Annotated in this window: 86 protein-coding genes and 1 pseudogene (1 of these 87 running past the window's edge); 30 read left to right on the plus strand and 57 right to left on the minus strand. The window is 72.1% G+C overall.

Annotation, left to right across the window (positions count from 1 at the left end; genetic code table 11):
* On the plus strand, positions 1-1,398 hold the 3' portion of the coding sequence (locus ACFVQG_RS14575) for a S8 family serine peptidase (protein WP_383381443.1). It extends 2,229 nt beyond the left edge of the window; the window shows 1,398 of its 3,627 coding nt (coding positions 2,230-3,627); its start codon lies off the left edge, out of view; the stop codon is at positions 1,396-1,398.
* Positions 1,399-1,437: 39 nt separating this feature from the next.
* On the opposite strand, the gene ACFVQG_RS14580 is transcribed toward ACFVQG_RS14575, so the two are convergent.
* Both ACFVQG_RS14580 and ACFVQG_RS14585 read right to left on the minus strand, forming a co-directional pair.
* Positions 1,438-2,817 (minus strand): carboxyl transferase domain-containing protein, encoded by a 1,380-nt coding sequence (locus ACFVQG_RS14580; protein ID WP_383381446.1) that lies wholly within the window; start codon positions 2,815-2,817, stop codon positions 1,438-1,440.
* Complete coding sequence (locus ACFVQG_RS14585; RefSeq protein WP_383381448.1) at positions 2,810-4,267, minus strand: acyl-CoA synthetase; 1,458 nt, start codon at positions 4,265-4,267, stop codon at positions 2,810-2,812. The genes ACFVQG_RS14580 and ACFVQG_RS14585 overlap by 8 nt, the downstream gene beginning before the upstream one ends.
* 160 nt (positions 4,268-4,427) lie before the next feature.
* On the opposite strand from ACFVQG_RS14585, the gene ACFVQG_RS14590 reads away from it, so the two are divergent.
* Entirely contained in the window at positions 4,428-5,324 is an 897-nt protein-coding gene (locus ACFVQG_RS14590; RefSeq protein WP_383381450.1) for a RimK family alpha-L-glutamate ligase, read from the plus strand.
* Positions 5,325-5,538: 214 nt separating this feature from the next.
* Here ACFVQG_RS14590 and ACFVQG_RS14595 read toward each other — a convergent pair whose 3' ends face one another.
* The 5 genes from ACFVQG_RS14595 to ACFVQG_RS14615 form a co-directional block, all read right to left on the minus strand.
* Positions 5,539-5,766, minus strand: coding sequence for a hypothetical protein (locus ACFVQG_RS14595; RefSeq protein WP_383381453.1), 228 nt, complete (start codon positions 5,764-5,766; stop codon positions 5,539-5,541).
* 252 nt (positions 5,767-6,018) lie between these two features.
* Entirely contained in the window at positions 6,019-7,206 is a 1,188-nt protein-coding gene (locus ACFVQG_RS14600) for a helix-turn-helix domain-containing protein (protein ID WP_383381456.1), read from the minus strand.
* A 105-nt stretch (positions 7,207-7,311) separates the two neighbouring features.
* Positions 7,312-7,953, minus strand: a complete 642-nt coding sequence (locus ACFVQG_RS14605) for an HAD family hydrolase (RefSeq protein WP_383381459.1) — start codon at positions 7,951-7,953, stop codon at positions 7,312-7,314.
* 150 nt (positions 7,954-8,103) lie between these two features.
* Positions 8,104-8,643 carry a GNAT family N-acetyltransferase gene (locus ACFVQG_RS14610; protein WP_383381462.1) on the minus strand — a complete coding sequence of 180 codons (540 nt, stop codon included), beginning with the start codon at positions 8,641-8,643 and terminating at the stop codon, positions 8,104-8,106.
* A 20-nt stretch (positions 8,644-8,663) separates the two neighbouring features.
* The gene (locus tag ACFVQG_RS14615) at positions 8,664-9,017 is read right to left on the minus strand and encodes a DoxX family protein (protein WP_383381465.1); all 354 of its coding nucleotides are present in this window, start codon (positions 9,015-9,017) and stop codon (positions 8,664-8,666) included.
* A 111-nt stretch (positions 9,018-9,128) separates the two neighbouring features.
* Here ACFVQG_RS14615 and ACFVQG_RS14620 point away from each other — a divergent pair, with 111 nt between their 5' ends.
* Entirely contained in the window at positions 9,129-10,127 is a 999-nt protein-coding gene (locus tag ACFVQG_RS14620; RefSeq protein WP_383381468.1) for a LysR family transcriptional regulator, read from the plus strand.
* Here ACFVQG_RS14620 and ACFVQG_RS14625 read toward each other — a convergent pair.
* Entirely contained in the window at positions 10,096-11,451 is a 1,356-nt protein-coding gene (locus ACFVQG_RS14625; protein ID WP_383381471.1) for an ATP-binding protein, read from the minus strand. The genes ACFVQG_RS14620 and ACFVQG_RS14625 overlap by 32 nt on opposite strands.
* Positions 11,448-12,134, minus strand: coding sequence for a response regulator transcription factor (locus ACFVQG_RS14630; RefSeq protein WP_383381474.1), 687 nt, complete (start codon positions 12,132-12,134; stop codon positions 11,448-11,450). Before ACFVQG_RS14630 ends, ACFVQG_RS14625 begins: the two co-directional genes overlap by 4 nt.
* A 157-nt stretch (positions 12,135-12,291) precedes the next feature.
* On the opposite strand from ACFVQG_RS14630, the gene ACFVQG_RS14635 reads away from it, so the two are divergent.
* Positions 12,292-14,460, plus strand: a complete 2,169-nt coding sequence (locus ACFVQG_RS14635; RefSeq protein WP_383381477.1) for an MMPL family transporter — start codon at positions 12,292-12,294, stop codon at positions 14,458-14,460.
* Positions 14,457-15,167 carry a DUF2993 domain-containing protein gene (locus ACFVQG_RS14640; RefSeq protein ID WP_383381480.1) on the plus strand — a complete coding sequence of 237 codons (711 nt, stop codon included), beginning with the start codon at positions 14,457-14,459 and terminating at the stop codon, positions 15,165-15,167. The genes ACFVQG_RS14635 and ACFVQG_RS14640 overlap by 4 nt, the downstream gene beginning before the upstream one ends.
* Here ACFVQG_RS14640 and ACFVQG_RS14645 read toward each other — a convergent pair.
* From ACFVQG_RS14645 to ACFVQG_RS14685, 9 genes are read right to left on the minus strand one after another with little or no spacing between them, the layout of a single operon-like run.
* Positions 15,133-15,759 (minus strand): hypothetical protein, encoded by a 627-nt coding sequence (locus ACFVQG_RS14645; RefSeq protein ID WP_383381483.1) that lies wholly within the window; start codon positions 15,757-15,759, stop codon positions 15,133-15,135. The genes ACFVQG_RS14640 and ACFVQG_RS14645 overlap by 35 nt on opposite strands.
* Complete coding sequence (locus ACFVQG_RS14650; RefSeq protein WP_383381486.1) at positions 15,722-16,558, minus strand: FkbM family methyltransferase; 837 nt, start codon at positions 16,556-16,558, stop codon at positions 15,722-15,724. The genes ACFVQG_RS14645 and ACFVQG_RS14650 overlap by 38 nt, the downstream gene beginning before the upstream one ends.
* Positions 16,555-16,773 (minus strand): Trm112 family protein, encoded by a 219-nt coding sequence (locus ACFVQG_RS14655; protein ID WP_383381738.1) that lies wholly within the window; start codon positions 16,771-16,773, stop codon positions 16,555-16,557. Before ACFVQG_RS14655 ends, ACFVQG_RS14650 begins: the two co-directional genes overlap by 4 nt.
* 29 nt (positions 16,774-16,802) lie before the next feature.
* Positions 16,803-17,711 (minus strand): hypothetical protein, encoded by a 909-nt coding sequence (locus tag ACFVQG_RS14660; protein ID WP_383381741.1) that lies wholly within the window; start codon positions 17,709-17,711, stop codon positions 16,803-16,805.
* A 15-nt stretch (positions 17,712-17,726) separates the two neighbouring features.
* On the minus strand, positions 17,727-18,467 hold the full coding sequence (locus ACFVQG_RS14665) for a methyltransferase domain-containing protein (RefSeq protein WP_383381489.1): 741 nt from the start codon (positions 18,465-18,467) through the stop codon (positions 17,727-17,729).
* Positions 18,464-19,879 (minus strand): condensation protein, encoded by a 1,416-nt coding sequence (locus ACFVQG_RS14670; protein WP_383381492.1) that lies wholly within the window; start codon positions 19,877-19,879, stop codon positions 18,464-18,466. Before ACFVQG_RS14670 ends, ACFVQG_RS14665 begins: the two co-directional genes overlap by 4 nt.
* Positions 19,876-24,078: an alpha-(1->3)-arabinofuranosyltransferase family protein gene (locus tag ACFVQG_RS14675; RefSeq protein ID WP_383381495.1), complete on the minus strand. Its 4,203-nt coding sequence runs from the start codon at positions 24,076-24,078 to the stop codon at positions 19,876-19,878. Before ACFVQG_RS14675 ends, ACFVQG_RS14670 begins: the two co-directional genes overlap by 4 nt.
* Entirely contained in the window at positions 24,075-24,821 is a 747-nt protein-coding gene (locus ACFVQG_RS14680) for a class I SAM-dependent methyltransferase (protein ID WP_383381497.1), read from the minus strand. The genes ACFVQG_RS14675 and ACFVQG_RS14680 overlap by 4 nt, the downstream gene beginning before the upstream one ends.
* Before the next feature lie 23 nt (positions 24,822-24,844).
* Positions 24,845-25,993 (minus strand): glycosyltransferase family 4 protein, encoded by a 1,149-nt coding sequence (locus tag ACFVQG_RS14685; protein ID WP_383381500.1) that lies wholly within the window; start codon positions 25,991-25,993, stop codon positions 24,845-24,847.
* A gap of 318 nt (positions 25,994-26,311) precedes the next feature.
* On the opposite strand from ACFVQG_RS14685, the gene ACFVQG_RS14690 reads away from it, so the two are divergent.
* Together ACFVQG_RS14690 and ACFVQG_RS14695 are read left to right on the plus strand one after the other, a co-directional pair.
* Entirely contained in the window at positions 26,312-26,461 is a 150-nt protein-coding gene (locus ACFVQG_RS14690) for a hypothetical protein (RefSeq protein ID WP_383381503.1), read from the plus strand.
* A gap of 3 nt (positions 26,462-26,464) precedes the next feature.
* Complete coding sequence (locus ACFVQG_RS14695) at positions 26,465-27,754, plus strand: helix-turn-helix domain-containing protein (protein WP_383381506.1); 1,290 nt, start codon at positions 26,465-26,467, stop codon at positions 27,752-27,754.
* Between the two features lie 14 nt (positions 27,755-27,768).
* On the opposite strand, the gene ACFVQG_RS14700 is transcribed toward ACFVQG_RS14695, so the two are convergent.
* The 12 genes from ACFVQG_RS14700 to ACFVQG_RS14755 all read right to left on the minus strand — a co-directional run bounded on the left by ACFVQG_RS14700 (position 27,769) and on the right by ACFVQG_RS14755 (position 42,066).
* Positions 27,769-28,911 (minus strand): MBL fold metallo-hydrolase, encoded by a 1,143-nt coding sequence (locus tag ACFVQG_RS14700; RefSeq protein ID WP_383381508.1) that lies wholly within the window; start codon positions 28,909-28,911, stop codon positions 27,769-27,771.
* 288 nt (positions 28,912-29,199) lie between these two features.
* Positions 29,200-30,492 (minus strand): PucR family transcriptional regulator, encoded by a 1,293-nt coding sequence (locus ACFVQG_RS14705; protein WP_383381511.1) that lies wholly within the window; start codon positions 30,490-30,492, stop codon positions 29,200-29,202.
* Positions 30,493-30,583: 91 nt separating this feature from the next.
* Positions 30,584-31,486 carry an ABC transporter permease gene (locus tag ACFVQG_RS14710; RefSeq protein ID WP_383381514.1) on the minus strand — a complete coding sequence of 301 codons (903 nt, stop codon included), beginning with the start codon at positions 31,484-31,486 and terminating at the stop codon, positions 30,584-30,586.
* Positions 31,473-32,261, minus strand: a complete 789-nt coding sequence (locus ACFVQG_RS14715) for an ABC transporter ATP-binding protein (RefSeq protein WP_383381517.1) — start codon at positions 32,259-32,261, stop codon at positions 31,473-31,475. The genes ACFVQG_RS14710 and ACFVQG_RS14715 overlap by 14 nt, the downstream gene beginning before the upstream one ends.
* A gap of 38 nt (positions 32,262-32,299) precedes the next feature.
* The gene (locus ACFVQG_RS14720) at positions 32,300-33,505 is read right to left on the minus strand and encodes an ABC transporter substrate-binding protein (RefSeq protein WP_383381519.1); all 1,206 of its coding nucleotides are present in this window, start codon (positions 33,503-33,505) and stop codon (positions 32,300-32,302) included.
* A complete protein-coding gene (locus ACFVQG_RS14725; protein ID WP_383381744.1) occupies positions 33,492-34,754 on the minus strand; it encodes a sulfate adenylyltransferase subunit 1 in 1,263 nt (420 codons plus the stop codon). Before ACFVQG_RS14725 ends, ACFVQG_RS14720 begins: the two co-directional genes overlap by 14 nt.
* A gap of 139 nt (positions 34,755-34,893) precedes the next feature.
* A complete protein-coding gene (gene cysD / locus ACFVQG_RS14730; RefSeq protein WP_383381522.1) occupies positions 34,894-35,817 on the minus strand; it encodes a sulfate adenylyltransferase subunit CysD in 924 nt (307 codons plus the stop codon).
* Entirely contained in the window at positions 35,814-36,368 is a 555-nt protein-coding gene (cysC, locus tag ACFVQG_RS14735; protein WP_383381525.1) for an adenylyl-sulfate kinase, read from the minus strand. The genes cysD and cysC overlap by 4 nt, the downstream gene beginning before the upstream one ends.
* Positions 36,365-37,492: a sulfotransferase family protein gene (locus tag ACFVQG_RS14740; RefSeq protein WP_383381528.1), complete on the minus strand. Its 1,128-nt coding sequence runs from the start codon at positions 37,490-37,492 to the stop codon at positions 36,365-36,367. Before ACFVQG_RS14740 ends, cysC begins: the two co-directional genes overlap by 4 nt.
* A 95-nt stretch (positions 37,493-37,587) precedes the next feature.
* Positions 37,588-38,676, minus strand: a complete 1,089-nt coding sequence (locus tag ACFVQG_RS14745) for a type III polyketide synthase (protein ID WP_383381532.1) — start codon at positions 38,674-38,676, stop codon at positions 37,588-37,590.
* A gap of 313 nt (positions 38,677-38,989) precedes the next feature.
* Positions 38,990-41,257, minus strand: a complete 2,268-nt coding sequence (locus ACFVQG_RS14750; RefSeq protein WP_383381534.1) for an MMPL family transporter — start codon at positions 41,255-41,257, stop codon at positions 38,990-38,992.
* Positions 41,258-41,343: 86 nt separating this feature from the next.
* Positions 41,344-42,066 (minus strand): DUF2993 domain-containing protein, encoded by a 723-nt coding sequence (locus ACFVQG_RS14755; protein WP_383381537.1) that lies wholly within the window; start codon positions 42,064-42,066, stop codon positions 41,344-41,346.
* Positions 42,067-42,140: 74 nt separating this feature from the next.
* Between ACFVQG_RS14755 and ACFVQG_RS14760 the strand changes: the two genes are divergently transcribed.
* The 3 genes from ACFVQG_RS14760 (at position 42,141) to ACFVQG_RS14770 (ending at position 44,523) form a co-directional block, all read left to right on the plus strand.
* Positions 42,141-42,767, plus strand: coding sequence for a TetR family transcriptional regulator (locus tag ACFVQG_RS14760; RefSeq protein ID WP_383381540.1), 627 nt, complete (start codon positions 42,141-42,143; stop codon positions 42,765-42,767).
* Between the two features lie 143 nt (positions 42,768-42,910).
* Positions 42,911-43,684, plus strand: a complete 774-nt coding sequence (locus ACFVQG_RS14765) for an IclR family transcriptional regulator (RefSeq protein ID WP_383381543.1) — start codon at positions 42,911-42,913, stop codon at positions 43,682-43,684.
* Positions 43,681-44,523 (plus strand): SMP-30/gluconolactonase/LRE family protein, encoded by an 843-nt coding sequence (locus ACFVQG_RS14770; RefSeq protein WP_383381546.1) that lies wholly within the window; start codon positions 43,681-43,683, stop codon positions 44,521-44,523. Before ACFVQG_RS14765 ends, ACFVQG_RS14770 begins: the two co-directional genes overlap by 4 nt.
* A 130-nt stretch (positions 44,524-44,653) precedes the next feature.
* On the opposite strand, the gene ACFVQG_RS14775 is transcribed toward ACFVQG_RS14770, so the two are convergent.
* From ACFVQG_RS14775 to ACFVQG_RS14795, 5 genes are all read right to left on the minus strand, one after another.
* Positions 44,654-46,036 (minus strand): NAD(P)/FAD-dependent oxidoreductase, encoded by a 1,383-nt coding sequence (locus ACFVQG_RS14775; protein ID WP_383381549.1) that lies wholly within the window; start codon positions 46,034-46,036, stop codon positions 44,654-44,656.
* Positions 46,026-47,201 carry an MAB_1171c family putative transporter gene (locus tag ACFVQG_RS14780; protein WP_383381747.1) on the minus strand — a complete coding sequence of 392 codons (1,176 nt, stop codon included), beginning with the start codon at positions 47,199-47,201 and terminating at the stop codon, positions 46,026-46,028. The genes ACFVQG_RS14775 and ACFVQG_RS14780 overlap by 11 nt, the downstream gene beginning before the upstream one ends.
* 8 nt (positions 47,202-47,209) lie before the next feature.
* On the minus strand, positions 47,210-48,382 hold the full coding sequence (locus ACFVQG_RS14785; protein WP_383381552.1) for an MAB_1171c family putative transporter: 1,173 nt from the start codon (positions 48,380-48,382) through the stop codon (positions 47,210-47,212).
* Positions 48,379-48,885, minus strand: coding sequence for a toxin (locus tag ACFVQG_RS14790; protein WP_383381555.1), 507 nt, complete (start codon positions 48,883-48,885; stop codon positions 48,379-48,381). Before ACFVQG_RS14790 ends, ACFVQG_RS14785 begins: the two co-directional genes overlap by 4 nt.
* An 82-nt stretch (positions 48,886-48,967) precedes the next feature.
* Positions 48,968-50,206 (minus strand): MAB_1171c family putative transporter, encoded by a 1,239-nt coding sequence (locus tag ACFVQG_RS14795; protein ID WP_383381558.1) that lies wholly within the window; start codon positions 50,204-50,206, stop codon positions 48,968-48,970.
* A gap of 234 nt (positions 50,207-50,440) precedes the next feature.
* On the opposite strand from ACFVQG_RS14795, the gene ACFVQG_RS14800 reads away from it, so the two are divergent.
* From ACFVQG_RS14800 to ACFVQG_RS14830, 7 genes and pseudogenes are all read left to right on the plus strand, one after another.
* A complete protein-coding gene (locus tag ACFVQG_RS14800) occupies positions 50,441-51,799 on the plus strand; it encodes an extracellular solute-binding protein (protein ID WP_383381561.1) in 1,359 nt (452 codons plus the stop codon).
* Positions 51,796-52,737, plus strand: a complete 942-nt coding sequence (locus tag ACFVQG_RS14805) for a carbohydrate ABC transporter permease (protein ID WP_383381564.1) — start codon at positions 51,796-51,798, stop codon at positions 52,735-52,737. The genes ACFVQG_RS14800 and ACFVQG_RS14805 overlap by 4 nt, the downstream gene beginning before the upstream one ends.
* Positions 52,734-53,597, plus strand: coding sequence for a carbohydrate ABC transporter permease (locus ACFVQG_RS14810; RefSeq protein ID WP_383381566.1), 864 nt, complete (start codon positions 52,734-52,736; stop codon positions 53,595-53,597). Before ACFVQG_RS14805 ends, ACFVQG_RS14810 begins: the two co-directional genes overlap by 4 nt.
* Positions 53,598-53,645: 48 nt before the next feature.
* Positions 53,646-53,861, plus strand: a pseudogene (locus ACFVQG_RS14815) (family 43 glycosylhydrolase); the annotation flags it as partial.
* 91 nt (positions 53,862-53,952) lie between these two features.
* Positions 53,953-55,461, plus strand: a complete 1,509-nt coding sequence (locus tag ACFVQG_RS14820) for an alpha-N-arabinofuranosidase (RefSeq protein ID WP_383381569.1) — start codon at positions 53,953-53,955, stop codon at positions 55,459-55,461.
* Positions 55,462-55,514: 53 nt separating this feature from the next.
* Positions 55,515-55,982 (plus strand): RrF2 family transcriptional regulator, encoded by a 468-nt coding sequence (locus ACFVQG_RS14825; RefSeq protein WP_383381572.1) that lies wholly within the window; start codon positions 55,515-55,517, stop codon positions 55,980-55,982.
* 160 nt (positions 55,983-56,142) lie between these two features.
* Positions 56,143-57,060, plus strand: a complete 918-nt coding sequence (locus tag ACFVQG_RS14830) for a sulfite exporter TauE/SafE family protein (protein ID WP_383381574.1) — start codon at positions 56,143-56,145, stop codon at positions 57,058-57,060.
* Between the two features lie 51 nt (positions 57,061-57,111).
* Here the strand turns inward: ACFVQG_RS14830 and ACFVQG_RS14835 are convergent, their stop codons facing one another.
* Positions 57,112-57,585 (minus strand): carboxymuconolactone decarboxylase family protein, encoded by a 474-nt coding sequence (locus tag ACFVQG_RS14835; RefSeq protein ID WP_383381577.1) that lies wholly within the window; start codon positions 57,583-57,585, stop codon positions 57,112-57,114.
* Positions 57,586-57,707: 122 nt separating this feature from the next.
* Between ACFVQG_RS14835 and ACFVQG_RS14840 the strand changes: the two genes are divergently transcribed.
* From ACFVQG_RS14840 to ACFVQG_RS14850, 3 genes are read left to right on the plus strand one after another with little or no spacing between them, the layout of a single operon-like run.
* The gene (locus ACFVQG_RS14840; RefSeq protein WP_383381580.1) at positions 57,708-58,055 is read left to right on the plus strand and encodes a trypco2 family protein; all 348 of its coding nucleotides are present in this window, start codon (positions 57,708-57,710) and stop codon (positions 58,053-58,055) included.
* A complete protein-coding gene (locus ACFVQG_RS14845; protein ID WP_383381583.1) occupies positions 58,052-61,114 on the plus strand; it encodes an NACHT domain-containing protein in 3,063 nt (1,020 codons plus the stop codon). Before ACFVQG_RS14840 ends, ACFVQG_RS14845 begins: the two co-directional genes overlap by 4 nt.
* A gap of 16 nt (positions 61,115-61,130) precedes the next feature.
* Positions 61,131-61,763: a hypothetical protein gene (locus ACFVQG_RS14850; RefSeq protein WP_383381586.1), complete on the plus strand. Its 633-nt coding sequence runs from the start codon at positions 61,131-61,133 to the stop codon at positions 61,761-61,763.
* Here ACFVQG_RS14850 and ACFVQG_RS14855 read toward each other — a convergent pair.
* Both ACFVQG_RS14855 and ACFVQG_RS14860 read right to left on the minus strand, forming a co-directional pair.
* Positions 61,760-61,945, minus strand: coding sequence for a DUF397 domain-containing protein (locus ACFVQG_RS14855; RefSeq protein WP_383381589.1), 186 nt, complete (start codon positions 61,943-61,945; stop codon positions 61,760-61,762). The genes ACFVQG_RS14850 and ACFVQG_RS14855 overlap by 4 nt on opposite strands.
* The gene (locus ACFVQG_RS14860) at positions 61,942-62,727 is read right to left on the minus strand and encodes a Scr1 family TA system antitoxin-like transcriptional regulator (RefSeq protein WP_383381750.1); all 786 of its coding nucleotides are present in this window, start codon (positions 62,725-62,727) and stop codon (positions 61,942-61,944) included. The genes ACFVQG_RS14855 and ACFVQG_RS14860 overlap by 4 nt, the downstream gene beginning before the upstream one ends.
* A gap of 159 nt (positions 62,728-62,886) precedes the next feature.
* On the opposite strand from ACFVQG_RS14860, the gene ACFVQG_RS14865 reads away from it, so the two are divergent.
* The 3 genes from ACFVQG_RS14865 to ACFVQG_RS14875 all read left to right on the plus strand — a co-directional run bounded on the left by ACFVQG_RS14865 (position 62,887) and on the right by ACFVQG_RS14875 (position 65,774).
* Positions 62,887-63,288 (plus strand): ATP-binding protein, encoded by a 402-nt coding sequence (locus tag ACFVQG_RS14865; RefSeq protein ID WP_383381592.1) that lies wholly within the window; start codon positions 62,887-62,889, stop codon positions 63,286-63,288.
* A gap of 78 nt (positions 63,289-63,366) precedes the next feature.
* Positions 63,367-64,359 carry an arabinan endo-1,5-alpha-L-arabinosidase gene (locus tag ACFVQG_RS14870; RefSeq protein WP_383381596.1) on the plus strand — a complete coding sequence of 331 codons (993 nt, stop codon included), beginning with the start codon at positions 63,367-63,369 and terminating at the stop codon, positions 64,357-64,359.
* Positions 64,341-65,774, plus strand: a complete 1,434-nt coding sequence (locus tag ACFVQG_RS14875; protein ID WP_383381599.1) for a family 43 glycosylhydrolase — start codon at positions 64,341-64,343, stop codon at positions 65,772-65,774. Before ACFVQG_RS14870 ends, ACFVQG_RS14875 begins: the two co-directional genes overlap by 19 nt.
* Positions 65,775-65,820: 46 nt before the next feature.
* Here the strand turns inward: ACFVQG_RS14875 and ACFVQG_RS14880 are convergent, their stop codons facing one another.
* The 9 genes from ACFVQG_RS14880 to ACFVQG_RS14920 all read right to left on the minus strand — a co-directional run bounded on the left by ACFVQG_RS14880 (position 65,821) and on the right by ACFVQG_RS14920 (position 77,122).
* The gene (locus ACFVQG_RS14880) at positions 65,821-66,762 is read right to left on the minus strand and encodes a hypothetical protein (protein ID WP_383381602.1); all 942 of its coding nucleotides are present in this window, start codon (positions 66,760-66,762) and stop codon (positions 65,821-65,823) included.
* 94 nt (positions 66,763-66,856) lie between these two features.
* Positions 66,857-68,488 carry an aminotransferase class I/II-fold pyridoxal phosphate-dependent enzyme gene (locus ACFVQG_RS14885; RefSeq protein WP_383381604.1) on the minus strand — a complete coding sequence of 544 codons (1,632 nt, stop codon included), beginning with the start codon at positions 68,486-68,488 and terminating at the stop codon, positions 66,857-66,859.
* 116 nt (positions 68,489-68,604) lie between these two features.
* Positions 68,605-69,753 carry an aldose epimerase family protein gene (locus ACFVQG_RS14890; protein WP_383381607.1) on the minus strand — a complete coding sequence of 383 codons (1,149 nt, stop codon included), beginning with the start codon at positions 69,751-69,753 and terminating at the stop codon, positions 68,605-68,607.
* Between the two features lie 62 nt (positions 69,754-69,815).
* Positions 69,816-71,060, minus strand: coding sequence for a multiple monosaccharide ABC transporter permease (gene mmsB / locus ACFVQG_RS14895; protein ID WP_383381610.1), 1,245 nt, complete (start codon positions 71,058-71,060; stop codon positions 69,816-69,818).
* Complete coding sequence (mmsA, locus tag ACFVQG_RS14900) at positions 71,057-72,607, minus strand: multiple monosaccharide ABC transporter ATP-binding protein (RefSeq protein WP_383381613.1); 1,551 nt, start codon at positions 72,605-72,607, stop codon at positions 71,057-71,059. Before mmsA ends, mmsB begins: the two co-directional genes overlap by 4 nt.
* 46 nt (positions 72,608-72,653) lie before the next feature.
* Positions 72,654-73,766, minus strand: coding sequence for a multiple monosaccharide ABC transporter substrate-binding protein (chvE, locus tag ACFVQG_RS14905; RefSeq protein WP_383381615.1), 1,113 nt, complete (start codon positions 73,764-73,766; stop codon positions 72,654-72,656).
* 92 nt (positions 73,767-73,858) lie between these two features.
* Positions 73,859-74,827 (minus strand): hypothetical protein, encoded by a 969-nt coding sequence (locus ACFVQG_RS14910; protein ID WP_383381618.1) that lies wholly within the window; start codon positions 74,825-74,827, stop codon positions 73,859-73,861.
* 121 nt (positions 74,828-74,948) lie between these two features.
* On the minus strand, positions 74,949-75,959 hold the full coding sequence (locus ACFVQG_RS14915; RefSeq protein WP_383381620.1) for a zinc-binding dehydrogenase: 1,011 nt from the start codon (positions 75,957-75,959) through the stop codon (positions 74,949-74,951).
* Positions 75,956-77,122, minus strand: coding sequence for a mandelate racemase/muconate lactonizing enzyme family protein (locus ACFVQG_RS14920; protein WP_383381623.1), 1,167 nt, complete (start codon positions 77,120-77,122; stop codon positions 75,956-75,958). The genes ACFVQG_RS14915 and ACFVQG_RS14920 overlap by 4 nt, the downstream gene beginning before the upstream one ends.
* A gap of 289 nt (positions 77,123-77,411) precedes the next feature.
* Here ACFVQG_RS14920 and ACFVQG_RS14925 point away from each other — a divergent pair, with 289 nt between their 5' ends.
* Both ACFVQG_RS14925 and ACFVQG_RS14930 read left to right on the plus strand, forming a co-directional pair.
* Positions 77,412-78,119, plus strand: coding sequence for a hypothetical protein (locus ACFVQG_RS14925; protein WP_383381626.1), 708 nt, complete (start codon positions 77,412-77,414; stop codon positions 78,117-78,119).
* A gap of 120 nt (positions 78,120-78,239) precedes the next feature.
* Positions 78,240-80,771 carry a M14 family zinc carboxypeptidase gene (locus ACFVQG_RS14930; protein WP_383381629.1) on the plus strand — a complete coding sequence of 844 codons (2,532 nt, stop codon included), beginning with the start codon at positions 78,240-78,242 and terminating at the stop codon, positions 80,769-80,771.
* 83 nt (positions 80,772-80,854) lie between these two features.
* Here ACFVQG_RS14930 and ACFVQG_RS14935 read toward each other — a convergent pair whose 3' ends face one another.
* Both ACFVQG_RS14935 and ACFVQG_RS14940 read right to left on the minus strand, forming a co-directional pair.
* Positions 80,855-81,274 carry an organic hydroperoxide resistance protein gene (locus tag ACFVQG_RS14935; protein ID WP_383381632.1) on the minus strand — a complete coding sequence of 140 codons (420 nt, stop codon included), beginning with the start codon at positions 81,272-81,274 and terminating at the stop codon, positions 80,855-80,857.
* Between the two features lie 97 nt (positions 81,275-81,371).
* The gene (locus ACFVQG_RS14940; RefSeq protein WP_383381635.1) at positions 81,372-82,394 is read right to left on the minus strand and encodes an NADP-dependent oxidoreductase; all 1,023 of its coding nucleotides are present in this window, start codon (positions 82,392-82,394) and stop codon (positions 81,372-81,374) included.
* A 104-nt stretch (positions 82,395-82,498) separates the two neighbouring features.
* Here ACFVQG_RS14940 and ACFVQG_RS14945 point away from each other — a divergent pair, with 104 nt between their 5' ends.
* Positions 82,499-82,936: a MarR family winged helix-turn-helix transcriptional regulator gene (locus tag ACFVQG_RS14945; protein WP_383381638.1), complete on the plus strand. Its 438-nt coding sequence runs from the start codon at positions 82,499-82,501 to the stop codon at positions 82,934-82,936.
* 43 nt (positions 82,937-82,979) lie between these two features.
* Entirely contained in the window at positions 82,980-83,774 is a 795-nt protein-coding gene (locus tag ACFVQG_RS14950; RefSeq protein ID WP_383381641.1) for an EI24 domain-containing protein, read from the plus strand.
* Here ACFVQG_RS14950 and ACFVQG_RS14955 read toward each other — a convergent pair.
* The 3 genes from ACFVQG_RS14955 to ACFVQG_RS14965 all read right to left on the minus strand — a co-directional run bounded on the left by ACFVQG_RS14955 (position 83,764) and on the right by ACFVQG_RS14965 (position 87,176).
* Complete coding sequence (locus ACFVQG_RS14955; RefSeq protein WP_383381644.1) at positions 83,764-85,008, minus strand: pyroglutamyl peptidase; 1,245 nt, start codon at positions 85,006-85,008, stop codon at positions 83,764-83,766. The two genes, ACFVQG_RS14950 and ACFVQG_RS14955, sit on opposite strands and share 11 nt — an antisense overlap.
* 242 nt (positions 85,009-85,250) lie before the next feature.
* Entirely contained in the window at positions 85,251-86,249 is a 999-nt protein-coding gene (locus ACFVQG_RS14960) for an aldose epimerase family protein (RefSeq protein WP_383381647.1), read from the minus strand.
* Positions 86,250-86,273: 24 nt separating this feature from the next.
* Positions 86,274-87,176 (minus strand): SGNH/GDSL hydrolase family protein, encoded by a 903-nt coding sequence (locus ACFVQG_RS14965; RefSeq protein ID WP_383381650.1) that lies wholly within the window; start codon positions 87,174-87,176, stop codon positions 86,274-86,276.
* Positions 87,177-87,442: 266 nt separating this feature from the next.
* Between ACFVQG_RS14965 and ACFVQG_RS14970 the strand changes: the two genes are divergently transcribed.
* A complete protein-coding gene (locus tag ACFVQG_RS14970) occupies positions 87,443-87,937 on the plus strand; it encodes a DUF3145 domain-containing protein (RefSeq protein WP_383381653.1) in 495 nt (164 codons plus the stop codon).
* 178 nt (positions 87,938-88,115) lie between these two features.
* Here the strand turns inward: ACFVQG_RS14970 and fabF are convergent, their stop codons facing one another.
* The 5 genes from fabF to ACFVQG_RS14995 all read right to left on the minus strand — a co-directional run bounded on the left by fabF (position 88,116) and on the right by ACFVQG_RS14995 (position 93,076).
* Positions 88,116-89,387 carry a beta-ketoacyl-ACP synthase II gene (gene fabF / locus ACFVQG_RS14975; protein WP_383381656.1) on the minus strand — a complete coding sequence of 424 codons (1,272 nt, stop codon included), beginning with the start codon at positions 89,385-89,387 and terminating at the stop codon, positions 88,116-88,118.
* 108 nt (positions 89,388-89,495) lie between these two features.
* Positions 89,496-89,744: an acyl carrier protein gene (locus tag ACFVQG_RS14980; protein WP_190188172.1), complete on the minus strand. Its 249-nt coding sequence runs from the start codon at positions 89,742-89,744 to the stop codon at positions 89,496-89,498.
* A 100-nt stretch (positions 89,745-89,844) separates the two neighbouring features.
* On the minus strand, positions 89,845-90,846 hold the full coding sequence (locus ACFVQG_RS14985) for a ketoacyl-ACP synthase III (RefSeq protein ID WP_383381660.1): 1,002 nt from the start codon (positions 90,844-90,846) through the stop codon (positions 89,845-89,847).
* A 23-nt stretch (positions 90,847-90,869) separates the two neighbouring features.
* Positions 90,870-91,781, minus strand: a complete 912-nt coding sequence (locus ACFVQG_RS14990) for an ACP S-malonyltransferase (RefSeq protein WP_383381662.1) — start codon at positions 91,779-91,781, stop codon at positions 90,870-90,872.
* Positions 91,782-91,870: 89 nt separating this feature from the next.
* A complete protein-coding gene (locus tag ACFVQG_RS14995) occupies positions 91,871-93,076 on the minus strand; it encodes a PucR family transcriptional regulator (protein WP_383381665.1) in 1,206 nt (401 codons plus the stop codon).
* 95 nt (positions 93,077-93,171) lie between these two features.
* Here ACFVQG_RS14995 and ACFVQG_RS15000 point away from each other — a divergent pair, with 95 nt between their 5' ends.
* Both ACFVQG_RS15000 and ACFVQG_RS15005 read left to right on the plus strand, forming a co-directional pair.
* A complete protein-coding gene (locus ACFVQG_RS15000; RefSeq protein WP_383381753.1) occupies positions 93,172-93,837 on the plus strand; it encodes a pirin family protein in 666 nt (221 codons plus the stop codon).
* A gap of 107 nt (positions 93,838-93,944) precedes the next feature.
* A partial coding sequence (locus tag ACFVQG_RS15005) for a transposase domain-containing protein (RefSeq protein ID WP_383381756.1) occupies positions 93,945-94,075 on the plus strand: 131 nt, incomplete at its 3' end.

Below are 94,075 nucleotides of genomic sequence, written 5' to 3' on the forward strand. Positions count from 1 at the left end.
AAGCCACTCCTCGAGGTGACGGGCGTGGGCGAGGCGGTCGTACAGCCGGGCGGCACCCTCATCGAGGGCCGCGCCCGGCTGCCGCTGGTGGACGTCGGCGAGGGCCCGTTCGACGGGGCGGCGGGCAAGGCGGCCCTGGCCCGCCTGCCGGAGGGGACGGCACCGTCCGCCTTCGCGCGGGCCGCGCAGGAGGCGGGCGTACGGGCCCTGTTCGTGACCGACGACCGCCCCGGACGCCTCAACGCCTGGTGGGGCACGGACGACAACGCCGACCGCCCCCTGCAGATCGCCACGGTGAACGCGGCGGACGCGAAGCGACTGCGGGAGACGCGCGTGGTGAGTATGGAAGGGACGCGCAACACGCCGTACGTCTACGACCTCTCCCACGGGTACGAGGGCGGCGTACCGGACCGTGACCTGACCTACGCACCGGACGAGCGCCGCGACCTGGCAGCCCTGGACGTGCGGTTCCACGCGGTGCGCCCGATGCCGGGGAACGGCGGCGAGTTCCGCTACTCGATCACGGACACCTTCCCCATCGGCGTCGGATTCGCCGAGCGGATCGACTACCCGGCCGAGCGGACGGACTACGTGTCCACGGGCGCCGGGCAGCTGTGGCACGAGTCGGTGACCATGGCGGACGGGGCGCTGGAGCAGCGGAGCGGACTGGTCGACCACCAGGGCGGATCGAGCCCGCGGCTGAACTGGTTCCGGCCGGTGTGGCACCCGTGGCTCGGCACGGGCCTGGGCTGGGGCCAGCAGCGCACGGGCGACGACCTCCGGTTCAACGTCCCCGGCTGGGGCGACTCCGGCCCCGACCACACGGGCTTCGGGGACGTGTGGAGCGACGACAGCGGGATGACCCAGTCGACGGAGGTGTACCTGGACGGTGAGCTGGCCGACCGGCGCCGGGGCTCGGGGGCGTACGTGTGGGACGCGCCCGCGGACGAGCACACGTACCGGGTCGTCACGGACACCACCCTCGACCCGGACCGCTGGAAGCTGTCGACGAGGGGCCACGCGGAGTGGACGTTCCGCTCGTCGCGGACCCCGGACGAGACGTATCTGCCGCTGATCAACCTGGCGTTCGACGTGCGGACGGACATGACGGGGGCGGTACGGGCCGGTGCGAGGCTGCCGGTCGGGCTGGCGGCGGAGCACGTCCGGGGCGCGCCGCACACCGGGACGATCGGCGGCGGCACGCTGGAGGTGTCGTACGACGACGGGACGTCATGGCGGAAGGTCGAGCTGGTGTCGGCCGGACCCGGGGCGTCGTGGCGGGGCGTGCTGAGGGTGCCGGAGGACGGCGCCTCGTACGTGGCGCTGCGGGCGTCGGCGCGGGACGACCGGGGTGGCTCGGTGGTGCAGGAGGTGATGCGGGCGGTGGCGGTGAGGTGAGCGCGTGGACCGGCTCACGAGTGTGCGTCGGTGACCGGCTCACGGGGGTGCGTCGGTGATCTGCCCACGGGGTGCGTCGGGCCGCGTGATGCCGAGCCGGGCGAGGTCCTGAGGCCGGACGCCGAGCTGATTGGCGGTCAGCTCGGTATCGCCCTCGGACCGCTTCAGGATCGCCGCCGCCAGCTCGGGAGCGATGACGGAGAAGTAGCTGTCGGGCGTGGCGAAGGTGTTACCGGGCGCGGCGAGCGCGAGCGCGCCCCCTGAGCCGCCCTCCCCGATCACCAGGGTGGTGATCGGGGTCCGCGCGGTCGCCACCGCCCCGAACACCTCCGCGATCGCGGCCCCCGCCCCCTGCCGCTCCGCCTCCGCGTCGTTCGCCGCGCCCGGCGTGTCCACGAGGGTCAGCACCGGGATCCCCAGCCGGTCCGCGAGCCGGATCAGCCGGGCGGCGGTGCGGTAACCGGCGGGGCGGGTGGCGGTGCCGGTCTGGGCGGCGTAGGCGATGGTCCGCCCGTCGTGCGCGCCGCGCCCGAACCCGCACAGCATCCCGGTGGGGTCGGTGCCGCCGCAGCGGTCGCCGGAGACGGTGACGCGGTGCGTGAAGTAGGCGTCGAGGTAGCGGGGAGCGCGGGGGCGGTCCGGGTGCCGGGCCCGGAGTACGGCGTCCCAGCCGGTCGCCGGGGGATCGGTGCGGCCGAGCGGGGCGGGAGGTGGCGCGGGCGCCGCGGAGGGCGCGCTGAGCAGCCGCAGCCACTGCCCGAGGGTGTCGCGCAACTGGTCCGCCGGTACGACGGCATCGGCGGCGCCCGCCGCGACCTGCGCCTCGGCGGTGTACGCCGCCGGGTCCGCGTCCGCCGGGCGCACCCGGGAGCCCGCGAAACCGACCTGCGCGCCGGGCAGGGCGAGCACGACATCGGCGCCCGCGCCGAGGGTGGCCCAGCCGCCGCCCGTGGTCGGATCGCGCAGTACGGCGATCTGCGGCAGCCCGGCGGCACGGGTGAGCGCGGACTGCCGGGCGACGCGTTGCAACTGGCTGAGGGCGACCATGCCCTCCTGCATGCGGCTGCCGCCGGTGGCGATGAGCGCGACGACGGGGAGCCGGTGTTCGCGTGCGTGGGCGTAGGCCGACTCCAGCCGGTCGCCGGTGCGTTGGCCGAGGGAGCCGCCGAGGAAGCCGAACTCGAAGGCGATGAGGACGGCGGGGGTGCCGTCGATGGGGGCGGTACCGCAGACGACGGACTCGTCCTCGCCGGTGCGGTGGGCGGCACGGGCGCGGGAGGCGTCGTAGCCGGGCCAGGAGAGGGGCCCGTCGGGAACGGACCGCTCTGGTGTGTCGGGCAGTTGTACGAAGTCCCCGGGCTCGGTGAGAAGGGCGAGGACCGCGCGGGCGGACGGACGACGACGCAGGGGCTCATCCATTCGTACCCGCCAGCGCCCGCTTGAGGATCTTCCCCATGTCGTTGCGGGGCAGGGCGTCGAGGTGGTGCAGGACGCGGGGCCGCTTGTGCGGGGCGAGACGCCGGGCGACGTGCTCGGCCAGCTCGTCGAGCATGGGCGGCGCGTGGGGATCGCTGGGCACCACCCAGGCGACGATCCGCTCCCCGAGATCGGGATCGGGCTCCCCGGTGACGGCGGCCTCGCGCACGGCAGGATGCTCGAGGAGGGCATTCTCGATCTCCCCAGCCCCGATCTTGTACCCCCCGCTCTTGATCAGATCGGTGGCCTTCCGCCCGACGATCCGCACATACCCGTCCGGGTCCCGCACGGCCATGTCACCGGTCCGGAACCAGCCGTCGGGAGTGAAGGCGGCGGCGGTGGCGTCGGGCCGGTTGAGGTACTCGGTGAAGAGGTTGTCCCCCCGCACCTGGACCTCCCCGACGGTCTGCCCGTCGTACGAGGTGACGGGCGTCGCCCCGTCCTCCTCCACGAGCCGCAACCCGACCCCCGGCAGCGGCACCCCGACCGTCCCCGGCCGCGCCTCTCCATCCGCCCGCACGCTGGTGTTCATCAGCGTCTCCGTCATCCCGTACCGCTCGATGACCCGGCGCCCGGTCGCGGCGGCGATCCGCTCATGGTCGTGCACGGGCAGCGCGGCGGACCCGGAGACGAGGAGACGGGCGCGGGTGAGGGCCTTGGTGAGGGCGGGGTCGTCCGGAAGCGCTTCGGCGATCCGGTGGTACATCGTCGGCACCCCGAACAGCATGGTCGCCCCGTCGTTCAGCTCCCGCGCCACGCCCTCGGTACTGAACCGTCCGAGATGCCGCACGGCCCCGCCCCGCCGCAGCGGACCGAGGATGCCGAGAACGAGCCCGTGCACATGGAACAGGGGCAGCCCGTGTACGAGGACATCCTCACCGCTCCACTGCCAGGCGTCGGCGAGGGCGTCGAGGGTGGCGGCGAGGGCACGACGGGGGAGGACGGCGCCCTTGGGCGGGCCGGTGGTGCCGGAGGTGTAGACGACGAGGGCGGGGGCGAGGGCGTCGTAGTGCTCCCCGAAGCTGCTGCTGGGGTCGCCGCTGAGGGTGACGTCGACGCGGTCGATGCCCGCGAGGACGGCGGGCAGTTCCTCCCCCGGCGCCGCGAGCACCAGCTCCGGCGCGCTGTCCCCGACGATGTGCCCCAGCTCCTTCTCCCCCGACCTGGGGTTCAGCGGCACGGCAGCAGCCCCGGCGAGCAGCACGCCCACGACCCCGACGGCCGTCTCCCACGTGGGCGTCGCCCATACGGCGACCCGCCGAGCGGCCCGCACCCGGTCGGCGACGGCTCCGCTGGCGGCGGCGAGTTCCGCGTAGGTGAGGGAACGGTCGCCGAAGCGGAGGGCGGGGCGGTCGGGTGGTGCGTCGGTGAGGGCCGGGAAGAGGGGGGACACGGGGGTGCTCCTTGGGATCGCTGGGAGGGGCGGCTGCTCCGTTCCTACACCAGGGGGGCCGGGTCGTGCCTGAGCCGGACGGCTCGGCCTGGCCGGGGTCGCGGGCAGCCCCCTTGTTACGCTCCCCGGCGATCATCCGTTCTACCAGGAGGAGCCCGTCGTGCCGCTGCCCTTCCCCCGCATAGCGCTCGTCACCTGTCGGCCAGGCCCGCGCGTCAGTGTGGACCGGGATCTGCCGGTGCTGGTGGAGGCGTTGGAGGCGGCCGGGGCGGAGGCGCGGGCCGTGGTGTGGGATCAGCCGGGGGTGGAGTGGGAGGGCTTCGACCTCGCGCTGATCCGGTCGACCTGGGACTACAGCTGGCGGGCGGAGGAGTTCCTGACCTGGGCCGAGGCCTGCGGGAAGGCGACGCGGCTGGTCAATCCGGTGGGTGTGGTGCGGTGGAACGCCGACAAGCGGTACCTGGGGGAGCTGGCGGGGGCGGGGGTGCCCACGGTGCCGACGCGGTATGTGGCGCCTGGGGAAGACGTGCTCGAACTGCCCTCTGACGGGGAGTTCGTGGTCAAGCCGACCTCCGGGGCGGGGGCGCGGTTCGCCGCCCGCTACACGCCCGGCGAGCGGGACATCGCCGTACGGCACATCCGTCGCATGCACGCCGAAGGGTTCACGGCGATGGTGCAGCCGTACATGTGGGGCATCGACGCACGCGGGGAGCGGGCGTTGCAGTTCTTCGGGGGGCGGCTGCTGCATGCCAGCCGGAAGAGGGCGGTGTTGGCGCCGGGGGTGGCGTACGACGAGCGGAAGGTCGCGCATCCGGGGCTGGAGGCCTGGGAGCCGACGGAAACGGAACTGTCGGTCGCGGGGCGGGCGTTGGGCGCCGTACCCGGTGGCGCGGAACAGTTGACGTACGCGCGCGTGGACCTCGTGGACGGGGAGGACGGGGAGCCGCGGCTGATGGAGCTGGAGCTGGTGGAGCCGAATCTGTTCCTGTCGCTGCATCCGGGGTCGACGGCGAGGGTGGTGGAGGCGGTGCTCGGGGCGGCGGCGAGTTGGGCATGAGCACCGGGCCTCTTTGCGTACCGGTACTCATGATCGGTGCGGCGGCGCGCGGAAAGCTCCTCTAGCCACCACACCAAGGGAGTCAAGGCCATGCGAGAGTCCAGCCACACCAGCCAGCCCGACGCGACCGACGCGCTGACGCAGCCGTCGACGAGAACGGCCCCGCACTCCGCGGACCGGTCCGTGGCCGTCTCGGCGGTCGTGCGGCGGCTGGTCATGCCAGCTCACCCCGGGATCGGGCGTTGGCCGCCGACACTCCCTCGCTGAGGGCTTGAGCCACGGGGACCGGCGTGAGGTCTTCCGGCCGGGCGTCCCACTCGACGCCTCCGCCGATGGGGCGCAGTTGGACGTAGGGGCGGAGGAAGCCCATGACCTTGCCGGTCTTGCCGACGGCCCTGTCCTGGACGGTGTCGCCGATGCGTGGCTCGTAGTCGGTTGGCATTTGCTTCCGCTCCGTGAGTTCAGGCGGTCGGGTTGTAGCGTTCCTCATGTCGACCTGCTCTCTCAGGTTGACCACGCCCCTGCCTCACCGTGCATGCGGGCAACGCTTGTGCGCCCGTCGATCACCCTGGCCACGGGTGGGAGTGCGTTGGGCATCCCCGATTCCCATCTGCTGGTTCCTACGCGTGCAACAGATGGTGAGGGCGGGAAGGAGCGACAAGTACCCCAGTGAGGGGTAGCCCGAGGACATTGCTCAGATGGCAGCGCACCACTCGGCGAAGTTGGTGAGCGTCTCCGAATCGGCACGCTTCAAGCGACGCAGTGTCGCAGCGTCCTCACGCACCCATGGGTGTTCTCGGGTGTGCTGAGGGGCGATGTGCCGGGCGACCTTCAGTGACTCGAAGGCATCGTCCACTAGGCCGGACCACAACTGGGCGCGGGCGACCTCGATGTAGAAGCCGGAGCGCCGTTCGGCAGGCAGGCCTTTGGGCGGTTTCCACTCGTCGGCGACATCGAGGGCCAGGCCAACGTGCTCGTCCCCGAGGCTGACGGCGACGGACACTTCGTGGGTCTTCACGGAGTCGGGGCCGAACGCCGTACCGCAGTAGACCCCTTCCGGGACCTGGTCGGCCAGGGTGCTCGCCGCACGCAGGTGGGCGACGGCTGCGGAGGCGTCCCGCGCCCGCCCGGCGATGACGGCGGCCCTCATGTGCAGAGCGCCCGTCGCCGCGATCTCCGGTGCGGCGGTGGGAGCGGGTGCGGCGTCCAAGGCCTGTTCGAGGACACGAAGTCCGGCCGTATGGGAGTGAGCTACGAAGAACACCTCGGTGCGCACATAGGCGACGGACGCAGACAGCAGAGGATCGCCAACCTCGGAATCAGCCCACCGCATGAGTTCGATGAGGCGCGCGGACAGGTCGTGGGCACCGAACTTGTAAGCGACGGCGTCAGCTGAGCGGTAGGCCCGCACCAACAGGCTTGCCAGTTCTGACCGCTCCGCGCCAGTCGTCGTGTGGTAGGCGCGGGAGAGTTCGGTGAGCAGGTCGGGCAGATTGCGGGCGATGCGGGTGTACTGGGCCGCCAGGCGCCAGCGGATGGCCTCAGCGACGGCATGGCGCAATACATGGAGGGGGCGGACCGGGCCGTCGACCGGGACGTCGTACGTGGCGAGCGCGGCCGAGAGCGCAGGCAACGCCTCACGCACTCGGGTGTGGGCGCTTCCTCGGTCGGCCACGAGGCAGGCGGGATCGACTCCGAGAGCCTGCGCGATGGCTTCGAGCGTGGAGTCGCTGAGGCCACGCTCGCCTCGCTCGATCTTGCGGATGGTTCCCAGGGAAACGGTGGCCGCGTCGGCAAGCTGTTGCTGCGTCAGCTTCGGGCGCATGACGCTGCGGTAGTACGCGATCCGCGAGCCTACTCCGGCCCTCCTGAGTGCGGGCATCCTGACTCCAGTTCGGTGAGTCCACTCCGAACCGTACTTGTGTCAGTACGCCACGCGCAGAGGAAGGGTCAGAGAACCTGGCTGGTGAGGCGTGATCGTTCCGAGTCACCCCGTCGCGATCCCCGCGAGCTGAGTGAGGCTGTCGATCCGCCAGTCCGCCGTCGCGACCACGTCCGGGTCGTCTGCCCACAGGTGCCCCCAGGGCCCACGCCGGATGTGCGCCGTGCGCAGCCCGGCCGCCGCCGCTGGGAAGACGTCGTTGGCCGGGTGATCGCCGACGTACAGCGTCTCGCTCGGCGCGGCCTGCGCCACGTCCAGCACTCGCCGGAAGAACTCCGGCTGCGGCTTTGCGACACCCCACTCCCCAGAGGTCGCGATCAGATCCGCCGGGAGGTCAAGACGGCGTAGCGACTCACCAGCGCGAGGTGTCTGATTGCCCGCGATGATGACGCGTACGGCAGCGTTCCGTAGCGCGGACAGGGCTAGGCGGACATCGTCGTACAGGTCGTCTTCGTCGAGGTGCTCGCCGTGGCCTGCGGCCTCGCGGGCACGGTACTCGGCTCCTACGTCAATGCCCGGACGTAGCAGCCGAAGGGCCTCGGCATTGTCCTTCCCCTGAGCGACGACAGCACCGACCAGCGCGGAGAGAGTGTGCCGGGGGATATGCAGCCAGTCGGCCCACGAGGCCCAGTAACGGTCGTCGCGGGTGATCGTCTCGCCGATGTCGAACACGATGGTCTCAATCACGCTGGGAGCTTACGAGCATGCGACGCATCCCCTCGCCGCCAGGAGGCGGCCGGGCTCAGGCTCGAACCACAGGCTCGTCAGCGTGCCGTTCGCGCATCATCGCGGTCCGCGCGCCGAGCGGTGGATGTTCCCGTCGATTCCGCCACGACCTCAACCGGACCCCCGCACCGGGTCCCGCATCCCCAGCCACTGCTCAGCCCCCCACGCCTCGAACCGCTCCACCTCCCTGAACCCCAGCTTCGTCGCGAGCCGCATCGAGCTGGTGTTGGCGGTCTGGGTGGTGAGGACCACCGGCTCGCCGGGGAGGGTGTCGTCGAGCCAGTCGAGGGCTGCCGTGCAGGACTCGGTGGCGTAGCCGGAGCCCCAGGCGCGGGGCAGGAAGAGGTAGCCGAGGTCGGCCTTGCCCGTGGCGGCTGGGCGGCGGTGGTCGGTTGCTCTCCTGAGGAGGATGAGGCCGATCATCGACCCGTCGAGAGAGACGACGAAGCTTCCGGGTCTTTGCTCGGGTACCTCAGGTGTCTTGCGCTCGAGTTCGTCGCGGGGGTGGGGGCCGCCGAGGTAGGTGTGCACCTCGGGGGAGGTGAGCAGGTCGATGTAGGTCGCCCGGTCCCGTGCCTCGGGTTCGCGGAGCACGAGCCGTTCGGTTCTGATCGGCTCGGGTGGCCAGGGTACGAGTCCCAGATCTTCCATCCGCGCACGCTAACAGGCGGTCAACTCGCGTATGCGGCCAGGACGAGGGACCCGGCCGCCAGCGCGAGGTAGCCGCCCGGGAACGCGATGTTGTGGTAGACGCCGGTCCGGACGTGCGCGGCGACGGCGCCGACGTAGAAGAGGACGAGCCCCGTCGCCGCGGCCATGCCGATGGCCCCGGCGCCCAGCAGCCCCAGCAGGAGTCCGGCGGCTCCCGCGGTCTTGAGGGCACCGAGCCAGGGGAGCCAGGAGCGGGGTACGCCGACCTCGGCCGAGTTGGCGAGGACGAACCTGGCCCTGGTGAAGTCAGCGACGGCCATCCCGGCGTTGGCCGTGATGGTGAGGACGGTGGTGATCACGTAGGCGGTGAACATTCGGCCCCGTTCGATGAGGAGTCGGCTGCGGCTACGGCTGTGACCGCGTCCGGGTCAGCCTTGCCGAGCCCGCTCGCCCGCCGCCAATACCTGTGCCCATAACCTGACGGCATGGATGTGGACACCCGCCTGCTGCGCTACTTCGTCGCCGTGGCCGAGGAGGGCACCCTCACCCGGGCCGCGGAACGGCTGTACGTGTCCCAGCCCGCGCTCACCAAGCAGATCAGGCAGTTGGAGACCCGTCTCGGGGTGCGCCTGTTCAGCCGGTCCCGCAGCGGTATGGCCCTCACCGAGGCGGGCCGGGCGCTGGCGGAGCGGGTGCCCGGACTGCTGGGCGACTGGGACCGGGCGCTGCGGGAGACCAGGGGCGCGGCCAGCCGGGCGGCCCGTGCGCTGCGGGTCGGCTTCCTGGCCAGTGCCGCCAACGAGGCCACCCCGCGCATCATCGCCGAGTTCACCCGGCGCCGACCGGGCTGGCGGGCGGACATGCGGCAGGCCACCTGGGCCGATCCGAGCGCCGGACTCGCGGACGGGGACGTCGACGTCGCCCTGCTGCGGCTGCCCTTCCCCGGGCAGGACGCGCTGCGCGTCGCGGTGCTGTTCACCGAGCCCCGGTGGGTCACCCTTCCCGCGACCCACCCACTGGCGACCCGCGAGCTGATCGCCTTCCGTGAGCTGTGGGACGAGCCGTTCGTGGCCGCCCCGCCGGAAACGGGCTCGTGGCGCGACCACTGGCTGGCCGTCGACGAACGCGACGGCCACCCCGTCCGCATCGGCGCCGTCACCGACCAGCCGGACGACTGGCTCAGCGCCATCACCAACGGCTACGGCATCGCCCTCGCCCCCGCGTCCGCCGCCCGCTTCTACGCCCGCCCCGGCCTCGTCCACCGTCCCGTCAGCGGCGTCAGCCCCAGTCGGGTCGCCGTCGCCTGGGCGCCCGCCGACGACGCCCATCCCGTCGTACAGGACTTCGTCCGCTGCTGCCTGGACCAAGCGGACCAAGCGGACCAAGCGAACCATGCGGGCCATGCGGACCATGCGGGCCAGGCCTCCGTCGCGTCTGCCGGGCAGACCGCCCTCACGGCGGAGCCCCAGGCAACCGGACCGTGAAGCACGCGCCCCCCTCCGGCGCCCGCCCCCGCGCCGTGATCGTCCCGCCCAGGCGGGTCGTCAGGCGGTGCGCGATGGTCAGGCCCAGGCCGCTGCCGACGGGGCGGATGCCGCGGTAGCGGGCGGTCAGGGCGCCGCGTTCGAAGGCGACCGCCGCGTCCGCGTCGGTGAGGCCGGGGCCGCCGTCGCGGACCTGGAGGACGGCGCCGCCGTCGTCCGCCGGGGCCACCGCCACCACCAAGGGGCGGCCCGCCGGGGTGACCCGCAGGGCGTTCTCCACCAGGCCGTCGATGAGCTGGCGCAGGCGGAAGGCGTCGGTCATCAGGGGGAGTGCCCGGGCCGGGCCCTCCACTCGGAAGTCGACCTCGTGGCGGGCGCACAAGGGGGTCCACACGTCCGCCAGTTGCGCCGTCAGCGCGTCCAGGTCCACCCGCGCCAGCTCCAGGCGGAAGTCGTCCGCCTCCAGGCGGGCCAGCGCCAGCAGGTCGCCCACGAAGGTCTCCAGGCGCTCGACCTCCGAGGTCAGGATCCTGCCCACCGCCGGGGTCTCCTCGCCCGTGACCACCTCGTCCGCCAACGCCTCCGCGTAGCCCCGCACCGTCGTCAGCGGGGTGCGGATCTCGTGGGACACGGACAGCAGGAACTCGCGCTGTCTGTTCTCGCTGTGGGCCAGGGCCGCGTCCAGGGTGTTCAGCGCGGTCGCCAGCTCCACGACCTCCGCCGGGCCGTCCGCGCCCACACGCAGGCCGCGTGCGCCGTCGGCCAGGCGGTGGGCGACGGCGGCGGCCGAGGTGAGCGGACGGGCCAGGCGGCGGGCCAGCAGCGCCCCGGCCAGGGCCGAACCCACCAGCCCCAGCGACAGGGGGAGCAGCAGCCTGGTGCGCATCCGCGCGCTCGCCTCGTCCACCGTGCTCATCGGCTGGGCCAGCACCAGGCCGCCGCCTCCCGACGTCGGTACGCCCTCCACCAGCATGTGACGGCCGTGCAAGGTCGCCGTCGCCGATACGTCGTCACCCGCCAGCAGTGCCGTCCGCCGTCGCGCGTCCACCACCCCCGCCGCCGGGCCCTCCACCTCGCCGGACGCCCGGACCCGGGCCAGTACCGTGCCGGTCGGTCCGGCGATGCGCTCCTGGCGGCCCAGCATCGCCGCCGCCAGCGGTGGCGTCCGGGACAGCACCTCGGCCTGTGCCGCCAACTGGTCGCGTTCCTGCGCCTCCGACGTCGAGCGGATGACCTTCCACGCGAAGCCGCCGGTCAGCAGGACGGCCACGGCCGCGACCGTGGTGGTGAGGAGGATGACGTGCGTCGTGAGGGAGCCCCTCATCGGGGGCCGTCGTTCACGCCGTACCCGACACCCCGCACCGTGCGGATCGGGCTCGCGTCACCCAGCTTGGCGCGCAGCTGGGAGACGTAGACGTCGATGACGCGGGTGTCGCGGTAGTCCGCGTAGCCCCACACCTGCGCCAGGAGCTGGTCGCGGGAGAAGACCTGGCCCGGGTTGCGCATCAGGAACGCCAGGAGGTTGAACTCCGTCGTCGTCAGCTCCACCGGCGCCCCGTCGACGTGCAGGGTGCGGCGGCCGGTGTCCAGCGTCAGGTGTCCCAGACGGCGTACGGGGTGCTGGCCCGCGCCCGCCGTGCGGCGCAGCACGCTTTTCAGCCGGGCGACCAGCTCGTGCGGGGAGAAGGGCTTCGTCAGGTAGTCGTCGGCGCCCAGCTCCAGACCCAGGATGCGGTCCGCCACCTCGTCGCGGGCCGTGACGAACACCACCGGCGTCCAGTCGCCGTCCTCCCGCAGCCTGCGGCACACCTGTACGCCGTCCATGCCCGGCAGGGCGATGTCCAGCACGATCGCCACGGGACGCAGCCGTCGGGCCGCGGACAGCGCCGCGGTGCCGTCCGCCTCGACGTGGACGCCGAAGCCCTCCCGGCTCAGATAGCGCCGCTGGAGGTCGGCGATGTGCCGTTCGTCCTCCGCGATCAGGACGAGTCCCTTGTTCTCCGGCATGCGTCCGATGCTAGCCACGGTTCGGAGCCGCGGTCGCCGTCCGCCCTCGGCGGACCGGCATCCTTACACTCCCCGAACATTCGCCGAACGTTCCGCTCGCACCCCTTCGCCACCCTGGCCGCCGGACACCCACCCACCGACCAGGAACGACGTGCGCATGACCGACACCTCACGCCTCACCATCGACCCCGCCACCCCCGGCCCCCCGCGCCGCCCCGGCCGCCTCCACCGCACCGGACGCTGGTGCGCCCGCCGCCCCTGGCGGGTGCTCGGCACATGGCTGCTGATCGCGCTCGCGGCCGTCGCCGCCGACCGTGCCTGGGGCGGCACCTACGAGGACGACTTCGCCCTCCCCGGCACCTCCGCGCAGACCGGCGCCGACCTGCTCGACGAGCACGGGTCCGACGGCGTACGCGGGACGGCCTCGCAGATCGTGCTGCACACCGGCGACGGGCGGCTCGTCAGCCACCGGGAGGCCGTCGACGAGGCCGTGGGCGAGCTGGGCGCGCTGCCCGAGGTGATCTCCGTCGCCGATCCGTTCGGCACACCCGGCGCGGTCTCCGCCGACGGCTCCACCGCGATCGTCACCGTCCGGTTCAGCGAGAACCCGAACGGGTTCGAGAAGTCGTACGTCGACCAGGTCGACGACGCCGTCGACGGGCTGCGCGCCGACGGCGTCCAGGTCGAGTACGACGGGCCGCTCGGGCAGCTCGCCCGGCCCGAGTCCGGTGCCCATCTGTCGGAGGTCATCGGAATCTCCACCGCCGTACTCGTCCTGCTCCTGGGGTTCGGGAGCGTCGCCGCCGCCGGGTTCCCGCTGCTCACCGCGCTCGTCGGGCTGCTGGCCGGGATCTCCCTGCTCGGGCTGCTCGCGGCGGTGTTCGACTTCGGTACCGCCGCGCCGACGCTCGCCGTCATGATGGGTCTCGGCGTCGGGATCGACTACGCGTTGTTCCTGATCACCCGGTACCGGCGGCTGCTGCGGGAGCTTGACGACCCCACCGAGGCGGCCGGGCGGGCCGTCGCCACCAGCGGGCGGGCGGTGATCGTCGCCGCGGTGACCGTGGCGATCGCGCTCGGTGGTCTGTACGCCTCCGGCGTCACCTTCATCGGCACCCTCGGCGCCGCCGCCGCGGTGACCGTCCTGGTCGCCGCCGTCGCGGCGCTGACCCTGGCCCCCGCCCTGCTGGGCCTCACCGGCCGCCGTATCGACCGGTGGCGGGTCCGGCCGCCGGTCGACGAACCCGACGACGGGACCGGGGACACCTGGCACCGGTGGGCCGCCGTCGTGGGCCGTCGGCCCTGGCTGTTCCTCGCCGTGGGCGTGCTCGTGCTGGGCGTGCTCGCCGTTCCGGCGGCCAGCATGCGCCTCGGACATGTCGACGCGGGCGCGGGTCCCACCAGCCACACCGACCGCCGCGCCTACGACCTCGTCTCCGACGCCTACGGGCCGGGTACGAACGGGCAGTTCACCGTCGTCGTGGAGGTCGACCCGGAGCGGCCCGTCGACGCGGGGGACCTCGCCGAGTCCCTCGCCGCCACCCCCGGCGTCGCCCATGTCTCCACGCCCGTCGCCACCGCCGACGGGGCCCTGCTCACCGCCACCGTCACCCCCGAGACCGGCCCCGAGGACCAGGCCACCTCCGACCTCCTCGACCGGCTGCGCGACGAGGCCCTCCCCGGCAGCTACGTCACCGGCACCACCGCCGCCCAACTCACCTTCCGCGACGTCGTGCGGGACCGGCTGCCCGTGATCATCGCGGTGGTCGTCGCGGCGGCCTTCCTGCTCCTGCTCGTCGTCTTCCGCAGCCTGCTCGTCGCCCTCAAGGCCGCCGTACTGAACCTGCTGTCCATCGCCGCCGCGTACGGCGTGGTCGTCGCCGTCTTCCAATGGGGCTGGGGCGGCGCCCTGTTCGGGGTGCCCGAACCCGTGCCGGTCGAGTCGTACGTGCCGATGATGATGTTCGCCATCGTCTTCGGGCTGTCCATGGACTACGAGGTGTTCCTGCTGTCCCGGGTGCGGGAGGCCTGGCTGCACACCAAGGACAACCGGCTGAGCGTCGCCGTCGGTCTGGCGGGCACCGCGCGGGTCATCACCTGTGCCGCGCTCATCATGACCAGCGTCTTCTTCGCCTTCCTGCTCTCCACCAACGTGGTGATCAAGATGCTGGCGCTCGGGCTGGGCGTGAGCGTCGTCATCGACGCCACCGTGGTGCGGCTGCTGCTCGTGCCCGCGACCATGTACCTGCTGGGGCGCGCCAACTGGTGGCTGCCGCGGCGGCTGGACCGGGTACTGCCCCGCTTCGACGCCGAGGGGCCTGCATGAGGCGCCTGCTGCCACGTCGCCGCCGGTTCGCCGCCGCCCTGCTCGTCGCCGGGCTCCTGCTCACCGGCACCGTCGCCGAACTCGCCGCCCGCGCCCTGGTCGGCGGACGGATCGAGGACGCCGTCGGCCGGAGGCTCGGCGAGGACGCGGACGTCGACATCGACGGCGGCCCGATGCTGCTGGCCCTGTACGACCGGCGCCTGGACGCGGTGACCGTCAGCAGCGACGACGCCACCCTCGGCCGCATCGAAGGCGTCCAAGTGGAGGCCCGCCTGTACGACGTCCGACTGCGTGGCGGCTCCGGCACCGTCGCCCGGACCGAGGCGGACGTCGGGGTACCGCCCGCCGCGCTCCAGAGCCTGGCCGGTGCGTCCGGTGGTCAGGGCGGGGCCCGCGCCCGGCTGGAGGTCTCGGGCGTCCGGACCGACGCGGAGGCCGACACCGTGGGGCTCGTCCTCAACGGCGGCCTCGGCGAGGTCACCCTGCGCCCGCGCGTCGAGGACGGGCGCGTCGTCCTGCACGTCGACGAGGTGAGCGTGTTCGGCAGGCCCGCGCCCGCCGCCCTCGTCGAACGGTTCCAGGACACCCTCGGCCAGCGGGAGGACCGCGCCTACCCGTTGGGCATGAAGGCCACCGCCCTCGACGTCGACGACAGCGGCCTGCACGTCACCCTCACCGGTGGCCGGGCGCGTCTTCCGGGCCGGTGATCGCGGTCCGCTGGAGCAGGCCCCAGGTGAACTCCGCGACCACCCGCCGCCGTACCCCCTGCCCGTCCGGTGCCGTGAACGCCAGCCCCCAGCGGGTGGGCGCGGTGCCCTCCAGCGGGCGGGCGGGGGCGAAGGCGCGGGCGGCCTCGTCGACCGTGCAGGACCACGGGGTGAGGTCGTCCACCGTCCGGAGGGCGGGGGGCCGGGCGTCGGGTGCGCGGACCAGCCACTCGTTCCACAGCGCCCCGTGCGGGGCCAGCAGCACCTCGAAGCGCAGGTCCGGCCAGAGCGGGACCGGCCACCGCAGGGCCTCGCAGTCCAGGTCGCCGATGCGGCGCGGGGTGGTGGACTCCGGGGCGCCGAGGACCGAGCGGTAGCGGGTCGCGGCGGCGCGGGCGTGCGGGGAGCGGAGCATCGCCTGCCAACGCTTGTTGGCCTCGCGCATGTCCGTGATCGACGCGCCCAGCTCCCGGCGGGCCGCCGCCACCAGGTCCGGGTTGTGGTCGGCCATACGGCGGAGCAGGACCAGCTGGAAGTCCAGCGGGGTGAACGGGCTACGGGGGCGGTTCGCGCTCGGACCGGGCGGTGGCATGGAGACCATCGTCGTGCATCGGGGCGCCGTACGGGCGGTGGCCGTCCGGGAGGAAGAGGACCGAGTTGACGTAACGGGGACCGCCCGTGCGGAAGGGCAGGACGCGGCGGACCAGGCCGTGCCCGGCCACATGGGCCGTCGCCGCCTGGTGGACCTCCAGCGGGAAGGCGGACAGCGGCACCCAGGTGTCCGTCGGGAGCACCCACCCCGCATAGCCCAGCAGACCCAGATACGTCACCACCGGCGCGATCGGCTGGATGCGGGACTCCAGCTCCACGAACAGCGACGGCCGGTCCCGGGCCAGCAGCGCCGTCGCCCCGCGCAGCACCGCCAGCTCGCTGCCGTCCACGTCGATCTTGATGAAGCCGACCTCCCGCAGACCCAGGTCGTCCAGCGCGATCAGGCGCACGTCCACCGCGTGGGCGTGGATGTCACGGCGGACCAGGGAGGACACACCGCGCATGCCGGTGTCGCGGGGCGGCAGCCACAGGCGGGCGGTGCCGGGGCGGTCGGCCGCCGCGGCCTGGACGACACGGACGTTCGGCGGGGTGGTGGCGGTCAGGAGGCGGGCCAGGTGGGGGACGGGTTCGATCGTCACCACGCGCCGGGAACGGAACGCCAGACGGCGCGTCCACGGCCCGTACCAGCCGCCCACGTCCACCGCCGTGCCGCAGCCCGGCGGGCACAGGTCGGCGATCCGGGCCAGCTCCGGCTCGAAGCGGGGGTAGACGGCACGGGCCGCCGCGGCCACCAGGCGGGGCGGGAGCAGCGGCGCCATACGGGCCGCGAGCGTCGTCATGGGGCCGTCCGCTTGAGGAGGGCGAGGAGTTCCTCGTGTTCGTCGGCCGAGACCGGCTCCCCGGAGGACGGAAGCAGTTGCGGGATGCCGTCGACGATCGGGTAACGGCGACGCAGCCGCGGGTTGTAGAGGGCCTCCGCCGAGGGCAGCAGGTGCAGCGGGCCCTTGTCCAGCGGGCACGCCAGGATCCTCAGGAGGGGGTCGTCGGGCTTCAGGGGCGGGCCGGACGACGGGGGAGTGGGTGTCATGGGGTCAACTCCTTGGGTTGCGCGGCCCGTGCACGCGCGGGCGCGGCGTCGTGCTTCGGCATGCCGAGGAGCACGCCGACCGCCAGCGCCGTGCCCGCCACCCGCAGCGCCAGCCGCAACGGGTCGCCGGGCAGCGCCTCGCCGAACGAGAGCGTGCCGAGTACGGCGGTGTAGAGGCAGGTCACCGTCGTGCACACCGGCACGATCAGCGAGGCCCGGCAGCGTTGCAGCGCCGCCTGCGACATGACCAGGCCGAACGCGCCGGTGAAGAGGAGCAGGTACGGGTACGGGGAGCGGGCCACGCCGAGCAGGGCACCGCCCGGGTCGTCCGCCGTCCAGTAGCCGGAGACGCCCTTGATGGCGAGCGAGCTGACCCCGTAGAGCAGGCCGACCGCCACCCCGTACTCGATGCCGGTCGTCGGCAGCCGGTGGCGGCGCAGGGCCCGGCGTTCGGCGGCGCGGTACATCCACACGCCGCCCGCCAGGGACGGCACGCACAGCAGCAGGATCAGCGGGTAGGGGGCCGCCTGGCTGACGGTGTCGCCGGACGCGTCCAGCGAGAGCACCACCATCAGCAGCGCGGCGAGGATCGCGGCGAGCGCGTACCGTTCGCGCCCGCTGGTCTCCTCGCCCAGGAGCCGGGCGGACAGCAGTACCAGCAGCACCAGACCGGAGACGAAGATGCCCTGCGCGGCGGCGATCGGCAGGGTGCGGTAGACGACGAGCTGGGCGGCGAAGCCGGAGACCAGGGCGAGCGAACCGGCCAGCCACAGCGGGCTGCCCACGACCAGGCGCAGCAGCCGCAGCGGCTCGCGCACCGTCACCTCGGGCAGCGCCCCGAGCGCCCGCTTCTCCAGGACGAACCCGCTGCTGTAGAGGACGTTCGCCAGCAGGGCCGCGGCCACTCCCCACCACATGGCTCACGTCCTGCGGGCGTGCAGCAGCAGGATCGAGGCGAGCGGGGCCCTGGCGCAGGCCAGCCGGTCGAGCGGGCGCAGCGGGCGCGGTACGCCGTGGAAGGGGGCCCCTGTCAGCCGTACCACCCGAAAGCCCGCCGCCGACACGAACTCCCTGAGCGCGCGGGCGGTGTAGAGGCGCAGGTGGCCGACCACCTCCCGGCCCGGGCGGCCGTGGATCGCGCGCAGGCTGACCTCCGAGAAGACGGGCTGCACTCCCGCCAGCAGCAGGGCGCGGTTGTACCAGGCCGCCAGGTTCGGGGTGGACAGCATCAGGTGGCCGTGTGGGCGCAGGACGCGGCGGATCTCGTCGAGGGCGGCGTCCGGGTCGGTCAGGTGCTCGATCACCTCGCTGAACAGCACCGCGTCCACCGACTCCGAGGCGAACGGCAGCCCACCGCCGGTCAGTTCCCCGCGCACCGCGTACGGCAGCCTGGTGCGCGCGCGGGTCAGCGCGTCCTGCGACCAGTCCACGCCGACGAGCCGGTGCCCGGCGAGCAGCGGGGCGGCGGTGGCCGCCGCGGTGCCGTCGCCGCAGCCGACGTCGAGGACCGTGCACGGGCCGTCGGCCGACGCCGGGCCGAGCGCGGCGGCCAGCAGCCGGGCCTGGCGCAGGCTGCGGGGGGCGCCGGAGGCGACGGGCACGGCGGGGTTCTCGTAGAAGTCACGCAGGTCGCCCCCGGGTGGTGCGGTGGTGGTCGTCATCGCGGCGCCTCCGTCGTGTCATCCGGAGTCGCCTCATCCGGAGTCGCCTCATCCGGAGTCGGCTCATCTGGAGTCGGCTCATCCGGCGTCGTGTTAACCGGAGTCGGCTCATCCGGCGTCGTGTCCGCCTCCGTCTGGTGGAGGTGGTGCTCGAACAGGTCCCTGAGGTGGGCGCCGTCGCCGGGGCCGAGCAGGCCGCGCGACCAGCGCAGCGCCAGGTGCAGACGGCCCGCCGTGGAGGCCGTGGTGACCGTGAGCCCGCGCGGCATCCGCGCGGGCGCCGAGAACCACACCGCCTGCGCCCGGCCCGCCTCCCCGCCGAAGTCCAGCGGGTACGGGACGCGGCCGATGTTGCTGAGCAGCGTGGTCGACGTCCACGGCGCCGCCGCCCGGCGCAGGCCCCGCGTCACCGCCGCCCGCCAGGCGACCGGCACCACGGGCGCGGTCAGCAGGGCGGCGCCATGGCCGAGTTGGGGGCGGGGCAGGGCCTTCAGGGCGCGGGTGCGGGCGGCGGTGGTGCGCAGCAACTCCGTGGTGGGCAGCGCCAACTCGGCCACCGTGAAGGTGACTTCCACCAGCCGCGTCCCGTTGCCGATCGGCATTCCCGCGTCCCGGGGGCGGTCGTCCACCGGCATGGTGATGCGCAGGGGGCGGGCGCGGGCGCCGTGCTCCCGGTTCCAGTGGGCGACGGTCCGGGCGGTGGCGACCATCAGCTGGTCGTTCACCGTGTACGGGGAGCCCTTGGACCGGTGCGGGAGGGCGAGTTCGGCCACCAGCATGCCGTTGCCGGGGGAGCGGTCGGGGCGGCCGGGGGCGATGCGGGCGGGCGGCGACCAGTGGGAGGGGGCGTCGAGGGGCGGGCGTTGCCCCGCGGCCTCCGGAGGACGGGCGGGAGGTGAGGCGGGGGAGTTGTCCCGGCCCCCGTACAACTCGGCGGCCGTGGCCATCACCCGCAGGCACGCCGGGCCGTCCAGCGCGGTGTGGTTGATGGTGAGGACCAGCACGGTCCCCGTCCCGGGCACCACCTCAAGGCGTACCGGCGGTGACTTGGTCAGGGGCGGTGCCTCGGTGAGCGCCCGGGTGCGCGCGTCCCGCAGCGCGGTGTGGGAGGGCGGCCGGACACTGACCACCGGCACGTCCGGGCCGTCCGTCAGCTCCCACTCGTAGCGGCGCCCGTACCAGGGGCGGGGTGCCTCCCGCATCAGGACCCGGGGGTGACGGCGCAGGGCCTCGGTGAACGCCGTGCGCAGCCGGTCGGGGTCCAGGCGGCCCGGCAGATGGATCTCGATGTGCACGGTCTCCGGCTCCGCCGCCCGCAGACAGTGCCGGGACACCTCGTCCACCACCGGGAACGGCACCCGCGCGGGCCGCCCACCGGCGCCGTCCCGCGCCGGACGCGCCACCGCGGTCACGTGTCCTCGCCCCGTCGTGCGGCTGGCGGCGGCTGGGTCGGCGCCTCCGGCGCCACGGGCGGCAGCACAGCCGTGGGCCCCTCCCCCCGTCCCACCTCCCGCACACTCACCAGCCCCGCGAACAGCCCCGCCAACGCCAACAGGTGAGCCACCCGCCCGAACGCCCCCGCCCCCGCCGCCACCGGCTCCCCGGCGCCCGTGGCCGCCGCGACCCCCGCCACCGCCAGTGCCAGGAAGGCCAGCGGCACCAGCACCGCGTGCCGCCAAAACGCCAGTACCGCCAGCGCCGGGACCAGGAGCGCGAACCACCCGGCGATCACGACCCCGACCAGCGTCAGCGCCACCGTGCCCAGCCACAGGCCGGGCGGGGGCGGCACCGGCTGCGGCGCGTCCGGGTTGGCGGCGTCGCGGCGCCACAGGACCAGGGCCAGCAGGACCGCGATCCCGGCACCGCTGCCGATCAGCCCGGCCTCGTAAGTGGCCGCGGGTTCATACGTCAGCCGCACCGTGCCGCCCTCCCCGGCCGGGACCAGCCAGCCCTGCTGCCAGCCGTCCAGGCGGACCGGGGTCAGTTCGGTGCCGCCCAGGGTGGCCCGCCAGCCGTCGTTGTGGTTCTGGTACGTCGTCAGGTACGTCGCCGCCCCCGGGCCGACCGTCACCTCGCGGCGGTCGCCGAGCCAGTCCCGCACCTCCAACTCGCGGTCGGCGGCGAGGGGTTCGGCGACCGTGCCCCGGGTGAGGGTCACGTGTGTGACGGTCAGCGGCCCCGCGTCGCCCGCCTCGACCCGGTGCGTGCCGGAGCCGAGGGACAGCTCCCGGTCCACGCGGCCCTCCTGGCACAGCCGTACCTCCACCGGCCGCCGTTCCACCAGGTCCGCCACCGTGCCCCGTACCCCCGTCTCGTACAGCTCGCCGTCGATCGCCAGCACCGGTCCCGCACCGCACGGCAGCGTGAACGCGCGGGAGCCGCGCGGCTGTGGGGTGCGGTACTCGTCGAGGGCCGGGATGTACGCCTCCGTCAGGCCCACGGGCAGCTGGAGTTCCTCGTCGACGACCGGGTTGTGCAGGGTCAGCGGGGCCGTCTCGGTGACGGTGATGTCGAGGCGGTCGGTGGTGATCGCCTCGAAGCGGGCCCAGCCGTTCTCGTCGACGGCGGCGGTCGCCGCGCCGTCCGGGGAGCTGACGCGCACCTGCGCGGGCCGTGCCGACAGGCCGCCCGCCGCCGCCAGCACCACCTGGTCCACCGGCCGCTTGTCCGGCCAGCGCAGATGGAGCGTGGGCCGGTCGCCCGCGATCCACGCGGTGGTCAGATCGCCGTCGGTGAGGTTGCGCGCGGACAGCCCGGTGCCGAGCGGGGCCGTGGAGTCCGCGGTGGCGGTGATCCGGGCGCGCTGCTCGGGGGCCACCTCGTACAGCAGCCGGTCGAGCGCCTCGCCCGGCACCGGCACCGCGCTCACCCGCACCTCGTGGTCGCCGGAGGCGTTCGTGGCGAACCGGCGGTGCAGCCCCGCCTCGGTGCCGGTCGGGGACATGCCGGTGGGGTCGGCGGCGCGGTGCAGCGAGACGATCTGCGAAGAGGCGCCACTTCGCCCCGCGTCCGTCGGCAGCCGCAGCATCCGCGTCACCCGCACGTCCGGCAGCTCGATCTCGGCGAACCCCGCGCCCAGCAGACCGGGGCGGCGCTCGACGGAGTCGACGATCGTCAGCCGCATCCAGTCCGTGTCGCCGGGCGGGGCCTTGATGCGCTGGGTCATGCCGTCCGGCTGGAGGAAGCTGGTGGTACGCCCGTTCTCCGTCTCCACCCGCACCCGCGTGGGCGCCGCCCGCACACTGTCCTGCGGCAGCGGCGTCACCTCGAACGACGACGGCATGTCGTACGCGTCGGAGAACCCGATCCGCAGCCACTGCCCGTCCGGCCCGCCCGGCGAGCCCTCCGTCCACACGGTCGCCGGGTCGCCGTCGAAGGCGTTCACCGGGTCGTACTGCGGCAGGTGGAACAGCCAGTGCCCGTAGGAGGAGGCGGTCACCGCGCGGGCGCCGCGCAGCTCGGCCACCGTCTGGTGGTCGAGGCCGGTCACCGGGAGGATCTGGTGCGGCTTCTCGCCCGCGTCCTGGTAGCCGTCGGGCGCGTTGCGTTCGTCGCGGGTGTACGGGTACGAGGTGCCCGCGTTGATCAGGCCGAAGCGGGTGTCCGCGCGGCGCAGGCCGTCGCCGGTCACCTGGAGCGGCGGTGAGCCGATGCCGGGGTGGTGGTCGCCGGTCAGCACGGTCGGACGGCCGCGCAGTTCGGTGGCGAGCGGCAGCAGCGCCTCGGGGCCGCCGGAGACCACCGCCGTGTCGGCGACCGGGGCGAGGCCCGCCTGGCCGGGGCGGGGCACGTCCGCGTCGGCCGGTCGGTAGATCTCCACCGCCCGCTGCCGCGGGTACAGGCCCTCGACCTGGAGCGGGGTGTCGTCGGCGATCCGCCCGCCGGTCATCAGCGGACCGAGCCCGGTCACCCGCTCGTACCCGGACTCCTCCAGCGTCCGCTTCACGGTCGCGGTCGGGGTGTAGCCGATCTGGTCGGGGTCGAGGTCGTTGCGGACGACGACGTAGTGGATGCCCGCCCGGCCCAGGTAGTCCGGCAGGCCCGGCACCCGGCCCCCGCTCAGCAGCGCCTGCTCCACCGCGTCCATGGCCCGGCGGTTGCCGGGGGTGCCGAAGGGCACGTAGTCGCGCTGCGCCCAGCGGGAGTCCGCGGTCACGTCCAGGGGCTGGTCGATGGGGGAGCCCCAGGTGTAGATGCCGTGCGCGGTCGCGGGCACCACCAGCGCGCGGGAATCGGGGGAGTACCGCTCCAGCCAGTCGGCCGTGGCGTGCCAGTACTTGGGGATCTCCCGGAAGGAACCCGGGTTCAGGAGCGACCCGTTGAGATACGGCCACACCAGCCCCGGCAGGATCAGCACCGCCGCCACCAGCGGCACGAACCGCCGCCCGCGCACCCGGCGCGCCCCCCGCTCCCGCACCGCCACGCCCACCAGATGGGCGAGGCCGAGGACCAGCGCCAGCGCGAGGCCCGTCTGGAACTTGTAGATGTTCCGGAACGGCGCCAGCCAGCCGTCCAGCCACTCCCGCACGGTCCCGTGGAAGGGCGCTCCGAACCCGCCGCCGTACCCGGCGAGCAGCACCAGCACCGCCACCAGCACCGTCAGCACCAGCCAGCGCCGCTCCGGCAGGTCACGCCGGGCCAGCCCGGCCAGCCCCAGCCCGGCCGCGAGCGCCGAGCAGACGATCACCAGCACCGACGAGGCCACCGTCCACCCGGCGGGCAGCCACGCCTCGCCGAAGTGCAGATACGCCACCCAGTTCCCGGCGCCGCGCAGCGCCTCCGTGGCCGACATGGTCGCGGTCGTGGTCTCGGAACTCTCGATGTACGGCAGGAAGTTCTCCCCGTACGCGCCGAGCAGCAGCAGCGGGATCCACCACCACGCCGTCGCCACCAGCACACCGGGCACCCACCAGGCGATCAGCTTGCGCTGCCGGGGACCGGGCGGCCGGGTCAGCAGATACAGCCCCACGGGGAGCAGGGACGCCAGTGTGGACGCCGCGTTGACGCCGCCCATGAACGGCACGAGCAGCGCCGAGCGCAGCGCGGCGACCCGGGCGCTGTAGCGCTCGTCGGTCAGCGGCAGCAGCACCCAGGGCAGCACGGCGCCGGGCAGCGCGGCGGCCGACGTCGAGCCGACGACGGTGGTGAACACCGGCCACAGGGCGTAGGCGACGGCGGCGAGCAGGCGGGAGGCGCCGTTGCCGACGCGCAGCCGCTCGGCGAGCCGCAGCGCGCCCCAGAAGGCGGTGGTGACGACCAGCGACATCCACAGCCGCTCCGCCAGCCACACCGGCACGTCGACCGTCCGGCACACCCAGTGGAACGGCAGCATCGGCCACAGGTAGCCGACGTACTGGTCCTGGATGCCGCCGAACCCGCTCTGGTCGTGCCACAGCTGCCCCAGGTCGGCGTAGAACCGGTCCGGGTCGACGGTGACACCCAGCTTGGTGTCGAAGGTCTGCCGTCCCGGGCGCACCGCCAGGAACAGCGTGAACACCACGGCCCAGAACCCCAGCAGCCAGCCCCGCGACCGCGGTTCCCCCTGCGGGCCGGGAGCGGGCGCGGGGGTGGGGACGGCCGCGGGAGGAGGGGCCTGGACCGTGGTGGTCATCGGTGACACCGCCGGAGGACGAGGAGGAGGTTCCAGGTGGCCAGCTCACGCAGGACGGGGACGCGCACGATCGTCTCCGCGAGGAACGGCCAGTAGCGGGAGCGCGCCACCACGACCGTCACGTCGTCGCGGGCGCGCACCTGCCGCAGGGTGGGGCCGATGTGCACGGCGAACAGGTTCTCGCCGAGGGTGTGCTTGGCGGGCCGCCCGGTACGGCGCCGGTAGCGGGCGCGGGCCCGTTCGGCGCCGAGGTAGTGCCACGGCGACCATTCGTGACCGCCCCACGGGGACAGCCAGTTGGTGAACGACACGTAGATCAGCCCGCCGGGCCGGGTGACCCGCGCCAGCTCGCTCAGGAACGTCTGCGGGTCGGCCACGTGCTCCAGCACGTTGGAGGAGAAGGTGACGTCGGCGGCCCCGTCGCGCAGCGGCAGCAGATAGCCGTCCGCGATGACCGTGCCGTAGGGGGGCTTCGTCCCGAGTTCCCGGCCGTCCGGCTCGAACAGGTAGGCGCACGCGCCCCGCCGCCGGAACTCCTCGGTGAAGTACCCGCTCCCCCCGCCGACGTCGACGACGGTACGTCCGGCGACGGACCCGCCGTACTCCTCCACCTGGTCGACCGAGTACCGGGCGAGTAAGGAATAGCAGGCGTGGGGATCGTCCTGCTCTCGCAGGAACGCCCGGAACAGCTCCAGGGACTTGTGGATGGACGCACCTAGGGGGCGCGGGGAACTGCGCGACAAGCCACGACGCACCCGCACCCTGTTCACGGCGCCCAACCCCGCACCGCCTCCGCCGCCACGGCCCGGAACTTCCGTACCGTCCGCTCCCAGCGATACCGGGCCGCCCGCTCGCACGCGGCCTTCCCCATCAGCTCCCTGCGCCGCCCGGACAACGCGAGCGTGCACCACGCCGCGGCGAACGACGACTCACCGGACGCCAGCACCCCCGTCTCACCGTCCACGACGGAATCCCGCAGTCCGGGCACGTCGAACGCCACCGTCGGCGTCTCGCGGGCCGCCGCCTCGGTGACGACCAGCCCCCAGCCCTCCACCGCGGACGGATGCACCAGCAGCCAGGCCGCGCACAGCAGCCGGTGCTTCTCCGCCTCGGAGACATGGCCGGTGAACTCCACACCGGGCCCGGCGAGCCGTTCGAGCCGCTCCCGCTCGGGCCCGTCGCCGACGATCAGCAGCCGTCCGCCGGTGACGGGCCGTACCCGTTCCCACAGCCGCAGCAGCAGGTCGACGCGCTTGTACTCGACGAGTCTGCCGACCGCGACGAACAGCGGCTCGGGCGAGCGGTCCGCGCGGGGGCCGGGCTCGGCCACGCCGTTGTGCACCACCCGGATCCGGTCCCGCTCGACGCCGATCGCGCGCAGGGCGTGCGCGGTGGAGGGGGAGACCGCGACCAGCAGACCGCTGGGCCGTGCCCCGGTCAGCGCCCAGTGCTCGAGTCTTCGGCCGATCCGGGCGGCCGGGGCGAGCGGGCCGCTGAACCGCATCCTCCACAGGTCGGTGTGCACATGGTTGACCAGGCACAGGGTGGGACCGCGGTGCCACAGGGGAGACAGGTAGGGCATGCCGTTGCAGACCTCCACCAGCAGGTCGCAGTCGCCGACCTGGCGGGCGAAGGCGGACCGGGCGCGCAGATAGTGGCCGTAGGCGCCGCCCGCGGAGACGACCCGGTAGTCACGGAAGGCCGCGGGGCCGCCGCAGAGCAGGGTGACCTGGTGCCCGAGGCGGGTCAGGCCCTCGGCGAGCTGGTCGACGAGCAGTTCGGAACCGCCGGCGGCGGGGTTGCCGAGGTCCCGGTGGGCGAGGAAGACGATCCGGCGCGGAGGTGGGGGGAGCGCCGGTGGGAGCTGCGGCCGGGGGAGTGCGGCGCGCAGCGGGTGGGGTACGTGCTGGGGCATGTGCGCTCCAACTCGTGTCAGGGTGCGGAACTCAGCGTGGGGGGAGGGACAGGGGCGTGGGGATGATCGCTGTGGGGGTGCTGTGGACGGTCTGTGACCGGGGTGGGTTGGACAGTTTTCGCCCAGCCGTTCGCCACGGCTACTCACCGGGGTGACAATTTCGGGCCCTGTTGGACCTGACGTCACGTCACATCGTGGGCGTGGGTCATCCGGGCGACGCCCTTGACTGCTTGACGGCCCGCCTTGACACTGGGCCGACAGGCAGGGGTGGGGCACCCGGGGTGGGACGAACTCCGGAGCAGAGAGGCTGACCCCGCGATGTCCAGACTGATCGCCGCCACCACCGTCGTGGTCGCGGTCGCCCTCGCCGTGGGCGCCGCACTCGGCATCGTCGCGCTGCTCGATGCCACGCCCGAGCAGCCCAACACGCCACTGATCACCTATGAGCAAGCGGGTCGGGGGGACTGACCCGTGACGGCCCGTACCGTCGTATCCCGTACCGCCTGGCAAGAGGTCCCCCGGCTGAAGGTGCACCGGTTCGCGGCGACCGCGATGTCCGAGGCGCCCGCGCTCGCCGAGGAGATCCTGGGCGAGATCCGCCGCGAGTACCCCCAACTGCCCGTCGTCCTCGACGAGAACGGCGAGCCGATGGCCCTGGTCGGCATCCGCCGTGCCATAGAGGTCTTCGTGCAGCATCTGGCGCACAGCGACCACACCACCGGCGGGCCCACCGTGCCGCCGGGCGTCTTCCAGGACTTCGGCCGCGGCGAGGGCTACAACGGCCGCAGCCTGGACTCCCTGCAGGCCATCTACCGGCTGGGCGTACGGCTGGCCTGGCGCCGGTTCGCCGACATCGGGCAGCGCGTGGACATCCCGCCGCCCGCGATGTACGAACTCGTCGACGCGGGCTACGAGTACCTGGACGGCCTCGTCGACCAGTCGGTGCGCGGCTATGCCGAGGCCGCCGCCCGCCAGGCCGGGGAACGGCTGCGGCTCCAGCGCCGCCTGCTGGAGCTGCTGCTCGCCGACCGGCACCACGGCGACCCGGCCGACGCGCTGGTCGAGCGGGCCGCGCGGATCGGCTGGGCGCTGCCCGACAAGGTCGCGGTCGGGGTGCTGCTGCGCCCGGCGCGGGAGGCGGTCGCGCCCGCGGTCGGGCAGGGCGTGCTGCTCGACCTGGAGTACGAGCAGCCCCGGATGGTGGTGCCGGAGCCGGACGCCGCCGGGCGACCCGAGCTGCTCCAGCGCGCGCTGAGCGGCTGGGCGGGCGCGATCGGGCCGCCGGTGCCGCTGGCCGACGCGGCGAAGTCGCTGCGCTGGGCCGAGGCCGCCGTACGGCTGATGGAGCGGGGGCTGCTGCCCGCCGGTGAGGTGCTGTTCTGTACGGAGCACACCGAGGCGCTGGTACTGCTCCAGCCCGAGGAACTCCTCGACGATCTCGCCGCGCGCTGTCTGGCCCCGCTCGCCCACTGCGGGCCCACGCACGGGCGGCGGCTCGCGGAGACCCTGCTGGCCTGGCTGGAGACCCGGGGCGGGGCCCCGGAGGTGGCGGCCCGCCTCGGCGTCCACCCGCAGACGGTCCGCTACCGCCTGCGCCAGATCCGCGAACTGTGGGGCGACGGCATCGACGACCCCGACCGCCGCTTCGAACTGGAACTGGTCCTCCGCGCCCGCCGACTGCGCGGCGAGATCGCGAAGGCGGGCGACCACCCGTGGCACACCCGCACCGGCACCCGCCGCCCGGCCGGGCGGCCGGACTAGCGCGGCCGGTACGGTCACGCCCGGCGGGCCCGGGCGCCGACCGGCAGGCGCGTCAGGTCGGTGCCGACGACCACCTGGCCCGAGTAGCCGCGGGACGCCTTCGTGTGCCAGGTGTCGTCGGAGATGACGTTGGTGGCGCCGGGGACCAGGTGGTTCAGGACCAGGGTGCGGCAGCGGGCGCGCTCGGCGACCCGGCCGACGCGGACGGCGTCGGTGTGGCTGATCTCCATGTGCCGCAGCTGGGCGGGCCGCAGCCCCGCCATGGTGAGCGTGGGCAGGTCCATCACCTCGTGCACCAGCACGTCCGCGCCGCGCGCCAGCCGCTCCAGGTTCCGGCACGGCGCGGTGTCCCCGCTGAACACCACCGAGCCGTCGGCGGTGTCGAAGCGGAAGGCGTACGACGGGAAGACGGGAGGGTGTTCCACCAGCGTGGCCGTGACCCGTACCCGGTCGTCCCGCATCACCTCGAACGGCCGCATCGGCGGTGCCACCGGCCCGTCCGCGCCCGCCCGGGTGCGCTCCGGGAGCCTGATGTCGTGCGCCCGGACCAGGTCCCGGATGTCCGGCCAGCCCTCGCTGCGCATCCGCACGTTGATGTCGTAGGCGGTCGCGGCGATCTGCCCGGCGACCAGGTCGGACAGGCCGGGCGCGGGCACCTCGGGGCTGACCGTCGGCACGGTGCGCCCCGCGGGCCAGATGTCCGGCAGGGCGCCCGCCGAGCCGGGGCCGTACAGGTGCACGGGAGCCGTGAGTGACTGAAAGCCGCCGAAGCGCAGCCACAGCAGCGGATACAGGTCGGCGAGGTGGTCGGAGTGCAGGTGCGTGACGAACACCGCCTGGAGCTGGTCGGGCGTCAGCCACGCCTGCGGGAACCGCCCGAAGGTGCCGGGACCGCAGTCGACGAGATAGGCGCGCCCGTCCACGACCAGTGCGGACGAGATGCCCGCCCGGCCGTGCATGGGCACCGGCCCGCCGCAGGTGCCGAGGAGGACCAGTTCCGTGCCGGAGGCCTGGGGGGCGGTGGGCGGGCTGGTCGCCGCCGCGGTGGCCGGGCACAGGGCCGTGCCCGTCGCGGCGGCGACGGCGGTGCCGCGCAGCAGGGTGCGGCGGGTGACGGCGGTGGCGGGTGTGGTGTGGGGGGACACGGATGCGGGCATGGCGATTCCAGGGAGGGGTGAGGTGTGTACGGGGCTGCGGGTGCGGGGCGTTGGGGGCGCCCTACTCAGCAGTCAACTTCGAGCGGCCGGTCCGGGCTTTGGGCCGGTCGCCCAAACTCACGCCGCTTCTTGGGACGGGGAGCCCGTTTCCGCGCGGTGGGGTTTCGGCCACCCGGTCACCGGGCCCGGCACCGGGGCCCTCCGCACCCGGTCACCCGGGCCCCCCGCACCCGGTCACCCCGGCCCGGCACCCGGCCCCCCGCACCCGGTCACTTGGCCCCGCACCGTTCAGCGCGGCCCCAGCAACCGCGCGATCTCCAGGGCCACGCGGAGTTCCAGGCAGTCCGTGTGCAGGGGGGTGCCCAGGAGGTCGACGGCGCGGCGGACGCGGTAGGTGACCGTGTTGCGGGCGACGAAGAGGCGTTCGGCGGCGCTCTGCGGGCTGCGGCCCTCGGCCAGGTAGACGCGGAGGGTCTCGCGCAGCTCACGGGTGCGCGCGTCGTCGGCGGCGAGCGGGCCGAGGACCCGGGCGGCGAACCAGCGGGCGTGTTCGGGGTCGGCGGTGAGCAGGGCGGCCGTGCTCACCTCGGCGTAGTCGCACAGCCAGCCCGTGCGGCCGAGGCGGGCCACCCGTTCCGCCTCGCGGGCGCCGCGGTGGCTGCGCCGGAAGCCCTCGGTGCCGTAGTCGACCGGGCCCAGCGCGGCCCGCAGGGGGCTGCGTTCGCGCACCCGGCGGGGCAGGCGCGCGAGGGTGTGCCGGGCCGGGGCGGCGGGCCAGCAGGCCCAGGCCCACAGCTCGCCGCCGCCCGCGGTGACGGTGAGGAGGTTCTCCGCGCCCGCCGCGCGGGACAGCTCGGCGGCCAGCAGCCGCAGTTCGTCGGCGGCGTCGGACGGGTCCGGCGCGGGGGAGGTGATGATGAACGCCGCGTGGTGGCGGGCCAGGTCATAGCCCAGGGTGCGCGCGGCGACCGCCCCGCCGACCGCCCGCCCGGCCAGCACGTCGGTCACGATGCGGCGCCGGGCCGCCTCGGTGCCGCGCCGCCACCGGTCGCGCTCGGCGACGTACTCCTCGGCGAGCCTGCTGGCCTGGACGTCGGCGTAGACGAACAGCAACTCGCTGATCCGGTGGGTCTCCAGGGCCCGTACGTCCTCCGGCTCCTCGCCGAGCGCGGCCAGCAGACGGCCGTGCAGATGGGCGTGGCCGAGCCGCACGCCCCGCAGCACCCGGTCCAGGGGGACGTTCTGCCGGGCCAGTTGGGAGTTGGAGGCGACGGCCTCCGGCGCGACCAGCGCGGCGGCGGGCTCCGGCTCGGTGAGCAGGCCGCGCAGCGCGATCAGCACGGTCGCCTCCACCGCCCGCTGGAACGGCGGGTACGCGCCAGGACCGCCGTGCTCGGGCACCTGCCGCACGATGTCCGCGGCCATCTCCCGCGCCACCTCCACCGCCCAGCCGACCGGCCCCGGACCCAGCCGCTCCCGCGCGGCGGCCACCGTCTCGGGCGAGCACGCCGGTTCGGGCGGCGGCCCGGACGGGTGCAGCCGCAGCAGCCACGACGGTGCGGAGGAGGCCGTCATGCTCATCTCGTCAGTACAGCAGAAGCGGTGGGGGAGCGCCCCGGGTGCGGACGGGGGAGGCCGCTCCCGGGGCGCTCGTTCGAGGGGCGCGGGCGGTTCAGGAACGCGCCCCCGCCAGGCCCCGGGAGCGCAGCACCCGGCGCTCCAGCGGCGCGAAGACCAGCAGGTCGACCGCGATGCCGACGGTGAGGATCTCCGCGATGGTGGCGAGGACCAGTGCCATGTCCTGGTAGGAGCGGGCGTTCTCCAGCAACTGCCCCAGGCCCAGGCCCAGTTCGGGCGAGCTGGCGATCAGCTCGGCGGCCATCAGGGACCGCCAGGCGAACGCCCAGCCCTGTTTGAGCCCGGCGAGATAGCCGGGCAGCGCGGCGGGCAGCAGGACGTGCCGCACCCGGGCGGGCCCGGTAGCGCCCAGCACCTGCCCGGCGCGCAGGTACAGCGGCGGCACCTGGTCGACGCCGGACAGCAGCCCGTTGGCGATCGACGGCACCGCGCCCAGCAGGATCACCGCGTAGATGGTGGCGTCGGTCAGCCCGAACCACACCACCGCCGCGGGCACCCACGCCACCGACGGCAGCGACTGCAGCCCCGACAGCACCGGTCCGACCGCGAACCTCAGCGGCCGTACCGCGCCGAGCAGCAGCCCCAGCGCGGTGCCGAGGACCACGGCGACGGCGAACCCGAGGGCGCCGCGCTCCATGCTGGTCCACACGGTGGAGAACAGGGTCCCCTCGTACCACTGGTCGCTCAGCGCCCGCCACACGTCGGCGGGCGACGGCAGCAGATAGTCCGGCTTCAGCTCGGCCTCGTACGCCGCCTGCCAGAGCAGCAGTACGACGACGGCGGCGGCCAGCGGCGGCAGCACCCGCTCCCACAGCAGCCGCCCCAGCGGCATCCGGCCGCTCCCGGCCGGGGCGCTGTCGAGAGCGTCGAGGCCCGCCTCGACCGCGGCCGTCTCCCGCTCCGGGGCCCGCGGCGCCACCGTCTCACCGGCGCCCATGGCGTCGTATCTCCTCCCTCAGCGCGTCGGTGACCGCGCCGGTCAGGGCGGTCTCCGGGGCGTCGGACACGCTCCACTCGCGGGCGACGCGCCCCGGCCGCGACGACATCAGCACCACCCGCTCGCCGAGCCGGACGGCCTCGCGGACGTTGTGGGTGACGAAGACGACGGTCAGGTCCTTCTCGGACCAGATGCGGGTCAGCTCCTCGTGCAGCACGTCCCGCGTGATCGCGTCCAGCGCGGCGAACGGCTCGTCCATCAGCAGCACGTCACCGTCCTGGGCGAGCGCCCGGGCCAGCGCCACCCGCTGGCGCATACCGCCGGACAGCTCGTGCACGCGCTTGCCGTAGGCGTCCTTCAGCCGCACCAGCTCCAGCAGGTGCCGGGCCCGCCCGGACCGCTCCCGGCGCGGGACGCCGCGCAGGCGCAGGGCGAGTTCGACGTTCCGTCCGGCGGTCAGCCAGGGGAACAGGGCGTGCTCCTGGAACATCAGCGCGGGCCGCCGCCCGCCGGGCACCTCGATGTTGCCCGCGGACGGCGCGTCCAGGCCCGCCACCAGGTTGAGCAGGGTGGACTTGCCGCAGCCGGAGGCGCCGAGCACACAGAGGAACTCGCCACGGCGCACGGTCAGTTCGATGTCGTCCAGGACGGTCTGGCGGCGTCCGCCGCGCTCGAACCACTTGGAGACATGGGCGAGGCGTACGGCGGGCTGGCCCGCGTCGGCCGGGGCGAGGAGGCGGACCGGCGCACCGGAACGCACCACCGTTTCTGACATGACATCCATTCCCTTGCTGAGTAAGAAGTACGTGGTCGTCAGTCGCCCTCGGCCGGGACGCCGAGCCCGGCGTCGGACACGGGTGGCTCGCCGAGGCCCGCGCGCACCCGGTTCAGCGCGCGCAGGTCGAAGGCGCCGCGCAGGTCCTCGGCCGAGGGGCCGGTCGAGCGGCCCTCGGGGCCCAGCAGGTCCAGGTCCTCCGCGCGGTCCGCCTGCTCGGCCAGCGTGGCGGCCAGCGGGTCGTCGCCGAGCCGGACCCGCTCCCAGGCCGCGTCCAGGACGTCCTCGTCGATCGGCCTGCCGGTCAGCGCGTCGATGGCGCGGTTCACGCTCGCCTTGCCCGCCCGGGGGTCCTCGGCCAGCCAGGCGTTGGTGCGCGCCGAGCCGCGCAGCACGGCCTCCACGACGTCGGGGTGGTCGGCGAGGAAGGACGGCGAGACGACCACGAGCGCGGTGACGTACGCGCCGCGCTCCCACAGGTCCGCCTCGTCGACGACCACCCGCCCGCCCTGCGCGACCAGCAGCGCGGCCACCGGCTCGGGCACCCACGCCCCGTCGATCGCGCCGCGCCGGAAGCTGGTCGGGATCTCCTTCACGGACTGCCGTACGACCGTCACGTCACCGCGCCCGGTGCGCGGGTCCACCTCCCAGCCCTGCTCCCTGATCCAGTGCAGCAGTGCCACGTCCTGCGTGTTGCCCGCCTCCGGTGTGGCGATCCTGAGCCCTCGGATGTCGGTGCCGCGCCCGGCCCCCGCGTCCGGGTCGACGACCAGGGCCACTCCGCCGGAGGCGGCGCCCGAGACGATCCGCAGGGCCCGGCCGTGGGAGCGCAGATAGCCGTTGACGGCCGGGGACGGGCCCATCCACGCGATGTCCACGGCCCCGGCGTTGAGCGCCTCCAGCGCCGCGGGCCCCCCGTTGAACACCTGCGTGCGCAGCCGGGTCCCGCCCAGTTCCTCGGTGAAGAACCCCTCCTGCACCCCGGCCAGCGCGGTCGCGTGCGTGATGTTGGCGAAGTACCCGACGCTCACCGACTCCGTCGACAACGGTGGCCCGCTCCCGACGAACTCCGGCACCGCGGCGACGTCCGGCGCCCGGGACCCGTAGCCGCACCCGCCCGCCGCGAGACAGACGAGCACCATGAGCAGCCCGAGCAACCCGAGCGACGAGCGCCGCCCCGCACGCCCCGGGTGCGGCCGGGGCGGCTCCGTCGGTGTCCCGCCGGTGTGGTCAGGTCGCCGCATCGGGTAGCTCCGGGGCCGTCTCGCCCGTCATGCCCGCGGCGAGGGTGGCGCCGTCGCCCGGGTCGATGAGGACGAACGAGCCGGTGCGGCGGCTGGTGGCGTAGGGGTCGTAGGCGAGGGGTTCGGCGGTGCGCAGGTGGACCTGGCCGATCTCGTTGAGGGCGAGGCGGCCGGTGCCCGCGATCCGGCGGACCACCGCGCGGACCGTGCGCGTGGTGTGCTTCAGGAGCACGTGGTCGCCGGGGCGCAGGGGGCGTTCGTGCAGATGGCAGACCGCCGCCTCGATGTCCCGGGAGACCGTCGGCAGCGCCCGGGCGGGCACCAGCAGGTCGCCCCGGGAGATGTCGAGGTCGTCGGCGAGCCGCAGCGCCGCGGACTGCGGGGCGCGGGCCGACTGCGACGGCGTGCCGAGGACGTCGATGCCGGTGACGGTGGTGGAGCGGCCGGACGGGAGCACGGTGACCCGGTCGCCGACGCGCAGTTCGCCGGAGGCCAGCTGACCGGCGTACCGGCGTACGTCGTCCGCGCGGATGACGTACTGGACGGGGAAGCGGGCGGGGGTCGCCGCGTCCTCCTCGGCCACCGGCACCGTCTCCAGGTGCTCCAGCACCGTCGGGCCGCTGTACCAGTCCATGCGCGTCGACGGCTCGACCACGTTGTCACCGGCGAGCGCGGAGATCGGGATCGCGGTGACGTCCGGGATGCCGAGACCCGTGGCGAAACGGGTGAACTCCTCGGCCGTCGCGGCGAACACCCGCTCCTCGTGGCCGACCAGGTCCATCTTGTTGACGGCCAGCACCACGTGCGGCACCCGCAGCAGCGCCGCGACCGCCGCGTGCCGCCGGGTCTGTTCCACCACGCCCTTGCGGGCGTCCACGAGGATCACCGTGAGCGTGGCGGTGGAGGCGCCGGTGACCATGTTGCGGGTGTACTGCACATGGCCGGGGGTGTCGGCGAGGATGAACCGGCGCCGCGGGGTGGCGAAGTAGCGGTACGCCACGTCGATGGTGATGCCCTGTTCGCGTTCCGCGCGCAGTCCGTCCGTGAGCAGCGCCAGATCGGGCCCCTCGCCGGACGACGCCCGCGCCACCGCCTCCAACTGGTCGGCGAGGACCGACTTGGAGTCGTGCAGCAGCCGTCCTACGAGGGTGGACTTGCCGTCGTCCACGGAGCCCGCGGTGGCCCAGCGGAGCAGGTCGGGTTCGGTCGCCGCGACGGGCGCCTCGGGTTCCTCGGTGAGCTGGGGCATGGCGTTCGGATGTCCCTCCGGTACGGCGGCCGGGGACCCGGCGGTCAGCCGGGACCTGGCCTCCTGGAAGATGCCGCGCATCATCAGGGCGGCGGTGACATGCGGGGGATGGCCGTAGGCGAATGCGTCGGCTGTCATCTCAGAAGTAGCCCTCCCGCTTGCGGTCCTCCATCGCCGCCTCCGACAGCCGGTCGTCGGCGCGGGTGGCGCCGCGCTCGGTGAGCCGGGAGGCGGTGATCTCGGTGATGACCTCGGCGACGTCGGACGCCTCGGACAGGACCGCGCCGGTGCACGACATGTCGCCGACGGTGCGGTAGCGCACCCGGCGCTTCTCCACCGGTTCGCCGTCGCGGGGGCCGCCCCAGCCGCCGGGCGCCAGCCACATGCCGGAGCGCAGGAACACCTCCCGCTCATGGGCGAAGTAGATCTCCGGCAGTTCGATGCGCTCGCGGGCGATGTACTGCCACACGTCCAGCTCGGTCCAGTTGGAGAGCGGGAACACGCGCACGTGCTCGCCGGGCAGGTGCCGCCCGTTGTACAGCTGCCACAGCTCGGGGCGCTGTCTGCGCGGGTCCCAGGTGCCGAACTCGTCCCGCAGCGAGAACACCCGCTCCTTGGCGCGCGCCTTCTCCTCGTCGCGCCGCCCGCCCCCGAAGACGGCGTCGAAGCCGCCCCCGGTGATGGCCTCGAGCAGCGGCAGCGTCTGGAGGGGGTTGCGGGTGCCGTCGGGGCGTTCGCGCAGCACACCGCGGTCGATGTAGTCCTGTACGGAGGCCACGTGCAGGGTGAGCTGGTGCTCGGCCACCACCCGGTCCCGGTACGCCAGCACCTCGGGGAAGTTGTGCCCGGTGTCCACGTGCAGCAGCGCGAACGGCAGCGGCGCGGGCGCGAACGCCTTCAGCGCCAGGTGCAGCATCACCACCGAGTCCTTGCCACCGGAGAACAGCAGCACCGGCTTCTCGAACTCGCCCGCCACCTCGCGGAAGATGTATGCCGACTCGGACTCCAGCACCTCGGTGTGCCCGAGGCGCCCGGTCACCGGCCGGGTGTCGACGACGGTCACAGCAGCCCCCTCTCCGCCATCAGCGCGTGCAGCAGTCCCACCGAGTCGGGCACGGAGTGCAGTTGCGTCTCGATCCGCGCGTCCGGGGAGCGCGGCGGCTCGTACGGGTCGTCGACGCCGGTCAGCCCGGACAGCCGCCCGGCGCGGGCCTGCGCGTACAGGCCCTTCACGTCGCGGACCGCGCACACCTGGAGCGGCGTGGCGACATGGACCTCCAGATACGGGGTGCCGCTGGCCTCGTGCCGCTTGCGGACCGCCTCCCGGCTGTCCTCGTACGGTGCGATGACCGGCACCAGCACCAGGATCCCGTTGCGCGCCAGCACCTCGGCGACCAGGCCGATGCGCTGCACGTTGGTGTCCCGGTCCTCGCGGGTGAAGCCGAGCCCGGCGCTGAGGAAGGTGCGGATCTCGTCGCCGTCCAGGACCTCCACGCGGTGGCCCTCGCGGGTGAGCTGGCTGGCCAGGGCCTGCGCCAGGGTGGTCTTGCCGGAGCTGGGCAGTCCGGTCAGCCAGACGGTGCCGCCCCGGGTCGTCGGTGTCCGGGCACTCATGCGCCGCTCCTCGCCGCGGTACCGGCCATGGGGACGACGCCGTGCGCGGCGAGCGTGGAGAACCCGGGCGCGCACGCCTGGTCCAGCTCCTCCCGCTCGGCCTCCGGCAGGTCCCGCCAGGACGACGAGGGCTGCCCGACCCGGGCCGCGGACCGCTCCTCCCACTCGGCGTCCACGAAGTCCGGCCCGAGGAACGCGCCGATCCGGTGCAGGGTCTCCTCGGGCGCGGCGAGCAGGTCCTCGTACCACACGTGCAGCACGTTCTCCGGCGGCAGCAGCGACATCGCCTCCATGCCGCGCTTCATCTCGTCCGCCCAGTAGGTACCGAACAGCGACACCGGGACGCGGTAGTCGCGCACCGCCGCCGCGTCGAAGCGGTCCGGCAGGAACGGCAGCAACTCCTCGGGTACGAAGCCCAGTTCGCCGTCCTTCAGCAGGTCGTCGGCGGACGGCTCGGCGTACGGGTCGCGGCCCAGGGTGAGGTGCAGCGCCATGACGACGGCGGCCATCCGGAAGCCGGTGTGGCGGCTCATGGACAGCGCGCAGTCCCGTCCGTCGCGGACGATGTGGAGGTAGCGGGCGTCGGGGAAGTGGTCCCGGAACTGCCCGGCGAGGATCAGCGAGCCGCCGCTGCGTTCGGCCCACAGCGTCTTGCCGAAGCGGGCGCACAGCCAGGAGAACAGCAGCGCGTAGTGGTCGGCGACGGGGGCGTCCGGGAACGACAGGACGGCGGCCCCTATCTCGTCGTAGAGCGCGTCGGGGGTGTCGGTGAGGTGCGGGAGCGTGGTCAGCAGCAGGGCGGGGATGCCGTCCTCGGCGCTGAACCGGGCACCGTCCGCGGTGGCCGGGTAGAGGATCTCCTTGGGCGCTATGCCGTGCGCGGTGAGCAGCCGGTTGACGGCGTTGCGGGAGGACAGGATCCGCCAGAACTCCGGCCCGGAGAGGGTGCCCTCGGGGAAGACCCGCGCCGATATCCGGTACATGTCGGTGAGGTGGTTGAAGAGTTCCGAGAGGCTGAGCACCTGCGGGTGTTCCCGCAGCAGTTCGGAGACGAGGGTGGAGCCGCAGCGGCCGGTGCCGGTGACGAAGACCTGGCCCGGGGGCGCCTCGATGGGGCTTGGCATGGTGAAGCCGTTCCTTCCGTGCGTCCGTGAATCGGGCTGCGCTGATCCGTGGGGGTCGTGCCTGGAAGGTCCCGCGGGGGTGCGGGCCGGGGTGTTCAGGAGGAACGCCGCAGGAGGGCCGCGTAGAGGGTGAGGCCGGGGCCGAAGGCCATCGCGACCACGGGGCCGTCGTTCTTCGGCAGCCGTTCCAGGACCATCAGCACGGTCGGCGAGGAGCAGTTGCCGCACTCGTCGAGGACGCCGTAGGAGGCGTCGAGGGCGTCGTCGGGCAGGGCGAGCCGCTCGCCGACGACTTCGAGGATGCGCTTGCCGCCGGGGTGCACCGCCCAGCCGGTGACCTCCTCGGGGGTGAGCCCGTGCGGGGCGAGGAGCTGGTCGCGGATGACGTCGCCGACGTGGTTGGCGAGCATGTCCGGGACCTTGGGCGACAGGCCCATCTTGAAGCCGAGGTCGGTGATCTGCCAGCTCATCAGGTCGGCGGTGCTGTGGTCGGTGACGGCGACGACGTCGATGACCTCGAAGCCGCTGCCCGCGTCCGGCTCCAGGACGACCGCGGCGGCGGCGTCGGCGAACAGCGCGTGCGCCACGATCTGTTCCATGTCCCGGGTGGGCGGCTGGACGTGCAGCGACGTCAGCTCCAGGCACAGCAGCACCGCCGGACGCCCGCGCGAGGCGACGAAGTCGGAGACGGCACCCAGCGACGGCACGGCCGCGTAGCAGCCCATGTGGCCGATGAACAGCCGCTGGACCCTGCTGCTCATGCCCAGCTGGTCGGCGAGCCTTAAGTCCAGGCCCGGGGTGGTGTAGCCGGTACAGGAGGCGACGGCGAGCAGGCCCACGTCCTGCGGGTCGAGCCCGGCGGAGTCCAGGGCGGCGGTGACGGTGCGCATCCCGAGCGGGACCGCCTCCTCTATGTAGCGCTCCATGCGCTGGCCGGTGCTCCAGCCGGACACCTCCCGCTCACTGCGCGGGTCCACGGCCGTGGCGCGGGAGCTGATGCCGGAATTCTCGAATATCCGGCGGGCCAGCGGAAAGCCGTCGTAGTGCTCGTGGAAAAAGTCCTGCCAGAGTTCCTCCTGGCTGGAACGGGTGCTGGGAAAGGAATGCGAGGAACCGGTGATGACCGGGCGGGCGGCGGCCCGCAGGCCATGCGGGGCCGGGGCGAGCTTTTCTTCGAGTTGCATGCTGATTCCTTTACTTAGGGCAGCTGCGAAGGCAGCCGAAAATGGCCCTTTGAGGGTTGGGATAGGGAATCGTGCATGGTCGGGCCCAAGCGTCTTTGCGCAGGCCAGCCGGGCATCATTGCCCAGGCGCAACGGGCGCGGCAAGTGACTGCCGGATGTGCTCCGTGTTGTCAGTCAAACACAGCCCGCCAGGCGGAATCAAATGTTCCGGAGTTAATTTCCTCGCTGGTAACACTGAGGACGAAAAAACGTCGGCTCATCCTCCGGGTAACCCCGGAAGATGAGCCGGTTGAACGCCTTTTTCTGTCTGGAATTAGCGCCTGGTGAATTCGGCCACAGGCTCGTCGGCTTTCTGCCGTGAGGTTTCCAGCCGGGCCCCCTCGATATCCAGGTCGGGCAACGCCCGCTCCAGCGCCCGCGGCAGCCACCACGCGCCGCGCCCCACCATGGCCAGCACCGCCGGTACGAGCGTCATCCGGACCACGAAGGCGTCCACGAGCACCCCGAACGCCAGCGAGAACGCGATCGGTTTGACGATGGCGTCCTCCGAGGTCACGAAGCTGGCGAAGACGAAGAACATGATCAGCGCCGCCGCCGTCACCACCCGCGAGGCGTGCCCGGCCCCCTCGACCACCGCCTCCCGTGCCCTGCCCCCGCGCACCCACTCCTCACGCATCCCGGAGACCAGGAACACCTCGTAGTCCATGGCGAGTCCGAAGAGGACCGCCATCAGCACGATCGGCAGGAAACTGACCACGGGCCCGGTCCTGGCCACCCCCAGCGCGTCGGCCAGCCACCCCCACTGGAAGACGGCCACCACCGCGCCGAACGACGCCGCGACCGACAGCAGGAAGCCCGCGGTGGCCTTCACCGGCACCACCAGCGAACGGAAGACCAACAGCAGCAGGACCAGGCACAGCCCGACGACGACCGCCGCGAACGGCACCAGGGACTCGGTGAGCCGGTCGGACACGTCGATCCCGATCGCCGTGGTGCCGGTGACCGACACCGCAGCCCCGGTCTCCCGCTCGATCGTGCCCGCGTCGGCGCGGATCGCGTCCACCAGATCCTGGGTGGACTCGTCCTGCGGACCACCGTCGGGCACCACCTGGATCACCGCCCGCCCGGATTCCGGCGCGTACTGCGGCGGGGAGACCCTGACCACGTCCGGCAGTTGCTGCAACCGCTGCGCCACGGCCGCCGTCTGCCGCTGCCCGGCCTCGCCCCGCGCGTCCGCCTCGGCCAGCACCAGCAGCGGCCCGTTGAAGCCGGGGCCGAACGCGTCCTCGACGGTGTCGTACGTCTCCCGCTGCGAGGTGTCGTGCGCGGCCGAGCCGTTGTCGGGCAGGGCGAGACGCAGGTCGGCGGCGGGGATCGCCAGGGTGACCAGGGCGGCGACGGTGCCGAGGAGGACGAGGAGGGGGCGACGGGTGACGAACTGGGCCCAGCGCTTGCCCATCACGGGGGCGGGGGGCTTCGCCGTGTCCTTTGCTGCGCCGGTTTCGCCGTCGCCGGAGGTCTCGCGGCTCTCCTGCTCCTCCTCCCGCGCCGCGCGCCGTGCCGCCCGGGAGTCCGGGCGCGGGGTGAGCCGGTCGCCCGCGAAGCCGAACAGCGCGGGCAGCAGTGTGACCGCGACGAGTACGGCGATCAGTACCGTCACCGCGGCGCTCAGGCCCATCACCGTCAGGAACGGGATGCCGACGACGGTCAGCCCCACCAGCGCGATGACGACCGTCGTCCCGGCGAAGACCACGGCGCTGCCCGCCGTGCCCACCGCGCGCCCCGCCGACTCCTCCGGCGTCATGCCCCGGGCGAGCTGGCCGCGGTGCCGGGACAGCACGAACAGGGCGTAGTCGATGCCGACCGCGAGCCCCAGCATCAGCGCCAGGCTGAGCGCGGTGGAGGAGACCGTCACCCCGTTCGACACCGTCAGCAGTCCGGCGAGGGCGATGCCGATCCCCACGAAGGCGGTCAGCAGCGGCATCCCGGCCGCCAGCAGCGACCCGAAGGTGATCACCAGCACGCCCAACGCGACGGCCACACCGAGCAGTTCGAGCACGGTCGGGGTCAGCACGCCGTTGCCGTACGCCTGTCCGCCGACCGAGACCTCGAGCCCCGCCTCCTCGGCTGCCCCGGTGGTCTCCTCCAGCGCGTCCAGGGTGCCGTCGTCGAGGTCGGCGCGGTCGACGTCGTAGTTGACCTGGGCGAGCGCGGTCCGGCCGTCCGGGGTGACGGTGCCCGCCCGGTCGGGCGGGATCACCGCGGCGACCTGCGGCGCGTCCTGCGCCGCCGCGAGGGTGCGCTGGATCCCGGCGGCGGTCCGCTGACCGGTGACCGTCTGCCCCTCGGGCGCGGTGAACACGATCTGCGCGCTGGTCCCGGCGGCGGCCGGGAAGTCCTCGGCCATGGTGTCCTGCGCCTGCTGGGACTCCGACCCCGGGATGGTGAACTCGTTGTCGAGCTTGCCGCCCAGCACGACGAGGCAGGCCACGGCCGCCGTCAGCACGGCCAGCCAGGCCGCCAGGACGAGCCGCCGTCGGCGGTGCGCGCCGATGCCGAGCCGGTAGAGCCATGTCGCCACGGGAGTGCTCCTTGTGCAGTGGTGGCAGAAGGGGGCTTGGGGGAGGGAGGGAGGGAGGAGGGAGCCGGGAGCCGGGCCCGGGAGGGTCACGCCTTCACGGTCGACCTGCCGCCCGTCAGGTCCAGGCGCAGCCCGGTCGAGGTGACGGAGAGCCGGTCGGGCTCCAGGCCGAGTGGCAGTCCGGTCAGGTCGACCTCTTGGGGAGTGGCGTTCTGCAGCAGTTGGTCGGCGAGGCCCGGTGGCACCACGCGGTCGCCGATGCGGACCTCCGTGCGCTCGAACCGGATGGACTCCTTGTCCTGGTGCAGGACCGGCCGGAACCCGATGGTGATCCGTCCGGCCGGACCGGCGACCACCACCAGCTCACCGGTGGCCGGATCCGTCGTCACGGCCGCCGCCCCGCCCATCGCCCCGTCCGTCACCGTGCCGAGCGCGGCCGTCAGGGCGTCGTGCGGCAGCTCGGCGGTGACCCGCGAGTCGCGCACCGACAGGCCGTCGCCGGTGCGGACCACGTCGTCCAGCTCGGCCTCCAGGTCCACCCCGCTGAACCGCCGGAACGTCGCGTCCTGTCCGGAAACCTCCACCCGCGGGAAGGTGCCGCGGGCCAGTTGCAGCATCACGGGCGTGGGTCCGAAGCCGACGTCGATGCCGGTGTGCAGGCGGCGCTCCATCCGGTCCGCGAACCGGTCCGCCGCGCTGTGCCGTGCCACGGCCTCCGCGACGCCCCCGGTGACCAGCACCGCACCGATCACTCCGAGGGCCACCAGGCGCCCCCGGCGGGACACGCGCCTCATCCGCAGAAGTGTCATGACTGACAGCATAGTCAAAGTGTCATGACTGACAGATTCTTTCCCGTCGCTTTTCGGCCTGCGATACTCCTCACATGTCAACCGTCGAGTCGCAGGGAGTACGTCAGCCGCGGGGGCGGCGCGAGGCCCACAAGGCGGCGACCCGCAAGGCGCTCCAGGACGCCGCGCACCGCATGTTCGAGGAGCGCGGCTACACGCACACCACCGTGCGGGACATCGCGGCGGCGGCCGGGGTCACGGAGCGGACCTTCTTCCGCTACTTCCCCTCCAAGGAGGACCTGGTCCTCGACGAGGTGCTGGACCTCATCCCCGTGATGCGCTCCATCGTCGTCGCCCGCCCCGCCGGGGAGGGCCCGTACGACGCCGTCCTGGGCGCCGCGCTGGAGCTGATCGCCGACCGTGGGGTGGGGCTGATGTTCAGCGGTCCGCCGCAGCGGTTCCCCGGGCAGCCGGTGCGGCAGTTCCTGCCGGTGCTGACCCAGTTCGAGGAGGGGCTCGCCGGGGCGCTGGAGGAGCGGCTGTCGGGGGCGGGGGAGCCGGAGGACGCCGTCGCGCTGCGGGCGGCGGTGCTGGCGCGGGCGGCGGTGGGGGCGATGCGGTCGGCGCTGTTCGCGTACGCGGTACTGCCGGAGGGCGAGCGGGGGCCGGAGGCGGCGCCGGATCTGCTGCGGGCGGCGTTCGGGTGCCTGCGGGAGGGCTAGCGCCTGTCGTTTGGGGCTCACCGGGCCATTGCCCCGGCAAAGACTCCATGAGTAGCCTGTGTTCGCGATTCCGACCGTCAGTTGAAATATCGAACAACCGGCGGTGGGGCTACACGTTCTCTCCGACAGAAGGGGGGCCGGTCGTGGGACGTCTCGTACCCGCCGTGACCCGGGCTCTCGACATCCTTGAGCTGTTCCTCGACGGGGACGGCACGCTCTCCGCCCCCGACATCGTGCGCAGGCTGCAACTGCCGCGCACGACCGTGCACGAGCTGGTCACCACGCTCGCCGCGCGGGCGTACATCGTCCCGGTGCCCGGCCAGCCCGGCCGCTACCGGCTGGGCGTACGCCCGTACCAGCTCGGCAGCCGCTACGCCGAACAGCTCGATCTCGCCGCCGAGGGCCAGCAGGTGGCCCGCTCGGTCGCCGAGACCTGTGACGAGACGGTGCACGTGGCGATCCTGGAGGGCACGGACGTCATCTACATCGCCAAGGTGGACTCCACGCACGCCGTGCGCATGGTGTCCGCCGCGGGCCGCAGGCTTCCGGCGCACTGCACCTCCGTGGGCAAGATGCTGCTGGCCTCCCTCCCCGAGCCGGAACTCACCTCCCGGATCCCCGACGGGGCCGAGCTGGTCGCGATGACCCCGAACAGCATCACCGACCCGGGCGCGCTGCGGGAGACCCTTTCGGAAATCCGGGAGCGGGGCATCGCCGTGGAGAGCCGGGAGTCCAACCCCGACGTCTCCTGTGTGGCGGCGCCGGTCCGGGACCGTACCGGGAGGGTCGTGGCGGCACTGTCCATCTCCGTGCCGATGATCCGGTGGAGCGACGAGCGCCGGGTGGAGCTGGAGCAACTCGCCGCGAAGGGCGCCGCCGACCTGTCGGAGCGCCTCGGCCACCGGAGCGTGGCATGAGCTACGAGGTGGCGGTGCGCGCGCAGGCACAGCTGGGCGAGGGCCCGACGTGGGACGCGGCGACGGGGCGGTTGCTGTGGATCGACATCCTGGGCTCGCGGGTGTACGGCTTCGACCCGGCGACGGGCGCGCGCGGCGTCCGCCGCACGGACCAGCACGTGGGCGCGGTGAAGCCCCGCGCGGGCGGGGGCCTGGTGCTGAACCTGCGGGACGGGGTCGGCCTCCTCGACCCCGACGACTCCTTCCGCTGGCTGCACCACGAGCCGGTGCCGGGCCGCCGCGCCAACGACGCCGCGGTGGCCCCGGACGGTTCGCTGTGGGCGGGCACGATGCGGTACGACGAGGCGGTGGGCGGTGGCACGCTGACCCGCTACACCGGCGACGGCTCGGTCACGCCGGTCCTCGACGACGTGACGGTGAGCAACGGCACGGGCTGGAGCCCGGACGGCCGCCTCATGTACTACATCGACACCCCGACCCGCCGGATCGACGTCTTCGACCACGATGCGGGCGAGGTGACCAACCGCCGCCCGCTCGCCGAACTCCCGGACGGCGCGGGCTACCCCGACGGCCTGACGGTCGACGCCGAGGGCTGCGTCTGGGTCGCCCTCTGGGACGGCGCGGCCGTCCACCGCTACACCCCCACGGGCGCCCTGGACCGCGTCATCCCCCTCCCGGTCCCCCGGGTGACGGCCTGCGCCTTCGGCGGCCCGGACCTGACCGACCTCTACATCACCACGGCCCGCGTGGGCCTGCCGTCCCCGCACCCCCTGGCGGGCTCACTCCTGGTGGTCCCGGGCGCGGGGAAGGGGGTGGCGCAGCCAGCGTTCGCGGGCTGAGAGGCCCCGCGGGTCGCTGCCGTGCCGCCGTAGCAGCGGGCCTTCGTGCCGCTGGGGCGGCACGGGTGGGCGCGGCGGCACCCCGCGGCGCCGGGCCGCGCAACGCCCCCCGCCCAGCCCCCGCGCCGGATCACGTCCGGTCCAGCGTCGCCAGTATCTTCCGCTCCCCCGGAGTCAAGGGCGCTTCGGGGGCGGCGGGAACCAGGGGCCCGGCCAACGCGGCCAGCACCGCACTCGGATGGAAGAGACGGGTGGGCGCGCTGTGCAGGCTCGTGACATCCCACACGGCGGCCGCGGCGTCGTAGGACCCGGTGGCCGCCTTCATGATCCGCCGGGTGTACGTCGTGACGAGACGATCCGCCGCCGTGGGCCGCCCCCCGCGGACACCCGGGTACAGCACGTCCTGGCTGACCGCCATCGACCACGCCGCGTCCACCGACCGCGCGGCCCCCCGCTGCACCCGCCGGGCAAGACCAGGCCGCCCCAGCCCCCCACGCCGCAGCTCCGCGGCGAGCACCCGCGCCCCCATCGCGGCCACCGACATGCCCTGCCCGTAGGCCGGGTTGAACGTCGTCAGCGCGTCCCCGAGGACCAGCAGCCCCTCGGGCCAGTACGGCGCCCGCTCCAGATAGCGGCGGACGTTGCTGCTGGACCGGCTGAGGTGGACGTCGGTGAGGGGCTCCGCACCGGAGATCAGACGGCCGACTATCGGGTCCGGCAGCTCCAGGGTGTAGCGCAGGAACCCCTCGGGGTCGGCGGGCGGCTCACCGCCCCGGGTGCCCGCGAGGCTCACCATCCAGCGGTCACCCTCGATGGGGAGCATCATGCCGCTGCGCCCCGGCCGGGACACGTACGGATTCGCGTGCACGATCGTCAGCGGAAAGCGCTCCGCGCCGGACGGCATGCGGTAGATGCGCGTGGCGTTGACCAGCCCGGAGTCCACCGTCCGCTCCCGGATGCCGGTCAGACCCAGCGTGGGCAGCCACGTCATGATCCGGGAGCCACGACCGCTCGCGTCGACCACGAGGTCGGCGGTCAGGTCGGCCGAGTCGTCGAGGCGCACCCCGTGCACCCGGTGCGCGCCGCCCAGCAGCCCGGTCACGTTCGCCTTGCGGAGGGTGACGCCCGTGGACGTCCGCACCGCGTCACGCATCACCCAGTCCAGCAACGCCCGGCTGCACGTGATCATGCTCGGCCCCTCGCGCCGCCACCGGTGCAGCCACCCCTCCGGCGTGAGGGCGACCATGCCCGAGCTAAAGGAGATCTCGTGCGCACCGGCCGCCAGGAGCCGCTCGCGCACGTGGACGCCGGGCAGCAGGCTCTCCATGGCGGCCAGGCCGCCCGCCATCAGGAGGTGGGCGTGGCGCCCCTGGGGCAGGCCCTTGCGGTGCTCCGGCCCCTCCGGCAGGTCGTCGCGGTCCAGCACGATCACTTCGTCCACGGCGGTCGACAGGGCCGACGCGGCCAGCAGACCGGCGAGGCCCGCACCGATGACGACAGCTCTACGCGACATGAGGCTCCTCGGATTCAGGGGCGTTGACCGTACCTGCGGGTACGGCGGTGGGTGAGCGGTGCAGGGCCCGTGCCAGCTCCACCAGTTCGCCCGTCCCGGAGACCTGCGTGGCGTGGAGGCGGTACGTGCTGGGCTCGTCGAACGGCGCCTCCCGCGCGGCGGCTCGGCGCGCGGCGTCGGTGAGCATGGCCGCCTCGGCGGCGACACGGGCCGCCCCGCCCACCAGCCCCGCGCGCAGGGCGGCCTGGTGGGCCCGTTCCCGGACCTGGTCGTCGAAGTACGGGGCGAGGGCGAGCAGCGCGTCGTGGATGGACACCTCCCGCCACTGCAGCCGCGCCTGGGGGAGGTCCCACCAGGACGTGGGCGGCTTGGGGGCGGTGGAGACGTAGCGGACGAGGGACCACAGCGGGGTCAGCCGCCGGTAGTCGCCCAGGCCACGCCAGTGGGCGGAGAGGGAGGGCAGCAGGCGCGGCAGGACGAAGCCGGCCGAGCACAGCAGCGCGGCGAGCGAGGCCATCGGCGGGGCCACGGAGGTGGAGAGGGCGTCCAGGTCATGACCGCACCAACGGGCCACCACGGCCGTGTACTTGGTCAGCTGGAACCCGGTCACATCCAGCGCCCCGCCGAGGACGATCAGCCACAGACCGGTCCGCAGGAGTCCGGTGACCTCGCTGGCCCACTTCACGCACACGGTGCACATCGCCACCGTCGCCGCGGTGTGCCCGAGGAGGTAGAGCAGGATCATCTCGCGCATGTACGGCGTGTTGGCGTAGTACGTGTCCAGGTCACGCAGGCGCTCCGTGGACGCGTCCGCGAGCGCGAACAGCACGACGATCGCGACCACCAGCAGCCCGTAGGCGGCCATGCTGCGCAGCACCATGCGCCGGACGCGCTCGCGCGGGCCGCCCCGCCAGTTGATCAGCAGGATCAGCAGGGAGCAGCTGTACGCGGTGAGCATGCCGTACGTCAGCGGCGCGCCGAAGTTGGGGATGCCGGTGAGGTCGTTGACGGCGGCCAGCGTCAGCGGGGCGGAGCAGACGAAGACGGTCGCGCCGAGGATGATCGCCACGCACGTGGAGAGGGTGAGGGGGTTGCGTGGGCGGCGGAACAGCAGCACACCGGAGAGGAAGAGGGCGGTGGCGGCCAGGTAGACGACGTAGCTCATGGTGCTGTTCATGCGCTGCCCGTCGTGGTCGTGCCGCTCGGGACGCGGGCGGACGCCAGGAGGACGGGGTCGGTCAGGGCGTCGGCGATGCGGGTGAGGGCGGCCGGGTCCGGGAGCGGGTCGAGGAAGCTCACCGCGGGGGCGTTCGGGTGCCCGTGGGCGTCGCTGTCCGCCGCCGCGACGATCACCGCGGCCCAGGCGGCGTCCCGCGCCCGCGCGGCGTCGCCGAGGGTGTCCAGGACGGCCTGGTGGGTCCGGTCGTAGACGGAGCGGTCGAGGTGGGCGCCGAGGTGGCCGAGCGCGTTGTGGATGCTGGTCTGCCGCCACATCAGCCGGGTGGCGGGGGAGGCGGGACGGGGCCGGGGCAGGCGCAGGGAGTGGCGGGTGAGGACGTCGTCCAGGGCGCGTTCCAGGGGCGCGAGCCGCGCGTACGTCCGCCGGGCCTGCCGCCACTGGGCCAGCCGGGGCGCCGCGAGCGGCAGCAGGACGCCGGTGACGGTGACCAGGGCGCCCAGACCGGCGGCGGCCGGGGCGACGGTGGTGCCGAGCGCCGACCAGTCGTAGCCGCACCAGCGGGCGACCACGGCGACCAGCTTGCTCACGCTGTACCCGGAGGCGCACAGGGTGCCGATGCCCAGCACGGTCAGGCCGGTTCGCAGCCAGCCGTCCACGTGCCGGGCCCAGCGCAGCGCCGAGAGGGTGGTGACGGTCACCGCGGTGAGGTGCGCGGCCAGGTACAGCACGATCATCTCGGCGATGAACGGCGTCGTCGCGTAGTAGGTGTCCAGGTCGGTACGGCGCTCCACGGGGGCCTCGCCCAGCGCGAAGGTGGCCGCGATGCCGACGACGACACAGGCGTAGGCGAGGATCCAGCGGCGGGCGGTGCGGTGCACCCGGGGGCCGCCGCGCCAGTAGACGACCAGCACCTGGGAGGCCGCGCAGTAGGCGGTGATCGCCGCGTACGTCAGGGGCGCGGCCAGGTTGGGCTCCCCGCTGAGGTCGTTGATGGCGCCGACGGTCGGCGGCGCCCCGAGGAGGAAGCACAGCCCGGCCAGGCCCAGCACCGCGCAGATCGTCCGCAGGTACGGGTCGCCGCGGTGGCGTGCCAGGTCGGGGGCCTTGAGCAGCAGGGCGAGCCAGAGCACCGTACAGCTGGCGTAGTTGATGACGCTGCCGCTCATCTGCGTGTCCCACGGTAGTTGAGGGCGGCTCCGATGCGCCCGGCGAGGTCCTCGGCGCCGTCGGCCGTACGGTCGGAGGAGGCGTCCAGCCAGGACCGCAGCCGACGGCCCATCAGCATGCCGAAACGGTCCGCCTCTTGTTCCTCCGACAGGCTGAAGTCGGTGCGCGCCGCGACGAGTTGAGGACGTACCCGAGGGGCGGGCGCGGCGTCGGCCTGTCGTCTGTTCATGTGCCAGACCTCGTGACAGAAGATCACGATCTGGTGCCACACGGCGGCCCGCTCGTCGATGACGACGTCGTCGTGCGTGTCCCGCTCCAGCCACAGTCCGCTCGCGGTGTGCGGGGGGAACGCCCGCCGGTGGACGTGCACCTGACGGCCCCGCCAGGCGCTGACGGATGCGACGAGCGCCTCGAAGAGAACCTCGGGATCGGCCGGTACCGGTACCTGTATCGGGTCGATGAGCACGTCAGCGAGGCGCCGCATCTCCTTCCTCGTACGCACCGTTCTCCCCCTGCTCGACTGGATGTCGCCTGGTCACCTGAGCACTATGCCAAGACACATGAGACCTGAGCCACCTTCTCGGCTACTCGGTGACCCGCACACTGCCCTCCGGGAGGGCGGCGCGGACGCGCACCGCCCGGATGTCGTCGGGCTGCCGCAGCGCCCGGGACACGGCCCCGATCTCCCGCAGCAGGTCGGTGGTGTCCGGGTCGTCGCCGTCACCCGAAGGCCGCGGCCCGGCGTCGATCGTGTCCAGGATCGCCACCACCGAGGCCAGGGCCCTGGCCCGCTCCGCCGGGTGGCCCAGGGCCCGCGCCGCGTCGTAGGAGCGTTGGTGCAGGTCCTCGTCGAGGTGCTGGGCCAGCGGCAGCAGCGCGTCGCGGATGAAGGTCTCCCGGCGGGTCAGCCGCAGCTCCGGGCTGGCGCGCAGCACGAAGGGGACGCGGTCGCCGGTCGCGGCGCGCATCAGCAGGTACAGGGGCCGCAGTTCGTGGTGGGCGAGCCGGAGCCGCCAGCGGCCGTGCAGATACTGTCCGGCGTGCGGCAGGATGAAGCCGACGGCGATCAGCACGGCGGACAGACAGGCCACCGGCGGCGCCACGTTCGCGTTCAGCCAGTCCAGGTCGTGGCCGGTCCAGCGGGCGACGACGGCGGTCAGTTTGGCGGCGTCGAAGACGAGGTTCATCGCGTAGCCGAGGCCGAGGAACTTCAGCCCCCAGCGCAGCCAGGCGTCGAGTCCGTCGGCGCGGATCCAGTTCCACAGCAGCTTCGAGGTGATCAGGACGGCGGTGGTGTGCGCGAGCAGGTAGAGCAGGATCTCCTCGCGCATGAAGGGCGTGGTGGCGTAGTACGTGTCCAGGTCGCGCAGGCGTTCCTCGGGCACCTCGGCGAGGACGAACAGCACCCACAGCGCGACGATCACGCCGGAGTAGCCGGAGACGACCCAGCGCCGGGTGCGCCGGGTGGTGGCCGACTGGTCGGACAGGCCGTTGCGCCAGGCGGTGATCAGCCAGAGGCAGGCCCCGCAGTACGCGGTGAGGAGCGAGTACACCCAGGGTGCCGAGATGTTGGGCACGCCGGTGACCCGGTTGACCCAGGCGATGGTCGAGGGCGCCACGAACACGAACACCGCGCAGCCGAGCAGCAGCAGTCCGCCGACCGCGCGCAGCAGCGGATCGCCCCAGAGCCGGATGATCGTCGGCAGTTTGAGCGCCAGGGCGGCGGCCAGGACTCCGGCCGGTATCCACCAGAACGAGGTGTAGAACCCGCTGATGAACTCGGCGGGACCCGGTGCCGTCGTCAGCGCGCCCGCGTAGTGCATCGGCCCCCCTTCTGACGCCACGCGGCGACCGGTTCGAGAGTACGCGGCGGAAACGGTCCGCGTCAGTCAGTCCACTGACCGTAGTCCGACCGACTGTGACCGCGCTTCGCAAACTTCTGCCTGATCGTTTCTGTCCGATCCATTGACGCGAAAGCTTCGCCGACCTACCTTCCCGTTCGAAGTTACGAGCGTCATCCGAAATGTCGAACGCATCGATGACAGTAAGGGCAGGCAATGGGACGACCTGGCCTGAATCGCAGGCAACTGCTCGCGGCAGCGGGTGGTCTGACCGTCGCCGGAAGCTTCGGCTTCGCGGCGCTCGGCACCGGGGCCGACGCACTCGCCTCCGGGGCGGACGCCCGGGTGCGCTACTGGAACCTCTTCAGCGGCGGCGACGGCTACAACATGATCGCGATGCTGGACGCCTTCCGCCAGGCGAACCCCGGCATCGACGTGAAGGACTCCACCCTCCAGTGGGGCAACCCCTTCTACACCAAGCTCGCCATGGCGGCGGCGGGCAACCGCGCGCCCGACCTCGGTGTCATGCACCTGGGCCGGGTCACCGGCTTCTCACCCGGCCGCCTCCTGGACCCCTGGGACGTCGACCTGCTCGCCAGGTACGGCGTCAGGGAAGCCGACTTCAACCCGGAACTGTGGAAGCGCGCCGTCGTCGACGGCAAGCTCTACGCCCTCCCCCTCGACATCCACGTACAGCTCTGCTTCTACCGCAAGGACGTGCTCCAGCAGGCGGGCCTGCTCGGCGCCGACGGCAAGATGGTGCCCGTCACCTCGCCCGACGAGTGGTTCGACGTCCTCAAGGAGGCCAAGAAGGCCACCAGGGACGGCCTCCAGACCCTCGGCTTCTGGCACAGCGACCAGAACTTCCAGTGGTGGTTCTTCGTCGCCTTCTACACCCAGCTCGGCGGCACCTGGTTCAACGACGCCCACACCGAGGTCACCTTCGACACCGGCAAGGCCACCCAGGTCCTGGAGTTCCTGCGCCGCCACATCACCGACGGCTACGCCAACCCGAACTTCGGCGGCGGCGCGGGCGCCGAACAGTTCGTCAACGGCGGCCCCTTCGCCTGGGAGGGCAACTGGTCGGTGCCGGTCTTCACCGGAGCCGAACTCGACTACGGCGCCACCCCGCTGCCCGCCGTCTTCGGCCAGCAGGCCACCCACGCCGAGTCGCACGCCTTCGTCCTGCCGCACCAGTCCGGCCGCGGCGGCGCCGCCAACGAGGCCGCCCACCAACTCGCCGCCTACATCGTGCGGAACGCCCAGGCCTGGGCGGGCGGCGGCCACATCCCCGCCTACACCCCCACGCTGTCCTCACCCGAGTACCAGAAGCTGACCCCGCAGAACGAGTACGTGACGGCGATGGACCACCAGGCCACCGAGCCCAAGGTGTGGTTCGCCGGATCCACCGGCACCCTCGCCCAGCGCGTCGGCCCCGTCGTCGTCTCCTCGACCACCGGCTCCGCCCAGCCGGAGGCCGCCGCCCGCCGGATGCGGGGCGCCCTCACCCAACTGCTCGCCATGCCCAACCCCATGGACGGCAAGACCGCCGCGCAGGGAGGTGCCGTCGCATGACGACGACCAGCGCACAGACCCTCGTCACCCCGGCCCGCGCCAGGACCGCCGCGCGCAGCGCCACCGCCCGCCGCAGGCAGGGCTTCCAGCACGGCGGCTGGTTCATCGCCCCGTTCCTCGCCCTCTTCGCCCTCTTCGTGCTCTGGCCGCTGCTGCGCGGCCTCTACCTCAGCTTCACCGACGCCAACATCTCCGGCGAGGGCGCGAGCTTCGTCGGCCTCGACAACTACCGCGAGGCCCTCAAGAACCCGACCATGTGGGACTCGCTCGGCCACAGCGCGTACTTCACGCTCCTGGTCGTGCCCTGCATCACCGTCCTCGCCTTCCTCCTCGCGATGCTGGCCCACCACATCGAGCGCGGCAGATGGCTGTGGCGGCTCTGCTTCTTCGCCCCGTTCCTGCTGCCCTCCACCGTCGCCGCCAACCTGTGGCAGTGGCTGTTCAACCCCGGCACGGGCATGGTCAACCACGTCTTCGGCCTGGAGACCCCCTGGCTGACCGACAAGTCCTACGCCATGCTCGCCGTCGTCATCACCACCCTGTGGTGGACGGTCGGCTTCAGCTTCCTGCTCTACCTCGCCGCCCTCCAGGGCATCCCCGCCCACCTCTACGAGGCCGCCAAGCTGGACGGCGCGGGCGCCTGGCACCGGATCGTCCACATCACCCTGCCGATGCTGCGCCACATCACCGGCCTCGTCGTCGCCCTCCAGATCCTCGCCTCGCTCCAGGTCTTCGACCAGGCCGTGGTGATGCAGGACTTCGGCCCCGGACCTGAGGAATCGACCCGGACCTTCGTGCAGTACACCCTTGAAGAGGGCTTCACCAGCTACCGCGTGGGCTACGCCTCCGCCATCTCCATCATCTTCTTCGTGATCATCGCGGCCGTCGCCCTCGCCCGGATGTGGCTGCTGCGCAACCGTGAGGAGGGCGCCCGATGAGCACCCCCGCACCACCGATACGGGTCAAGCCGCGCAAGGCCTGGACCCCCAGCCAGATCATCCTCACCCTGCTGGGCGCGACGGTCTCCGCCGTCTTCCTCTCCCCCCTCGCCTGGGCCCTGTTCACCTCCCTGAAGTCGGAGACGGAAGCCGTCGAGGTACCCCCGCACTGGCTCCCGAACGAGTGGACCGGCCAGGCCTGGACGGCGATCTTCGAGACCGGCAACATCACCAACTGGTTCGTGAACTCCCTCGTCGTCTCCGTCTGCGTGACCACGATCGTCCTGGTCACCTCCGCCCTCGCCGGATACGGCTTCGCCCGCACCGAGTTCCGCGGCAAGAACGTCCTGCTCGGCCTCGTCATGGCGGGCCTGATGGTCTCCCCGGCCGTCCTGGGCGTCCCCCTCTTCACCACCGTCCAGCAGATGGGGATGGTCGACACCTACTGGGGCATGATCCTTCCCCAGTGCGCGCCCGCCGCGATGGTCTACATCCTCTACAAGTTCTTCCAGGGCATCCCGCGCGAACTGGAGGAGGCCGCCTTCATCGACGGCGCGGGCCGCTGGCGGGTCTTCTTCACCATCGTCGTCCCCCTGGCCCGCCCCTCCCTCGCGGCGGTCGGCATCTTCACCTTCATCGCCTCCTGGAACAACTTCCTGTGGCCGTACATGGTGACCAACAACCCCGACCTGATGACCATGCCCAACGGCATCGCGACCGTCATGAACTCCTACGGCATCCAGTGGGCCCAGCTCATGGCGGGCGGCCTGATGGCGGGCCTCCCGCTGATCGTCGTCTTCGTCTTCTTCCAGCGACAGATCGTGGCGGGCGTCGCCCACACGGGACTGGCGGGCCAGTGACCCAGCGCAGAGCAAGACCACCGACCACCGGAACGCCATCGCCCCCTCAAGGGCCCTTACGTCGACAGCACGGGCAAGCCCATGCTGGAGGGCGGCGGTGACCTGCTCCTGGAAGACCACGGCCGATTCGTCGGCACGGGCGGCCAGTCCGTGTTCAGGGACAGGGGCACCGACTGGCTGGCGTACCACTACTACGACGCACAGGACGAGGGCACGCCGAAGCTGGGCCTGCACAGGCTCCACTGGCAGAAGAACGGCTGGCCCATCGCCCTCCAGCGGCACGGGGAACCGCGCCACCAGCCACCGAAGACCCGCAGACGCCAACGAACAGAACCCACCCACCCGAAAGGCGACCATGCACGACACCGCCCGCTTCACCCTCGACCCCGCCTTCACCATCGGCGAAGTCAACCCCCGCCTGTTCGGCAGCTTCGTGGAACACCTCGGCCGCTGCGTCTACACCGGCATCTTCGAGCCCGGCCACCCCACCGCCGACGACTCCGGCCTGCGCCAGGACGTCCTCGGCCTCGTCCGCGAACTCGGCGTCACGGCCATCCGCTACCCCGGCGGCAACTTCGTCTCCGGCTACAAGTGGGAGGACTCGGTCGGCCCCGCCGAGGAACGCCCCCGCCGCCTCGACCTCGCCTGGCGCTCCACGGAGACGAACCGCTTCGGCCTCTCCGAGTACATCGCGTTCCTGAAGAAGGTCGGCCCGCAGGCCGAGCCCATGATGGCGGTCAACCTCGGCACGCGGGGCGTCGCGGAGGCCCTGGAACTCCAGGAGTACGCCAACCACCCCTCCGGCACGGCCCTGTCGGACCTCCGTATCGCCCACGGCGACAAGGATCCCTTCGGCATCAGGCTCTGGTGCCTGGGCAACGAGATGGACGGCCCCTGGCAGACCGGCCACAAGACGGCGGAGGAATACGGCCGCATCGCCGCCGAGACCGCCCGCGCCATGCGCCAGATCGACCCGTCCGTGGAACTGGTCGCCTGCGGCAGCTCGGCCCAGTCGATGGAGACGTTCGCCGAGTGGGAGGCGACGGTCCTGCGGGAGACGTACGACCTGGTCGACCACATCTCCCTGCACGCCTACTACGAGCCGCTCGACGGCGACGTGGACTCCTTCCTGGCGTCGGCCGTGGACATGGAGTCCTTCATCGAGAACGTCGTCGCCACCTGCGACCACGTGGGCGCGCGCCTGAAGTCGAAGAAGAAGATCAACCTGTCCTTCGACGAGTGGAACGTCTGGTACATGGCGGGCACCGACGCCAAGGTCGGTGACCTCGACTGGCCGGAGGCCCCCCGCCTGCTGGAGGACAACTACAGCGTCACCGACGCCGTCGTCTTCGGCTCGCTCCTCATCGCCCTGCTCCGGCACGCCGACCGCGTCACCGTCGCCTGCCTCGCGCAACTGGTGAACGTCATCGCGCCGATCATGACGGAGCCGGGCGGCCCGGCGTGGCGGCAGACCACGTTCTTCCCGTTCGCGCAGGCGTCCAGGTACGGCCGCGGCGAGGTCCTGGACGTCCGCGTCGACTCACCGACGTACGAGACGAGGAAGTACGGCGAGGCGGACCTGCTGCACGCCACCGCCGTACGCGCCGAGGACGGCTCGGTCACCGTCTTCGCGGTGAACCGCGGCCGTACGGAGCCCCTGCCCCTGCGCGTCGCCCTGAACGGCCTCGACCTCACCCGGGTCGTCGAGCACAGCGCGCTGTCCGACGCCGACCCGAACGCCCGTAACACCCTGGACGACCCGGAGCGGGTGGCGCCGCACGCGGTGGAGGGCACGGCGCTCGAGAACGGCACCCTGACCGCCGTACTGGAGCCGCTGTCCTGGAATGTGATCCGAATGAGCTGATACCGCGCCCGTCCGGTGCGCCGTCGCGTCACGGCGCACCGGACAATGGCGGCATGAGGATCTCGGCACGGGCGGACTACGCGGTGCGGGCGGTACTGGAGCTTGCCGCCCGGCAGGGACAGGGCGGCGACCCGGTGAAGGCGGAGGCCATCGCCGCGGTACAGGACATCCCGCACAAGTTCCTGGAGGGCATCCTCGGCGATCTGCGCCGCGGCGGGATCGTCGAGAGCAGGCGCGGCGGCAGCGGCGGCTACCGCCTGGCCCGCGACCCCGCGGCGATCACGGTCGCGGACGTGATCCGCACGGTGGACGGCCCGATCGTGTCGGTGCGCGGCGAACGCCCGAACAGCCTGACGTACACGGGCACGGCACAGCCCCTGCTGCCCCTCTGGATCGCGCTGCGCGCCAACGTCCGCAAGATCCTGGAGGGCGTCACGATCGCCGACATCGCGACGGACGCCCTGCCGGAGGAGGTACTGCGGCTGGCGGCGGAACCGGCGTCCTGGGAGAACCCGGTCTGATTCCGTCCGGACCCCGTACCTTCACAGCTTCCTAAGCCAGTCCTCAGCTTGAGCCACTACCGTCACGTCTCACACCCGGCTTCCCTACTTATCAGATAGGAAATGCCGGGATGCTGAGTGCCCGAACACGGCCGACGACGACGGGACGGACGAACACCGCATGCGCACGCTGATCCTGCTCGCCCTCGCGGGCCTGGGCGCACAACTGGTCGACGGCAGCCTGGGCATGGCCTACGGCGTGACCTCCACGACCCTCCTCCTCGCCCTCGGCACCAACCCGGCCGCCGCGTCGGCGACGGTCCACCTGGCGGAGATCGGCACCACGCTCATGTCGGGCGCCGCGCACTGGCGCTTCGGGAACGTCGACTGGCGGGTGGTGGCGAGGATCGGCGTGCCGGGAGCGGTGGGCGCCTTCCTGGGCGCGACGGCGCTCTCCCGCCTCTCCACGGAGCTGGCGGCCCCGCTGATGTCGGTGATCCTCCTCTCCCTCGGCGTCTACGTCCTGTCCCGCTTCACGTTCCGGGACCTGCCGAAGCCCCGCACGGACACACCGCTGCGGGGGCGCTTCCTGTCCCCCCTGGGCCTGGTCGCCGGTTTCCTGGACGCGACCGGCGGGGGCGGCTGGGGCCCGGTCGGCACCCCGGCGCTGCTGGCCAGCGGCCGGATGGAACCACGTAAGGTGATCGGCTCCATCGACACCAGCGAGTTCCTGGTGGCGGTGGCGGCCAGCCTGGGCTTCCTCTTCTCCCTCGGCTCCCAGGGCATCGACTACGTCTGGGTCGCCGCCTTCCTCCTGGGTGGCCTGATCGCCGCCCCGGTCGCCGCCTGGCTGGTCCGCCTCCTCCCCCCACGGGTGCTCGGCTCGGCGGTCGGTGGCGTCATCGTCGTCACCAACGCCCGCACGCTGCTGAACAGCGACTGGCTGACGCTGCCGGGTTGGTCGGCGGCGGCTGTCTACGTCGCCCTGTACGGCCTGTGGGCGGCGGCCGTCGCCCACTCGGTCCGGGCCCACCTCGGGCAGCGGGCGGCGCAGTCAGACCCCGCGCTGGCGGAACGGCCGGAAACCGTCGGTGTGTGACGGACGCCCCGGCGTGCTGGGGAGGCCCGGTCCGGGCCTCCCCCCGTACGGCTATCCGAACATCCCGACCTCGTAGCTCCCCGCGGGCTGCTGGACGATGACGTTGAAGCGGTTGTAGGCGTTGATGATGGCGATGACGGAGACCAGCGCGGCGAGCTGCTCCTCGTCGTAGTGCTTGGCCGCGTTCGCCCACACCTCCTCGCTCACCCCACCGGCCCCGTCCGCGAGCCGGGTGCCCTCCTCGGCCAGCTCCAGGGCGGCACGCTCGGCGTCGGTGAAGACGGTGGCCTCCCGCCAGGCGGCGATCAGGTTCAGCCGCAGCGATGTCTCTCCGGCGTGCGCGGCGTCCTTGGTGTGCATGTCGAGGCAGAACCCGCAGCCGTTGATCTGGCTGGCGCGGATCTTCACCAGCTCCTGCGTCGAGACCGGCAGGGCCGAGTCGGCGACGACCTTGCCCGCGGAGTTGACGTGCCTCAGGACCTTGCCGGCGACAGCGTTGCCGAACAGGTTCAGACGGGCCTCCATGGTGGACTCCTCTTTTCGTTGGTGGCTACACAGCTCTGACACGGGGGCGGCGGCGAATGTGACAGCGGTGGGTTGTGACGTACGTCTCCTGCCGCCTGCCACGGCCGTCTAGCGTGGGGCAGGTGACCGACGACCACGACAACCGCATAGAACTCGCCGACGCCGTGCAGGCCGTACGCGACGAACTCATCACCGCCGCCGCCTGCTCCTCCGGCCAGGACGTCACCTTCGAAGTCGGTGACATCGAGCTGGAGTTCAGCGTCGAACTGCGCAAGGAGGCCAAGGGCGGCGTGAAGGTGAAGGCCTGGGTGGTGGCGGCCGGGGTGGACGGCGGCGGGGGTACCACCCGCACGCACCGGGTCGCCGTCACGCTGCGGGCGCTGGACGCCCGTACCGGCGAGCCGTGGAAGGTGCGGAACGAGAGCCGGGGGAGCGTGGCCCGCTTCGGCAGAGGCGGCGGTGAGCGGTGACGGGAGGCAGGGCGCTCGACCGGGCCGTGGTGGTCCAGGGCGAGGGAGGGCAGGGGAGCGGGGTGCTCCTGGACGGGTACGTGGTGCTGACCGCGCGGCACGTGGTCGGGGACGGGGACACGGCCCAGGTCGTCCACCCCTCGTCCAGCACACCGACGAACTGCTCGGTGGCCTGGTCGGACCCGGAACTCGACGCCGCCCTCCTGGTCTCGGACGCGACGATCGTCAGCGCCGAGCGCGCGGCCCCGTGGGGCGCGACCCGCTACGGCAGGCTCGCCACCCTGGACCCGCTGCCGCACTGCCAGATCGTCGGATTCCCCCATGTGCAGCGCTACGGCCCGCAGGGCGAGGACCTGGAGTACGACCAGTACCGGGCGACCGTGCTGCCCATGGCGGGCCGCGTCCGCGCCACCCTGGTCTGCGAACTCGACCGCCCGCCGGTCGCGGACTGGAGGTGGCGGTCCTCCCCGTTGCGCGGCCTGTCCGGCGCGCCGGTGTTCGCCGGGGCGGTGCTCGTCGGGATCGTGACCGAGGTGCCGAAGGGACGCGGTCACCGGCGGATCGAGGCGGTGCCGGTCAAGACGGCGATGAGGAGGGCCCAGTCCACCTTCACCTGGCCGGAGAAGCACTTCGAGGCGATCACCGACGCGCACCCCGGGGACGAGCGGTTCGAGGACCGGTACGCGGCCGACCTGAAGGCCCAGTACCGCCGTACGGAGATCTTCGGCATCGACGAACTGGGCCGCAGCGAGTCCCGCTGGGACCTGGACACGGCGTACCTGAGCCTGGAGGCCGCGGCACGGGAGGAGCCGTACACGCCCCAGCGGTTCCCCGGCCCGTCGTCCAGCACCTCTCCGCAGCGCGTCGACGCCCTGCTGGGGGACCGCCCCCGCGCCCTGCTGCGCGGGGAGGCGGGGGCCGGGAAGACGACCCTCGTCTGGTGGCTGGCGGCCCACGCCGCGAACGGCACCCTGGGCAGCCAACTGCGCGAACTCAACGGCATGGTCCCCTTCGTCGTCCCCCTGCGCGCGGTGCACGCCCGCGGCGGGCGCTTCCCGACGGTGACGGAACTGCTGTCGGCGGGCCGCGTCCTCACCGACGACGCCCCCGAGGGCTGGACCCGCCGCGTCCTGGAGGCAGGACGCGGACTGCTCCTCGTGGACGGCCTGGACGAGGTCCCGGAGCGGGAACGGGAGGAGGCCCGCCGCTGGCTCACCGCCCTGCTGGACCGCTACCCCCGCACCCGCTGCCTGGCCACCGTCCGCCCCAACGCCGTGGCCAAGGACTGGCTCGCGCAGGACGGCTTCACGGAACTGACCCTCCTCCCGCTGAGCGACGACGACATCAACACCTTCGTCGCCGCGTGGCACGAGGCGGCACGACTGGAGTGCGAGCACGTGTACCCGGCCGGGCGGGCGGTGGAGGAGCGCAGGCTCCTGTCGGAACTCGAAGAATCCCTGTGCCACCAACTGGACCAGTCCCCGGCCCTGCGCACCCTCGCCCGCACCCCCCTGCTGTGCGCCGTCATCTGCGCCCTGCACCGCAGGCGAGGGGGCCTGCTGCCGACGACCCGCTGGTCCCTGTACCGTGCCGCGCTCGCCATGCTGCTGGGCGGCCGGGACGCGGGGCGGGGCGTGCGGCCCGCCGACGTGACCCTGGACTCCGACGAACAGCACGCCCTGCTCCAGCGGCTCGCCATCTGGCTGGTCCGCACCGGGCAGCAGCAGATGACCCGGGACCAGGCGGTCCAGCAACTCAACCTCGCCCTGCGGGACATGCCGCAGATCCAGGCCCAGGCGACCGCCGAACGCGTCCTGGGCTTCCTGGTCGACCGCAGCGGCCTGCTCCAGGAGCGCGCGGACGACGCCATCCAGTTCATCCACCGCACCTTCCAGGACTACCTGGCGGCGAAGGAGTTCCACGAGAGCGGCTACATCCTCGAACTCCTGAAACACGTCACCAACGAGGAGTGGAGCGACGTCTTCGTCCTGGGCGTCGGCCACGCGACACGGAAGGACGCCCACGACCTCATCGAGCGCCTCATCAACCTCGGCGACAAGGCCGCCTACCGGGACCGGCGTTGGTACCTCCACATGCTGGCCGCCCGGTGCGCCAGCAGCCTGCTGACACTGGACGCGGGGCTGTCGCAGCGGGTACGGGACGGAATAAGGCGACTCATGCCGCCGAGGGACGGCAGGGAGTCGATGGAACTGGGCAAGCTGGGCGACTGGTTCGTGGACCTGCTGCCGGAGGCGGTAAGCCTGGACGAAGTCCGGGCGTATCACGTCGTGCGGGCACTCATCCAGGTGCGCAGCGCACGGGCACGGCGGGCGCTCAGGCCGTTCGCGGCGCACCCGGCGGAGGGCGTGCGCGACTGTGTGGTCTCCGGCTGGGACACCCAGCCCGTCGACGAGTACGCGCGGGAGGTGCTGTACGGGATGGACGCCCCGCACGTCGTGGTCAGCAGCCCCGCCAGGCTGGCGCACGTGTCCCGCTTCGGTGCTGTCCGGTCAGTCGCGGTCTTCGGGGCCTACTCCGACAAGCAGTTGGACGCCGCGCTGCCGAAGAAAGGTCTACGGCACATCGAGATCCACTCCGGCTATGCGCTCAAGGGCCTGGACTTCGTACGGGCACGCGTCGATCTGGCCTCTCTGGCCCTGCTCAGCCTCATGCGCACGCGCGACGTGCCCGAGATCCTGATGGCGTGTTCCGCGGCTGGCCGCATCGGACGTCTGACCTTGCATGTGGAACGGCTGGCCGCCCTCTCCTCGCCGGAACCCCTACCTCATGTCCGGGCACTGAAGTTGCTGGTCCTCAATGACTACGCAGACGTCCAGAGCATCCGCCTGACGTTCCCCGGCCTTACGAGGCTGGACCTGACACTGTGGCATGTCGACGGACGCCCGCTGGATCTCACCCCGCTCCGGGACATTCCCGACCTGGAGATCGGCCTCACGTGTGACGACAGACTGCGGGTCATCGGGGCGGAGGACTTCGGACAGCGCCTGAACCGCGAGCGGTTCCCGGTGACTCCGGCGAGAATGCCCGGGGAGACGTGACGGAAAGGGACAGAAGATGAGGCACACGGGGGGAACCGCCGTAGGACTGCTGGCCCTGCTGGCAACCCTGGGCGTGGCGGGCTGCTCGGACGGCGACGGTGAGGGGGACAAGGGCGGTGGCAGTGTGAAGCCGTCGAAGCGCATGCACGCCTTCACCGAAGCCCCCTGTTCCCTCATCGAGGGCAAGCCACTGGCCGGGGGCATGGTGTTCCGGGCCGGTACGGACTCCACGCAGTCCGAGCCCAGGGAGGACGCCGCCCTGGACACCCCGGAGGCGTACCGCTCGACCACCTGCTACCGAACCCTCGGCACCCCGGCCGAGGGCGGCGACCTGTGGGACCTCACCACGAGCGCCGACCTCTACGAACGCGTCGGTCCCGCGTGCCGGGCCAAACGGATCAAGGAGGACCTGGACCGGGTCGGCAACCGCGAGCCCCACGCCATCGACGACTTCACCTACTGGCAGAACGTCGAGGAGGACGGCAAGGTCGGCCGCGAACTGCTCCTCTGCGACGGCAACCTGCTCCTGAAGGTCACGGCCTTCGCGCCGTCCGGCAGCCAACGGGACGCCGTGGACGACACCCTCGCCAAGCTCGTCGAGGAGGCGGCCCAGTTGACGGAGAAGGGGTTGCGGGAACCGGCGGCCTAGCGGTCGGCGGCGAGGGCTATGAACTCCGCCCAGGTGGTGGGGGAGAGGCGCAGTTCAGGGCCGTGGGGGTTCTTGGAGTCGCGGAGGTGGATGGTGGTGGGGGTGAGGGCGACTTCGACGCAGTCGCCGGAAGCGCTGCTGCTGTAGCTGGACTTGCGCCAGGTCAGATCGGACGTGTTCATAGGTCTCCTCGCATGCGCTGCAACAGGCTCACGGAGTCCTCCATCGAGAGAGCCTGTGAACGCATCCTGGCATACCGCCTCTGAAGCACGCTGACCACTTTTCGGTCGCTGATCAACTGGCCGCTCTCCTGCCCTTCGATGTAGGCGAACCACCGGATGTCCGGAGTCTCCAAAACCTGGAAGGGTCCTTGCAGCCCAGTGTGCGATGTCTGTACCAGCGGCATGATCTGGATCTCGACGTTGCGCAGCTCGGCCAGTTCCCGTACGTGTTCGATGAGGTCGCGCGTCACCTCTGAGCCGCCCGTTCGCCGCAGGAACAGGCACTCCTCGATGATGAAGCTGAACGCGGTGTTCGGCCGCTCCCACAGCAGTTTCTGCCGCTCGGCACGAGCAATCCAGCGCTCCTCGATCTGTGCATCGTCCAACGGCGGCACATGATCGACGGCCATCGCCCGCGCGTATGCCTCGGTCTGCAACAAGCCGGGGACCATGCGGCATTCGTACGTGCACAGGGCGATGGCCGTCTGCTCCAACCGCGCCCACTGCCGGAACCAGGCCGCCAGTCCCGGTTGCCGCCCGAGATGCTCAGCCGCCCTCCGTAACGCGCCGGTGTTGCCGAGGGCCTCCTCCGCCCGCTCCACAAAAACCGCATCCGGCATCCGCCGACCCAACTCCACAGAGGCCACCGTGTGCTTGGAGTACCGCACACGGTCGGCGAACTCCTCGCGACCCAGCCCCGCATGCTCCCGCAAGGCCTGGACGACCGCTCCGAAGGTCCGCATGCTGTCGGACGACTGAGGCTCATCGACCACTTACCCCACCTCCCACCCGCATGGTCACGTGCAGTAACCGGTACTGTCCAGTCCGTAACCGCGTACGCTGCCGCACCGTACACGGCCACCACCTGGAGAACTCCCCGCCCCCGGCGCCACATTGGCCGCATGTTCACTCAGTACCTCAGCGCCACTCCCCGGGGCGCGCGCCTGGCTCGCCACCTGGCCCTGCACCAACTGCACGCCTGGGGAATCCCGCACGGCACGGACCTGTCGGAGTCGGCCGCACTGGTCGTATCGGAACTGGCCGTGAACGCCGTAACCCACGGCCACGTACCGGGCCGGGACTTCGAACTCCGTCTGACCCTGTCGGCGCGAACGCTCCGCATCGAGGTGAGCGACGCGCGGGCGGAACCGTGGACTCCACGCCCCGCGCACGCCCTGTCCGAGGCGGGACGGGGGCTGCTGCTGGTGGACGCGCTGACGGACCGTTGGGAAGTGGTGCGCAGGGACCCGCCGCCGGGGAAAACGGTCCGCGCCGAGATCGACGTGTGGTGCGCGAAGGATTGACGCGAACGGGGTTCGATTCTACGTTCCGTCCGACAGAGCGACCGACGTTCGAAACACCGAACAAATAGGAGCGTTCGAGTGAGCCGCACCCCCCACACCCGGCGAAAAGCAACCCGCACCGCGCTCTTCGCCCTCCCCGCAGCCGTAGTCCTCGCACTGGTCCCGTCCAGCGCGTCGGCGTACCCGAACCCGGGCCGGGTCACCGGATCGGTGGTCACGCACGACCCGTCGATGATCCGCACGTCGAGTGGCCAGTACCTGCTCTACGCGACAGGCGGCGGCATCAGCAACAAGACGTCGTCGGACCGCATCGCCTTCACGGCGGGCCGGGATGCCTTCAGCACCCGCCCGAGCTGGTGGTCGCGCTACTCCTCCGTCCCGGAGGCGTGGGCGCCGGACATCTCGTACCACGGCGGCAAGTACCTGATGTACTACTCGGTCTCGTCGTTCGGCTCGAACACGTCGGCGATAGGCCTGGCGGGATCCACAACCGGCCAGCCAGGCACCTGGACGGACTACGGCACGGTCTACACCTCGACATCCTCCAGCGACTACAACGCGATAGACCCGAACCTCTTCGTGGACAGCGACGGAAAGTGGTGGCTGTCGTTCGGAAGCTGGTGGACAGGCATCAAGATGATCCAGATCGACCCGTCCACGGGCAAACAACTCAGCTCCAACAGGACCCGCTACTCCCTGGCATCCCGCCCCACAGGCACGAAGGCGGTGGAAGCCCCGTTCATCGTCAAACGAGGCAGCTACTACTACCTCTTCGCGTCGTACGACACCTGCTGCGCGGGCACGAGCAGTACGTACAAGGTCAAGGTGGGCCGGGCGACGAGCATCACGGGTCCGTACTACGACCGCAACGGCGTCTCGATGATGAACAACGGCGGCACGCCGGTCCTCGAGTCCCACGGCAACGTCATCGGACCGGGCGGCCAGTCGATCATGCCGGACGTGGACGGCGACCTGATCGTCTACCACTACTACGACGGCGCCGACAACGGCACCCCGAAGCTCGGCATCAACCTCCTCAACTGGAGCACCGGATGGCCCGTCGCCTACTGACCCTGCTGGCGGCGCTGCTGCTGGCGCTGAGCGTCGGCCAGCCGTCCGCGAGCGCGGCCTCGTTCGCCAACCCGCTGAAGTCCGTGAAGGGCGCGGACCCGTGGATCACGCACCACGACGGCAACTACTACCTGATCACGACGAGCTGGACGGACGTGATCACGATCCGCAAGGCCCCCACCCTGGGCGGCCTGGCCACGGCCCCCAGCGTGCAGGTATGGCAGGGCGACGCGGCCTCCCGCTGCTGCAACATCTGGGCCCCGGAGCTGCACTACCTGAACGGCCGCTGGTACCTGTACTACGTGGCGGGCCAGAACGTCTCCGACTACAACCCCACCCAGCGCAGCCACGTCCTGGAGAGCACGGGCTCGGACCCGATGGGCCCGTACACCTACCGGGGCCAGCTCAACTCGTCATGGATGCTGGACCCGACGGTGGCGACGATCAACGGCCAGCTCTATGTGTTCGGCAGTACCCACAACAACACGCAGAACATAGTCGCGGCACGCATGTCGAACCCGTACACGGCCAGCTCGGCCTTCACGACGATCTCCACCCCCACCCACACCTGGGAACGCTCGGGCGGCACGGTCAACGAGGGCCCGGAGATCCTCCAACGCAACGGCCGCACCTTCCTCATCTACTCGGCAAGCGGCTGCTGGACCCCGGACTACAAACTGGGCCAGTTGGAACTAACCGGCGGAACCCCCACCGCCGCGTCCTCCTGGACGAAGAAGTCAACACCCGTCTTCCAACGCAACGACGCGAACGGCGTCTACGGCCCAGGCCACAACGGCTTCTTCACCTCCCCGGACGGCACGGAGAGCTGGATCGTCTACCACGCCAACGACAACGCGGGCGAGGGCTGCGACAACGGGCGCACCACCCGTGCGCAGAAGTTCACCTGGCACGCCGACGGGACACCCGACTTCGGTACCCCGGTACGCCTGGGCGCCTCCCTGCCCGGCCCGTCCGGCGAACCGTCGGCCACCTCCACCACGTACACGCTCACCAACCGCAACAGCGGCAAGTGCCTGGACCTGGCGGGGAGTTCCGGTGCCGACGGGGCCAACGTGCAGCAGTACACCTGCAACGGCGGCGCCAACCAGCGCTGGCGGCTGGAGGACCTCGGCGACGACACCCACCGGCTGGTGAACGTGGCCAGCGGCAAGGTGCTCGACACCGCCGACTGCGATCCGGCGGACGGCACGACGCTCCGGCAGTGGACCTGGCTGGACAACACCTGCCAGCGCTTCCGCTTCGTCGCCACCGACAGCGGCCACGTCCGCGTCGTCAACCAGGCCACCGGCAAGGTCGCCGACGTCACCAACTGCTCCACGGGCGACACCGCCGACGTACGGCAGTGGACCTGGCTCGACAACGCCTGTCAGCAGTGGCGTCTGACCCCGGCGTGACGACCGTGGGCCCGGTGGGTCAGCCCTCTGACCCACCGGCCCTCCGCTACCTGTCCAGCCAGTCGGTGAGACGCACGGGCCGGTCCGTGAGGACCTGGAGGTTCCCGCCGTCGGCGGCGTCGACCACGTAGGTGCCGTGTGTGTAGGTGAACTCGTCGGTGGCCGAGAAGGCTATCCGGGTGCCGTCGGGGGAGAAGACCGGGGCCTGGACGCCGCTGAGCGGGCTCGGCCAGCCGGACTGCAGGTCGGTGCCGGTGCCGGTCGTGACGTCGAGGACGCGCAGGCCGTAGTCGGTGGCGTGGACGATGCGCTGTCCGTCGGGGGACCAGTCGACCGGCGTCGACGACACGTCGTGGCCGGTGGTGAGCTGACGCACCTGGCGGGTGGCCGTGTCCATGACCCAGACGTCTGTTCCGTACTCCCAGCCGTCGCCCGTCTCGTACCGGGTGCTCCTGAGGAACGCGATGCTCTTGCCGTCGGGCGAGAAGGTGCCGTACAGGCCGGTGGACGTGAGGACTTCATGGCCGGTCCCGTCGGCCTTGATCCACTCCAGGCCGCGCGGGCTGTCGTACACGATCCGCTTGCCGTCCGGGGACCAGTCGGGGCGCGCGACCTCCGGGGCTTCGCCCGTCTCGGGCTGGACGCCTTCGACCAGGACGCGCTGGCCGGTGCCGTCGGCTTCGGCGACCACCAGGTCCCGTGCGTACATGCACCCCTCGGGCTGCGGAAGGCAGGTGTCGTCGCGGTGGATGTACGCCACCTCGGCACCCTTGGGCGCCAGGACGCCGTCCTCGGCGCCCTGGGCGAAGGTCCCGGTGACGCTTCCGCTCGCGGGGTCGAGGGTGACCAGCGTGGGGGATGCCGTGGAGTAGTCGGTGGCGGTGATCCGGCCGGTCACCGTCGTCTCGCGCGCCGAGGCGGTCCCGGCGAGCGGCAGGGTGGTGGCGACGACGATCCCGACGGTCAACACAGTGTGCGAAAGCCGCACTTGCACTCCTTCCTCAAAGGGGCGGGCGGGATGCCCGGCCCCCTTACAGGAGCGCGTGACGATCAAGAAACGTCACCGAGGCGGACCGGGCCGGTCAGCCCGCCTGCCCCATCCCCGCCGCGTTGGGCCAGCCCACCGCGCCCGGCCACCCGGTCGGCGGTGCCGCCGTCAGGTCAGGGGCCGTCGTGCCCCGGACCTGGGCGGCGGTCAGGCCGCCGCGGGCGGGGACGCCGGGCGGGGTGGGGCCGGTCATCGCCGCCGCCGGGGCCGGTACCGGAGTGGGGGCCGGTACCGGCTGCTGGGCGGCGGCGGGCCGCGGGGCCACAGGTTGGGGGGCGGGCTGGGGGACCCCCTGTGGCACCGCTTGCGGGTAGGTCTGCGCGACGGCGGGCTGCGGCATGCCCGGCTGCGGGAAGCCGGGCTGTGGGGCGACGGGTTGCGGCACACCCTGCGGAATCGCCTGAGGAATCCCCTGAGGAATCGCCTGCGGAACAGGCTGCGGCATCCGCATCCCCGCCCCGTTCGTCGCCCCGATCAACCGGTCGACCGCCGCCGTACCCGAGCTGTAGCTGGTCCCGGTGCCCAGCTCGGGCACGGCGGCTCCCCTCCTGGTCCCGTAGAGCACCTGTTCCAGGCCGGACACCAGGCGACGCACGTCCACCTGGGGGCGCACCACGAGACGCAGGAAGCGACTGGAGGAACCGATCTTGTTGCCGCACTCGCGGACCAGGATCCGGTGCTCGGTGAGCATGCGGTCCCGGACCACCGTGCCCTCCGCGCCCACGGGGAGGCGGACGAAGAGGAAGTTGCCCTGGGAGGGGTAGACGGTCAGGCCGGGCAGGGACGCCAGCTGGCCCGCCATGTCGAGGCGGTCGCGGCGGACCTGGTGGAGGCTCTGGGCGTACTCCGCGCCGTGTTCCTTCAGCATGAAGACGACGTGCTCGGCGAAGGAGTTGAGGTTCCACTTCGGGAGCATGGAGCGGATCTTGCCCGCGAGCGCCGGGTTCGCCACCAGGTAGCCGAAGCGGATGCCGTGCAGGCCGAAGTTCTTGCCGAGGCTGCGCAGCACGATGACGTTGGGCCGCAGCATCGCCTCCTGCACCACGGACGGTTCCACCTCCGCGTCGGCGAACTCCAGGAACGACTCGTCGATGACGACCAGGTCCAGGTCGGCCATCGCGTCCATGAACTGCACGATCGCGTGCTTGTGGAGGAAGCCGCCGTCGGGGTTGTTGGGGTTGCAGATGACCGCGACGCGCGTGCCGCGTGCGCGGATGAACTCCGCGTACTGCGCGAGGTCGAGGGCGAAGCCGCTGGACTCCTGGAGCGGGAACATGTCGACCCGCTTGCCGGTCTCCATGGGCTGGTCGGTCCAGCGGCCGAAGGTGGGGACGGGGACGGCGAGGGACTCCCGGACCATCAGGTGGTCGATCCAGGTGATCAGCTCCGTGGAGCCGTTGCCCATCGCCACGCACTGCGGCGGAAGCTGGAGCAGGCCGCACAGTTCGGCCGTGATGGTGTCGGCGCTGCTCGGGTAGTACGTGATGATGTCCCGCAACTTGCCCGCCATGTCGTCGAACATGGCGGGGGTGGGGAAGTACGGGTTGCACGGAATGCAGAAGTCCACCGGACCGGCGCCGTCCCCGCCGCTCTCCCGCGTCAGCGCCGCCATCGAAGGGCTGTGCGCCGACGTGGAGCGGAACAACGAGGTGACGTTGTCAGCCAAGGGAACCTCCGTCTGTGGGTGGCCCGTGCGGGGGAGCACGGGCCACCCATGGATACGGAGGCGTGAGTGACACCGTTCAACCGACGTGAAGGAATTGTGTCCTCAGCCGGTGCGCGTCACGCGCTGAACGAGTGCACCGTCGTCGTCCGGTACGTCTGCCCCGGCCGCAGTACCGTCGACGGGAAGTGCGGCTTGTTCGGCGAGTCCGGGAAGTGCTGCGTCTCCAGGCACAGCCCGTCACCCTGCCGGTAGACCGTGCCGCCGGTGCCGACGAGACTGCCGTCGAGGAAGTTGCCGGAGTAGAACTGCAGGCCCGGTTCCGTGGTCGCGATCCGCATCGTGCGGCCGGAGGACGGGTCCCGCAGGGTCGCGACGGACTCCGGGCGGCGGGTGATGCCCTTGTCCAGGGCCCAGTTGTGGTCCAGGCCCTTGCCGTACAGGAGTTGCGGGTGGGCCACCCGGATGTCCCGGCCGACCGCCTTGGCGCGGCGGAAGTCGAAGGGGGTGCCCGCGACCCTCGCCAGTTCACCGGTGGGGATCAGGCCCGCGTCGACCGGGGTGTAGCGGGAGGCGTCGATCGACAGCTCGTGGTCGTAGATCGTGCCGCTGGACTCGCCCGCCAGGTTGAAGTAGACGTGGCTGGTGAGGTTGACGACGGTCGGCTTGTCCGTCGTGGCCTCGTAGTCGATGCGCCAGTCCCCGTGCCGGGTGAGGGTGTACGTCACCTTGGTGCGCAGCGTGCCGGGGTAGCCCATCTCGCCGTCGACGCTGGTGTAGTACAGGTGCAGGCCGACGTCCGAGCCGTCGGTGAACGGCTCGACATCCCAGACGTGCTTGTCGAAGCCCTGGGCGCCGCCGTGCAGGCTCTGCTCGCCGTCGTTGACGGAGAGCTGGTAGGCGGTGCCGTCCAGGGTGAAGCGGCCCTGGCCGATGCGGTTGCCGTAGCGGCCGATGAGGGCGCCGAAGTAGGGGCTGGAGGCGACGTAGTCGTCCAGGTTGTCGAAGCCCAGGGAGACGTTGGCGTGACGGCCGCGCCGGTCCGGGATCTCCAGGGACTGCACGATCCCGCCGTAGGAGAGGACCTTCAGCCGTGTGCCGCCGTTCTCCAGCGACCAGCGGTACACCTTCGTGCCGTCGGCGAGCTTGCCGAAGAGTGACTTCACCGGGCGCCCGCCCGCCGTGGCGTGCGCGGTGCCGCCCGTCAGCCCCGCCGTGATCCCGGCGGCTGCCGCTCCTGCGATGACCGTGCGTCTGCTCAGTTCCATGTAGCGGCTCCCATGAATCCCATAAAGGTGGGGCCCCGCCGGTCGGCGGGGCCCGAGGAGTGTTACGAACCGACCTTGCGCTTGTTCCACACGTCGAAGCCGACCGCGGCCAGCAGGGCCATGCCCTTGATGACCTGTTGCCAGTCGGTGCCGACGCCGAGCAGGTTCATGCCGTTGTTCAGCACGCCGAGGACGAGGCCGCCGATGATCGCGCCGAGGACGGTGCCGACACCGCCGCTCATGGACGCGCCGCCGATGAACGCGGAGGCGATCGCCTCGAGTTCGTAGTTCAGGCCCGCCTTCGGAGACGCCGCGTTCAGACGGGCGGCGACCACCAGACCCGCCAGGGCCGCGAGCATGCCCATGTTCAGGAAGACATAGAAGGTGACCTTCTTGTCCTTGACGCCGGACAGCTTCGCCGCCGGGAGGTTGCCGCCGATGGCGTAGATGTGGCGGCCGAAGATGGAGTTGCGCATCACGTAGCTGTAGCCGACCACCAGCACGCCCAGCACCAGCAGGACGATCGGGGTGCCCTTGTAGCTGGCGAGCAGCATGGTGACCGTGAGGATCGCCGCGGTGATGGCGACCAGCTTCAGCAGGAACAGGTTGCGCGGCAGGACGTCGAGGGAGAACTCCTGCTGGCGCCTGCGGTCCCGGATCTCCTGGAGGACCACGGCCGCGATCAGGATGAAGCCCAGCAGCAGGGTCAGGTTGTGGTAGTTGGTCTCCGGGCCGACCTCCGGCAGGAAGCCGTTGCCGATCTTCTGCTCGCCCTTGGGGAACGGGCCGAGGGTCTGGCCCTCCAGGAAGATCTCCGTCAGACCGCGGAAGACCAGCATGCCCGCGAGGGTCACGATGAACGACGGTATGCCGCCGTAGGCGATGAAGAAGCCCTGTACGGCTCCCGCGACCGCGCCGATGGCCAGGCACAGCACCACGGCGATCGGCCAGGGCATGTCGTTCTTGACCATGAACACGGCGGCCACCGCGCCGACGAACGCCGTCAGTGAGCCCACCGACAGGTCGATGTGGCCCGCGATGATGACGAGCATCATGCCGATCGCGAGGATCAGGATGTAGCTGTTCTGGAGGACCAGGTTGGAGACGTTGCGCGGCAGCAGCAGGTCGCCGTCGGTCCACACCGCGAACAGCGCCACGATCAGGCCGAGGGCGATCAGCATGCCGTACTGCCGCATGTTGCGGCGCATGCCGTCCAGGACCAGTTGCAGCAGTCCGCCGCCGGTGGCCGCCCCGCCCCTGCCGGGCGGCGCGGGGGCCGGGGTCTTGGCGCTCACATCGGTGCTCATCGGGTTACCTCTTTGTCCTTAGTCATCTGACGCATCAGCGATTCCTGCGAGGCCTCGGCCCGTGAGAACTCACCGGTCAGCCGCCCGGCGGCCATCGTGTAGATGCGGTCGCACATACCGAGCAGCTCCGGCAGCTCGGAGGAGATGAAGACGACCGCCTTGCCCTGGGCGGCCAGTTGGTCGATGACCGTGTAGATCTCGTACTTGGCGCCGACGTCGATGCCGCGCGTCGGCTCGTCCAGGATCAGCACATCGGGACCCGCGAAGATCCACTTGCTGAGGACGACCTTCTGCTGGTTGCCGCCGGACAGCTTGCCCACCGGCTCGAAGACGGTCGGTGCCTTGATGTTCATGGACTTGCGGAAGCCCTCGGCGACCTGCCGCTCCTGGTGCTCGTCGACCACGCCCCGCTTGGCCACCTTGCCCAGGGCACTGAGCGAGATGTTGCGGTTGATGGTGTCGATGAGGTTGAGGCCGAAGTGCTTGCGGTCCTCGGTGACGTAGGCGATCCCGTGCCCGACCGCCTCGGCGACGGTCTTGGTACGGATCTCCGTGCCGTCCTTGCTGACCGTGCCGCCCGCGTACCGGCCGTAGGTGCGCCCGAAGACGCTCATCGCCAGTTCGGTGCGGCCCGCGCCCATCAGGCCCGCGATGCCGACGATCTCGCCGCGCCGTACGTGCAGCGAGACGTCGTCGACGACCTTGCGGTGCTGGTCGATGGGGTGGTGCACGGTCCAGCCCCGGATCTCCAGGGCCGGGGACGCGCCCTCCTCGGGCTCGTGCGGGGTGCGCTCCGGGAAGCGGTGTTCCAGGTCGCGGCCGACCATGCCGCTGATGATCCGGTCCTCGGTGGTCTCCGCGGACTTCACGTCGAGCGTCTCGATGGTCTGGCCGTCGCGCAGGATGGTCACCGAGTCGGCGACCTTGCGGATCTCGTTGAGCTTGTGGCTGATGATGATCGAGGTGATGCCCTGCTTCTTCAGCTCCAGGATCAGGTCCAGGAGCTTTCCGCTGTCCTCGTCGTTCAGGGCCGCGGTCGGCTCGTCCAGGATGAGCAGCTTCACCTTCTTCGAGAGCGCCTTGGCGATCTCCACGAGCTGCTGCTTGCCCACGCCGATGTCGGCGACCCGGGTCTCCGGGTGGTCGTCGAGTCCGACCCTGCGCAGCAGTTCGGTGGCGTGCTTGAGGGTCTCGTTCCAGTTGATGAACCCGCGGGAGGCGTGTTCGTTGCCGAGGAAGATGTTCTCGGCGATGGAGAGATACGGCACCAGTGCCAGTTCCTGGTGGATGATGACGATGCCGTGCCGCTCGCTCGCCCGGATGTCCCGGAAGTGGCAGACCTCTGACTCGAAGAGGATCTCCCCCTCGTAGCTGCCGTGCGGGTGGACGCCGGAGAGGACCTTCATCAGGGTCGACTTGCCGGCGCCGTTCTCCCCGCAGATGGCGTGGACCTCGCCCTGCCGGACGGTCAGGGTGACGTCGGACAGCGCCTTGACGCCGGGAAAGGTCTTGACGATCGAGCGCATTTCCAGGACGGGTCCCGCCATGGTCGTGCCTTCCAATCAGTAGGGGGTGGCGGTTACTCGCGACCGGTTACTTGAGGTCGCTCTCCTTGATGTAGCCGGAGTCGACCACGGTCTCCTGGTAGTTCTCCTTGTCGACGGCGACCGGCTCCAGCAGGTAGGCCGGGACGACCTTGCTGCCGTTGTCGTAGGTCTCGGTGTCGTTGGTCTCGGGCTTCTTGTCGTTGAGCAGCGCGTCGACCATGTTGGAGGCGACCTTGGCCAGCTCGCGGGTGTCCTTGTAGACGGTCATGGACTGCTCGTCCGCGATGATCGACTTCACCGAGGCGACCTCGGCGTCCTGGCCGGTGACGACCGGCAGCGGCTTGTTCGCGGTGCCGTAGCCGTCGGACTTCAGCGCCGACAGGATGCCGATCGAGATGCCGTCGTACGGCGAGAGGACCGCGTCGACCGGGTCGCTCTTGTAGGACTTGGTGAGGATGTCGTCCATGCGGCGCTGCGCGGTGGCGCCGTCCCAGCGCAGGGTGGTGACCTGGGTCAGCTCGGTCTGGCCGGACTTGACGACGAGCTGCTTCTTGTCGATGTAGGGCTGCAGGACGTTCATGGCGCCCTGGAAGAAGTAGCGGGTGTTGTTGTCGTCGTTGGAGCCCGCGAACAGCTCGATGTTGAAGGGGCCCTTCTCGCTGCCGTCGGCGAGGCCGAGCTGCTCGACGATGTAGGTGCCCTGGAGTTCGCCGACCTTCTCGTTGTCGAAGGAGGCGTAGTAGTCGACGTTCTCGGTGCCGAGGATGAGCCGGTCGTAGGAGATCACCGGGATGTCCGCGTCGGCGGCCTGCTGGAGGACGTTGTTGAGCGACTTGTTGTCGATGGCCGCCACGATCAGGGCGTCCACGCCCTGCGTGATCATGTTCTCGATCTGCGAGACCTGCTGGTCGGGCTCGTCCTCGCCGTAGACCAGCTTGGTCTCGTAGCCCTTGGACTCCAGGTCCTTCACGACGTTGTTGCCGTCGGCGATCCAGCGCTCGGACGACTTGGTCGGCATCGCGATGCCGATGGTGGCACCCTCGGAGCTGCCCTTGTCCTCCTCGCTGCCGCCCTCGCTGTTCTGCCCGCAGGCGGTCAGGGTCAGGGCGAGGGAGGCGGCGGTGGCTATGGCGGCGAGTGAGGCTCGGCGAGTACGCATGATCATCATCCTTGATGTGGTGGTGGCCCCGGAAGGTGTGTCGGATTCTGTGCGCCCGCGTCGACTTTTGTGAAGGGGCGTTGGCAGGAACGTTATGAGGGCGTTTCGAAGCGGCGCAGGTCGCCGGGCAGTCGGGACCCCAGCGGAGCCATGTCGCCGTCCGCGCCGTGCCGGGCGAGCAGGTCGAGCGCGAGCCGTCCGCGCCGCACCCGCTCCCGGGCGGTGTCCAGCGTCAGATCGCGCACATGGGTGCCGTACGGGTAGATCCCGGGGGCCTTGGACAGGCCGAACTTCAGGTACAGCGGGGCGCCGCGCCGGATCAGCTCCGCGACCTCGTACATCCGGACATAGCCGCCCAGGTCATCCGGGGCCTCGATGTACATGTCCATGGGCGCGGCGGAGACCCGGCGTATCTCGGTGAGGTGGTCCAGGGTCAGATCGCTGGGCACGTTGACCGAGTCGGCGCCCAGTTGCTCGTACACCTGGTACGAGGCCGGGTTGACCGGGCCGATCAGCGCCGACACCTTCAGCGTGGTGTCGGCCGGGATGATCCCGGCGGTGCGCGCCCGGTGCAGCGTCCACAGCACGCCCTCGTCGGCCACGAGCAGGCACTTCACACCCAGCTCGGTGGCGCGCACGGCGTCCTCGACGCATCCGGCGACCGCGTCGTGGCCGCGGGCGCGCAGTCCGGCGCCGCGCGAGTCGGTGCGGGTGGAGGCGCCGATGTCCCAGGTGCCGCGCGGCCCGGTGAACAGGCACAGCTCGATGTCACGGGCGGCGGTCGCCTCGACCATCTCGGTGATCTCGGCGTCGGTGAGCATCCACACACCGCTGCCCTGGCTGATCCGGTGAATCGGTACGTCGAGCCGCGAGGCCTCCTTCAGGACCACCGCCAGCGCCTCGGGACCCTCGCACGAGGGGATCTCGGTGCGCCAGCGGCCGCCGCCGGGGAAGGAGTGCGGCGAGGCGTCGGCGGGGTCGAGGGCCGGGGCGCCCAGACCGAGGGTGGTGAGCGCCTGCTCACCGGGCCTGCGGGCCGCCGTGGCGGAAGCGTCGGTCACAAGTTGTCCTTTGTGTTCGATATTTCGGACGAAGTTCGCGGCTCAGGGTGCACTCGTGTGGTCCGGGTGCTGGTGGTACGCCGGTGCGGGAACGGACAGGTGCCCCCGCACCGGCGCACGGCTAAGGACGGAGCAGCACCTTGCCCACCTTCGGGTCACCGGAGCCCACCAGGTCGATGGCCGCGGAGAACTCGGTGAGCGGCAGCTCGTGCGTCACCAGCGGCACCGGATCCAGCAGCCCGGCCCCGAAGACCCGCACGGCGTGCGCCCAGGCGTCCGGCGGCGCCCCGAAGACGGTGTGCACCTCCAGCTGCCGTACGACGAGATCCGTCGGGTCCAGCCCGTCCGCGCCCGGCGCCGGGATCCCGGTCAGCACCAGCCGCCCCCCGCGCCGCAGCAGGGCGGCGGCGGTCCGGGCGGCGTCGGCGGACCCGGCGGTCTCGATGACCACGTCGAAGTCGCCCGGCAGCTCCTGGTCCTTGGTGCGGAACCCGGTCGCCCCGAACTGCCGCGACAGCGCCTCCCGGTCCGGCCGGGTGCCGACGACCAGCAGCTCGGCCGGGGAGGCGGCGCGCAGGAACTGCACCGCGAACATCCCCAGCGTCCCGGTGCCGACCACGGCCACCCGCTCACCCGGCACCGCACGGGCCTTCAGCGCCGCCGCCGCGATGCACGCCGCGGGCTCCAGCAGGGCCGCCGCCGTCAGGTCCGCGTCGTCCGGCAGCACGTGCAGCAGCCGCGCGGGCAGCGTCAGGGTGGTGGCCATCGCCCCCGGCTGGGTGAACCCGGTCTCCTCGTACCCGTGGCTGCACAGGGTGGTCTCACCGGCGTGGCAGCGGTCGCACACCTGGCAGTTGCGGAACCCCTCCCCGACGACCTTGCGGCCGACGATGCTCCCGGGCACCCCGGCGCCCACGGCCTCCACCGTCCCGGACCACTCGTGACCGGGGGTGAGCGGGTAACGGACGTACCCCTCGGGCCGGTTGCCCTGGTACACCTCGCGGTCGCTGCCGCAGATGCCCACGGCGTGCACCCGTACCAGCGCCTCCCCGGCCTCCGGCGGGCGCGGCGTGTGCTCGACGACCCGGTGCGTGCCCGGCGCCTCGACGACGACGGCGGCGGCCCCGCTCACGCGCCGGTCCCCTTCGGCTTGCGCTGCTCCCACCCCTCGGCCCACAGGTCGAAGCGGGCCTGCTGCTGCGGGAACTCGGCGGCGGCGTCGGTGTCCAGCTCGACGCCGAGGCCGGGCGCGTCGGAGAGGTGGAAGCAGCCGTCCTCCGGGTTCACCTGCGGGGCGCCCTTGACGACCTTCTTGATGTCCGCGTCGGCGAAGTCGTTGAAGTGCTCGAGGATCTTGAAGTTGGGGGAGGTGAACCCGACCTGGAGCGAGGCGGCGGTGAGCACCGGGCCGCCCACGTTGTGCGGGGCGACCAGCATGTAGTGGGTCTCGGCGGTCGCGGCCAGCTTCCGCGTCTCCCAGATGCCGCCGATGTGGCCGACGTCCGGCTGGATGATGTCCACGGCCTGGCTCTCGAACAGCTCGCGGAACTCGATCCGGTCGTGGATGCGCTCACCGGTGGCGACCGGCATGTCCACCTTCGCGGCGACCTTCTCCAGCGCCTTGAGGTTCTCCGGCGGGCAGGGCTCCTCCAGCCACGCGGGCTTGAAGGGGGCCAGCTCGTGCGCCAGCCGCACCGCCGTCGCCGGGGAGAAGCGGCCGTGCATCTCCAGCATCAGCTCGGCGTCGGGCCCGATGGCGTCCCGTACGGCCTCGATCAGCGACACCGCGTACAGGGTCTGCTCGTGGTCCAGCTCGAAGTGCCCGGTGCCGAAGGGGTCGATCTTCAGCGCCCGGTACCCGCGCTCCATGACGCCCTGCGCGGCCTTGTGGTACGCCTCCGGGGTGCGCTCGGTGGTGTACCAGCCGTTGGCGTACGCCTTGACCTTGTCGGTCACCTTGCCGCCGAGCAGCTGCCACACCGGTACGCCGAGCGCCTTGCCCTTGATGTCCCAGCAGGCCATCTCGATGACGGCGATACCGGACATCACGATCTCCCCGGCGCGACCGTAGTCGCCGTACTTCATCCGCCGTACGAGGTCTTCCACCGCGAACGGGTCGGAGCCGAGAATGTGATTGGCCTCGGCCTCCTTCAGGTAGCCGAGGAGGGCGTCGGTGTGGCCGAGCATCCGGGTCTCGCCGACTCCGGTGAGGCCCTCGTCGGTGTGCACCTGTACGTACGTCAGGTTGCGCCACGGCGTCCCGACCACGTGTGTGCTGATTCCGGTGATGCGCACGGTTTACTGCCCCTCGTGAACGTCGGCTCTGACTGGGTCTGTTCGAAATTTCGTCACACGTTCGAAATGCTGGCGTGACAGTAAGGAGGGGGCGGCGATGGTGTCAATGGGTCGAACGCGTAACGGTTTCGACACTTTCGAAAGCAGTGTCGGAAATCCAGTTTCGACGCGTAGACGTGGGATGCCCCGGCCTGTGCTCAACTCCGGCTCCGGAAGCGGCAGTTCCGCACAGAACATTCACAGGTGCGACTAGGAAAGTTACGGACCCGGAATTTAACCTTCCCGCGTCATGGACTACTGCCACCCGTGCCGACGGCACCTGAATGGCGCCCTCGCCTGCCCGGGGTGCGGTACCCCGGCCGAGCAGCTTCCGCCCGAGGCGGAGGACTACGAGGGCGAAGCGGACGCTCCCGGCGTCGACACCGGCGACGACGAGCGAGCCGAGGCGGCGCCTCACGGTGGCCGGGAGAGCCGACGCGACCGCAAGGCCGCCGCCCACCGCAGACGGCGCCGCCGCGTCCTCCTCGTCGCCACCGGCTTCCTGCTGGCCGTCGGGGGGTTGAGCCTCGCCGAGCTGGGCCTGGACGCTCCGGGCTCCGCCGCACGTCCCGCGGCTGCCGGGGGCCCCTCGCCGGACGGTGGCGCGGCGGAGGGGACGACGACGGGGCCGACGGCCCCGACGACCGGCACGGCCCCCACGGGCACCGCCTCGGCCTCCGCGTCCGCGTCCCCGGACGCGTCCCCCTCCAAGTCCTCCCAGGAGAAGGACAAGGACAAGGACAAGGAGAAGGAGAAGGAAGAGGACGACGAGGAGACGCCCGAGGACTCCCCGACCCGCGACCCCCAGACCTCCGAGGCCGACCCCCCGCCCCCCGCCCCCTCCGACCCGCCCCCCGCCGACGACCCGGACCCGACCCCGACGCCCGGCACACCGACGGTGGAGCCCACGCCGGACCCCACCAAGACGTGCGACCGGTTCCTGTGGTGGTGTACGTGACCGGGGGGCGGTAGCGCGGCCAACTGCCCACTGCTGCGGGTGAGTCGAACCTCTGTTGCGGGTGAGTCGAACGGGGTAGGTCTCGCCGTACCGATCTCAGGAAGCCCGGAGGAGGTACGCGTGCGCACCACGAGAACCACCCCTGCGAGACCCGTCCTGATGGCAGCCCTCGTCGTCACCACGGCGAGTTCGCTCCTCCTGACCACCGCCCCCGCCAGCGCGGACCCTGGCGCCCCCGTCACCCGCGAGGACGCGCACCCCGCCCTCGACCGCCGCCCCGCCACCGCCTCCGAGGACGCCACCCGGCAGGCGCTCGCCACCCGTGCGCCGCAGGCCCCGGACACCGGCCGTGGCTACCCCCGCACCCGCACCCTCCCCCCGGACCCGGAGAACCCGGCCGACAAGTCGCTGAAGCTCGGCCTCACCCCGTACCACGCCATCGCCCCGAAGCTGAACGAACTGCAACGCCTCGGCGACCGGGTGAGCGTCGAGGTCGCGGGCCGCTCGGCGGGCGGTCACCGCCTCTACCTCGTCACCGTCACCGCCCCGGAGACCGCCCGGCAGACCCGCGCCCAGGACCGGATGCGCGACCTCATCGGGAACGCCCCCGCGCTCGCCGCCAAGGACCCCGGCCTCAAGTCGGCCTACAAGGCACCGGTCTTCTTCAACAGCAACATCCACGGCAACGAGTGGGAGGGCACCGACGCCGCCCTGCGGCTCATCGAGCGGCTCGCCACCGCCAACGACGCCCGCACCGAGGACCTGCTCGCGCACAGCCGCCTGTACTTCAACATCACCGCCAACCCTGACGGCCGCATCGCCGGAACCCGCGCCAACGCGAACGGCTTCGACCTCAACCGCGACTTCGTCACCGGCTCCCAGCCGGAGACCCGCGCGATGCGCCAGATCATGACGGACCGGCAACCGGCCGTCATGCTCGACCTGCACGGCTATGTCAACGGCACCCTGATCGAGCCGACGACCCCGCCGCACGGCGAGAACTACGAGTACGACCTCTTCCTGAAGAACACCTACGCCAACGCCCTCGGCATGGAGGCCGCCGTCAACGGCCTCGGCTACACGCCCGAGAAGGACGGCGTGGAGCCCGCGCAGATCCCCTTCCGGGACCAGGAGGAGGGCTGGGACGACTGGCCGCCCATCTTCACCCCGCAGTACGCCGCCTTCCACGGCACGGTGGCCGCCCACACCGTGGAGATCCCGCTGCGGGTGAACAACGCCTCCTACGACACCCTGTCGGAGGCCGAACTGCGCCGCCGCTCGGCGGTCAACGTGGCGGTGGCCGGGGCGGCCATGGACGCCACCCTCGACCATGTGCGCACCCACCGCACCGGGCTCATCGCCGACCAGATCGAGGTCTTCCGCCGGGGCGCGGCGGGCGCGCCCCAGGTCCCGGTGTCCCCGGAGACCGTCCCCGGCGTCCCCGGCATCGGCCCCGAGGACGTCTACACGACCAGGTTCCCGCGCGCCCACGTCATCCCCGCGGGCACCCGGCAGCGCTCGGCCCCCGCCGCCGCCCGCCTGGTGGACCACCTGCTCGCCAACGACGTCCGCGTCACCCGCGCCGCCCACCCCCTCCGGCTCGGCGACCGGACGTACCCGAAGGGCAGTTACGTCGTCGACATGCGCCAGCCCAAGCGCGGCCTGGCGAACGTGTTGCTCGCCGACGGACGGGACATCAGCGCCGACGTCTCGGTGATGTACGACATCTCGGGCTGGAGCCTGGGCAGGCTCTGGGGCGCCACGGTCGACCCCGTCCGCTCGGGTCAGCTCCCCACCGCCCTCCTGCGGCCGGTCACCGCCGCCACGCCCGTCGCCCAGGTCGCCCCGCGCGGCGACCTGCGGCTGCGGCTGGACGACCCGCGCGAGATCGCCGCCCTCAACTCCCTGCTCCGGCAGGGTGTGCGGATACGGCAGACCACCGACGGCAGCGCGCTCGTCCCGGCGTCGGCACGCGCCCAGGCCGTCACCGCGGCCCGCGCCTACGACGTCGCCTTCGAGGCCACCGACCGCGGAGGCGGCACCCCGCTGCGCCACCTCCGCATCGCGGCGGCCGTCACCCCGGGCGAGCTGTTCGCGCTGCGCGAGATGGGCTTCGAGGTGACGCCGGTCTCCACGGCGGTGCTGAACGCGGGCTTCGACTGGTCGGGCACGGACGTCCTGTTCGTCTCCACCGGCCTCACCCACGGCTCCCTCACCCCGGCCGCCCGCACGGCCCTGGACGCCTTCCTCGCGGACGGCGGTTACGTCGGCCGGGGCACGGCGGGCGCGGCGCTCAACTCGGCCGCCGGGCTGCTGCCGGTGACGGCGGTGGCGGGCAACGGCGACGCCAACGGCGTGGTGCGGGTCGCCCGGGAGGGCCGGGTCACCACCGGGTTCGTGTACGCGCCCGTGTGGTTCACCGGGCTCGGCGACGGGGTGCGCGTGGAGCAGTCGTACGCGACCGGGAACCCTCTGCTCTCCGGCCACTGGCGCCCGCGCCCCGACGGCACCGGCGGTCCGGCCGCCGCCGCGGGCCAGGCGTCCGTGGTCAGTGGCGAACGGGCCGTCCTGTTCGGCACGGAGCCCCTGTTCCGGGCGCATCCGAAGGGGCAGTACGCCCAGTTGGGCCGGGCGCTGTTCGGCGTCGGGTAGCGGCCCGGTCGTCGGCTGAGGACATGGCGAAGGCCGCACCCCACGTCCAAGGGTGCGGCCTCCGCCGTGTGCAACGCCCGCACTCAGGCAAGCGTCACGGTGATGTCGCCCCGGGTCGCCTTGGAGTAGGGGCAGACGGTGTGCGCCTTCTCCACGAGCGCCCGTGCCGTCGCCGGGTCCACGCCCGGGAGGTCCGCCGAGATCTCGACGACGAGCCCGAAGCCGTCGCCGTTCCTGCCTATCCCCACCTTCGCGGTGACCGTCGAGCCGGAGACGTCGGCGTCCTGCTGGCGGGCGACGACGGCCAGGGCGCCCTGGAAGCAGGCGCTGTAACCGGCGGCGAACAACTGCTCCGGGTTGGTCCCGGCGCCGCTGCCGCCCATCTCCTTCGGCGGGTTCACCACGAGGTCGAGCCTGCCGTCGTCGGTGGCGACCCGGCCGTCACGGCCGTTCTCCGCGGTGGCGACGGCGGTGTAGAGGACGTCGGTCTGCTGGATGGGCATGCGGTTGTCTTCCTCCTCGGCCCGCCCGGGACTCGCGCCCACGATCCCAGACGGTTTCGGAAAGAAGTTACCGCACTGCGGAAATCCAGGGAACCGGTCAGAGCTTGACGATCATCTTCCCGGTGTTGTCGCCCCGCAGGACCCCGAGGAACGCCTCCAGGTTGTTCTCGATGCCCTCCACCACCGTCTCCCGGTACTTCAGCGCCCCCGAGGCCACCCAGGGGCCCACCTCGGCCACGAACTCCGGCTGGAGGTCGTAGTGGTCGCCGACCAGGAAGCCCTCGATCCGGCCGCGGGTCTGGATCAGCCGGGCGAGGTTGCGCGGGCCCGGCGCGGGCTCGGTGTTGTTGTAGACGGAGATCATTCCGCAGACCGCGATCCGGCCGCCCCGGTTGAGGGAGCCGATGGCCGCCTCCAGGTGGTCCCCGCCGACGTTGTCGAAGTAGACGTCCACCCCGTCCGGCGCGGCGGCGCGCAACTGCTGGCTCACCGGGCCGTCCTTGTAGTTGAACGCGGCGTCGAAGCCGTACTCCTCGACCAGCAGCTTCACCTTGTCGGCGGAGCCCGCGGAGCCGATCACCCGCGAGGCGCCCTTCAGCCTGGCGAGCTGCCCGACCTGGCTGCCGACCGCGCCCGCGGCGCCCGACACGAACACCGCGTCGCCCTCCTTGAAGGAGGCGGTGCGCAGCAGCCCGGCGTAGGCGGTGAGGCCGGTCATGCCGAGCACGCCGAGGTACGCCGACAGGGGCGCGGTCCCGGGGTCGACCTTGACGGCGTGCTTGGCCTCGACGGTGGCGTACTCCCGCCAGCCGCCGAAGTGCAGGACGTGGTCGCCGGGCGCGACGCCCTCGGCGCCGGAGGCGACGACCTCGCCGACGGCGCCGCCCTGCATGGCCTTGCCCAGCTCGTACGGGGCGACGTAGGACTTGGCGGCGCTCATCCGGCCGCGCATGTACGGGTCGACGGAGAGGTACGCGTTCCGGACCAGGACCTCGCCGGGGCCGGGCTGCCGGATCTCGGCCTCGGCCAGCTCGAAGTCCTCGGGCTTCGGCCAGCCGACCGGGCGGCTGAGCAGCCGCCACTCGCGGCTGACGGCGGGGAGTGTGGGGGTGTCGGTCATCGGAAGGCCTCTCCAGTTACTTCGGCACCAGTTTGTTTCAGTACCTGAAACAACAATGCTCTGTAATATTTCAGCGTGTCAAGTAAGCGGGTACCCTGGACAGCATGGCCACACCCCCCACCACGCGCCGTCCCGACGCGCTCACCCTCGAGGTGGTCGACCTCATCGGCTCAGTCGTCGCCCGCTACCACGACGAGTACGAACAGGCCGCCGCCGACCACGCCCTCACCGGCGCCCAGGCCAAACTCCTCGGTCTGCTCAGCCTCGAACCCCTGCCGATGCGCAAGCTCGCCAACAAGCTCAAGTGCGAGCCGTCGAACGTCACCGGCATCGTGGACCGCCTCGAATCCCGCGGCCTGGTCGAGCGCCGCCCCGACCCCGTCGACCGCCGCGTCAAACTGGCCGCGGCGACGGCGGAGGGCCGCCGGGTGGCCAAGGACCTGCGCGAGTCCCTGCGCTTCGCCCGCGAGCCCCTGGCCGGACTGTCGGAGCGGGAGCGACTGGCCCTGCGCGACCTGCTCCAGCGCATGCTGGACTCCTGACCCGACAGCAGCCCGCCCCTGGCCCTCTGGATAGAGTCCTGCCATGCGCGATCTCGGGGTGGGTTTCGGCTATCTCCTCAAAGGCCAGCGATGGGTGGCCCGGCACGGCAGGCAGTACGGCTTCGGACTGCTGCCGGGCCTGATCACCCTGCTCCTGTACGCGGCGGCACTGGTCTCCCTGGCCCTGTGGGGCGGGGACTTCGTGGCCTGGGCGACGCCGTTCGCCGACGACTGGTCCAGCCCCTGGGAGGGGCTGTTCCGCGGCTTCCTCACCGCCGTGCTGTTCGCGCTCGCCCTGCTGCTCTCCGTCCTCACCTTCACGGCCGCCACCCTGCTGATCGGGCAGCCGTTCTACGAGAGCCTCTCCGAGCGCGTCGACCGGGACGTCTCCCCGGACGGCACCGCACCCGAGTCCGGCCTGCCGCTCCACCGGGAGCTGTGGATCTCCGCCCGGGACAGCCTGCGCATCCTCTTCCGGGCCGTGCTCTGGGGCGTGCTGCTGTTCGGCCTCGGCTTCCTGCCGGTTGTCGGCCAGACCGTCGTCCCCGTGATCGGCTTCTTCGTCACCGGCTTCTTCCTCGCCGAGGAACTGACCGCCGTGGCCCTCCAGCGCCGCCGCGTCGACCTCCGCGAGCGCCTCGCCCTCCTGCGTGGCCGCAGGACCCTGGCCTGGGGCTTCGGGACCCCGCTCGGCCTGGCCTTCCTGGTCCCCTTCGTCGCCGTCTTCCTGATGCCCGGCGCGGTCGCGGGCGCCACGCTCATGGCGCGCGACCTGCTGGGCGAGGAGACGCGGGACGACGAAGCGGACCAGGCGGCCAAGGAGGAGATCACCCGCTGACGGCCACCCCGAGGATCGACCGCACCTGCGCGATGATGTCCAGCCGGTTGCGCACGAACTCCGGGTCGGTGACCTCGGTGGTGTTCCCCGCGCCGAACTGGAGCACCGGCGTGTGCACATGACCGCCGGGCAGCGTGGCGCGCAGGCCCAGCCGGTCCCGTAGCAGCGTCGCCCGGTAGGCGATCTCGTTGGAGAGGTAGTTGCCGCCGCCCCCGGCCCGCGCGGTCGAGCCCGGCGTCGGCCCCTCGGGGCGCACCACGGGCTCCGCGCCGCCCGCCGGTACCTCGGTGACCGAGGTGTTGTCGTAGACCGGGAAACGGCCGGTCCGCGCCGCCACGATCGCCGCGTACGGCAGCGTCGTCGACGTCCACTGCGGCTGGGAGGCCGGATCGGTCACCGGGACCGTCTCCGTCAGGCCGATGTCCTCGTTGTCCGGGAACCCGCCCCGCCAGGCCCCGTTGGTGCGCTCGATGTCGAACCGGCCCACCCGGCCCTGACTGACCGTCGCGAACAGATCCACCTTCGGCAGGTACGGCCGCAATGTCCGCTCCACGGTCCCCGCCGTGAAGTCCCGCCAGCGCACCGGGAACACCGCCGTCTCCACCCGCGCCGGACCGTCCGCCGTCTCGACCACCGTGCCGTCGAGCGCGAGCGCCGTGGCGCCGGACGGGTTGGAGATACGGATGTCCCGGTCCAGGGTGAACGGGTCGAAGCCGGTGAGCAGCACCCGCCGCGTCCCGTCCCCGCCGCCGTACCGGATGTCCGCCTGCCCGCGCGAGGTGCGCTCCAGGGCGTCGAGCAGCGCCGACCGCCGCGCCTCGGAGAGCGCGAACGACGGCTCCCAGCCGCGCAGTTCACGCGTCATGCCCAGCCGCGCCCAGTACAGCGGCCGGTCGTCGTCCCGGCTGAGGTCCCCGCCCGCCGGACCCCGCCCCTGGGCCCGGTCCACGGCCCGCCGCCACAGCGCCGACCCCTCGTGGACGACGATCCGCCGGGCCTGGGCGTAGGAGCGGGCGGAGTCCAGCCTCCCGGCCAGCTCTGCCGCCGCCGTGTCGAACCCGGAGCGGCGCAGGATCTCCCGCGGGACGGGGCCGTCGAGGCGCTGCTCCTCGACGGTGGGCGCGAGCGCCGGACCGGACATCGCCGTCGCCGGGGCCGACAGGGCGGTCAGCAGCAGGGTCAGACCGAGGGTGCCGAGCAGCCGTCCTCTGGTGCGCACACGTATGGAATTCAAGGGAGTTCGGGCCTTCCGTCGCCGTGGGGAGCGTGCGTGGTGCCGGACGGCGGAAGTATCGCAGGCCACCGCCGTACCGGAAGACCGTCTTCCGAAGGCCGTGTGGCCGTTTGTGAAGGGTTCGTACGAGATTCATCCGAGGGCGCCCGATAGCCGACCACGGGATCACCACGCCGGTTACCGTCGGACGCAGCCCCGGCCCGGTGACCTGACCACCGGGCCGGGGCTGGACCCTTTCGTCGTCAGTCGCGCACCCCGAACCCGTAGACGGTCCGCGACCGGTACACCTGACCCGGCCGCAGCACCGTGCTCGGGAAGTCGGGGTGGTTGGGGGAGTCGGGGAAGTGCTGAGTCTCCAGGGCGATGCCGGAGCCTGGGGCGAACGGGCCGGTCAGCTGGTCGGCGGTGTAGAGCTGGAGGCCCGGTTCGGTGGTCGCCACCGTCAGCACCCGGCCGGACGCCGCGTCGTACAGCTCCGCGATCTCCACGGCGGTCTCCGTGACCCCCTTGTCGAGCACGTAGTTGTGGTCGTACCCGGATCCCGTCTTGCGGCGCTCCCGGAAGTCGAAGCGGGTGTCCGCCACCTCCGCCACGCCCGTCGGGATCAGATCGGCGTCCACCGGCGTGTACCGGGAGGCGTCGATCCGCAGCTCGTGCCCGGCGGTGCTCTCCGCACCGGCGTCCACGCCGCCCAGGTTCCAGTAGGAGTGGTTCGTCAGGGCCACGACGGTCGGCGCGTCCGTGACCGCCTCGTAGTCGATCAGCAGCGCGCCGGACGCGTCGAGGGCGTAGGTCGCCGCCACCTCGAGACGCCCGGGGAAACCTTCCTCCCCGTCCGGACTGACCCGCGACAGCCGCACCGCGTGCGCCCCGGCCGGGACCACGTCCCACATCCGCTTGTCGAAGCCGCGCCCGCCGCCGTGCAGACTGCTCGGCCCCTCGTTGCGGGCGACCGAGTACGTCCGCCCGTCGAGGTCGAACCGGCCGCCGCCGATCCGGTTCGCGTACCGCCCGATCAGCGCCCCGAAGTACGGCCCGGAGTGCTCCTCGTAGCCACCCGGCTCCCCGAACCCCAGCACCACGTTCCCGGTGTGTCCGGTCCGGTCCGGCACCTCCACGGACTGCACGATCCCGCCGTACGACAGCACGCGGACCCGTGTGCCCGCGCGCTCCAGAGTCCAACAGTGCACCTCGGTGCCGTCGGAAAGTGTGCCGAAACGTGTGCCGGAAAGTTCATTCATGAGCGAAACCCTAGGTCACGGCCGCTACGACGGCGACTGCCGGGCCGTCACCGTGCGGTACGCGATCTCCGCGAGCCGCGCCTGGCCGTTCTTGCTGGGGTGGAACCAGTCCCACTGGCTCAACTGCGCCGGTCCGAACCGGTAGTCGTACACCGCGCCGCCGTCGAAGCGGCAGCGGCGGTCCTCGGCGCAGACCTCCTCCAGCACGGTGTTGTAGTCCTCCACCCGCTTGCTCACCGTCTCCCGGCGGAGGTTCGCCGCCGTGTCCAGCGCGTCCGCGTCGTCCAGCATCGACGGGCAGATGCCCAGCTTCCACACCTGCTTGCCCAACGGGCTGGTCCGGCCCTCCGACCACAGCCGCAGCAGGTTCGGCACGCTCGCCACGTACACCTGCGCCTTCGGCGCGGCACCGCGCAGGGTGTGCAGGGCGTCCTCGAAGTCGGCACGGAACTCGGCCACCGGGGTCATCTGCGACGTCGACGCCCGGCACGCGTCGTTCGCGCCCGTCATCACCGTCACCAACTCCGGCCCACGGGCCGCCGCGCGGGCCATCTGGCCGGGCAGATCCGCCATCCGCGCCCCGGTCACCGCGTAGTTCCAGCTGCGCTCCGCCGCACCGGCCCGCCCCAGCAGCCGCACCGCCAGGCTGTTCACCTCCGCGCTGCCGCCGGTCGCCCAGGACACCTCCGGACAGTCCGACAGCACCCGGCACGCGTCGAAGCCCCGGGTGATGGAGTCGCCCACCGCCGCGATCGACTCCGGGCTGCGGTCCCACAGCGGCGTCGGCTTCGGCGACGGCCGCGCACCGCTCGCGTCCGCCGTGGGGCCGGGGGAGTCACCGCCGACCGCGTCACATCCCGTCAGCGCCAGCACACCCGCGACCAACGCCGCGAACACACCCCCCGCGCGGTGGCTCCCACTCCGCATGCCCAGCAGATCCCCTCGGTCGACACACTTCCGCCCTGCTCGCCCCCACCCATAACAACGCGCGCAAGTTCCCGGCCGCACGGCGAACGCCACCGCATGCCGCCCGCACAGGCGTCCTGCCGGGTGAAAGGGCGGCGTTGTGAGCACCGGGACCGACGGTACGTCACACTCCTCGCGCCGCCGCACGGTAGCCTCGCCATCAGTGTGGCCCCGCTGCCACCGCCGCCCACCCGACCGCACACGTCACGCTCTGCCCGGAGGTCCCGGTGACGACACGTGGAGTTCTGTACGTGCACTCCGCTCCGCGCGCGCTGTGCCCGCACGTCGAGTGGGCCGTCGCCGGGGTGCTGGGCACCCGCGTCAACCTCGACTGGATCCGGCAGCCCGCCGCGCCCGGCACCTGGCGCTCGGAGTTCTCCTGGCAGGGCGAGGCGGGCACCGCCTCCAAACTGGCCTCCGCGCTGCGCGGCTGGCACCTGCTGCGCTTCGAGGTCACCGCCGAGCCCTGCCCGACCGCCGAGGGCGAGCGCTACAGCTGCACCCCCGACCTCGGCATCTTCCACGCCGTCACCGGCATCCACGGCGACATCCTCATCCCCGAGGACCGCCTGCGCGCCGCCCTGGTGCGCGCCCAGCGCGGCGAGACCGACCTGGAGGCCGAGATCGCCAAGCTCCTCGGCAAGCCCTGGGACGACGAACTGGAACCCTTCCGCTACGCGGGCGAGGGCGCCCCGGTGAGATGGCTGCACCAGGTGGTCTGAGGGGCAGGCAGTGTAAGGGGGGCCTTTTCACAAGGGCTCGGTGGACGCGCCCAAGGGGCGCGGGGAACCGCGCGACCAGCCACGAACCACCCGCACCCGGCACACGACAAGGACCCCCAACGGCGATGGCCCGAGCCCCCCAAGGGGACCCGGGCCATCTTCAGCTCAAGCGACGCGGTCACACCGTACGGAACGCCAGCACCACGTTGTGCCCACCGAACCCGAACGAGTCGTTCAGCGCGGCGATCCGCCCGTCCACGGGCAGCTTCCGCGCCTCACCGCGCACCACGTCCGCGTTGGCCTCCGCCTCCGGGTCGAGGTTCTCGACGTTGATGGTCGGCGGCGCCACCCGGTGGTACAGAGCGAGCACCGTAGCGACGGTCTCCACCCCACCCGCGCCACCCAGCAGATGCCCCGTCATGGACTTGGTCGCGGACACCGCCATGTGGTCGGCGTCATCGCCGAACACCTTCCGCAGTGCCTTCAGCTCGGCGATGTCACCGGCGGGCGTCGACGTCGCGTGCGCGTTGACGTGCACGATCTCCGACGGCTCCAGGTCGGTGCGGTCCAGCAGGTTGTGCAGGGCGTGCGTGATGCCCCGCCCCTCCGGCTCCGGCTGCACGATGTCGTGGCTGTCGGCGGAGATGCCCTGCCCGACCGCCTCGGCGTACACCCGCGCCCCGCGCTTGGCGGCGTGCTCGGCGGACTCCAGGACGATCACACCGGCGCCCTCGCCCATGACGAAGCCGTCGCGGGCGACGTCGTAGGGGCGCGACGCGCCCTGCGGGTCGTCGTTGTTCTTGGACATCGCCATCATGTTGCCGAACGCGGCGATGGGCAGCGGGTGGATCGCCGCCTCCGTACCACCGGCGACGACGACGTCGGCACGGCCGGTGCGGATCATCTCGATGGCGTAGCCGATGGCCTCGGCGCCGGACGCGCAGGCGGAGACCGGCGTGTGCACGCCCGCGCGGGCGCCCACGGCCAGACCCACGTTCGCGGACGGGCTGTTCGGCATCAGCATGGGGACGGTGTGCGGGGAGACGCGGCGTACGCCCTTCTCCTTGAGCACGTCGTACTGGTCGAGGAGGGTCGTCACACCGCCGATGCCGGAGGCGATGACGGCGCCGAGCCGGTCCGGGTCGACCTCCGACCCCTCACCGGCCTTGGCGGTGAAACCGGCGTCGGCCCATGCCTCCTGGGCGGCGATCAGCGCGAACTGCGCCGAGCGGTCCAGTCGGCGGGCCTGTGGCCGCGGGATGACCTCGGAGGGCTCCACGGCGATGGGAGCGGCGATGCGGACGGCCTGTTCGGCGGCCCAGTCCTGCTCCAGGAGCTTGACGCCGGAACGTCCGGCGACCAGCCCTTCCCAGGTCGAGGCTGCGTCGCCACCCAGCGGTGTGGTTGCGCCGATACCGGTGACGACCACGGTGCGATTGGTCGGGCTCACGGGAATTCTTTCTCCAACGGATTCGAGGAGGACAACCCCCGCCGAGGCGGGGATGACGGCGCCACCGCCGGGTGGCGGGGCAGTCAGCCCAGGGGCCTGATCGGTGGATCAGCCCTGGTGCTTGAGGATGTATTCGGTCGCGTCGCCGACCGTCTTGAGGTTCTTGACGTCGTCGTCCGGGATCTTGACGTCGAAGCGCTCCTCGGCGGCGACGACGACCTCGACCATGGACAGCGAGTCGACGTCCAGGTCGTCGGTGAAGGACTTGTCCAGCTGGACGTCCTCAACCGGGATGCCGGCGATCTCGTTCACGATCTCCGCGAGACCGGCGACGATCTCTTCCTGAGTGGCGGCCATGTTGGCGCTCCTTCGTAGATATTCAGAGGGTGTGGCGCCCGCCGCGTGAGCGGCGGGTGTTGCGGTTCCCGCACCGGACGCATCATCCGGCACGGAGTGCCTAGGGGAGGGTAACGACCGACGCGGCGTAGACGAGACCCGCCCCGAATCCGATGACGAGCGCGGTGTCGCCGCTCTTCGCCTCCCCGGTCGCCAGGAGCCGCTCCATCGCGAGCGGGATCGAGGCGGCCGAGGTGTTGCCGGTGGTGCGGACATCACGGGCGACCGTGACGGTCTCCGGCAGCTTGAGGGTCTTCACCATCGAGTCGATGATCCGCTCGTTGGCCTGGTGCGGGATGAAGACGTCCAGTTCGTCCGGGCTGATCCCGGCCGCGTCCAGCGCCTGCTGGGCGACCTTCGCCATCTCGAACACGGCCCAGCGGAAGACCGCCTGGCCCTCCTGGGTGATCGCGGGGAACTTCTCGACCTGGCCGTCGCGGTAGTCCGTCCACGGCACGGTCTGCTTGATGGTCTCCGACTTGTCGCCCTCGGAACCCCACACCGTGGGGCCGATCGCGGGCTCCTGCGACGGGCCGACGACCACGGCACCGGCGCCGTCGCCGAACAGGAAGGCCGTCGCCCGGTCCTCCAGGTCGGTCAGGTCGCTCAGCCGCTCCACGCCGATGACCAGGACGTACTCGGCGGAACCCTCGACGATCATGCCCTTGGCGAGGGTCAGGCCGTAGCCGAAGCCCGCGCAGCCCGCGGAGATGTCGAAGGCGGCGGCCTTGGCCGTGCCGAGCTTGTCGGCGATCTCGGTGGCCACGGCCGGGGTCTGCTTGAAGTGGCTGACCGTGGAGACGATCACCGCGCCGATCTGCTCGGCGGCGATCCCGGCGTCGGCGATCGCCTTGCCGGAGGCCTCCACCGACATCGCGGCGACGGTCTCCTCGTCGTTCGCCCAGTGCCGGGTCTCGATGCCGGAGCGCGAGCGGATCCACTCGTCGGACGAGTCGATCTTCTCCAGGATCACCTCGTTGGGCACCACCCGGGTGGGCCGGTAGCCGCCCACGCCGAGGATGCGCGCGTACGGGGCGCCCTTGCTGGGCTTGATCTTCGCCATTTTCCGGTCGGCTCCTTAGGGCGTCAGACGTGCTCGGCGACGAGCTGGCGGGCCGCGTCGAGGTCGGCGGGGGTCTTCAGGGCGAGCGTCCGGACACCGGGCAGGGCGCGCTTGGCCAGACCGGTGAGGGTGCCGCCCGGGCAGACCTCGATCATCGCGGTGACGCCCAGCTCCTTGAACGTCTCCATGCACAGGTCCCAGCGGACCGGGTTGGCGACCTGCCCGACCAGCCGCTCCAGCACCTCGGCGCCGGTGGCGACCGTGGCGCCGTCCTTGTTGGAGACGTAGGTGACCTTGGGGTCGCCGGGCGTCAGCTCCTTGGCGGCCCCGGCCAGCTTCTCCACGGCGGGACCCATGTGGTGGGTGTGGAAGGCGCCCGCGACCTTCAACGGGATGACCTTGCGCACGCCCTCCGGCTTGTCCTCGGCCAGCGCCGCGAGCTGCTCCAGCGTGCCCGCGGCGACGATCTGTCCGGCGCCGTTCATGTTCGCCGGGGTCAGGCCGAGCTTCTCCAGGTGCGCCACGCTGGTCGCGGGGTCGCCGCCGAGCAGCGCCGACATCCCGGTCTCGGTGACGGCGGCGGCCTCGGCCATCGCCAGGCCGCGCCCTCGTACGAGGCTCAGGGCGGCGGTGTCGTCGAGCACCCCGGCGAAGGCGGCGGCGGTGATCTCGCCGACGCTGTGCCCGGCCACGGCGCCCGGCGAGATGTCACCGAGTGCCATGCCGGAGAGCAGACCGGCGGCGACCAGCAGCGGCTGCGCCACCGCGGTGTCACGGATCGCGTCGGCGTCGGCCTGGCCGCCGTAGTGGGCGAGGTCCAGGCCGATGGCGTCCGACCAGGCGGCCACGCGGTCGGCGGCGCCGGGCAGTTCGAGCCAGGGGGTCAGGAAGCCGGGCGTCTGAGCGCCCTGGCCGGGAGCGACGAGTACGAGCACTCTCACACTCTCTCTTGTGGAGCCCCACGACCGCCCGTGGGGACAGGGACGAAGAACAGCAGGGGGTTTTGTGGCCCCCCGACAAAACACTAGGCCTGAAGGTCTCGATCGACGAGACGCCCCAGGATCAGCGCGATGCGCAGAGTGAACGCCGAGCGCACATCGGAGGGTGACCAGCCGGTGACGTCAGTCACACGTCGAAGCCGGTAGCGCACGGTGTTGGGATGCACGAACAGCATCCGCGCGGCGCCCTCCAGGCTGCTCGCCTGCTCCAGGTAGACGCTCAGCGTCTCCAGCAGCGCGGAGCCCGCGACCTCCAGCGGTCTGTAGATCTCCTCCACCAACTGCTCGCGCGCGCTGGGATCCCCGGCTATGGCGCGCTCCGGCAGCAGATCGTCCGCCAGCACCGGCCGGGGCGCGTCCTGCCAGGCGGAACACGCCTTCAGCCCCGCGGCGGCGGCCTGCGCGGACCGGGTCGCGGCCTGCAGATCGGGCACGACGGGCCCGGCGACGACCGGTCCGGCCGCATACGGCCCGATCAGCGACTTCGCCACCGCCAGCGGATTGTCACTGCCGCCCGCGATCACGACGAGCCGGTCCCCGAGGACCCCGGTGAGCACCTGGAGCTTGGCGTGCCGCGCGGCCCGTCGAATGGCCTCCACGGTCAGCTCGCTGTCCCCGTCGGGCGCGGTCCCGAGGACGACGCACACATGCTCCGGCGAGTTCCACCCCAGCGCGGCGGCCCGGCTGACGGCCCCTTCGTCGGCCTCCCCGCTGAGCACGGCGTTCACGACGAGCGACTCCAGCCGGGCGTCCCAGGCACCCCGTGCCTCGGCGGCCTGCGCATAGACCTGCGCGGTGGCGAAGGCGATCTCACGCGCGTAGACGAGGAGAGCCTCCCGCAGCACACTCTCGTCCCCGGGAGCCGCGACCTCGTCGATGGCGGACTCCATGACCTCGATGGTCGTCCGCACCATCTCCACGGTCTGCCGCAGCGTGATGGCCCGGGTCAGCTCGCGCGGCGCGGTGCCGAAGACATCGGTGGAGATGGCCTGCGGGGCGTCCGGGTGCCGGAACCACTCGGTGAACGCGGCGATACCGGCCTGGGCGACGAGCCCGATCCAGGAACGGTTCTCCGGGGGCATCGCCCGGTACCAGGGCAGCGACTCGTCCATCCGCGCGATGGCCTGCGCGGCGAGCGATCCGGAGGACCTCTCCAGCCGTTTCAGGGTCGCGGCATGCGGGTGGACGTCGGGCACGGTGGCGTCGGCGGCGCTGGTTTCGGGTTCGGGCACGGGACAAGACTGCCTTATCCGGCGCGGGGCATGCGCCGCCGGGTCAGCAGTGCGCACCGGGGAGGGACTCCGCCGGGGCTACGGTGGACCCCGTGATGGACGTACGGCGCGCGGACGAGCGCTACCCCGGCGGCGACCCGCAGGCAGGCGTCGAAACCCGCCACGCCTTCTCCTTCGGCCCGCACTACGACCCCGACAACCTCCGCTTCGGCCCCCTGATCGCCTGCAACGAGGAGCACCTCGCCCCCGGCGCGGGCTTCACCGAGCACCCCCACAGCCACACCGAGATCGTCACGTGGGTCGTCTCGGGCGAACTGACCCACCGCGACTCGACGGGCCACGAGACGGTGGTCCGCCCCGGAGACGTCCAACGCCTGAGCAGCGCCTCCGGCGTCCGCCACGTCGAACGCAACGACGGCCCGGAGCCCCTGACCTTCCTCCAGATGTGGCTCGCCCCCCGACACCCCGGCGGCGACCCCTTCTACGAGATCGTCCCCGGCATCGCCGACTGCACCCCGTACGCCCTCCCGGAGGCGGGCGCGATGCTCCACGTCCGCCGGTTGTCACCGGGGGAGCGCACGGCGGTGCCGGACGGGGCGTACGTGTACGTCCACGTGGTGCGCGGCGAGGCACACCTGGACCAGGAGCCCCTGGGGCCGGGCGACTCGGCCCGCGTCACGGACGCGAAGGACCTGGAGGCGGTGGGGGTGACGGCTGCGGAGCTGCTGTTCTGGGAGATGCGGCAGCCCGGGCCTGTCTGACAATTCCGCTGAGCGGGCGGGAACTGTCAGACAGGCCCTAGCCGCAATGCCGTTGTTTTAGCCTGCGGGCGTACGCTGCTGCGTAGTGCTTCCCGGGGGTGGTGCGGGTGTCTGCGGATATCGGCGAGTTATCGGGGCTGGGGTTGCTGACCTGGGTGTATCGGCCCGGGTTGGTGGATCGTGTGGTGGCTGCCTGTGGTCGTGCGGAGCAGCGCAGACGTCTGCTGCCGGCCCGGCT

The sequence above is a fragment of the Streptomyces sp. NPDC057877 genome (genome assembly GCF_042796855.1).
In the GTDB taxonomy this organism is placed as follows: Bacteria; Actinomycetota; Actinomycetes; order Streptomycetales; family Streptomycetaceae; genus Streptomyces.

Coding starts and splice junctions, on each gene's coding strand:
- ACFVQG_RS14820 (WP_383381569.1), top strand. CDS start 53,953: ATGCACGACACCGCCCGCTTCACCCTCGACCCCGCCTTCACCATCGGC.
- ACFVQG_RS14640 (WP_383381480.1), top strand. CDS start 14,457: ATGAGGCGCCTGCTGCCACGTCGCCGCCGGTTCGCCGCCGCCCTGCTC.
- ACFVQG_RS14760 (WP_383381540.1), top strand. CDS start 42,141: ATGTCAACCGTCGAGTCGCAGGGAGTACGTCAGCCGCGGGGGCGGCGC.
- ACFVQG_RS14785 (WP_383381552.1), bottom strand. CDS start 48,382: ATGAGCGGCAGCGTCATCAACTACGCCAGCTGTACGGTGCTCTGGCTC.
- ACFVQG_RS14835 (WP_383381577.1), bottom strand. CDS start 57,585: ATGGAGGCCCGTCTGAACCTGTTCGGCAACGCTGTCGCCGGCAAGGTC.
- ACFVQG_RS14800 (WP_383381561.1), top strand. CDS start 50,441: ATGGGACGACCTGGCCTGAATCGCAGGCAACTGCTCGCGGCAGCGGGT.
- ACFVQG_RS14925 (WP_383381626.1), top strand. CDS start 77,412: ATGGACTACTGCCACCCGTGCCGACGGCACCTGAATGGCGCCCTCGCC.
- ACFVQG_RS14620 (WP_383381468.1), top strand. CDS start 9,129: ATGGATGTGGACACCCGCCTGCTGCGCTACTTCGTCGCCGTGGCCGAG.
- cysC (WP_383381525.1), bottom strand. CDS start 36,368: ATGAGTGCCCGGACACCGACGACCCGGGGCGGCACCGTCTGGCTGACC.
- ACFVQG_RS14860 (WP_383381750.1), bottom strand. CDS start 62,727: ATGCGGACCTTCGGAGCGGTCGTCCAGGCCTTGCGGGAGCATGCGGGG.
- ACFVQG_RS14825 (WP_383381572.1), top strand. CDS start 55,515: ATGAGGATCTCGGCACGGGCGGACTACGCGGTGCGGGCGGTACTGGAG.
- ACFVQG_RS14715 (WP_383381517.1), bottom strand. CDS start 32,261: ATGTCAGAAACGGTGGTGCGTTCCGGTGCGCCGGTCCGCCTCCTCGCC.
- ACFVQG_RS14690 (WP_383381503.1), top strand. CDS start 26,312: ATGTCCAGACTGATCGCCGCCACCACCGTCGTGGTCGCGGTCGCCCTC.
- ACFVQG_RS14850 (WP_383381586.1), top strand. CDS start 61,131: ATGAGGCACACGGGGGGAACCGCCGTAGGACTGCTGGCCCTGCTGGCA.
- ACFVQG_RS14960 (WP_383381647.1), bottom strand. CDS start 86,249: ATGAATGAACTTTCCGGCACACGTTTCGGCACACTTTCCGACGGCACC.
- ACFVQG_RS14940 (WP_383381635.1), bottom strand. CDS start 82,394: ATGACCGACACCCCCACACTCCCCGCCGTCAGCCGCGAGTGGCGGCTG.
- ACFVQG_RS14705 (WP_383381511.1), bottom strand. CDS start 30,492: ATGAGCATGACGGCCTCCTCCGCACCGTCGTGGCTGCTGCGGCTGCAC.
- ACFVQG_RS14950 (WP_383381641.1), top strand. CDS start 82,980: ATGCGCGATCTCGGGGTGGGTTTCGGCTATCTCCTCAAAGGCCAGCGA.
- mmsB (WP_383381610.1), bottom strand. CDS start 71,060: ATGAGCACCGATGTGAGCGCCAAGACCCCGGCCCCCGCGCCGCCCGGC.
- ACFVQG_RS14945 (WP_383381638.1), top strand. CDS start 82,499: ATGGCCACACCCCCCACCACGCGCCGTCCCGACGCGCTCACCCTCGAG.
- ACFVQG_RS14780 (WP_383381747.1), bottom strand. CDS start 47,201: ATGAGCTACGTCGTCTACCTGGCCGCCACCGCCCTCTTCCTCTCCGGT.
- ACFVQG_RS14710 (WP_383381514.1), bottom strand. CDS start 31,486: ATGGGCGCCGGTGAGACGGTGGCGCCGCGGGCCCCGGAGCGGGAGACG.
- ACFVQG_RS14720 (WP_383381519.1), bottom strand. CDS start 33,505: ATGCGGCGACCTGACCACACCGGCGGGACACCGACGGAGCCGCCCCGG.
- ACFVQG_RS14615 (WP_383381465.1), bottom strand. CDS start 9,017: ATGTTCACCGCCTACGTGATCACCACCGTCCTCACCATCACGGCCAAC.
- ACFVQG_RS14675 (WP_383381495.1), bottom strand. CDS start 24,078: ATGACCACCACGGTCCAGGCCCCTCCTCCCGCGGCCGTCCCCACCCCC.
- ACFVQG_RS14580 (WP_383381446.1), bottom strand. CDS start 2,817: ATGGATGAGCCCCTGCGTCGTCGTCCGTCCGCCCGCGCGGTCCTCGCC.
- ACFVQG_RS14865 (WP_383381592.1), top strand. CDS start 62,887: ATGTTCACTCAGTACCTCAGCGCCACTCCCCGGGGCGCGCGCCTGGCT.
- ACFVQG_RS14980 (WP_190188172.1), bottom strand. CDS start 89,744: ATGGCCGCCACTCAGGAAGAGATCGTCGCCGGTCTCGCGGAGATCGTG.
- ACFVQG_RS14635 (WP_383381477.1), top strand. CDS start 12,292: ATGACCGACACCTCACGCCTCACCATCGACCCCGCCACCCCCGGCCCC.
- ACFVQG_RS14595 (WP_383381453.1), bottom strand. CDS start 5,766: ATGCCAACCGACTACGAGCCACGCATCGGCGACACCGTCCAGGACAGG.
- ACFVQG_RS14985 (WP_383381660.1), bottom strand. CDS start 90,846: ATGGCGAAGATCAAGCCCAGCAAGGGCGCCCCGTACGCGCGCATCCTC.
- ACFVQG_RS14805 (WP_383381564.1), top strand. CDS start 51,796: ATGACGACGACCAGCGCACAGACCCTCGTCACCCCGGCCCGCGCCAGG.
- ACFVQG_RS14610 (WP_383381462.1), bottom strand. CDS start 8,643: ATGGAAGATCTGGGACTCGTACCCTGGCCACCCGAGCCGATCAGAACC.
- ACFVQG_RS14935 (WP_383381632.1), bottom strand. CDS start 81,274: ATGCCCATCCAGCAGACCGACGTCCTCTACACCGCCGTCGCCACCGCG.
- ACFVQG_RS14685 (WP_383381500.1), bottom strand. CDS start 25,993: ATGCCCCAGCACGTACCCCACCCGCTGCGCGCCGCACTCCCCCGGCCG.
- ACFVQG_RS14625 (WP_383381471.1), bottom strand. CDS start 11,451: ATGAGGGGCTCCCTCACGACGCACGTCATCCTCCTCACCACCACGGTC.
- ACFVQG_RS14875 (WP_383381599.1), top strand. CDS start 64,341: ATGGCCCGTCGCCTACTGACCCTGCTGGCGGCGCTGCTGCTGGCGCTG.
- ACFVQG_RS14645 (WP_383381483.1), bottom strand. CDS start 15,759: ATGCCACCGCCCGGTCCGAGCGCGAACCGCCCCCGTAGCCCGTTCACC.
- ACFVQG_RS14745 (WP_383381532.1), bottom strand. CDS start 38,676: ATGCAACTCGAAGAAAAGCTCGCCCCGGCCCCGCATGGCCTGCGGGCC.
- ACFVQG_RS15000 (WP_383381753.1), top strand. CDS start 93,172: ATGGACGTACGGCGCGCGGACGAGCGCTACCCCGGCGGCGACCCGCAG.
- chvE (WP_383381615.1), bottom strand. CDS start 73,766: ATGCGTACTCGCCGAGCCTCACTCGCCGCCATAGCCACCGCCGCCTCC.
- ACFVQG_RS14890 (WP_383381607.1), bottom strand. CDS start 69,753: ATGGAACTGAGCAGACGCACGGTCATCGCAGGAGCGGCAGCCGCCGGG.
- ACFVQG_RS14740 (WP_383381528.1), bottom strand. CDS start 37,492: ATGCCAAGCCCCATCGAGGCGCCCCCGGGCCAGGTCTTCGTCACCGGC.
- mmsA (WP_383381613.1), bottom strand. CDS start 72,607: ATGGCGGGACCCGTCCTGGAAATGCGCTCGATCGTCAAGACCTTTCCC.
- ACFVQG_RS14965 (WP_383381650.1), bottom strand. CDS start 87,176: ATGCGGAGTGGGAGCCACCGCGCGGGGGGTGTGTTCGCGGCGTTGGTC.
- ACFVQG_RS14665 (WP_383381489.1), bottom strand. CDS start 18,467: ATGACGACCACCACCGCACCACCCGGGGGCGACCTGCGTGACTTCTAC.
- ACFVQG_RS14755 (WP_383381537.1), bottom strand. CDS start 42,066: ATGACACTTCTGCGGATGAGGCGCGTGTCCCGCCGGGGGCGCCTGGTG.
- ACFVQG_RS14770 (WP_383381546.1), top strand. CDS start 43,681: ATGAGCTACGAGGTGGCGGTGCGCGCGCAGGCACAGCTGGGCGAGGGC.
- ACFVQG_RS14830 (WP_383381574.1), top strand. CDS start 56,143: ATGCGCACGCTGATCCTGCTCGCCCTCGCGGGCCTGGGCGCACAACTG.
- ACFVQG_RS14855 (WP_383381589.1), bottom strand. CDS start 61,945: ATGAACACGTCCGATCTGACCTGGCGCAAGTCCAGCTACAGCAGCAGC.
- ACFVQG_RS14630 (WP_383381474.1), bottom strand. CDS start 12,134: ATGCCGGAGAACAAGGGACTCGTCCTGATCGCGGAGGACGAACGGCAC.
- ACFVQG_RS14700 (WP_383381508.1), bottom strand. CDS start 28,911: ATGCCCGCATCCGTGTCCCCCCACACCACACCCGCCACCGCCGTCACC.
- ACFVQG_RS14795 (WP_383381558.1), bottom strand. CDS start 50,206: ATGCACTACGCGGGCGCGCTGACGACGGCACCGGGTCCCGCCGAGTTC.
- ACFVQG_RS14600 (WP_383381456.1), bottom strand. CDS start 7,206: ATGCCCGCACTCAGGAGGGCCGGAGTAGGCTCGCGGATCGCGTACTAC.
- ACFVQG_RS14810 (WP_383381566.1), top strand. CDS start 52,734: ATGAGCACCCCCGCACCACCGATACGGGTCAAGCCGCGCAAGGCCTGG.
- ACFVQG_RS14725 (WP_383381744.1), bottom strand. CDS start 34,754: ATGCCCCAGCTCACCGAGGAACCCGAGGCGCCCGTCGCGGCGACCGAA.
- ACFVQG_RS14650 (WP_383381486.1), bottom strand. CDS start 16,558: ATGACGACGCTCGCGGCCCGTATGGCGCCGCTGCTCCCGCCCCGCCTG.
- ACFVQG_RS14775 (WP_383381549.1), bottom strand. CDS start 46,036: ATGTCGCGTAGAGCTGTCGTCATCGGTGCGGGCCTCGCCGGTCTGCTG.